This window comes from Glaciimonas soli (assembly GCF_009497155.1).
GTDB classification, from domain to species: Bacteria; Pseudomonadota; Gammaproteobacteria; order Burkholderiales; family Burkholderiaceae_D; genus Glaciimonas; species Glaciimonas soli.
Window position 1 is genome coordinate 230685 of the sequence record NZ_WINI01000003.1, and the last position, 115343, is coordinate 346027.

Consider the following 115343-nt stretch of genomic DNA (forward strand, 5'->3'; position numbering starts at 1 on the left):
ATTCATGCCTAAAGATCTTGCTGCTCGTTATGAGACTATCCAGTGGCTGATGTTCCAAATGGGCGGCATTGGGCCGATGTTCGGGCAGGTTGGTTTTTTTCACAAATTCGCTGGCAAGGACTACGAAGACAAGCGCCCGCGCGATCGTTACGTTGCCGAGGCTAAGCGTTTACTCGCCGTATTGAATCAACGACTTGCGAAACGCCAGTGGATTATGGGAGATGCGTATACCATCGCCGATATCGCCACTTTCCCTTGGGTGCGCAACCTGATCGGCTTCTATGAAGCTGGCGATCTGGTGGGTATTGCAGATTTCCCGCATGTCACGCGCGCGTTAGATGCATTTGTGGCGCGTCCGGCGGTCGTAAAAGGTCTGCAAATTCCCAAACGGGGTTGAGCTTCGCATAGTACGGCAGTAACTGTCCTATCACTTCAACAGCAAATTAGCGGTACAAAAATAAAAGCGGAGCCTATATGGACTCCGCTTTTATTTACGCGTTAAACAATGTCAGTACCGAACATGCAGTTAGCCGTCGATGCGGTCAAATGAATGTACTACAGCGGTTGCACCAGGCGCATATCGGGGCGCTCCACAAACGCAGCAAACGCATCGCGTAACTGCGTTCCTTGCCGGATTGCCACTTGCCATTGCTGCTGGCGCATCTCGTGTTCCAGACCGTAGTGCGAAAAATCTTTGCGGTCCGGCAGTTTTTTGCGCGGCAGGCTGCGCAGGAATGATGCTGACGGCGCCAACACAATCACGTTGTCCATCCAATCGCGATGACGGTCTTGTCCGGCGCGCCGCCACGGTAAAGCTTTGTCAAGCCAGCCCGGTACGATGTGCCGGCTAAAATGCGGATACAGCACCAAGTCGGCGTCCAGCCCTTGTTGCAGGCGTGTGTAGGGCAGCGCCAGATGATAGTCGATAATTCCGCCATCCCAGTAAGTGCCGCGTGGCGCATGCAAAATTTCGGAGACCGGTTCCATCACCAACGGCAGTGTGCCAGAAGCCAATAACACCGCCTCCAGATTGGCCGCGGACAGCGGTGCGAAATGGGTATTGAAAGCGTCAAACGAAGCACTTAGCCAGTGATTCGCTGCGCGTACATCACCGATTACGACTCGCTCCAGATGACGTGCCAAACCGGCCCGTGAAGTCAGATTGGCCAAGGTCGCTGCACCGAAGCCTGCTTTAATGGCCCAGTTATTGCGCGGCACATCAAGCAAACCGCGGCCGCGTGCGGTGATCAATTGCAAACGATGATAAGGATGGCTGGTGATATCCGCTGCATGGCCAGCGATGAAATCGTGCAACACATCTTGCACCACCGTACTGACTTGCAATGGCGACGGCTTTTTCGAATAACGCTGTGCGCAATAGACGTCCCCTAACCGTTGAAAAGCCGCTACGGGATCGCTGTCACAGGCCGCTGCCATACGCCAGGCACCGATCGAAGAACCAATCAACGTGCGCTCACGCGGGGCCGCCGGTAACCAATGACCGAACAGGAATTGATCAAGTGCTTGGAATATCAAACCCTTGGGACCACCGGCAGCAGCTGGAATTACGGCCACGTCCTGCGCTTGCAGACCATGACTTTTGAGCCGCGCCAACGCTCCCGGGCCGGCGTGAATTGTCAGAGGTGATGATGCATTCATTTGTTCGTTTTCATTTATATCGTTACCGGCTAAAAAAATCATTGCCTCAACAGCGGACGCAAAAAAACTTCCGGCACACATTGATGTGTGCCGGAAGTTCGATATGGTAACGCTATTAACCTACTTTGGTTTGACGCAACCACGCTGCTCAAAAGTGGCGCGATCCGTATAGGTGGATTGCGGGAAGTACTCACCTAATACTGCCGCTTCATCGCCCGGTTTTTTGGTAGCGAACAAGCTCTGTGGATAGAACTCACGTGATGGCATCATATGGCGATAAATCAGAATACCGCCAGCCGAATTGCCGATGCCGTCGCCAGCACTACCCCAGTCCAGCCACGCCACGCCACATTCGGCGCGAGCATTCGCTGGCCGCTGCGCCGCCGTCGAGACCACGATAGTATAGTCGCCGTGACTATCCAGCGGCACCTGCTCGTCGTACAGACAATCATCGACGGCAGTATCCGCCAGCGAGTGATTCTTACACACTGACCAGTAACGTAACTGCGCTGGCTTCATCACTTTCTCATTGCCGTAGGTATGCGGCGTGGTGGGTGCCTTGGCATGCATCACTAATATCGCCCCATAACGCTGATCGATGTAGGCCGACATGTAAGTATTATCCAGTGTGCCGTAAAAGCCGTTACGCCGTGTCGTATCCATTTTCGCGCGTAACGCTTCGTACGGCGTACCAATCAATACGTTGGTTACAGATAAAGCTGGATTGAAGAAAGCACTCCATAACGGTGGGTTTTGCGCCGGATGCAATGGAGCGCTCGGCCCGGTTAGTGCAAACATCTGATGCACCGTGTCGACTGGTAAATGCACATCGCGGATTTCCCCCTCTGGCACGATGATCTGTTTGCACAGTGTCGCACCGGTCACGGTCTGCCCGTCGGCCAGCATCATCACGGGTTCCGGCAGTGGCACGCCCCCCTTAATGTCCTGCCCGTGGTCTGGAACATAGACCCTGTACCAAAGCTGCTGCACGCCATTGCTGGCATTGGCAAAAAGGCGGTTGCCATGACTACGGCCATCAGCGACGTTGACTTGTCCCATACTGCCTTCGGCCAGGTCAATACGATAGGCACGCTGTTTGCCATCGCGCTGCGCACCCGGAAGAAACGGATTAACCGAGCCAGGTTCCGGCGCGATCATCAAGTCATTCAGACGGTCGACCGGCAAGCCCTCAGCGTTGTAAGTCGTGAAGGACATGTGGCGTCCATGCGTAAACTCTCCCTGCAGATAAAGCTTGGCGCCGGGCGGTAACTTGTACTGCGCTGCCCAATACGTCGCGCCGGTATCTGGAAACAGAATATTGAAGGAATTGGCACTGACGGTGCCGCCCCAAAAGCAATTGGTCGGTATTGATGATTGCGCCGACATATGGGCAATCTGCTCGGCCGACATTGGCGCTACTTGCGGACGCCAGGTGCTTAAATCAGGCGGTTGGGCGTTACTGGCGATACTGACCATGAGCGTGGCACCGATCGCCATTGCACCGAATATGTTACGTACTGTCATGCTGGTGTCTCCTCGTTCCTACGGAATCGTTGTTATGTACATGCACTGCGCCATAAAGAAGCGAACAGGCGAACATAACGATACTGGCAGAACGAGATACATAATTCAAATGCATATATTTGATATTTTCAATGCGAAAAACGCATATGTATTTATATCAAACTTGCTATAACTAAACGAGAGATCCGTCGTGCAAACTCCGATCACACTCGATGATCACCTCCATCGCCCGCTGCGCCGTGGGTGAAACACTGCGGTTGGCCAGATACACAATCACGAACTGCATGTCGAAGCCAGCGGAATCGATGAATTCGATACGCTGCAGACGACCGTCAGCCAGTTCGCTACGTACTGCCGACAACGGGGCATAGAATGCAATGTCAGACTGCTCGGCCAATAGCTTGAGCGAAAATACGCTATTACACTCAACCCGAAAATTAAGCATATCTCCCGATTTGAAGCGCAACGATTTGCGCATTTCCTCGCGCATATGTGGCGGCAACGGCACCGAAGCCAGATGCATCTGGCGCAACAGCGCATGGGACAGAGTGGCATTCTTGAATACCGGATGCCCGGCACGCACAAACCACCCGCAGTGATGGGGCGTCATCAGATGCGTTGCCAGTTCCGGCGCATGTATAATGCCGCGCCTATCCGTGACAAAGAAGTCAATGCTCTCCGCATGTAATTGCTCCAGCATTCCGATCCAGTTATTCACTTCCGCCCGCATCGATAGCCGAGGATAAGCCTTGGTCAGCATCGCCATCGTTTGCGACAACATGATCGCTGCCGGATATGGACCAAAACCAAAACTGACATCGCCCAAATCGTGATTCTTGAATAGAGAAACGTCACGCTCCAGCGCACGCGCTTCGAACAAGACCCGACGCGCGCGCTCCATCACCAGCTTGCCGGCTGGCGTCAATGTCACACCACGCGGATGGCGGTCGAATAACTGCAATTCCATATCCTGCTCCAGCGCCTGGATACTGCGCGTCAGCGCAGGTTGACTCAGATGCACTTCCTCAGCTGCCCGTGCGAACGATCCCTCTTTCGCCAGCGCCACCAGTTGTTCCAGTTGACGTAGATTCATTCAATGCGCTCCCCACATTAATATCATTCTATTCATGCGTTTTTATTATGTTTAATGCCCGCCTATATTGGACTACTTCGCCATAAAAGGCGAGCAACACGACATGCCCCTGGCTACTAGCGTAAGCCATCCGATACAAATCATGGCCAGCACCCCACTCATTTCGTTGACGAGATTCCAGTCATGCATTTATTGCATCAATATGATGCAATAAATGCATTTGAATTGGAAAATAATATATTGCATAGTGGAAATTACTTGCAATTTGGACTAATCTGTCTTTGCTTCACATTTGTAATATTAAGAAATTTTTGATGTAGATAATTTGTAGAAAAATTTAGGAAGGGAATTAAAGGATGCCTCACAAGTAATCGAATTTATGCATGTTGTGACTGGCCATCCTTCGTAATTATTTATCTTTATAAAATTCACAAAAAACGGAGAAAATATAATGGAACCATTGCTAGGCCAGCTACTGCAACCTAAGTATTCGTTTGTTCTGATTTTTCTGTCTTATATCATTTCTTTTTTTGGCTCCCTGCTTGCTTTACAGTGCACGAAATGGATGTTCCGCAAAGACGGCACTTTGGACCGGGAAGTAGCTATCTGCGCTGCAATCGCACTCGGCGGTATCGGAATATGGTCTATGCATTTCATCGGCATGCAGGCATATCGCTTACCGGTACCGATCACCTATGATCTGGTGCTGACGGTCATTTCGCTCATTGCCGCTATCGTCATCTCTGGCATTGCGTTGTACATGACCGGACGCGGTGGAAAATTCAAAGTGCGCGGCTGGCTTGCCGGCAGTTTGCTGGCGGGGCTGGGGGTCTGCGTAATGCACTATATGGGCATGTACGCAATGGACCTGAGTGCAGTCATGACCTTGAATCCTGTCACTGTCGGGCTTTCAGTAGTCATCGCCATCGTCGCAGCCGCCGCAGCACTGTGGCTAGCGTTCAATCTGACCAAGCTATCGCATCACATAATTGCCGCACTGGTCATGGGGCTTGCTGTGTGCAGCATGCATTATGTCGGCATGTCGGCAGCTAGCATGATATGTGTTGCCGAGAAGTCGTCGACTGCGTGGAAAATTTCTGGTGACGATCTTGGTCTCTGGGTTTTCGGTGTAGCTTCGATCGCACTGCTATATATTTTCTGGGTGGTAATGGGACGTAACATTGCCAATCCAGCATTGCAAAGCAGCGCGTGACACCTACTTTCACACTCGTACTTTGATGGGCTCTGCTGCATTATTTCAAGACCCTCGTGAAGAATTCGGAGGGCATCCAAAATGAAATTTGCATGGTCTCCGATAACCTGATTTTCTGAGAAGATTGACGCCCATTTAAAGAATTAAGCAAAGCCAAAACGGTGAAAACCTGTTTTGGCTTTTTTATTTCTGCTCGCCCTGACGTGTGGACATGTTCGCCTCCCTCTGTCAGCAACCGTGTTAACGCCACTTGCGACAACCTTCGGGGGAGCATCACTTTTTTGTATTCTCAGTACTAGTTCAGGAGAAATCTTACAGAGCACGCCCTGCCGTGATCGACATCGCAGTTGCGCTTGACGCAGACCGGCAAGCGTCAGTACGCGCATCGAGACGCTACGCCGCCACGCTCATGGCACCAGTCTGTAAGCACAAATGGCGTTAGAAGCGGAGATGATGGTCGAGTCGCTGGGTGACTACGAAACAACAGAAGGCATCAATGCTTTCTTGGCCAAGCGCTCACCGGATTTTGTCGCCATAAGTCGGATCTGACGAGGTCTTCACCATCACATGCCCCACAGGGCGATAACAAATTCGCACTGATGTGTATTTTTCCATGCAGCAATGCGTCATACGCATTGATTGCCTTCGAAAAACGCATTGGACTGCATGGCATCCAGCTCTTATTCTCAATAGATATACAAAATAAAAGACGAGACATGAACGGCCACATTTGCATTCGAAAATGTGACCGCCAACATGATCCACTAAAGCACCTTAAATTTTACGAATCCAAGATGAGACAAGCAATATGAAGAAACTTAATTACTCAATACTCGTTGCGATGTTGGCACTAGCGGCCGGTTGCAGCAAAAACGACGGCGTCGGTGGCACTGCCAGCGATGCCACTGCGGCCACACAGAAGGTCAACCAGCAGTTCGCACAAGAACTCAAACTCGACGATCAACAAGATTTTGAAGATGCAAAACGCGGCTTCATCGCCCGTCCTAGCGGACAGATTCGCGCCGCCGACGGTAGTGTGCTGATTGACTTCGACTCATTCAAATTCGTCGATGGCAAAGCTCCACCAACAGTCAACCCTAGTCTGTGGCGACATGCCATTCTTGATAATCAGATTGGCTTGTTCAAAGTAACCGACGGTATCTACCAATTACGTGGTTTCGATATCGCCAACATTACACTGATCGAAGGCAAAACCGGCTGGATCGTAGTTGACACCCTCACTTGCCGCGAAACCTCAGCAGCGGCAATGGCATTCGCTCGCAAATATCTGGGTGACAAGCCGGTCTCGGCCGTCATCTTTTCACACAGCCACGCCGATCACTTCGGTGGCGCACTCGGCATCATCTCGGCCAAGGAAGCGGCTGAACGCAAGGTACCTATCATCGCGCCGATTGGCTTCATGGAAGAAGCCACCAGCGAGAACGTGCTAGTCGGTCCGGCGATGGGTCGCCGCTCGACGTACCAGTTCGGCAAAGATCTGCCGCGCTCTGCTACAGGCATGGTCGATAATGGACTCGGCGAGGCCGTAGGCTATGGTACCTTCGGTATTCTGCAGCCGACGCAAATCATCAGTAAGCCGACCGAAGAAGTGATGGTCGATGGCGTGCGCATCATATTCCACAACGTCCCGGGCGCCGAAGCTCCGGCCGAAATGACCTTCTCGATTCCCGATAAAAAAGCCTACGGCGGCGCCGAAAATCTGGCGCAGACCATGCACAATCTGCTGCCGATACGCGGTGCCAAAGTGCGCGATGCGCAGCGTTGGGCCGAATACATGCAGCAAGCGTTGGATCAAACGGCCGATACGGAAGTCTATTTCGGCCAACACAACTGGCCAATCTGGGGTCATGCGCACATCGCCGAATTCATCACCAAGCACCGCGACGTCTACCAGTACACACACGACCAGACGGTGCGATTGATTAATGCTGGCTACACCCCGCGTGAAATCGCCGACACCGTGAAACTACCGGAATCGCTGTCCAATTATTTCGGCGCGCGCGGCTACTACGGCGATCTGCGTCACAACGTCAAAGCGGTTTATCAGTTCTACATGGGTGCCTACGACGGCAATCCGGTCAACCTGAATCCGTTGACGCCGCAGGATTCAGCCAAGCATTACGTCGAACTCGCAGGCGGTGCCGACAAAGCTGTTGCTGCTGCTCAGGTCGCGTTCGACAAAGGTGATTATCGCTGGGCGTCGCAATTGCTAAACGATGTCGTGTTCGCGCAACCCTATAACAAAGGCGCGAAAGAACTGCTGGCGCGTACTTACGATCAGATGGGCTACATGTCAGAGGCTGCGACCTGGCGCAACAGCTACCTTACTGCGGCCAACGAACTGCGCAACGGCCCGCCAACGAAAGGGATCAACCGCGCCAACATGTTGGAATTTCTGGCGCAAACCCCAACTGAAGAGTTCCTGATATCCATGGCCGCCAGTCTCAATGGTCCCGCTGCCGACGGCAAGAACCTGAAGATCAATCTCGAGTTATCTGACTCCAAAGAATCCTTCGTGCTGTGGATCGAAAATTCGGTACTGCATTACAAGAAGGCTGCACCCGATGCTGATGCCAACGCCACGTTGACGCTAACCAAAGACATCTTTATCAAAATGATGGCCGGTACAGCGGGTATCAAAGACACGTTGCTGAGCGACGACTTGAAGGTAGACGGCAGCAGGATTGACTTGCTGCGCTTCTTCACGCTCTTTGACAAAGCACCGGGCACGTTTGCGATCGTTACGAAATAGTTTCAAGGAAAAATTCTGAAGCGCGCGCTAAGAACGGCATGAGCAGTACACGCAACCCAGAACGCCTGCCTAACTTGCTCACACAATTTCGGAATACAAGTTGTGAGAGCAATTCCAAGGTTATTTTTTTGTAGGTGCAGGGACACGGCAGGAAGATTTTTTTGACGAAGAAGCACCCCGGCATGCAACGACTTGTCCGGCATATAAAAACTACCAGGAGATGAAATGAAGTTGAAACTGAAATTAACCAGCATCGCGACATTGCTCGTATGCGCCGGTGCAGCACAAGCGCAAACCTCAGTGACACTGTACGGCACGATCGATACCGGTCTTTTTTACCAGACCACATCAGCCTCGACGCTTAGTCCGGCAGCGAAGAATAACGGCAGCATATTTGCCATGAAGGACGCCGGTTATTACACCAGTTATTGGGGCATGAAGGGCAGCGAGGATCTGGGGAGCGGCTACAAGGCAAACTTTCAACTACAAGGGGCTTACAGCAGCACTACCGGAAAATTCGGCCTGAGCGATACCCTCGGCACCACGGCGATATTCAATCAGATTGCCGCTGTCGGGATGTCTGGTCCGTTCGGCACATTCAACGCGGGACGCCAAATTACGCCAATGATTTATGCCATGGCTGACACCGACGTTCGTGACGGTAAGTTTTTCGGTAGTATCTTGACCGCATGGGCAGCCATGAACACGGCTGCTGGTTGGGCTGGCGCCACCACCAACGCGCCGATCGGTTCGTTATATGACAGCAATGCAATCATCTACGAATCACCAAAATTCGGCGGCGCAACGCTGGGGTTGGAATATGCGCCTGGCGGTACCGCTGGCAGTACCAAGGCTGCGACGCGCGAATCGGCAGTACTGAGATATGTAAATGGTGGCTTGCACCTGTCCGCTGTTTATTACAACGGCTACGACAGTAATCCTCCGCTCGGCGTGGTGTCAACGCCGAACGGAACCAATAACAATCGCCTGAGCTATCTTGGCGCGCTCTACACTATTAATGATTTTTCTGTATCGACCTCGTTCACCAACGCCAAGAATCCGTCGCAAGCCAACAAGCTCGACATTGATTCCTACTCACTTGGATTGGGTTATCGCTTCTCACCAGTATTTCAGATTACGAGCGGCGTTTATTACCTGAAAGACAATAATTTTTCTGTCAATAAATCAACGATGGTCGCACTCGGCGCAGAATATCGCTTATCCAAAAGAACCTTGCTCTATCTTGAAGCAGGGCATGTCAACAACAAAGGCGACATGACTCAGATGATCGCTTACGGTCAGCCAGCAGCACCGGGTATGGCCACAACCGCCGTCATGGCCGGGGTTCGCCACTATTTTTGATCTTGGCAAGATTTGCAGATCAGCTAAACGTTACGCGTGATGCACTTTGCATCGCGCGTGGCTTGCACCGTTTAGCGGCTACAAGCAATCCGGCAATGGGCGTAACTTGGTCAGTACGGTTTGGAGGAATTTCTGGGATACAAGGCGATGCATTTACGCCTCAAGACAGAGCGGCGGTGATTTTTGTTCCGATAAAATTTTTCCCTCGTGCGCCCTGCATTGCGTGCTGAATCATCTCTTGCGCTTCCTGCGCTGAAACGCCGTAGTCGGAAAATTCGGTGCGAACTTCCAGTTGATGCAAAAAATCGCGCAAACGCTTTACTGCGGTTTTACGGTCGGAATTAAACGCCTTCTGTAAAGTCGCATCTCTGTCGGACCGTTCACCCCACGCCATATCTAGTACCAGCGGGAGCGTGAACGAACAAGCTATCCCATGCGGCAATCCATATCGCAAAGTCATTTCGTAAGAAATAGAGTGAGCCAGAGCAGTTTTGGTATTGGAGAATGCCAATCCCGCCTTCATCGCAGCGAGTGCCATAGATGATCGCAGTGTTTTGTTGCCGAGGTCTCTGGCAAGCAGCGGCAAACAAACAATGATTTCGTGAATCGCTTCAATGGCGAAAGTGTCAGAAATCGAATTCGCATTGACATTCCAAATAGCTTCCAGTGCATGCGATAACGCGTCCAGTCCCGTAGAAATGGTAACTGCCTTGGGGAGTGTCAGCATTAAGTCCGGATCAACAATGGCCGCTTTGGGCCAGGTACATTCCAGATGCAATGAGTATTTTTTTTGGTTTGCTGCATCCCAAATCGTTGCCCATGGCGTTACTTCACTGCCAGTGCCTGCGGTCGTCGGGATCGCGATCAGCGTCTTCGCCCTGCTTGGCGCGAAAGACTTGCCATCGGCAAGCAACGTCAATAGCTCATCGAAATTGCCACTTTCCGTTCCAACTATTAACGCCTTGGCGGTGTCGATAGCACTTCCACCTCCCAACGCCACAACGGTATCGCACGCGTTTTCCTCTTGCCAGAACCGGTTATACATTTCTGCCAATTGGGCAACGTCCGGATTGGGGAGAACATTTTCAATTACATAAACCAACTGCTCACCGAGCAAATCTTCCAGTTTCTTAACCAGGCCCAATGATCGCGCTTCGGGAAATGTCACCACGACAACCTTGGCTCCGTTGAGGATACGAGGCAATTCTTCCAGACTGCCAGGGCCGAAATGGGTTGCGACGGGATTAAAGTATCGTTGTGTCATTGGCATTTCCTGTTGGTTGGTAATTGAGTAACGCAAAACAATCGATTTAATACTTGTCACCGTCATCCTGGCGAACGCGAAAATCCGGATTACGAAAGGTGGATTCCTGCGGTCGCGGGAACAACGAGGTCACTTTTAAAATGATTATTTAGTATTACTTAGCTCTCAGCAGATAGATTGTCGATGCGCTGGAGCTTTAGAACAAATCGATTGTTCTATATCTTCTATCGTTCTGACCGATAATAGGAAATCGCCACTTATTGATTGCGTATTTATGTATCAGTACCATAAATGGATACGGTCGTTTCATGCTGTCGCCAAAACAGACAGCTTTACCGCTGCAGCAAGCTACCTGAAAATAGGCCAGCCAACGATCAGCGAGCAAGTCAAAGCATTGGAAGACAGATTTGCCGTAGAGCTGTTTTACCGCCGCGGTCGACATGTTGAATTAACGGACGCCGGGCGGCGTTTATATGAAATCACTGAAGGCATTTTCGGTCAGGAAGACGAAGCTATTCAACTGCTGCAAAGTCTGCATTCTCAAAAAACCGGATTGCTACGCATAGGTGCAGTTTCACCGCCCGTTGTGATGAATCTGACCTACGACTTAATGCGCAAGCATCCGGACATTGAATTCGCGATCTCGATCAACGCGGAACAAGAAACACTGGCCCGGCTCTATGACTTTACAATCGACATCGCCATTTTGGCCTTAACAGAAACGGATAAACGTCTGTATGCCGTTCCTTACCGCACCTACCCTATTGTTGCAGTCGTCAGAGACGATCATCCATGGGCGAACAAATCATCCATACCATTGACCAGCATCCGCAATGAAGCGGTCATCATGCGCGAACCTGGCTCCAAAACGCGGGAGTTGCTTGAGAACGCATGTAACAATCAGGGTATCCAGATAAATTGCGTGATGGAGCTCAATAGCCGCGAAGCCATCATGCATGCCATTGCCGAAGGTATCGGCATAGGTTTCGTTTCTGAGATCGAATACGTGCCGATACCGGGAACGAAGGCGATCAAGCTTAAAGGCACGCCGGTGACAATAGACTATTACATGTGCGCGCTTGCAGTGCGCAAAAACCGGCCACTGATTAGAAGTGTGCTTGAACCAGGAGCGTTATCGAAGGCAACTCGTAAAAAGTAGTTTCGATGGAATTCTCCTTAGTCATGACAAATAAAAATGACAACAATAAAAAACGGAGCCTGTATAAGGGCTCCGTTTTTTTATTTACACTTTATCGAACATATATTTTAGAACGGAATATCGTCATCCATATCAGAGAAGTTCGGTGCAGGACGCGATGGCGCAGACTGTGCTGGTCGCGACGGGGCGCTGTTGCCATATGAAGAGCCACCAGAAGATGCATTGCCCATATTTTGACGCGGTGCTGGTGCTGAAGCGGGTGCGCTGTCGTAACCGCCGTCGTCCATCTGTGCATTACCACCTGGACGGCCGCCTAGCATTTGCATGGTGTCGGAAATAATTTCTGTGGTGTAACGCTCAGCGCCTTCTTTGTCGGTCCATTTGCGCGTTTGCAAACGGCCTTCCAGATACACTTGCGAACCTTTTTTCAGATACTGACCGGCGATTTCAGCCAGTTTGCGGTAGAAAGTGACGCGATGCCATTCAGTCAATTCTTTCTTTTCACCGCTGTTTTTGTCTTTCCAGGTTTCGCTGGTTGCCACTGAGATATTGGTTACTGCTTCGCCATTCGGCATGTAGCGTGTTTCTGGATCGCGGCCCAGGGTGCCGACGATGATCACTTTATTGACTGATGCCATATTATTTCTCCTGAATCTAGATTAAATGTGTCACCACGCAGGCTGGCTGACCATACGCAGTACTGTGGTAACTCCGCTGTAATTTCGCTATACCGGACGAGATTATACAGAGGCCAGACCCGAATACGGTTACCAACGATGCAAAAGATTGACGCGTGTTAGCAGTCTGATACTGGGTGATCAATTAGATACCTGATCCATCATAGGTGCAGGCTGCACACGCATGGGTTCAAGTTTGAAACGCTGTTCTGCTTGCCACATATCATAGTCACTTTGCTCGGCAAGCCAAATTCTCGCATCACCGCCACGCTCTACTCCTAACCATGCCTGAATCCGTAAAGCCATTTCAGGCGAAATAGCCGCGCGACCATTTAGCACACGAGACAACGTCACGCGTCCAACGCCTAATTGTTTTGCTGCTTCAGTCACAGACAAACCTAAAGCGGGTAACACAGTATCACGCAAGGTTAATCCGGGATGCGGTGGATTAAACATATGTGCCATGATGAGTTTCCTTTTTTAGTGATAATCCTGATAGTCAACTAACACTGCATCCTCACCGTCAAAAGCAAATGTCATACGCCAGTTTCCATTTGCCCAGACGGAAAAATGTCCTTTTAATTCTTTTCCTTTTAGAGAATGAAATTTCCATCCTGGAAGGTTCATCCCTTGTGCATTTGTTACGCGATTCAGACGTCGTAACATCTCAGCTAATCGTGGAGCATGAGCAGCTTGGATGCCAACCACACTTCCTGTCTCAAAAAAGACTTTCAAGCCTTTGTGCTTAAATGTTTTAATCATTGTATCGCATAACACTACAAACAGAAATTAACACCGCCTCTACTCACGCCAAATTAGTCGATTCCATCGTTCGCATTTACAGCGTATTTCATTAACCTGTCCGCACAAGTACGAGCCACCAAACCCAAACATTCTGACCCTGATATAGTAGCAAGCTTACTTGCTCAACTATGATGCCTATCAAGCAATTTAAGTTTTTTGGCAGTAGAGCAAACCCGACACTATCCAGCAAAAAATTACACAAAGGCTGTTCATGGAAGAAATTCGTATCCGGGGTGCGCGTACGCATAACCTTAAAAACATCAATCTGGATTTACCTCGTAATAAACTGATCGTGATTACCGGTTTATCCGGCTCGGGTAAGTCATCGTTGGCGTTTGACACTTTGTATGCGGAAGGCCAGCGTCGCTATGTGGAATCGCTGTCTTCATATGCGCGGCAATTTTTGCAGTTGATGGAAAAGCCGGATGTAGATTTGATTGAAGGCTTGTCGCCGGCGATTTCGATTGAGCAAAAGGCCACTTCGCACAATCCGCGCTCTACCGTCGGCACGGTAACGGAAATCCACGACTATCTGCGTCTGTTATACGCGCGCGTCGGCACGCCTTATTGCCCGGATCATCCGGAAAATCCATTGGCGGCGCAGTCAGTATCGCAAATGGTCGATGCTGTACTAGCGATGCCGGAAGATACCAAGCTGATGATTTTGGCACCGGTAGTCGCCAATCGCAAAGGCGAGCACGTTGATTTGTTCGAGCAAATGCAGGCACAAGGTTTTGTGCGCTTTCGGATTCAAAGCGGCACGCATGCGGCGAAGATTTACGACGTCGATGATTTGCCGAAGTTGAAAAAAACGGAAAAACATACCATCGCCGTGGTGATCGACCGCGTCAAAGTCAAAGCCGATATCAAGCAGCGTTTGGCGGAAAGCTTTGAAACCGCATTGCGAATAGCCGATGGCCGGGCGATTGCGGAAGAAATGGATACGGGTGTCGAGCATTTATTTTCGAATAAATTCGCCTGTGCGATTTGCGGTTATTCATTGCAGGAATTGGAACCGCGCCTGTTCTCGTTCAACAATCCCATGGGTGCTTGTCCGGAATGTGATGGCTTGGGTCATATCGAATTTTTCGATCCCAAACGTATCGTTGCTTTTCCTAATTTATCGCTCGCCAGTGGCGCAGTAAAAGGCTGGGATAGACGTAATCAGTTTTACTTCCAGATGCTGACCAGCATCGCTGCGCATTATGATTTCGATCTTGATATCCCGTTTGAAAAATTGACGGAAGAAGCGCAACAAGCCGTGTTGTATGGCTCTGGCCGCGCCACCATTCCATTCACTTACATCAACGAACGCGGCAAAGCTGTCATCAAAGAACATACGTTTGAAGGTGTCGTCAATAATTTGCAACGACGTTATCGTGAAACCGATTCGATGGCGGTCAAAGAAGAGCTGGCTAAATTCATCAACGAAAAAGAATGTCCGTCGTGCCACGGTGCACGTTTGCGGATCGAAGCGCGTTTTGTCAAAGTCGGTAACGGCAAACAAGAACGTGCCATTTACGAAATCGCCGCAACGCCATTACGGGAAACTTTGCACTTCTTTGAAAAACTGAAACTGACTGGCGCGAAAAAAGAAATCGCTGATCGCATCATCAAAGAAATCATTTCGCGTTTGACCTTCCTCAACAACGTCGGCCTGGATTATTTGTCGCTGGAACGCAGTGCTGATACGCTATCGGGCGGTGAAGCCCAGCGCATCCGCCTGGCATCGCAAATCGGTTCTGGTTTGACTGGTGTGATGTATGTATTGGATGAACCATCGATCGGCTTGCATCAACGCGACAACGATAGATTAATTGACACTTTGCGTCATTTGCGCGATATCGGCAACAGCGTGCTGGTGGTCGAACATGACGAAGATGCGATTCGTACCGCCGATTATGTAGTCGACATGGGTTTGGGCGCAGGTGTGCATGGTGGAGAAGTGATCGCTGAAGGTACGCTGGAACAAATCCTGAAAAGCAAGAAATCGCTGACCGCAAAGTATTTAAACGGCACGTTGAAAATCGCCGTTCCGAAAAAACGTACGCCGTCCGATCCCGATCGCCAATTCATCATCGCGGGTGCCACAGGAAACAATCTGAAAAACGTGACGATGAAATTGCCAGTCGGCTTGATGACATGCGTGACCGGTGTTTCCGGATCGGGTAAATCAACGCTGGTCAACGACACTTTGTATCACGCTACCTCACGCCATTTGTACGGTTCACAAACCGAACCGGCAGCACATGAATCCATCAGTGGGTTAGAACATTTCGACAAAGTCATTTCAGTTGATCAGGCGCCGATTGGTCGTACTCCTCGCTCTAATCCGGCAACCTACACCGGCTTGTTTACGCCGATACGTGATTTGTTTGCTGGCGTTCCGACTGCCAAAGAACGTGGTTATAGCGCTGGACGTTTTTCGTTCAACGTCAAAGGTGGGCGCTGTGAAGCTTGCCAGGGTGATGGCGTAATCAAGGTTGAGATGCATTTCTTGCCCGACGTTTACGTGCCGTGTGATGTCTGCCACGGAAAACGTTATAACCGCGAAACGCTGGAAGTCCATTACAAAGGGAGAAATGTCACCGAAGTGCTCGCCATGACGGTGGAAGAAGCGCATGAATTTTTCAAGCCGGTACCGGTGATCGCACGTAAATTGCAAACCTTGCTGGATGTCGGATTGGGTTATATCCGCCTCGGTCAAAGCGCCACCACACTGTCCGGCGGTGAGGCGCAACGGGTTAAATTATCATTGGAATTATCGAAACGCGATACTGGTCGCACTTTGTATATTTTAGATGAGCCAACCACTGGTTTGCATTTCCACGATATCGATTTGCTGTTAAAAGTCATTCATCGTTTGCGCGATCAAGGCAACACCATGGTCATCATTGAACACAATCTGGACGTAATTAAAACAGCCGACTGGATAGTCGATTTAGGACCGGAAGGTGGCGCAGGCGGTGGCAAAATCATCGCTACCGGTACGCCGGAAGATGTCGCCAACAATCCTGCCAGCGTGACTGGAAAATATCTGGCACCATTGCTTGAGAAGAAATAAATATCCGGATTTTTTCTCACTGTCACAAATGACAGTGAGAAAAAATCGCGCTCCACACCCTACGATTTAGATAAATCGGAACATTGTTATGAATTTCAACGCGCTCACCGCCGAGCAAATATCGGCCTTCAAAAATGATGGCTATCTGATCCTGCCAAAAATGGTTCCCGCTGCACATTTCAAGCAGATGGTGACTATCACCAATGAACATTTATTCGATGCCGTTCCACCGTTGGAATATGAAACCGAGGTCGGTTATGCGGGTGCGCCATCGTCGTTTGAAAGCCTCGGCGGCCGTACTGCACGACGCTTGAAAGATGCCTATCATCGGCATGAGGTATTTAAAACATGGGCAACTGATCCGCACCTGGTGAAGATGTTAGGTCAACTTCTGGGCGAACAAGTTTGCCTGACGCTGGCGCATCACAATTGTGTGATGACTAAGCATCCCGACTTCGGCACTGCCACCGGCTGGCATCGTGATATTCGCTATTGGTCTTTCCCGCGTAACGAATTGATTTCAGTATGGCTGGCCCTTGACAACGAAGTTGAGAGCAACGGCGGTCTGCGCATCATCCCCGGCTCGCATCGCTGGCAGATCAAACCCGAACAGATGGACGATCTGGATTTTCTACGACCTGATGTCGCCGAAAATCAGGCCTTATTCGCGCAAGGAATTTCATTGCACTTAGAAAAAGGAGACGTCTTGTTCTTTCATAGTGGGTTGTTTCATGCTGCAGGAAGAAACAATAGTCGAATGATCAAAGAATCCGTGGTATTTGCTTACCACGGCATCAGCAATGCGCCGATTGTCGGTACCCGCTCTGCCTCGGCTGAGGATATTGCACTTCCTTAAATCAACGATTTAACTGGCCGGAAATGCGCTACGCATTTCTGACCTGCCTATCCTCTGGTATCCGCTTCCGGTTGCGGCGGTGGCATACCAGGTGGCGGTGGTACTGAAGGTTGCATAGTCATTGGCGCCGCAGGTGCATTATTGGATTTCTGCGGCAACACGACTCGTTGATTCACTCCACCGTTCGATAGCAAAATATAGTCAGGATGAACTTCACTAATTTGTACGCCAGGCTGAATATCGCTGCCAACGCGCAATGCTTGTGCAGGCTTGCCATCGACACTGACGATGGCGGCACTGCCTGTGCCATTTTTCGCGGCAACTACGCCCAGTAATTGGTAGTTGCTGGCAATCGCCACCGGTTGTAAATCGCCGCCAAACAGGTTCGCCGCCGCAGCTGGATCTATCGCCTGCTGCACCACCAATGGTGCAGCTACCGGCCGTTGTTTTGGCTTCATCCATTGCAATGTCCAATAGGTCAGTGATGCACACAACGCCATAAAGAGCAGCAAGCTGAGGATAGTGTTCGCTGGTTTAACTTTTATTTTTTTCATAGCTACTTTTCGATAGGAAAAGTGCAAACAAAACCCGTTTAGGCAGGCGTGCCGACGCAGACAGTACATTAGTACGGCAAGGTGGCACAACAACGCATAAACGGCTTTTTGTCTGCACTTACTTCACCAACTGATTAATTTCGATAATTGGCATCAACACCGCCAACACAATCAATAACACCACGACACCCATGGCTAAAATCAATGCAGGTTCCAACAAACCGGCAATGGTCATGGCACGACGTTCTAAATCTTGTTCCTGCGCGGCGGATGCGCGTTCCAACATCGCTGGCAATTCGCCCGTAATTTCGCCGGCACGTATCATGTGGATCAACATCGGTGGAAAATATTTGTGTGCGGACAAAGCGCGCGCCAGGCCCACACCTTCACGTACACTGGTAGTGGCATCGTCCACTTGCTTACGCATGGCGACATTGGAAAGCGTATCGCGACTGGTTTGCAATGCCTGCAAAATTGGCACACCTGAACCGGTGGTGATCGACAAGGTGCTGGCAAAGCGTGCCGTGTTCAAGCTGCGCTCAAACTTGCCGTACAAAGGTGCACGCAGCAACCAGCTATGCCAACGCATTTTGATGTCGGGATTTTTCAAGGCGCGAAGCCAGACAGTGCTGGCAACAATGGCGACGACTAAAACGATCCATCCGTAATGACGGACAAAATCCGATATCGCCAGCATCATCACCGTCAACAATGGCAGTTTCTGTTTAGTATTAGCAAATACAGAAACGATTTGCGGCACCACATACGTCAACAAAAATATCACGATAATAAATGCCACCACAGTCACAATCGCAGGGTAAGTAAACGCCAGTTTGACTTTGGATACCAATGCATTACGCCGTTCCAGATAATCAGCCAAGCGAGATAACACGCGCGACAATTGACCAATGTGTTCACCCGACGCCACCAGAGCACGATAGATGTCGGCAAACTCGCGTGGATGATTTGACAGCGCATCCGATAAGGCCACGCCTCCCATCACTTCAGAACGAATCGAAGCGATCAAATCCCGCAAATAAGGTCGTTCTGCCTGTTCCAGCAACGCAGTTAATGCTTGCTCCAGCGGCAAACTGGCCTCTAGCAAACTGGCAAGTTGACGCGTGAACAAGGTCAATTCCACCGTCGATAATTTTTCGCCGAAACGTCGATTTAAGCCCGTGCCTCCTGCAGCTGCCGCTTCCTTTTGACTGGTGATTTGTTCGACGCTAATAGGCACCAGTTCTTGCTCACGCAAATCCGCTCTGGCCGCCCGCGCATTATCAGCGTTGACGACACCCTTTTTGGTTTTGCCGAGACTATCAACGGCTTCATAACGAAATGCTGGCATGCGATTTTCCTTAACCCTTATTCCTTAGCCACTCGCAACAACTCCGCCATGGTGGTAGTGCCATCGGCCAGCCAACGCTCGCCATCCTGCCGCATCGTCCGCATCCCATCACGTTGCGCCATCGCAGCAATGTCCGCTTCAGAAGCGCGTTCGTGTATCAACGCATGAATTTCATTGGTCGATTGCAGTAATTCATAAATGCCGACACGACCGTGATAACCGGTATGCCCACAATGGTCGCAACCGACGGCTTGCCAGGTACCGTCATGATCTTGATGACGGCAATGAATACATAGCTTGCGCACCAGCCGTTGTGCCACTACACCAAGCAAGGAGGACGACAGCAGAAAAGGTTCTATCCCCATATCAAGCAAACGTGTGACGGCGGCCGCAGAATCATTGGTGTGCAAGGTAGCCAGCACTAAATGGCCGGTCAGTGAAGCTTGTACCGCAATTTGCGCCGTTTCCAGATCGCGAATTTCACCGATCATGATGACATCAGGATCTTGGCGCAAAATTGCCCGTAGCGCTTTGGCAAACGTCATATCGATCTTGGCATTGACTTGCGTCTGACCGACGCCCGCCAGTTCGTATTCGATCGGATCTTCCACCGTCAATACGTTGGTACTGGTGGTATTTAAACGTGATAGCGCAGCGTACAACGTAGTGGTTTTACCGGAGCCGGTCGGGCCTGTGACCAACACGATACCGTGCGGTTGCTTGATTAATTTATCGAATTGCGCCAGCACTGATGTACTCATACCAAGCTTGCCCAAGTCCATGCGGCCTGCGTCCTTATCCAGCAAACGCAATACCGCACGCTCGCCATGGCCGGTTGGCAAAGTCGATACCCGCACGTCAACCGCTTTACCAGCAACGCGCAGGGCGATGCGACCATCTTGCGGCAAACGCTTTTCTGCAATATCCAGCTGCGACATAATTTTGATACGCGAAATCAGCGACGCATGCACCGCTTTCTTTGGTCGAATCACATCGCGTAAGTTGCCATCCACGCGAAAACGCACCACCGAAATTTGCTCGAACGGTTCAATATGAATATCAGATGCACCATCGCGCAGCGCTTGCGTCAACAAGGCGTTGATCATCCGAATCACTGGTGCGTCATCGGCTGACTCCATCAAATCTTCTATGGTCGGCACGTCCTGCATCAATTTGCCGAGATCAAGATTGGATTCAAATTCATCCGCCACTTTGGCAGCATCACCGCCACCACTGGCGTAGGCACGTGCAATCGCCGCTTCCAGTTCGTCACTGGGGATAGAACGCAATTTTATTTTGCCAAAACGACGCGACACTTCTGCAATCGCATTCGGCTTGGTCGCATCGCACACCAACACTTCGAGCGTCAGATTAGCTTGGGGATCCGACGTATCCGTATCTTCCGGTTGTTGTGCCAGTATCAAAAAATTACGCGCGAATGCGTAAGGCAAGAAACGACTCATGGTGTGTTGTTGACCGGTTGTGATGGTGTTGGGGCAGTCGCCGGAGTTGTCACTGTTGCTGCAGTGTCGCTCGCTTTTTTCCTGTCTGGATTCAAATTCATCAACGTGCCATCAAATGCGCCATCGAGCACATGACGTACATCTTCATTACGCTGTAACGCAGGAAGCGATCCTGGGCTGGTATTGAGTAATAAGTTTGATTGCGGCGGCGCATTACGCGCTTGTGCTGCCTGAATATAATCGTAACGATCGGCTACGACATTGTCATTCGCTGCTGCATCACGAATGATGGTCGGGCGCAAAAAAATCAGTAGGTTATTTTTTGTCTTGGTGTTGTTCTTGGACTTAAACAGACCACCTATCCACGGAATACTGGATAAGCCAGGCACAGATTCCTGGTAATTGGTTGTCGTCTCTTGCATCAAGCCGCCCAGTACCAGGACTTCGCCATCACCCACGACCACATTGGTATCGACCAGACGTTTATTGATGTTAACCCCGGAAGTATTATTAATGGATGATGGGTCAACCGTGGAGACCTCTTGGGTAATACTCATCTTCACTGTTCCATCTTGAGAAATCTGCGGTTTCACTCGCAATGCGACACCGACATCTTGCCGTTCAACAGTTTGAAATGGATTACTGGTACTGCCACCAGTGGTACTAGGCAAATAGCTACCTGTGACAATCGGAATATTTTGACCGACGATCATTTTGGCTTCTTCATTATCCAAGGTGATCAAGTTCGGCACCGACAGCACGTTACCAACATTGTCGTTCTGAAAAGCCTGAGCCAATACACCCAAACCCAATTTACCAGCCAGTTGACGGAATATACCTACCGTTAAGCCATTACTCGGCTGTGTTACCACGCCAGTCCCTGTGCTTAGCCCAAGTGCCTGAGTGAAAATGTTATCGCCACTCGCCGGAGTCCCTGATGCGACGCCGCCACCGACACGATAACTGCTATTGCTATTACCGCTCAATCCCAGCCATTGCACCCCCATCCCTGCATTGGCGGTATCACTCACCTCAACGATCAAGGCTTCGATATATACCTGTTCGCGTCGCATATCGAGTTGATCAATCACCGTGCGCAAATCACGATATACGGGTTCGCTGGCAGTGATAATCAACGTGTTGGTGCTGGCATCTGCCTGGATAAAGCCGCCTTTACTGCCACCGCCGCTACTGCTGGCGCCGGTGTTGGTGATCGGTGATTTTGCCGCTGCTGTGCCTGTGCTGGTGCTACCAAAACTACTGCCACCACTGCTACCGGAACTACCGTTGCTGCTACCGCTACCTCCCAACATGCTGGTCGTTCCGCTATCACTTGTGGTGGTTGGCGCAGGGCTCGACGTATCGAATGACACCATAGATCGCAGCGTTTGTGCCAGTTTGGTTGCATCTGCATTTTTCAGATACACCACATGAACGTTACCGGCTTGTGCCGTTGGCTGATCCAGTTTCGCAATCAACGATTTCGCCAGATTGGCACGTGCCACGGTGGGTGCTCGCAGGATCACCGAGTTGGTACGAGGATCTGCCATGAGAGTGATGCGACTGCTATCACCGCCGGCAGCACCTGCTGCTTGCCCGGCTGTGCCATTGTCCAGCAATCTGGTCACCATCGTCGCCAAATCGCTGGCCACAGCGTAGCGCACCGGAATGACATCCAGGTCAGTGATATTGGGCGTATCCAGAGTCGCAATCATCTTGCTGATGCGATTCAGATTGTCTGCGTAATCGGTCACCACCAAGGTATTGTTACCAGGATTAGCGTTGATGGTGTTATTCGGCGAAATCAGTGGACGCAACACCGGCACCAGATTGGTTGCCGATTCATAATTCAACGTGAAAATGCGCGTCGCAATTTGATCGCCTTTGACGCTTCTCACCTGGGTCGGGCTGACCTGCAATTTGGCATCGGCTTCTGGTACGACTTTTACAAAACCATCACCCCGCACCAGCGAAAATCCTTGCAAACGCAAGGTCGCCGCCAACATGTCAAAGGCCTGGGCTTTTGTGAGCGCTTTCTCAGACACCAGACTGATCGTGCCTTTTACTCTGGGGTCGATAATGAAAGTGGTATTGGTGTATTGACCGACGGCTTTAATCACCGATTCAATATCAGCACCGACAAAATTCATGATGGCTTGGTTAGAATCCGGTGAACCCTGTGCTTGCGGCACGTTATTTGGTCCTTCAGCAAACGTCAGCATCGGGGTAGAAACGAAGGACAGCGCAATGGCGCTGACAAGTATATTTTTGGCGAATTTATTTTGCACGATGTTCACTATGAAAACTCAAGTCCGATAACTGTTTTACCGTTTTGTTGACGGCGTTGACCTAGCAAATTCAATAAATTTGCCAACTTTTCTTCTTGTCCGTCAGCAGCTTGCGCTGTCCCGGAAAACTGCAAACGACCATTTACTAACTTCCCATTTCCATCCAATAGCATTGCCCCGCTGATGGTTTTCAATACGATGCTGGCATGCTGTTCGTTTTGTGAGTCACTCAACGCCATCGTCATTTGATAACTACCTAGCGGTTTGACTGGCGATAAGCGCGACGACATGGCGACCAAATCCAACGTCATCAACCCAGCAACAGCTATCCTGCCTTTTTGCCTCTCCACCTGTAAATCGTTCCAACTCAACCGCATGTCGCCAGTCGGTTGCAATGTATTAAGCGGCGCTCCCAACGCCACCAAACGTTCTGCCGGCATGTTGATCGAAGTTGCTGCAACCTGCCATTGCGACCAATTGCCGGACACATGCACCGGCGCCGATAGTGCCGCAGGATTGTCCAACATTAGATCGACCTTACCGATCAGAACTAACGGCGACAGTTTCCACGTAAAACGTCCAGGCAGCAGCGGCGTGACGGCTTCGCTGCGACTGGCGGCGCCGCCAATAAAAGCCGAACCATGCCATAAGCTGCCTTGTGCATCGCCCAAGATAATGCGGCCCTGAGTTTGCGTCTCTACCACTTGTGCCAACCAACTTGCCGGAGAAAATAGCAATGCGGTCGATAGCACACTGAAACAACCCATGCAAACCCATAACAATTTACTCCGCATTCTTGTTGATACTTGGATCGGCTCTTTTCGTTCTTTTAATTCTTTTATTCCGTGCTTCACGTTACGTTTTCACTTTTATTTTTACGCATTATTTTTATTCGCTATTTTTCTGATTCAGTGTCACCGATGCATCGACTATCCCTGGCTTCGCGGGTTCAACCGCATTCACCTTGGCCTCAATGACTTGCCAATGCTCGGTTGCCTGAACTTGCTGCAAAAAATTGATCAAGCCAGAGAAGCTGATGGCCGTAAATTGCACTTTGGCGTTGTTGCCCGTCACGAGAATACTTTTGCTGCTCATGCCCAGTCTTTTCAACGCCGCTTCAACGCCACTTTGACTAATCGGCGTCGCCGCCTGATCACTGGCTTGATTGAGATTGCCGGTCTGGGCGATGATTTGCTGCAGTTCTGCGGCTTGTTGACGCAATCCTGGCAAGCTTTTTTGCAGACGTTGGCGACCTTCTATCGCTGGCGCCAGCAATATCAAATAAATCAGCGCTGCCAGCACTACAACGATCGCGACGCTGAGCATGTTTTGTTCTCGCTTATTGCGTTGCCCCCAGAATGTAGCGACCGTATTGCGGAGCTGCGAGACGACCTGAGTGACAGGTTTAAGAACCGGCTCAAGCAGTGATGAGGAAATCAGAGGTTTAGTTTGCTTGCTCATTTTCTTTGTAATGGACTCTGGCGCATTCATTTGTTTGCCCCGGCCGCTTTAATTTGCCAGACGCCGTCAGTTGGTGGCTGAGATAATAATAGCTGGTTGCCAGTCAATGCGATTTTTAATTTTTCAACCCCGCCCGCATCCAATCCTGCACTTTGCGCAGCATTGGAAAAACGAACAAATAAGCTTCGGTCACGATACTCCAGCGAACTCACCAAATTTCTTTGGGGATTCAATCCCGTGCTGTTCAACGCAGTGTTAAATTGCGCCGCCAATGCGATGAAATCATCCGGCATTGCAGCGCCGCTAGCTTGCTGCGACAAAGCGATTTTTTGATGTGCTTGGGCTATTGGATCAACGATGACAGTATCTTGCGGATAAGCCTTACGATAATCCTTCAACATACCGCTTTTCAATTGCGCCGCTTCACTGCGCATGCGCCACCAATCGCTATTTAATGCCACCACATTCACCAGTAAAACCAACGTCGCCAATGCCAACGACCAGCGCCACGGTCCCCAATTCATCGGCTGCTCGGATGCCGCTGCATTCATTCCTGTCATCAGGTTGACATCACAAGCTTGTGCGCCAACGATCCAATGAGACCAATCATCTGCGTGCAGACGAATATCAGCAACATCCTCCGCCGCAATAACATCCTGATAAGCAGCCAACTCTTCTGCCGCAACGTAAAGATTAATTGCCCCGCCCGGCACCAGAATACGCAACATCGTCAGCGCTTCTTTTTGCGGCTGATCATGCGAGGTCACCGATACGCCTATACCAACCTGCTTAGATAAACGCACGCTCACGTCTTGCTGTATTTCTTGCTGCCACCGGCGTTGCACAATAGCGGCTGTGGCAGCACCATCAAGTGAGCTTTCAAGTGGTAGACAAAGTTGCGACGGCAGCGCCTTGATATTTTTTGCACCCATCGCCAGCAAGCCATTGGTGATATGTTCCAGCCAGTCGCGCTGGACCACTGCAATCGCCCGCATACCATCAATCCGTGCGCCAGTCGCAATGACACAGCTAGCCGGATCGACGATCAATTGATCCTCAATCAAATTAGGCAACGCCGCCTTCAGTTTCGCCGCTGGCAACGGTGGCACAGCCATGTGTAAGGTAGTGACATCGCTGGCCGCCAAGAGCAGAACTACGCGCTGCGTTTGCGCCACCTGCGGTTTCAATTCGAGTAACGATTGATAACCTTCTTGCTCGATATGGCCTTTGTCAGAAACTACTGCAAATGCACATGCCGGAGCGGCACCATCGGCATCGCCTGCGTCGCTACTGAGCAAGGCTCTTGGCACTAAGCGTATAAATAATGTTGTCATATTTTTCTAATTTTCAAAACATACGCATGACGCGTCAAGCCGGTTTTCATAGTTCACGGCTCCAAATTACTTTGGTCGTCGTATTCACTCCCGCACGGTCGCGCTCTATCAATGACGCGGTATCCAAACCCGCACGCCCCATGCGTATCTTGCCGTTGACCAGGAAAAAGCTGCTGGCAGCAGAAAGTTCGGTGGTATCTATGGTCGCGCCTGGCGCGATCGTTGCGACTCTGGTGGCAATATCCGTCGAGTCGCGGAAATACACATTTTCACGGTTAGCGATCAGCGCTTTCACTTGCGATATCGGCATGCCATCTAAACGTGCGCTGAGAACTTCCGGTGATGCCGTATTAATGTTGACTGCCGTTGCTGCGGGCAGCACGATGATGTAGTCCTTCAATCTATTGACTATCGCGGGAGTAATACCGGGTATAGCCAGCAAATCCTCGATCCGCAATACCGGCATTTGTGTGAGCACTGCTGTTGGCGGAGGTGCCACCGGACTGCCTGGATCGATCACGCTTCCGGCTGCCAGCGCAGTAGGGATCATGGCTTGCGCAATCGCCGGCGCTAAACCAGCGCTCACATGCAAGATGCCGAGCAAACGTACAAACATCTTCATTTCGTTCGGATCAACCACGCCGCCTTTGACCAGATTGACGAGGTTGTAACGCGATTGTGCGTCCACGATAGTGCCGGACAAAACGGCATCGTCGCCCTCGGCTGTGCTATCGCCTGCGTATTGACTCAACCGGGTTGCTTCCAGCGGTGCGGCCCAAGGTTCCGATAAATAATCGGCCGTGGTGATTTTTCCGTCTTCACGCAAGATCAAACGCGCCCAATCCAAAGAGCCACGTAATATCCATTCTTTTTGCAATTGCAGGCGCTGATTTTCAATTGAGCGCACTTGCACTTGCTGTTGCCAAAACAAACTGGCGACAATGGTGATCGCCAGAGTCGTCAACAACAAGGCCGTGATAATTGCGACACCGCGTTGACGATGGTGGCTGCGGAATCTACATGTGCTGAGTGAGCGCAGTGATTGCTGTGTGTTCATCCGCCACCCAATAGGAAAGACTTGACCACACTGCTCGCTGCTTGCGACGGTGACTCTGGTTGCAACGACACTTCCAAGCCGACCCATGTTGCATTGTTAGCCAACTCTGGTGCGCTGCCATCATCCTTAACATTGCGCCAGCCAGCTTGATCACTGCCCCATAAGCGCATCTGCATATTACTCAGATGAGATTGCAAAACCACCGTTTGTGCGTCATTAGCGCCGCCGTCAGTTAAAGCTGCATTCCATAAACCATCAAACTCTTTTAAGTCGCGCGTTTGCGATGACTCTTTGCGTGTCAGCACGCCGTTCTGCAAGCGGTAGTCGACGATTGCCAGACGCGTTGGTTGATCGTCGGCGTACACTGCACGCGCAATGAGCAGACGATTATTCTGCAACGCGACATGCGGTCTGTGCCCAATCATGGCGATAGGTGCGGCTTGCAAACTATCGTTTTGTAGTTGTGCGAAAGTCAGTTGCATGCCACGTGTCTGATCCAATTCGCTATTCAAGGCCACGCGTGCACGGACAATCCCATCCAGTCCGCGCCAGCCGAGTACCGCAACCATGGCCAGAATGCTGATGGCAACCAGTAACTCGACCAAAGTAAAGCCGCGACGATGTCCGCGTGTTGCTTGCTTGCGTTTAATTCCCATGCGGCACCACCTGCGTCATCTTGACGATTTGCTGTTCTGGCGTGCGGCTGTCGATTACGCTGACCACAATGCGACGGAAATAAGGATTGGGCGTAGAAAAAACGTGTTCATTGCATTGCAATGGTAAATCGCCTTGCGGACAAGGAAAGCTGCGATCACCTAGCGCTGGCCATTCGGAGGCGAGACGAATTTGCGTCAGGCGGTTTTCTGCCGACCAGTTCGCCATCATGGCGCTGCGTAAGCCTTGGCTGTTTTGCGTCAAGCTCCCGACTGCACGTAAACTTGCGCCCAGCGCGGTGCCGACGATCACCAACGCAACCAGCACCTCTAGCAAAGTGAAACCTTGTTGTTGATGCTTTTGTGGAGTGAACGCTGACATAGTTATTCCACCGTGAAATGGCCTATGCCATCACCATGAATAACAGCACTGGTCGTGTCGTTATCGCCGATAGAAAGTGTCATCAGAAAAGGTTTGTCGACCGGTTCGCGGCCAAAGACAAAGCGCACTTGCCCGTTGTCAGCCGTGGTGACATTGTCTTGCGATGGCGTGATGGTCAGCAACATTGGCGTTTTTTTGAACGCACGCTCATGTAGCATTTCATCGTCGTTCAAATTATTCCAGCCGCTGCCATCCTCATTGCGAACCATAAACCAGTAATGCTCAGAGTCCGCTTCAAAGGCCACGGGGCGATTTCGCAAAATGGCCTCTTCTCGCCCCAATTGCAATAGCAGGGCAATCCGTTGCGCTTCTTGTTGCACCGCTTTGCCGTTATTTTGAAAAGCGGTAAATGACACCATGCCTAGTGTGATACCGGCGATGACGACCACCACCAACAGTTCGAGCAAAGTAAACCCGCGTGCAGATGCCGGCGCCTTTCTGGAACGCAGACACTTGGGCTTACCTTTATCCGATACTGCCACGACGATCACAATTGCCAGGAGCCGATATCAGCGTCATTACCTTCGCCACCGGGTTGGCCGTCTGCGCCATACGAGAACACATCAATCTCGCCATGAATACCCGGTGCCAGATATTGATATGGATTACCCCATGGATCTTTTGGCAACTTATCGATGTAGCCACCGGTTTTCCAACCGTCGGCGCCGCTGGCAGGCTTCACCACCAAGGCATTCAAACCCTGTTCGGTGGTGGGATAGCGCTGGTTGTCGAGTTTGTAGAGTTTCAGTGCAGACATTAGGGTAGAAATATCAGAACGCGCCGCCATTATTCGCGCATCGTCGGTACGTCCCATTAGTTTTGGCACCACCAGCGCCGCCAAAATACCCATGATGACCACCACGACCATGATTTCGATCAATGTAAAGCCACGTTGTTTTACTGCACGGAACTTGCGACCTGATTTATTCGCGAATGCCAAATTGCTACCTTGCTTCATCACGCTTTGCATACTTAATTTCCTCTTGCACCATAGCTTTCAAATACCTGTACCACAGCATCTGCTTCTATAAAATTGAACAAACGACGAAGTGCACTCAGCACTAGAGCGACAAGAAGACAATGTAGTCAAGGAATGCGTTTGATGCAATGCTTTTTATTGCTTATCGGCATCAAAATCGCTGTAGATTTGTATATTTTCCCGATGTAACATTTTACGATTTTTATGTGACGGTTTAATTACATGAAATCGCGTGTAATCAGGCAAAAGTCTTCGCATCTCTTTTGGATGTGACTTTCAAATATAACGTGCTGAATTAGCAATTATTTACATTCGGCAGCACTTCGGCAGAGTTAGGCAATTTTCGCTACACTGCTGCCTTATGCAGTCTTTTTCTTCCCCCGAAATCATCCAGCGCGGCATTGAACCCTATCAGGTCAGTTTCGACGCCATGCGTGCGTATACTGACAACCGCAGCGCAGACACGCCCGATCAATTATGGATAGTTGAGCACCCTCCCGTGTTTACCCTGGGATTGGGCGCTGACCTGAGCCATGTATTGGCGCCGCATGAAGTGGCTGTAGTGCAGACTGATCGCGGTGGTGAAGTGACTTATCACGGCCCCGGGCAAGTGGTCATTTATCTGCTTCTTGATCTACGTCGCAAACGCAGCGAAGGTCGATTTTTTGCCCGTGAATTGGTGCACAGCATAGAGCAGGCAGTGATCACTACGCTGGCAGCGTATAATCTCGCCAGTGAACGCAAGGCTGGCGCACCGGGCATTTACATTGCAGACGGAACGCACAAAGGTGCCAAGATCGCTGCGTTAGGTCTGAAAATCCGCGGCAATGGCTGCACTTATCATGGTGTATCGCTCAATGTCGGAATGGATTTAACACCTTTTTCGTGGATTAACCCGTGCGGTTATGCCGGTTTGGCAACAGTGGATATGAAAACGCTAGGCGTTGATACTACTTTACCTTCCGTACAGTTAGCACTCGCCAACAACCTGATTGCCTGTTTCAATAACGCTTGCGTTGGCGCACACAATGCTGCCATTGCTTAATTGATATTTGATATTTGATATTCATTGATTCTTTACACAAACTCGCTATGACTACTGACCACTCCTCTGCCAACAGCGTCGACACCGCCGCAACTTACAATCCGCTGGAAAAGCAAAAGGGTGCCAGCAAAACTGCGCGAATTCCAATCAAAATCATCCCGATAGAACGCCTGAAAAAGCCGGACTGGATCCGCGTCAAGGCAGGTTCCCCGTCAACGCGCTTCTACGAAATCAAAGACATCCTGCGCGCCAATAATCTGGTGACGGTTTGCGAAGAAGCCAGTTGCCCGAACATTGGCGAATGCTTCGGTAAAGGCACCGCAACCTTCATGATCATGGGCGACAAATGCACCCGTCGTTGCCCGTTCTGCGACGTCGGTCATGGCCGCCCTGATCCACTGGATGTGAACGAACCGGCCAATCTGGCCAAAACCATCGCCGAACTAAAGCTCAGCTACGTCGTCATCACCAGTGTTGACCGCGACGATTTGCGCGACGGTGGCGCAGGCCATTTCGCCGAATGTATTCGCCAGGTACGTGCTGCTTCACCAAAAACACGCATCGAAATTCTGGTTCCGGATTTCCGCGGCCGCATGGACAGAGCACTGGAAATTCTCAATGCTTCGCCACCTGATGTGATGAACCACAATCTGGAAACGGCACCGCGTTTGTACAAAGAAGCACGCCCAGGTTCAGATTATGAATACTCGTTGAATTTGCTCAAGCGCTTCAAAGCTTTACATCCGGACGTTCCAACCAAATCGGGCATCATGGTCGGTTTGGGCGAAACCGATGAAGAGGTTCTGCAAGTGATGCGCGATATGCGCAGCCATGATGTCGACATGCTGACCATCGGCCAATACCTGATGCCGAGTGGCGACCATTTGCCGGTACGTCGTTATGTGCACCCGGACACCTTCAAGATGTATGAAGAAGAGGCTTATAAAATGGGATTTGTGCATGCTGCGGTGGGCGCAATGGTACGCTCGTCATACCATGCGGATGAGCAAGCGCATGGCGTGGTGGCAGGTGCGAGCAGTCAATAACGACACGCATGATTATCGTTGCAGCCGAAGATCCTACATCCTCTGACGCATATATGCTGATGGCGGAATTGTCTGCAACGCTCGCCATGATCACTGGCGATAGCGGGAACTCCTCCTTCGATCCCAGTGATGTCCGTGTTCCAAATGCGCTTTTTGTTGTTGCACGAGACAGTCAAGGCCGGGCAATAGGCTGCGGCGCTTTTCGCCCTCTGACAGATGGCGTCGCAGAACTAAAACGTATGTATTCTCGACCAGGAAATCCTGGAACTGGTTCCGCATTGCTGGCATTTCTGGAAGCCGCTGCGAAAGCAATGCAATATCAGGCATTGTGGCTGGAAACACGGCTCATTAATAAACAAGCGGTTCGCTTTTACGAACAACGTGCTTATAAGATAATTCCGAATTTTGGCAAATATGCTGGTAATAACAATGCCGTTTGCTTTGAAAAACGATTAACTTAAAATATCCGACAACACGGCTGTTCGGCTGCGTTGTCGGGGTACTCCTCTTAGTATTCAATTACATCCGCAAAACCTTATCTCCAGAACCAAGGATTGTGGCTAATGTAAGCACTGACTTTGGCGACATTCAAACTACCGTAGCCAGTCGCAGCATCCCATCCTTTTTTAGCTTTAAATCCGAAATCAGTAGCGTCCGCTCCGGAATAACCAGTGGTGACGTCATTCACCAAGGCAGGATTCCAAGGGAAGTTAACGTAAAAGTACGGCGCCGGGAAACCCAAACGATTGCTGTGCACCGATTCAATGCGAGCCCAGAAGCCGACGAAAATTGGCGAAGCCAAACTAGTTCCGCCGACCACATATCGGGCACCGTCGTAATACACGATAGCGCCGCTGGCTGATGCCGCATCGAACGCAATATCCGGCAAGGCGCGTTTAGCGTTACCGTTCACCAGTCGCTGCCAGATTGGTGCTGCTTCAGATTTACTGTAACCGCCACCGGTGGCCCAGAGACGTAACGTCGGGTCAGAATCACCGTTGCCGTCGTAAACACCAATCGGGCTCAAGCCTTCATTCCATGCGGCTTCGCTGCCAAACGTTGTCTTCCCTGTGGTGTACAGCGTAGTTCCACCGACTGCCACGACGTAAGGTGAGCTTGCCGGTTCGCTGACATCATAATGCTTTCCGTCTGGCACGCCAGGTGTACCGGAAATTGTGCTGACGCTGCAATTGTATGGACCAGCATCACCAGTCGAAATCGAGAATGTCTGACCCTGTATCACCGCTTGTTTGAAGACTGCATCATCGGCTGCTTGCGTGCCGCTGCTGACAGTGTCGGCTTCGCAGCTACCCAGAGACACGTTAATCACCTTGGCGACATTGTCCGTCACAGCGCGGTTATAGGCGGTCGTGATGTCGGTATAGTCCAACGTTGGCGCAGCATAGAATCGCAATTCCTTGGTTCCGCCGGAAGCACCTGTAATAGTTTGGCTATCCAGATTCCATTCGACTTGACCAGAAGTATCGCTGTAATCGCTGCCGGCCGGGCCGGTTTGTACGACGGTGGTATTGACTGCCGGTAAACCAAGTCCAGTCGTGAATGCCGCCAGATCGGTGATGGTCGGTGCGAGATCGCCATTGGAAATAATAGCGACAGTAGTTGTCGATGCCGCTGGCATGCTCGCTGCGTTATAGATCAACGGGAAATCGGTGGTGTTGTGATAAACCGCAGTGCCGACGGGAGTACTAACCGAAGCGCTGGCTGTGGCTAACGTATTATTCAGCGCAACGCCGCCAACTTTGCCACCCAGCTTGCTGTGCGTATGGTTCAGCGCAACGTTTTGCAAACCTAAAACCGCATTAACGATTCCACCTAACGATGCTGGCACTTGCGCGGCAGCAGTATTTGCATACACTTTGCGACCTTGATAAGTGAAGTGCTTCAGAGACGTATTAAATGCTTGCTGTACCGTAGCGGCAGTGCCATTTGCCGAGATCAATAAGCGATTGGGCGTTACTTCGATCCCGGTAAATCCGGCTTGCTGCAGATGCGCAACGACCAGATTCACTTGCGCTTGCGTTGGTGCATATTGCGCAGCAAATTGTGCTGGCGTCAGAAATTGTCCAAACGATGGATTGCCGGGCGTTCTCACATCGATGATCGCTTGATCAAGCTGCGCTTCTTTGCGCAGATTCAAACTCAGTACCACGTGTACTTGCTCACCTTGCACCATTTCAGTGGCCAAGGTATCTGCAGTGACCACTGCACCTACGTTGTTTTTCACTTGCACCTGCGGCAAAAATGCCTGCGTCTTGGTCGACACCCACGTTGACGTATCTACTGCCGCTTGCGCTCCCATCGATGCGCAAGCCAATGCGAGCGCTAATGACAGTGCCGACGTGCGGGGAAGTGTAACGTCTCGTTTCTTTACTGCTGATGCTTTAAATTTCATCTTCTTTTTCCTTTTAAAGTAAACAATATGAAAACAACGTGCAACAAAATAATCGCAACGCATCGCAATACACAAATAGGCGTATCTGCTAATGCAAGGCAATCGAAAAAAGCATTCTTAAGTTAATTACTGAGCATTACGCCGGGCGCCAGATTTGCATGGCGACAGCAACGCAGCAATGGATGGCGAGTAACGCGCATTCGATAACAAGACTTAAGAGCCGTGTTAAGGAGAGGGACCGTACGCAAGGCGAGAAGATTGCGAAATAGGGAAGGATAAGAATGGGGATGCATGCAGATGAGATGCGAAAGACAACTGCAGAAAATGGTTCTGTACCGAAGGCTCAACACACGTCATCACTATTCCCTTTTAAGGATTAAGGATAGCCAAAGCAACAGTCTTACGTTTGTAAGTAAGCGTCGCCAAAATTATTTTGATTTTCAGGATACTTTCAGATGGCTACATGAAACACGATGCAGGCCCAGCATAGCTTTTTAATTTCTATGTGGCAATAATTATTTATGCATTTTCTTATGCTGAAATTTTCAAAAAAAAATGGAGCAAGGAATTATTTTTCTTCCTGTGTAATTACATCGCCTGAATGACCAGCGATATTTATGTTGAATGTAAATTCAAATAAATCACATTTCTTTGAGGGTGAGCTGCTCACCGGGTTATGGCACAACAAATTTAAATCATCCTTTTCCAAACGGATTGCGGTTCGCACTATTTGCGTTATCTGGTGCAGCCAGTCGCGCATTCATGCTCGTCGCGTGATCAACCAAACTCGGATCATTGGCAACGCTGATATTTTCCCGATCCGGGGAACCGTACATAACAAATGAAACTGCAGCGCTCCCGAGGATAATCGCAGCGATGATGATGGACTTGTTCACTTCGTTCTCTTTTTTAACGTTAACAACTATCGAAAAATCAGCTCAAAAAAAATACGGCTACGCATCAATTGCCTACGTAGCCGCGAGAGTTACAGCGGGCTTTCTTATTTCCTTATTACCTTAAAATTACTTAGCTGGGAACACAGTCGGGTTCGCTGTGATGTAAGCATTCAGAGGATCAATCAACACGCTTCCGAAGCCTGTTGCAGCGCTCCATGATCCTGTTGAATTGGCTGACATGCCTGGATAAGTAGTACTCCAACCGTTGTAATCAACTGCATCACCGTCGACCGATGCGCTACTGACTTTAGCCAACATGCTTGCATTAGCAGAATTGGAAAGCGTGCTGTACAAAGCTGATGCCGGGAAGCCTAAGTTGTTGCTGTGTGCCGATTCCATACGACCCCAGATACCAACGAACAATGGTGAAGCCATACTAGTACCGCCAACCGTGCCATATGCAACACCATTAGCTGCCTGGTTGATATAGATGTTGGTACCGCTTGCTGACGCTGCATCGTAGACGATATCAGGCAGACCGCGTGTGGTATGACCTGAACCGATGATAGCGGTAGTCTGCCAGCTCGGCGCTGTTTCATACTTACTGTAACCACCACCGGTAGCCCAGATACGCACGGCACTACCATCACCAGTTGATGCAGTACCTTCGTTCCATACTGCCTGACCGTTATATGCGCCAGCCGATGTGGTGAACAGAGCAGTGCCGCCGACTGTCAGAACATAAGGTGAGCTAGCTGGCTCACTGACGTCGTAGGTTTTTCTCTTTGTAGTGGTATTTGCTACGCCAGGGTTACCTTCGGAGTCAGTGTCGCAGTTGTAGGCACCGGCATCACCTGCTGCAACAGCGAATGTCATACCTTGCGCTACAGCTTGTTCAAACACTGCATCATCAGCTGCTTGTGAGCCTGATGAATGAGCAGAAGCCTCGCACTCGCCCAACGAGATGTCAACGACGCTGGCGACGTTAGCAGTTACAGCAGCGTTATAAGCAGCTGTCAGCGGTGCATCTTCCATCGAAGTCGCTACATAGAATATGTATTGTTTTGCACCACCAGCAGTACCGTAGGCAACTTGACTATCCAACGCCCACTCAACCTCACCGGACTCATCTGTTGTTGGAGTACCGGCGTTGACAACAGTAGGAACCAATGCTGGCAAGCTTGGGTTATTGGTGAGGAAAGTAGCAAAGTCTTGCAATGTGTAAGTCATGCTACCTTCAGCGATCGAACCGATAATTGCGTTCGATGCTGCCGGCGTAGTGCTACCACCATAAATCCCATAATACTGCGTTGGGGTATGTGCGACTTCTGTACCAGTGGTAGCGAGAGTCGTAGTTCTTGCAGGTTTGCTCATCACGCCACTATGCATAGTGTGATGGATTGCAGCATTTTGCAGACCTAGAACTGAACCAATGATATTCGACAATTCTGCTGGCACTTGTGCAGGCTTATCATTGGCGTAAACACTACGGCCATGATGTGTGAAGCGTTTCAATGAAGTATTAAACGCTTGCGTTACTGTAGCTGCGGTACCGTCGGCACTGATCAAAGTGTGGTTTGAGCTGACAGTAATATTTTTGAAACCTGATTTAGTCAAATGCTTAACAACAGCATCAACTTGCGCTTGAGTAGGTGCGTATTGCGCATTGAATTGTGCTGGTGTCAGAAACTTGTGAAACACGGCACTACCTGGAGTATTTACGTCAGCAACAAATTTGTCCAATTGTGCTTTGTTACGCAATTGCAGAGCAACGGTAACGCTTTTCAATTCACCTGGTGCCATATCTACGGCAATCTTATCCGCAGTAGTTTCAGCACCAGAACTATCGTGCGTTTGTACTTTAGATAAAAATGCGTCTGTTTTTGTCGATACCCACGACGAAGTATCAACGGCTGCTTGCGCGCCCATTGCTACACATGCCAGAGAGAGTGCTAATGCCAATGCAGAGATACGCGGGACTGCTAAATCTCCTGCCTTTGCTGCTGATGCTTTAGATTTCATTTTTTTTATTCCTCTAAAAGTAAACAACATGGATAACAGCTCACAACATAAAAACGCTTGAACATTTCCCTGCATACCATCCAAAATGGGATGTATGCCTGATGAAAGTCTCCCTGCAAAACTACAACCATGGAGTTTCCAAACACAACAGATGTGAAGATGCACACGGTTGCAGGAAGCAGCCTTACACGAGTACGCCAAGCGTCAGATTTGCATCGCAGATCGGCTGCGATACAGGGGGTAACGAACAGCTAGTTCGTTATTGGGACGGTCGTTGCGTGATCTCCGAGGATCGCGCAATCGGTACCGAAATACGGGGGGATTGGTGGGAAGAACACAAACTTTGTTCGTATTGCGACTGCAGAAAAACTGTCAGTTCTAAAGACTTAACGCACGTCATCACTATTCCCTTTTAAGGACTACGACACGACAGCATTACGCTTGTGAGGTAAGTGTCGCTACAAGTTATTTTCTAGCATCCCACAATTCATATAAATCATATTACGAGTCTAGAATAAAACTTAAATTTCCATATGGCAATAATTATTTATCCTTTTTTACAAAAAATATCCTGTAAATTCGCATTTTTTTCACAAAAAAATAAAAAATTCAGCGACCAAATCAGACACAAAAAGATACATACAATTCCCGTTGTTGTATGACACAAATTTGTCTCTGATTTACTCTTCACTATTTTAACGAGCGACAGGCTGACTGCGTTTGGCTTGTTCAAATACTGGCCCCCACAGTGGATGACCTTGCTCGCCGGGCGCCAGTGCAAAGGTCGGATCCAGTTTCAGCGCTTTTTGAAATTCCAGTTTGCACAGCTTCTTTCGTGACGTCACACAATAGCTAAACGCCATATATTTCAACGCCTCTGTTTGCGTGTTCTTATCTGCGGTCCAAATTTCTGGCGCACTACGCAAACGTTTAATGGCGGCGCTATAACTACCGCGATCATACAAATCAATACCGCTCTTTAACGCGTTAGACGCTGCGACTTCAGCCGCACTCGGCGTACTGATGGCGGGCGCCGCAACCGGCGCGCTAAGCGCAGGTTGCGGTGTCGTCAGATTAGCGCCGTCAGCTCCGTCGGTGCTTGCACAGCCAGCCAGTTGCAAGATGCATGCTGAGAAAAAAATGTGCGCGCATGCGTGCAAAGCAGTGCGTCGATATGAAGGTTTTGTCATTTTGAGATTGGTTATTAACTGTGAAAAAAAACGTTTAGATTCGGTGTATCGATGCAGATGGTAAGTAAGTCGCAAAAACTGATGCGAGATTTTAAACCATCTTCTTCAGCAACCAGACCTTGTCATCATCACGAACGCGGGGATCCAGGTTGTATAACATGGATCCCCGCGTTCGCGAAAATGACGAGGTCATTTTCAAATCGATTATTTAGTATTACTTACAACAATGTCTAAACGATTTTTTGGGCTCTATCTATTTCTATCTATTATTTAGTAGAAGAAAAATCTACATCAATATGCTGCATTTTTTTCTTGTCGCTAGTGATGTTGATGGTACGTGATGCGAACTGTGGGTTACTGATTTTTATCTGATGCTTCCCTTCCGACAAAACCAGCTTTTTCAAAGGAGGACTCACGCCGCGCATATTGCCATCGACTGTCACAGTTCCCCAAGGTTTAATAGAAAGAGTAATGATGTCGGTGGTATGCGGCGGCTCCTTAACGGCCGCTGGCGATACAGTTTCAGATTCCGGCAACGCCGCCAACACTTCCGTATCCTGATGCGATTTATCAGATAGGTCAGGTGATTTTTCGATGACTGCTTGCGCATTACTTGCTGTACCCAAATCAGGTGCACGCACTGTAGCTGTCGGTGCAGCTACAGGAGTGACGCTAGCTGGAGAGACAGCAGCAGCGGTTGCTTTAGTTGCTGCTTCAATTGTTGTCGGTATTGCAGTCGCTACCGTTGGTGCGGTTGCGGAGGAGTCAAACAAGAAGTAGCCGAACGTACAAATCACGCCTATCATTAACGCCACCAACAATGTCATGGCGTGTTTAAAACTGAGCGTTTGATCCAGTCGCGGCAGCACTGTATGCCACCATTTCTTTGTTTGCTTCCTGTGTTTCCTGGTGCCCGAATCTGCGCTGCCGGTGCTGCGCCGCGGCGTTGGTATTGCCACTAAAAGCTGCAGGCTTAACAGGCGTCGAAATTCCTCGATCGACTGCGGTCGATCTTCTGGATTGACAGATAAACCAAGATCAATCGCCGACAAAAATCCCATGCTAAAACCCCGCTCGCGAAATTCCGGCACCTGTGCCAAAGGAACGATCGGGTCTTTGATCATGCGCGCCACCGAAGTTGGCGGAGCCGTGTTGGTGATCGCAAAATAAACTACTGCACACAAAGAATAGATATCAGTCCATGGGCCTTGCTTCATGCTGACGTCATCGGCGTACTGCTCTATCGGTGCATAACCTGGCTTTAAAATCACGGTTAACGAGTGCGTCATGTCGCCAATAAGCTGTCGGGCTGCGCCAAAATCCAGTAGCACAGCCTCACCACTTTTTTGGATCATGATGTTGTCAGGCGAAATATCCCTATGCAAAATATTGACGCGATACATGGCATCTAACGCCTCCAGCATCGGCTTCAGCATATTTTTCAGCCATATTTCAGTAACCACTTCCGGCGTATTTTTGACGACGCTGCGTAGCGTACGTCCATCGTAATAACGCATCGCCATATAGCCGGTGTTGTTTTGCTCCCAGAAACGATAAACCTTGATCAACGCCGGATGATCGAACTGTGCCAACAAGCGCGCTTCATTAATGAAGCTTTTCAATCCCAGAGCAAACGTTTCCTGATGTCGCGAAGAGCGAACCGTCACTTTTTGGTTGACACCGCGCCCGGCAAATGCGCCCGGCATGTATTCTTTAATCGCCACCATACGACGCAACGATTTATCAAAAGCAAAATAGACAATCCCGAAACCACCCTCGCCTATCACGCCAAGGATCTTGAAATCAGCTAAACGCGTCCCTTTTTGCAAGCAATTTTCTTCGCTCAATTCGACCTCATCCGAAGTCACGAGAGATAGACCCGGCTTAATCGGCATGGCCGCTTTGGCATTGCGCACGTTTGCATTTAATTCAGTTGTCATAAATTTATACGATAAAAATAGTAAGTGCCGTACAGTTGTCGCGCGAGCGCGATGCAGTGGCTGCAGCATTTTTCTGTACGATCTGTGCCATCCGGTTTAACCATTCTGTGGCGTTATCGGTTGACGCGATTGCATCGACCATCTCATTTTCCGTGATCCATTCCCAAAAGCCATCTGTGCATAGCAGCAGAGCATCGCCGGCCTCGATATCCAGCGCGGGGGTTACTTCCACCCCAACATCCCCTTCTGCTCCGATCGCGGCAAACAAGATGCTGCGTCGTGGATGGTGACGTAATTGATCGACGCTGCAGTGTCCTGCCTCGACAAATTGTTGTACCAGGCTATGATCTTTTGTGACGCTAACCAGTTGCTTGTCGCGGAACACATAAATCCGCGTGTCTCCCATATGAGCGAATACCATGCAACGATTTTTTTGATCGATCAATACTGCGGCAATGGTCGCGCTCATCTCTTTCAGACCCGGCTCTGCGCGTTGGCGTTGTGCCAGATGCGTCTCTGCCGCGGCGATATACGATTGCAATGCGCGAGCGCCGAATGATTGCTCCTGGCGGAAACGGTTTATCACCGTTTCCACCACGATCCGCGCGGCCACTTCGCCGCCCAGTTTACTGCCGATGCCATCCGCAATCACCATACAAGCCAAATCATCCTGCAGCATACTGCCGAGCGCATCCTGATTCAGCCGGCGATCACCGACGTACGTAAGTTGCGCACCGTCCAGCCTTAATGGCTGTACGACTGGCAGCGGTGCCGTAGCACCGCTGCCATGCAGCGCGTCAACCATGGCGTTGTTCTTGCCCAGGCAGAAATTTATCTACCGCTTCCGGCTCTTTCGGTGCCTGTTGTTGCGCTGGTTGTGCTGGCTGCGCTTGCTGTTTTAGACGATCCACTTCCTGCTCATAGGTATGCAAGAATGCCTTACCAAACAACATTTGAAAATCATCTTGCGATTGCTGATGGATTTTTTGAAACAAAGTCGTATAAGCGTCCCACAATTTGGCTTTGCGATTGGCGGGGAAAATGCCATCTAACAGGCCAATTTTCGTTAAACCCTTTTGCATCAACTCTGGATTGAAGCGCTTGAGCAACTGATGCATAGATGCCCGCATACCAGCGACCACACCAATTTGATGGGCGCGCAAATCTTCATACGCATCGTGCATGGCTTCATTCGGCCCCATAAAACCAGGCATTTTTTTACGCAACATTTGCGTCAAGACGGTTTCCGCGTCAGAGAAAAATTTCAGCGGATTATTATTTCTTACCACTACTTGTGTCACATCGACATGCGCCTCGCGTCGCACCAACGTGCGCAAAGCATTGAGATCTATCGTTCCCTGTACCGCTGTCGCCAATAATTTTCCCAATGTTTCCATCAGCTCCGGCGTCAGTTTTGGTAACTGCGCTGAAGATGCTCCCGACGATAATGTGGCAACGGAAATTCCAGCACCATGAAAAAATGCCTGCATCAAGGCCTGGTGATCATCGCTGTGTTCAGATTCATTTTTATGGTCAGCTGTGCTGACCGGTGCTGTTAAATGCAATTCCGGATGCAATGCATCTGAAGCCGCCTGCTCAGTTGCCGACAACGAAATGCCATGATCAACGATAGAGAACGCTGCTTCCGCACGTAATTTATACAAACCGACCGTCATTTCATCGCCAATGTGTAGCGCGTAATCTCGATCCGGCGTCAGTTCCACGCCGTTCAGATGCATCGGACTGGCATAGCTAAGATTGATTACGCTGTGATTGATACCATCGCTTTTGAACAACGCCTGCGTTTGCGAAACGACATTTTTCGGATCGGCCAACACCAGACAATTATCAGTTCCACGTCCCATGGTTCTGCCGGCTTGATCAAAGACCGCAGACAACGAAATGGGCGGTGTAATTCCATTGTAAGAAATAACAGAAATTTTAATCATGAGATGAGCTAAGAATGAGACTATAAATCGAGGTAAGTAAGAGCCGACAACCGTTTTGAAAATGACCTGATCATTCCCGGAAACGCGGGTACCCATGTTACGCAACCTGGATTCCCGCATCCGCGAGGATGACGGAGGTATTTTTTAAATCGCCTATCTGCTTTTACTTACAAACGTATCCGATTACAGACAGCAATTCTTATGCCCAACTAGATGGCGTTTAAGCAGCCATTTCGACGGGGAAACAGCAGGATTTTGGGTTATGCAATCGGCAGCCTGCCCTAGGCTGTCACTGCAAGTGAAAAAAATTGTCAGCTTTTGTGACAACAAAACAAGAAATCAATAAAAAAGCCGCCTATGCAAACATAGACGGCTTTTTTTATTTTCGTGAAAATTTATGCAGTTTTGCGTTTTACCACTGGCTTTTTAACTGCTGCTTTTTTAGCTGGGGCTTTTTTGGCCGGCGCTTTTACGACTTTAGCAGTTGCCTCTGCCGGCGCTTCATCTTCTACTTCAGCCGCTTTTGTTTTACCTTTGGCTGGCGCTTTGGCTTTACGTTCTTCAAATTCAAAGCTGGTTTTACCATCTTTGCCTCTGACTAAAAATGCTTTGAACGGACGACGTGTGCGCTGTGAAATGAAACCCGGCAGCAAATCAGTTTTGCCATCATTGAGCAATTTAGCCATTTGCTCCGGCAAAATTTCTTGCTGCAAGATGATACGGCCGCTGCGGAAATCACAGGCTTTTGGTTTGGCGACCGTTTTTTCGCAAACGTAAGCCAAGCCCATTTCATACACACCACTACCGCATTTCGGACATGCGCCTAGCGGCGTCTGCCCGGTGAAATCAACACCCTCTCCATCTTCACCTTCGCCGTCATTTTGACCAAAATCGAATTCCAGCTTGAAGTTTTTGATTTCTTCGTCGCGACTGATTTTCAGGATGGCGGCAAACGGCCGTCCCATCTTAGAGCGGAAACCCTGCAACGGACCAATGGTCCGGTTAATCAGCAACTCTTCGACTTCGGCGATTTCAAATTGACGACTGCCTGGCGTTTTACTCATAGAGAATTCGCACTTGGTGCAAGCGAAACGGCGATAATTTTCTTTGACGACCGAGCCGCAATTCGGACACGGCGCATGCAAGGTAGCGTAATCACCGGGAATCGTGTCGTTGTCGTACTCTTTGGCGCGTTTGACGATGGTTTGGGTCATCTGGGCGATTTCGCGCATGAATTCTTCGCGCGTGATCTGGCCTTTTTCCATCAGCGACAATTTGTGTTCCCACTCACCGGTCAGTTCCGGCTCGGTCAATTCGTCAACACCCAAACCATGCAGCAAAGTCATTAACTGAAACGCTTTGGCGGTTGGCATCATTTCCCGACCTTCGCGGAAAATGTATTTTTCGAAGATCAAACCTTCAATCGTCGCCGCACGTGTAGCTGGTGTGCCAAGGCCTTTACCTGCCATCGCTTCGCGCAATTCCTCGTCATCCACTAACTTGCCCGCACCTTCCATCGCCGACAACAGGGTCGCTTCTGTGTAGCGTGCTGGTGGTTTGGTCACCAAACCGTGCGCTTCAACTTTTTCGGTTTTGACTTTCTCACCTTTGGCAACGGGAACTAACGTGCCGCTGTTTTCATCCTTGTCGCCGGCCACTTCTTTACCGTAAATCGCCAGCCAACCCGGATTGGTCATTACCTTGCCCTCAGTTTTGAACTGATGGCCGGACACTTCGGTGTAACGGGTAGTGACCTGGAATTCCGCCGCAGGGAAAAATACCGATAGGAAGCGACGTGTCACCAAGTCGTACAGTTTCTGTTCTGGCTCGGACAAATTTTTCGGTGCCTGCGTAGTCGGGATGATCGCAAAGTGATCACTGATTTTGGTATTGTCGAAAATCTTCTTATTCGGCTTGACCCAACCTTTGTTCAAAATCTGTGCGGAGAACTGCTGATAGTTATGGTTCTCCGAAATGGTTTCCAGAGTTTGTTTCACCGTGCTGATATAGTCTTCTGGCAAATGACGCGAATCGGTACGCGGATAGGTCAGGACTTTGTGCTTTTCGTACAGAGCCTGCGCCAGACCCAGCGTGTTCTTCGCCGAGAAACCGAAACGCGAATTGGCCTCACGTTGTAAGCTGGTCAAATCGAATAAGCCTGGTGCCATTTGTGTGGTTGGCTTCGATTCTTCGGTGACATTGCCAGGTTTGTTACGACAAGCGGCAACGATAGATTCTGCCGCTGCAAGACTCCACAAACGCTCGGCTCTTTTCTCCGGGTCGAATTCGTCTTTCTTGTGCGCAGTATCCAGCCAGCGGCCTTCATAGATACCGGCTGCGCAAATGAACTCTGCTCGCACTTCCCAAAAATCACGCGAGACAAATTTCTTAATTAATTCTTCGCGCTTCACCACAATCGACAAGGTCGGTGTTTGCACGCGACCTACGGTGGTTAAGTAGAATCCGCCTTCTTTAGAGTTGAAAGCAGTCATCGCACGCGTACCGTTGATGCCGATCAGCCAATCGGCTTCGCTGCGACAACGCGCAGCGTCAGCCAATGGCAGCATCTCTTCGTCAGAGCGTAAATGAGCAAAACCATCGCGTATCGCGCCTGGCGTCATCGACTGCAGCCATAAACGTTTGACCGATTGCTTGGCTTTCGCGTGTTGCGCGATCAAACGGAAAATCAGTTCGCCTTCCCGCCCGGCATCGCATGCGTTGATCAGCGCAGTAACATCTTTACGCTTGATGAGTTTATTGAGTACTTTCAAGCGCGATTCAGTTTTCGCGATCGGATTCAACGCAAAGTACGGCGGAATCATCGGCAGATGTGTAAACGTCCATTTGCCACGCTTGACATCAAACTCTTCTGGAACAGCAATTTCCAGCAGGTGACCGACAGCTGAAGACAGCACATATTCGTCGGACTCAAAGTACTCATCGTGCTTGGTGAAGCCGCCGAGTGTCTTCGCGATGTCATTCGCGACAGAAGGTTTTTCGGCGATGATGAGGGTCTTGCTCATAAATTAATCTCAAAAGAAAGGTAGTCTCGAAAGCGATGTGCTTCAAGTATGTCCAAAAAACTGTTTAGGCCAGACGTCCCGACGCAGGCAGTACAACTGTACAAGGAGGAACAACAACGTATAAATAATTTTTTGGCCATACTTATTTAATGTTTGCTAATTATCCGACGCATAAGCTTGCATGGATTGCTTAATAACAATTTCTCACACTTATTATGATTAACGCAAACACTTCCAGCAAAGCTTTCAAACGCTGACAGTGCAGTAACACGCCCGAGAAGGATAACGTCGCTGCTGCGATTTTGTGTACATCCTAACTATATAACAAGCAGCATCATATATAGATAGCGGATGATTTGCAGCGAATAATAAGCGCGTTATGAGAAAAACCGCAAGTGGCGGGGAAATATTAAGGTGACATTGCGTGTGGAGCGCGATCGTCCGGGCTTACGCAGATAGCAAGATACCGCAGGGATAACAGCGCTGGAACGGCTTTGTGTGAGCCTTTAGTGCAACATGCGGGATACTGGCTCTTCATCATCATCCAGAAACAGCTCGTCAAACATCAGACTTTCTGGCTCTTTGCCTTGGCTCCATAGCACCATCAACACGATAATTTTGAGTTTATCCAAGGGAATTGGTGTTTCATTGACAACCAATGCACGCTCAATGACGATTTCACGCTGTATCGGGTTGAGTAATTTGGCCGACTCTAGAAACTGAATGAAACCAATTGCCGCTGTGCCAAGAATATCAACTTCTTGAGGGGCATAAAAACGCATGCCGAACGAAAACGCCGTCTGTTGCGGGTAACGATCTGCAAACTCGTGATTGCTTGTCAGCAGTTCTTTTAACCAGCCCAGCGCGTTAGTGATCTCATCCTCTTCAAACCCAATGGCCGACAACTTCTTAACCAATGCTTCCGGTTCCGGACAAGCATCGGGTTGATAGTAGGTTTCGTATAAATAAACTAAGACTTCAAACATGGTTCTACTGTATCACTAAGATCGGACTAAAAAAGCTAGGGGCTGATGATAAGTATCGCAGGTATTTAAGGAAACTGTATACCAAGTTAGCCCAAACGCCGATAAATTCCACCGGGCAGCACTTCCACCAAGCCTTCCAACTCCAACGTCAATAACTGCGCGCTCAAGTTGGCTGCATCCATGCCACTACGCTGGGCTAGTAAATCAAGACTGACCGGATCAAAGCCAAGCGCTGCCAGTATACGACCTTGGTCAGTATCTTTGGCATGTTGTTCAGCTTCTGTTGACTCGGCGCTTTCTTCAACTATTCGCGCTGGCAACCTGGATAATTTCGTTGGCTTAGGCGAGCGGGCCGAAGCCATGCCAAGCGCCACATCGAGCTGATACTGTCCCAACTCTTCAAGGATATCCTGCGCGGATTCGACCAGCTTGGCACCTTGCTTGATCAATTGATGGCAGCCCTTTGACAATGGAGAATGAATCGATCCGGGAATTGCCAGCACATCACGACCTTGTTCGGCGGCCATACGCGCTGTAATCAACGATCCCGATTGTGCAGCCGCTTCCACTACCAAGACCGCGCGAGCCAAGCCAGAAATGATGCGATTACGACGCGGGAAATTGGCTGCGATCCCTGGCATGCCTAACGGGTATTCACTGACGATGCAGCCGTAGACGGCTATTTGATGCGCCAGATTGCGATTGCGCGCCGGATAAACGATATCAGCACCCGTGCCAATAACGGCAACGGTACTGCCTGCATCTGGATCATTGACCGCGCCACGCATGCTGCCGACATGGGCGGCGCTATCTATTCCCAACGCCATTCCGGAAATGATCGTTACCCCGCGTTGGCTAAGGGTGAAGGAAAATTGATCCGCATTGGCAATTCCTTGCACAGTCGCATTGCGGCTACCCACCACGGCCAGTGATGGTCGTGCCAGCAGTTCGATGCGACCTTTGACGTAGAGTATCAACGGCGGATCGGGGATATCTAATAAGGAGACTGGATAAGTGCTGTCAGCCAAGGTCAGCACACGATTGCCGGGTTGCTGCGCCCATTCCAGCGTGCGTTCTGTTAACGCCTGCAATGCATCAGATGGCGCAGCTAACAACGCATAAGCAATCTTTTCCGGCACCACTTTGTGTAATGCCGAAAAATTACTGCTGAAAATATTCTCGGGAAGACCGAAAGTTGCCAACAGCCGCCGCGCCGTTTCGGGGCCGACGCCAGCGGTCTGTTCAAGACGCAACCAGTCAGCCAGATCAGCGGTAGCTGAAGCTGACTGATCTGGGTGGTCGGTAGTATTGGAGGATGGTGTTGGTTCTGTCGGCACTAGCTTTGTTTATTCTGGTGATCTGGCGATATCGCCAACATCAACAGTATCACGCACTTCCATGATCAAACCATAGGAAATATGATTAAACACACGGAAAATAAACAAAGTTCCATATTGCTCATCTGGCAATTTTATGGTTTTTTTGCTGATAGGGTCAGCAATCAGTTCACCAGCGCGATATAACTGCAACACTGTACCGACATCAATATTGTCAGCGCTGCCTTGATTGATGGTAACGATCTGATTTTGTCCCGCGTTCTCAACACCACCATAAATCGAGGCAATACGCGCCTGCGTATCTGTTGCTGGCGGATGCGGTACGTAATTCAAAACCGGTGCCAATGGCGATGCAACTAACAAGTCGCCAATACCCATTTCTTCTTTAGCATCAACAACCGTAAAGGTGCTCGCCTCATCCGAGGTATGGCCTGGGCGTACCAGTTTCATGGTGCCTAAATACTTTGCCTCATGGGCGATCACCTTTTTCGTTACAGGATCATTGATTGCCTCACCCGGACGAAACACCTGGAACGACGTGCCATCGGCCAGGTCGCCTTGTACATAAGCCTTGTCACCGCGCCCCAGATTTACACGGCCTTCTGCAGCAGCCACGATGTGCGGCGCATTTGCCATTTGACCGTCTTCAATGATCAATGGCTGCGATAAGAATGGCGCAATCAAACCTGCTGGTATCGTCGAAATTGCATCGCTCCCCAAACCATTGGAGCGCACTTGCGGTGATAATTTTTCAGTACCGCCGTTACCATCCATGCCATCGCCTTTTGGCGAACCCAAGCGCAAACGTCCGGCAGCGCGATCGAAATACACAATCTGACCCGGATAAATCCAATGCGGATTATGAATTTGCTGGCGATTCATACCCCATACTTGCGGCCAGCACCACGGATTCTTTAAAAACTGTCCAGAAATTCCCCACAAGGTATCGCCACGTACCACCTTGTGTTGGTCTGGTGCGTTTGGTAAAAATCCACAGCTTGCTGATGAAGGCATTCTTGCAGCAGGTTCCGCAGAGGCCGTCTGCACCACTCCAATACTGCCAATACTGGCGGCGAGAGCAAGGAGAACGTGAAGAGCTGCAGCTGTGCTAAACTTTTTCATATTGTTTCCGATGAGTTTCTAAATAGGTTGCTAATAAGCCGTGGCGCTGGTTGTAGTGTGAATGGAGCAAAATAGATAGCAAAATTTGTGCCGAAGCTATTCCTGCAAGTTTTATCAACTATTTGTCAACTTCATTGACATATTGATTACAATACTTGCCGAAAAGAATCAAATTCTGCCCATAAACGTCACAACTAGCAAGACCTAAACAGACTAATTTCTATCCGAACCACTTAAATCGCGTTTAAACCTCACTGAGATGTCGTTAAGACATCATGCACTTAATTTATGGCCATACTGAATATCCTGCGTTACCCTGATCCGCGCTTGCACAAAGTTGCCAAGCCTGTCACCGCTTTTGATCAACGCCTCAAACAATTAATCGCCGATATGGCGCAGACCATGTACGACGCTCCCGGCGTTGGTCTGGCAGCATCGCAAGTCGATGTGCACGAACAATTGGTGGTCATCGACACCTCTGATACTGGCAACGACCTGCGCGTATTCATCAATCCTGAAATCCTCTGGGCTAGTGAAGAAAAGCAAATCTATGACGAAGGTTGCCTGTCGGTGCCCGGCATTTATGACGGTGTAGAGCGCCCGGCGAAAGTCAAGGTGCGTGCGCTTGACGCAGATGGCAAGCCGTTTGAAGTAGATGCAGATGGATTGCTGGCAGTGTGCATCCAGCATGAAATGGATCACTTGAAAGGCAAAGTGTTCGTCGAATACTTATCGCCGCTGAAACGCAATCGCATCAAAGCCAAGATGCAAAAAGAAGAACGCGAAATGAAGCGCGAAAAAGAAAAGGCCAAGCAGTACGGTTGATTTTTGTTAAAAAAATGGGGACATCGTATGGTGTTGTTTGATAAATATTTACACAAATACGATTTCTCCGAACGCCATCATCTGGAGATCAACGCGAGCAGTGATCAAATCATGCAGGCCGTAGCGGCTTACGATCCTAAAGATGATGCATTCTTCCGCAAGATGATTGCTTTGCGTGAACTCCCATTGCGTTTTGTTGGCTGGGTTACCCGCAAACAAGCATCACAGACACCCTTTGGGCTACATAATTTCCAGTTGCTGGAACGGACAACAAAAGAACGCGTCTATGGCCTGATCGGGCGATTCTGGCAGGCGGATTACGGATTAGTAACGATCGCCGACGGCGAAGCATTTCTGCGCTTCAACGAACCAGGAGTGGCGAAGCTGGCGCTCGGTTATATCGCCGTTGAAAGCATTAACGGCAAAACCGTGCTGACGACAGAAACCCGCGTTCACTGTCCTGATCGGGGTTCGTATCTGCGGTTTGCGCCCTATTGGTATGCAATTCGCCCCGTCAGTGGATGGATTCGCCGCCGGATGCTGCATTCGATCAAACGGCTTTCCGAAACAGTCGTGTAGGGCGAACGTAAAAGCACGTCCGCCCTATTTTTATTTTTTGCATCTTCGCGTAGTTAAGCCCGCTTTTTCAACGTCTCCGCCATCGCCTGCGCCACAGATTCAACATTCTGATTATTCAATCCGGGAATACATAAACGGCCAGAACGGATCAAATAAATCGCGCTATCTTCACGCAAGCTATCGACTTCAGCAGCAGTAAATCCAGTGTAGCTAAACATCCCGCGTTGATTCACCAAATAACTGCCGTCTACCGATGGTGCGTGAGCGGTTAAGCTATTACGCAATTTTTCGCGCATGGTTTTAATGCGATCACGCATCGCAGCCACTTCCCGATCCCATTGCTGACGTAAATCAGCGTCATGCAATACGGTGGCAACCAGCTTGCTGCCGAATAGTGGCGGACTTGAATAAATGCGGCGTACGCCGGCTTTCAGTTGCCCCAAGACTAAAGCAGCTTCTTTCGCCGACGGGCAAACAAAACTCAAACCGCCGCAACGCTCACCATACAACGAGAAATTTTTAGAGAAAGAATTGGTTACCACCATCGTCAAACCCGCATCGGCCATCGCACGCACCACCCATGCATCTTCTTCAATGCCATCGCCAAAACCTTGATACGCAATGTCCAAAAATGGAATCAAATTACGCTGCTGCAACACACCAATAACTTCCTTCCACTGCGCATGATTGAGGTCCAGCCCAGTCGGGTTGTGACAGCAAGGCTGCATCAACACAATACTTTTTGCGGGCAGTGTGTTGAGCGTTTCTAACATGCCGCCAAAATTAATATTGTTAGTCACCGCATCGTAATATGGATAGGTGTGAACCTGAATACGCGCCGCAGTGAACAAGGCATGGTGATTATCCCAGGACGGATCGCTGATCCAGACTGCGCTGTCAGGCAAATAGGTTTTGATGAAATCGGCAGCAACCCGCAACGCGCCAGAACCACCCACACTTTGAATGGTTGCCACGCGGTTATCGCGCAGCGCAGCGGAATCGCGTCCAAACAGCAAATGCTGTACTGCTTCGCGATAAGCGGCTAAACCTTCCATCGGTAAATAGGTATGCGGCTCGGCTTTTTCTTGCACAATCTTTGCTGCTGCCTGCACACTCTTCAGCACCGGGATTTTGCCGTTTTCATCGTAGTACAGGCCGATACTCAAATTGACTTTATTCGGTCGCGTGTCGTGGCCGAATTTTTCCAACAGTGACAAGATAGGATCGCCGGGGTAATGATCTACGTGTTCGAACATGGTGCTTCCTTTTGATAATCAGTTGTTACGTTCTTCTCCATTCTTTCATTTATGAAAGAGCAGAGCTGCTTTTAAAAACTAAAACATGGTTCAAAATTTGAATCAAAATTTGGTACGCAAACTCCACAACTCTGGAAATAAAATCACATCCAGCATTTTACGCAAATAATGGACGCCCTCAGTGCCACCGGTACCTTGTTTGAAACCGATAATACGCTCCACTGTTGTGACGTGGCGGAATCGCCAAAGTCGGAATGCGTCTTCGATATCCACCAGCTTTTCCGCCAACGCATAGAGATCCCAATGATGTTGCGGATCATGATAAATCTCCAGCCAGGCTGTCTCAACCGAATGATCGTGCGTTGTCGGCAATGTCACATCATGCTGCAAACGCTCTGCGCTAATCGCACAACCGCGTCTGGCTAACAGCGCAATCACGTCATCATAAATAGAAGGGCGCAGTAGCGCAGCTTGCACCATCATATGGCGTTCCGCGCGATGCGCATGCGGCTGCAATAATGCCGCATTCTTGTTCCCGAACGCGAATTCAATTTGCCGGTATTGATACGATTGAAAGCCGGATGATTGCGCCAGATAAGGTCGGAAAGTAGCGTATTCTGCTGGCGTCAGCGTGCCCAAAACAGTCCATGCCGCGACCAGTTGCTCCATGATGCGCGTCACACGAGTCAACATTTTAAGCGCCGACGACAAATCATCCTGTTGTATCTTGACCTGCGCGGCAAACAGTTCGTGTAACAGCAACTTCATCCATAATTCACTGGTCTGATGCTGCACGATGAATAGCATTTCATCATGCTCGGATGAGCGCGGATGCTGTGCTTCCAGAATGCTATCCAAACCCAGATAATCGCCATAATCCATCGCATCAGAAAAATCCATTTTGGCATCGTGATGCATGGGGCAACCGCTGCTTTTTTCTGAGTCAATCACTGTTGGTCTCCGTTTTTTATAATTATTTGAATTACTTGTTAAGCAAAGGCCGCAACGCAGCCCGAATAGTCTGTACTGATTTGCCAGATTAGAGCAGTAGGGGAAATCGTAGCGCCGATGCCCCAAATCGTTGGTATTTTTTGTCTCCGGCTTATTACTTATTTTTGTATTTTTTGGCAAAGCCAGTCTATGCCAGATGCAATAGCTTTTTATGGCAAATTTAGTGCGTAAAATTAGCCGATTTTGAAAAAATGAGGAGTTTTTTGGCAAAAAATGCGCAAATCCAGTAATTTCGCATAACGCTTTAAACTTGGCACCCCGATGCATCAGTACGATAGTACGGCAAGGCAGAGGCAACGATGTATAAACACTTATGCGAAGTTACTTAAGTTAATGCTCCCACCACCGCCGTTAACATGCTGATCGTTCCACCTTCAATCCCATCTACCGCAATGGAAATTTTTTCATCGTCATGTTGACAACCGATTACGTATAACAAAGGAAGAAAATGCTCAGCCGTCGGCACGGAAAGTGCGGCATCCTGTCCTAAATCTTCGTACGACACCACCTGTTGCACATCATTGTTGAGCAAACTGGCGCGTATCGTGTCATTGAAGCGCACTGCCCAATCCGGTGCTGGCGCATTTTTATCCCACGACATCATGCGCAAGTTATGCACCACATCGCCGCTACCGATAATCAAGACACCTTGCTCACGTAACACAGCCAGTTTTTGACCGAGTTCAAAATGAAATTGGGCGGGTTTGGTGCCATCAATACTCAATTGGATCACGGGCACGTCTGCGTGCGGAAATGCCTTGATCAGCACTGACCATGTTCCATGATCTAAACCCCATGCGTGATCCAGATGCACTGGCACCGGCGCTAACAATTCCGCTATCTGCACAGCCAGTTCAGGATCGCCTTTCGCCGGATATTGCACATCAAATAAAGCCTGCGGAAAGCCGCCAAAATCATGGATGGTTTTTGGCATGGCCATCGCTGTTACCGCTGTGCCGCGCGTATACCAATGTGCCGAAATGGCTAAAATCGCTTTCGGTTTTCTCGCCGCAAGGCTACGCCCCAGTTGTTCCCACGCGGCGGTATATTGATTGTCTTCCAGCGCATTCATCGGGCTGCCGTGACCGAAGAAAACAGCTGGCATACGAGAGGAAGTATCTTGGCTCATGTAGCTCTCACTTAGCAATTGGGTAGATATATATTCTTATTCGCCGTTGTCTGCATTTTTCAACGCTAATGCCCGCTCATACAGGGCATTTTTCTTTTGTCCGGTAATCTGCGCTGCCAATGCAGCCGCCTGTTTGACGGAGAGTTCGGCCAATAGTATCTGCAACACGCGATCGCTTTCTGCGGCATCATCTTCTTGCGCTGGTGCGGCTTCGATCAGGATCACGAATTCGCCCTTTTGCCGCATCGGGTCTTGCGCCAGCCAAGCGGATGCTTCTGACAATGGACAGCGGTGGATAGTCTCGAATAGTTTGGTCAATTCGCGCGCCAGCACGATTTGTCTGGTCGGGCCAAATGCCTGATGCAAAGCGTCCACGGTTTCGATAATCCGGTGCGGCGCTTCGTACAATACCAAGGTCGCAGCAAGATTAACTAAACCAGTCAACACCGTTTCACGTTGCCTTGCTTTGCTCGGTAAAAAACCGACGAAGTGGAATTGGTCATGCAATAGACCGCTCACGGATAATGCGGTAATCGCTGCCGATGCTCCCGGCAGCGGAATTGCGCGACATCCGGCCTTCAATACTGCATCGACTATTCGCGCACCGGGATCGGATACCGCAGGTGTGCCAGCATCGGAGACCAAAGCAATCCGTTCACCGGCCTGCAAACGCGCCACGATTTTTGCGGCGACTTCGTTTTCGTTGTGCTGATGTGCGGCCAATAAAGGTTTGGACAAACCATAGCGATTGAGCAAATGCGCGGTGTTGCGCGTGTCTTCGCAAGCGACCGCGTCGACCAGAGACAATACATGCAGCGCGCGCAAGCTGATATCACAGACATTCCCGATTGGTGTGGCTAGCACATATAATGTTGATGCCGGATACGCTTGCTGCGCAGTCTGCGCAATCAGTTCTGGCAACATCGGTAGGGTTGTAGGAGAAAAACTTGCGGATGAGTTTACGGGTGAGTCATGCATGAAAATTATCACTTCTTGGATGGGGAGCTAAATATGTTACGTAAGTTGCGGCTGTCACTGTTCCTGTCGTTCCTAAGTGTTTTATATGGATTGTGCCTGCCTGCGATGGCAAACACAACCAAGACTGAAGCAAAAGCCGAACTTGAGCCAATTGCCAATCAACTCCCCAATGGCGCCATTCCTTTGGCAAGCATTGCTTTATTGCTACCAGCACGCAGCAGTTCGTTAGGCCGCGCCGCCGATGCGTTACGCGCCGGCTTTTTAGCCGCGTACGAACGAGATCATAGCGGATTGGCCATTACCGTCATTGAAGCCGCCGATACAGCCCAAGATATGTTGAGTGCGTATCATACTGCCAGTCAGAAATTCGATATTCTGGTCGGCCCTTTATCACGTACCGGTATCACGGCTATCGCACAAAGTGGCAACATCTATAAACCAACAATTGCCTTGACCCTGCCTGAGTTACCGGCAGATAAAAATGCCACACTCTCACGTCAATTGTTACCGATTGGATTATCAATTGAGACCGAAGCGCGCCAGGTAGCCAGATGGATCGCAGATCAGCGAGGACAGGGCAAAGTGCTGGTGGTTGCCGCTGGCGCCAGCTGGCAGCATCGTATTGCCGGAGCCTTTATGCAAGAGGCCGCCAATGCTGGTCTGGATACAGAGTTGGTCGCCAGCGACCTGAAGAGCGATACCTTGGACAAGCTCAAACAAAGGGTTGAGACTGAAAAGCCGCGCGCGCTATTTTTGGCGCTTGATGCTGACCAGGCCACACAAGTGCGCAGCGCACTTGGCTTGTTTAGTGATGCAACGCCTACGTACGGTATTTCGCAATTGAATCCAATCGCCCGCACGGACAATCAAGCCATTCCCGACGAGGATAGAAAAACAGAACTGAATGGCATTCAATTGGTGGACATTCCCTGGCTGTTACAACCCAATCTTCCTGCGGTGATGGCGTATCCTCACCAGGTTGCAGACGCTGGACACCAACGCAATGCCGATCTGGAGCGCTTGTATGCATTAGGTATAGACGCATTTAACGTCGCGCGTGAAGTCGCCCTGCAGCATACGGCGTTTCAAATTAATGGTGTCACTGGTAAATTAAGGATAGATTTCGGGCCAAACCGCTCTACCTTTGAAAGAATTGAGCCGACCGCCATTTACCGTGATGGCGTCGTGGTACCGCTGGAGGCTCGTTGATACTAAAGAAATTATTTAGCCCGCGTCAAATCAGTGGCAACCTCGCCGAAGATCAGGCACTGATTCACCTTCAGCAAAAAGGATTGCAGCTGGTCACACGCAATTTCCGCTGTAAAGGAGGTGAAATTGATTTGATCATGTCTGAACCTCACAAAGCTGCGAATCTGGTTTTTGTCGAAGTCCGGCAACGCGCTGATCAGCGACATGGTGGCGCGGCCGCCAGTGTCACAACCACGAAACAACGCCGGTTGATAATTGCTGCGCAGTTTTTTTTGCAACGTTACCGGGAGCCTCCGGCTTGCCGGTTTGATGTGATTGCTATCGAAAGTGAGCAGATCAACTGGATTAAAAATGCATTTGACGCATATTAGTTCGACTTAAATAGAGCATCTGCACAATTCAATCTGTTACTCTACACACCTATTTTCATCTCCAACTATTTGTTCTCACACCATGATTAATCAACGCATACTGGCGCATTTCCAAGAAAGCGCAGAGCTTAAAATGGCTGCGGCCTCTGTCTTGGCACAACCAATTGCTGCGGCAGTGGAACTTATGTTCTCTGCGCTGTCCAATGGCAACAAGATTCTGTGCTGCGGCAACGGTGGTTCGGCTGCTGACAGCCAGCATTTTGCCGCTGAGCTGGTGGGACGCTTTGAACGTGAACGCTTGCCTTTACCGGCGATGGCGCTCACGACTGATACCTCCATCATCACGGCAATCGGTAACGATTACAGCTACAACGAGATTTTTTCCAAACAGGTGCAAGCGTTTGGACAAGCTGGGGATGTGTTGCTGGCGTTTAGCACTTCTGGTAATTCTGCCAACGTATTGGCAGCGATTGATGCGGCACTGGATCGTGAAATGCGTGTAGTCGCCATGACGGGCAAGGGTGGTGGCGCGATAGGGAAAAAATTAACTGAAGCAGATGTGCATATCTGTGTTCCGCATGACAGAACGGCACGGATACAAGAAGTCCATCTGCTAACAATACATTGTATCTGCGACGGTATTGATGTCGCTTTATTTGGAGGTGATGTGCATGACTAAGAAGTTGATGACAAGACTAACTGATTTACGCCGCCCATTGGCAACCGCTGCGTTATGTGGCGCCATGGCGATGAGCTTGCAAGGTTGCGTAGGATTGTTGTTTGGCGGCGCGGTTGTCAGCGGCTTTGCGATTACAGATCGCCGCACGCTGGGCGCACAAACCGATGACAAAACCATTGCGGTGAAAGCCGAAGCGCAAATTCCTGGCGTGATCGGCGACAACGGCCACGTCAATATCACCAGCTATAACCGTCATGTATTACTGACCGGCGAAGTCCGCGATGAAGCTGCAAAAGCCGCTGCAGAACGCGCAGCCAGTGCGATCGACGGCGTCAAAGTGGTGATCAATGAATTGCAAGTCGGACCACCATCGACTTTCTCTTCACGCTCTAACGACACTTATATCACCAGCAAAGTGAAAGCCTCACTGCTGGATGCCAAAGACGTTTCAGGCAATGCCGTCAAAGTCATCACAGAACGCGGTAATGTTTATCTGATGGGTCTGGTCACCGAACGCGAAGGTAACCGCGCCGCCGAAATCGCTGCAGGTGTCAGTGGTGTACAAAAAGTCGTGAAGGTATTTCAATACCTGACTGAAGATGAACTAACGAGGTTGTCATCGGCACCGCATGAGCAAACCACCTCGCCGTCGCAACAGCCGGAACAGTAAGCTACCTCCCTCTCTTGCTTGCGGGAGAGGGAATATTCAGCGGTCAGCGCATCTTGCTACGGATCGCTATAATGGTCTTTTGTACTCCCTGCACTGGTTATCACTATGTCATCCCATACTACATCAGCAACATCGCACAAGCCGCTTTGGGTCAAACTCATCGCTGCAGTTGTCGTCATTGCGATTGCCTTGTTCGTGACAATGTCGCTGTCCAAAACCAATCCGGCTCCGGATGTCACTTTCACCAATTTAAAGGGTGAACAAATCTCGCTGAAAAGCTTGCGCGGCAAAGTGGTGATGGTCAATTTCTGGGCAACCAGCTGCACTACCTGCATCGGCGAAATGCCGCAGATGGTAGACACTTACAATAAATACAAAGGCCAGGGTTTGGATTTCGTCGCCGTCGCGATGAATTACGATCCGCCAAATTACGTGCTCAACTATGCTGATACGCGTAAATTGCCATTTCAGGTCGCACTCGACACCAACGACAAATTGGCACAATCTTTCGGCGATGTTAAATTGACACCAACCACTTTCGTGATCGACAAACAAGGCAACATCATCAAACGTTATGTTGGCGCGCCAGAATTTGCCGAGCTGCATAAGTTATTGGATAAGGCATTGGCGGCGTAATACGCAATTCAAACAAGTCGCGCCAATTTCAACAAAAAAGCGTAGCGTGTGAACGAATTCACACGCTACGCTTTTTTTGTTGGGGGCTAAGCGAGACCAAATAATCATCTTGAATATAACTGCGTCATTCCCGCGGACGCGGGTATCCATGTTGCGCAACTTTATCCAACCTGGATACCCGCGTGCGCGAAGATGACAGCGATATTTTTCAAATCGATTATTTGGTATTACTTAATTCTGACTATCGCGAAGTCGCCGCGCGTGAAGCGGTATCGTATAAGCCCGATGCAGTACGCAACAATTTCGCGGTTTCACCTAAAGTCTGATTGGATAATCCGGTGTCAGCCAATAATGTAATCAAACATTCCTCTCGCACTTCACGGTATTTCTGACACAACGCAACACCACTTTCGGTCGCAGAAAAAAAAGCTTCTTTACCGACTTTTTCGCTTTTGACATAGCCGGTTTTAACCAGTTTCTTCAGGGCGTAACTGGCAACATGTGTATCTTCAATATTGAGCACGAAGCAAATATCGGCCAGTTTTTTCTTCCGTTCGCGATGACAAACGTGATGCAACAACGACACTTCTACCGGTGTCATATCTTTCACGCCAGCTGCCGACATGCAACGTGCCATCCAGCGATTGAAAGCGTTTCCTGCGATGATGAGAGCGTATTCCAGTTCGGATAATTCCGCGCTGCTTTCAGACGCCAAATGCGATGAAGAGACAATTTTCGAAGTATTCATTCTGAATTTTTGGCCTTATAACTATTACCTAAGTGCAAGCCTGAAGTATAACGCCCTTAAAGACACTAAATGCTCATGTTTTTTTAACAAAGCAGGCGTAATAATATCCAAATAAAAAACTATTTACATATAAATTATTGATAATTTATCTTTGATGAGTATTATGGCAAGATGCTTCACTTAATTAGGACTTGCGCAAAATTGCTCCAGCAACGTATTTGCAAACCCTGCCCGCGGACAGTACTGTTCTGTACAACGCAGGCACAACGCTGCTGGGGCGGTTTTGCGTAACGCCTAAATGACACATCACTCTTTGCGCAGAAAGAAGTCTCATGACGCCACATTCGCCCGCTGAACGCCATAAGCCACAGATAGATGCCCTCGGCGAAGGTGCGTTGTTATTTAACGCAGGTGCGCACGCCACTATGGCATGTCAACAACGTCTATGGGCCATCGCGGCACAAGCAGCATCCTGGCCGTACGTGCGGGATGTCGTGCCGGGCATGAATAATTTGACGATTTTGTTTGATCCGCTGGCAGCCGATGCCGATGATTTGACGGGCAAATTGATCCGCGCCTGGGATGCTGCGACCGTTAAAACGAAAGCCGGGCGTCTGATCGATATTCCGGTGATCTATGGCGGCGCACATGGGCCTGATTTGGCGGCGGTTGCAGCGCACACTGGCCTTGCGGCCAGCGAAGTAGTCAAGCGTCATACCGCGGCGGAATATATTGTGTATTTTCTGGGTTTTCAACCCGGCTTTGCTTATTTAGGTGGACTTGATCCCACGCTGGCAACACCACGCCACAGTGAGCCGCGCTTAATGGTGCCAGCAGGTTCGGTCGGAATCGGCGGTAGTCAGACCGCGATTTATCCTGCGGCATCACCGGGTGGCTGGCAGTTGATAGGACATACTGATTTGCGCTTATTCGATCCCACCAGTAACCCGCCAACATTGCTGCAACCCGGTGATCGGGTGCGGTTTGTAGCGGCGGAGATATTGTGATGAGCACTGACGATAACACTCAAGCCGCAGTTCCAGTCGCCATTCAGATCATTCGGGCTGGCAAGTTGAATTCGGTCCAAGATGCCGGACGCAGCGGTTTCCGCCATTTAGGAATTTGCCAGGCCGGCGCGTTGGATAACGTCGCTCTGTCGATTGCCAATCGTCTGGTTGGTAACGTCATTGATACTGCAGCATTGGAAATTACAATGGGGCCTTGCGTTTTGCGCTTCGCCACCGATACACGGATTGCCTTAGGTGGCGCAGACTTCGCAGCCACATTGGATGACAAACCATTAGCGCCCTGGTGGAGCGTGCAAGTGCGCGCAGGACAAACCTTGACACTCAATGCCGCCCGCCATGGCATGCGTGCCTATGTTGCCATCGCTGGTGGTATCAATGTACCAAAGCAACTCGGTTCCTGCTCAACCGATATCCAGGCCGGATTTGGCGGTCATCAAGGACGTCCATTGCAAAATGACGACCAACTTGTAACTGGCGCGGCAATTGATGCGATAGGCCAGGAAACACAGCGCTTGCATGCGGTACCCAATTTTGGCGTGCGCCCGCCAGGCTGGTATCAAAACAGCGATGACGATGTCGTGCAAATTCGTGTGATTCCTGGGCCGGAATACGCGCTGTTCACCGCCGCCGCGCAAAAAGCTTTCTGGAGTAGTCAGTGGACACTGACATCACAAAGCAATCGCATGGGATTTCGCTTATCCGGCCCGGAATTAAAGACTAAAAAAGCCGTCGATTTACTTTCGCACGGTGTGCTACCGGGCGTGATACAAGTTCCCCCATCAGGGCAGCCAATTGTGCTCATGGCCGATGCGCAAACCACTGGCGGCTATCCAAAAATCGGCGTCGTGATTCAGGCCGACCTGGCACGGCTGGCACAATGTCGTTTTAATCGAACGCTGCAGTTTGTCACGTGTAGTATTGAGCAGGCGCGTCAGGAATTAAATAATGACACCTTGTTTTTAGAGCAAATCGCGCAGGCCATGACATGGCTGCGCCCAACAAACAAGTAGTAGAATCATTGGAGTCAACACATGGCTAAAGCAAAAGATATTGCGGCTAATTTAGCAAAGCTTGAAGACACCAGGCAAAGTAGCAACTACGCGCACCTCAGTGTTGACTTAAACGCTGATCTCGGCGAAGACTGCGGTGCGAATGACGAAGCATTGCTAGCCTTGGTCAGTTCCGCCAATATTGCTTGCGGCTGGCACGCTGGCAATGCCATGCTGATGCAGCAGTGTGTCAGTTGGGCGATACAACATGGTGTTGCTATCGGTGCGCACCCAAGCTTCCCCGATCGTGACAATTTTGGTCGCACCGAAATGCAATTGCCGCCGCAAGAAATCTACAGCGGCATGCTGTATCAAATCGGCGCATTGTCCGCGATTGCGACTGCACAAGGTGCCCGCCTGGCGCACGTCAAACCGCATGGAGCACTGTATAACCAAGCGGCACGCGACCCGGTTTTGGCCGATGTGATTGTGGCAGCAGTACGCGATTTTGATCCTACACTAGCGTTGTTCGGTCTCGCCAACAGTGAATTAATTCACGCTGCCCAACGTGCTGGCTTAAGCGCCGTTGAGGAGGTTTTTGCCGATCGTGGCTACAACCCGGATGGCAGCCTGGTTAAACGCGGCACGCCGGGCGCATTGATCGAGGATGAAGAGCTGGCCCTGGCACAAACCATGAGTATGGTGCGCGATAGTAAAGTGCAAGCCGTCGACGGCAGCTTTATTCCATTGACGGCGCACACCGTGTGTTTGCATGGCGATGGTGCTCATGCGCTGGCGTTTGCCAAACGGATACGCTCCCATTTACAAAAAGAAGGCATCATTATCAGCGCGATGCACGAATCACAGAATATCGCTTCCAGCGTCGATCATTTCTCGCTGTTCCCATTACTGACATAATCTAATTAGAAATCAATCTAAATCACCGTAGCATCTCATGCTATTGTTATCAATCACTCAACAGCTTCATAGAACATCATGTGTCAGTTATTAGGAATGAACTGCAACGTCCCCACTGACATTGTGTTCAGCTTTACCGGGTTCGCCATGCGTGGCGGACAAACCGATCATCACAGCGATGGTTGGGGTATTGCATTCTTTGAAGGCGCCGGTGTGCGTCATTTCGTCGATCACCAAGCGGCCATCTCATCGCCGGTGGCGGAATTGATACGCAAATTTCCGATCAAATCCAAAAATGTGATTGCTCATATCCGCAAAGCCACACAAGGTCAGGTTGCGCTGGAAAACTGCCATCCGTTCGTACGCGAATTATGGGGACATTATTGGGTGTTTTCGCACAATGGCGATTTGAAAGAATTTGCGCCGCGCCTGAATGGGCCTTATCGTCCGGTCGGCAATACCGACAGTGAATTGGCATTCTGCTACATCATGCAGGAGCTGCGCAATCGCTTCGGCGATACCTTACCGAGCATCACCGCACTGACGGCAGCGTTGCGTGAATTAACCAGTGAGATCGCACAACACGGCACTTTCAACATGATGCTGTCAGATGGCTCTGCACTGTTTGTCCATTGCTCAACCAATTTGTATTATCTGGTGCGCCAGTTTCCATTTGCCGAAGCAAAGTTATCGGATGAAGACGTCACGGTCGATTTTTCTCAAGTCACTACACCTAAAGATAAAGTCGCCGTCATTGTCACTGAACCGCTCACCACCAACGAAACCTGGCATAAATTCGGTGAGGGTGAATTGAAGGTGTTTGTTGATGGTGATGTTTTATAGCTAGAATTTAATAACTAATGTGATGCACACACCGCCGTCATTCCCACAAACGCGGGAATGACGGCAATCTGTTTTCGAAAATAGTGGCGATTTAATTAAGCAGTGAACAGCTCTGCGTGAGAAGGCGCTACGCTTTTCCGACCGACAAAAACGCGATGACTTAATCCACCTTGAGCGTACCGCGAATAATGGCATTTTTCGCTACGCGCAGTTTCTCAATAGCAGGTCGCTGGCGCAAAATATCACATTCTGAATACGCCGCATCCAAACCTAAACCCGTCAATGAAACCGCGCCTTCTTTCATCCCAAAATCCATATGAGTCGCGGTTGATCCACCCATAAGCAAGCCCACAGCCACGCTGATGGCTGTGTCCGCATGGGTTTGTACATTGTCTAAAATTCGTCCCGGCGCCAGCGAACATTGATTGATGTCGCTGCCAATGGCCTTGGCTTTGGGCTGCGTGGACAATGCTTTAAAGATGCCACGATTGCTGCCGGAAGCGGCTGCAAAAATTACATCGACACCGTCACCTAACATTGTTTTTGCTTGCGCTTCCGCACGACTTGGATCATCGAATGGCTGCGTTCCACCTACCCACAAAGGTGCGTGAACCGTAATCGCCGAATTGACCGCCTTTGCGCCCGCAGCAAACGCCTCGCCGTTCTTGCGTTTTAACGGACTGTCGATGGGGCCGATCATGCCAACTTTGTTGCTACTGGTCGTCAATGCCGCTTCCATCCCGGCAAGGTAGCTCGGCTCACTTTCGCGGAAGGTGACACAGGTTAAATTTGGCGGAGAATTGTCGACGCAATGCTGCATGATCACAAAACGTGTTTGTGGCGCTGCGCGTGCAGCACTTGCTGCCAGTTCTTTAAATTCGTACCCGATCATGACGACAATCTTGGCGCCTTGTTTGACAGCATTGTCTAGTTGCTGCTGACGGCTTGCCTGGTTAGGCTGGCTTTCAAGTGTGCTTGCTTGCAACTGATACATGGTCGCAGCTTGTTCAACGCCCTTAGTTCCCTGCTGCAAAAATGCGTCATCATTTTGTGGCACCGGTCGCACGTAAACGATTTTTGCAGGTACGACAGCCTGTGCCGCCGTCATTCCAAATAATACCGACAACAACAAACTGGATAAACAGCGTAAGCGCGCAATACTAGACATCATTTCTCCCCGTATATGTTTTTTTATTCGTCGCCTGCATCTTGCAGGCACGCGATTGCACATACTGGGGGAAAGCAATGAAATGAGGAGTAGGTGATAACAATACGAGATATAACTTATTGCAGATAAGCAATCAAAAGCGCATAAACCAACACTAAAAAATCTGACTTATGCGCCCGATTCAGGATGTCGTCGAAAATGCCGCGTCGTAACTTACCTCGCCGATCGGTAGTATCGCACCAAACCCTAAGCACAAAAAATACTCAGGCGGCACATCCGCCAAGGTAAGTCCTGGTTCAGCTTTAAAACCAAATTGCCGATAAAACGCAGGGTCGCCTAGCAACACAATGCCCGCCGCGCCTTGCTCCCGCATACGCGCAATGCCTTGGTTGATCAGTAATCGACCTATGCCTTGCTTTTGATATTCGGGTAGTACCGCTACCGGACCTAACCCAACCCATCCGCACGACTGCTGATTGATCAGCACCGGTGAAAAGGCGATATGTCCAACAATGATTTGTCGCTGCTCTGCCACCAGCGACAAAATCAACGTGCCTTGATCACGTAATGCATCAACAATCTTGTGCTCCGTCGGCAAACTACCTGCGGCATGGTGCGGGTGATGTAAAAACGCTTCGTAATTCAAAGCACGGATCGCGTCACAATCACGCTTTTCTTCAGCGCGTATGCATGTTTCAGCTGGCATAGTCTATCGTCAACGGCGCATGATCAGAAAAGCGCTCCGCTTTATAAATCTCCACGGTATGCGCTTTGCCCGCAATACCTGGTGTAGCAACATGGTAATCAATGCGCCATCCGACATTGTTGGCCCAGGCTTGGCCGCGATTGCTCCACCATGTATAGGCCTCGTCGGTTGTCGTTGGATGAATACCGCGATACACATCAACCCATTGCACTTCATCGAAAAGCTGCGTCATCCAGGCACGCTCTTCAGGCAAAAAGCCTGAATTCTTTTTATTGCCTTTGAAGTTTTTCAAATCGATTTCCTGATGCGCGATATTCCAATCGCCGCAGACGACAATCTCACGGCCACTGGCTTTGAGTTCTTGCAGATGCGGCATGAAGGCATCCATAAAACGAAACTTCGCAGTCTGCCTTTCTTCACCGGATGAGCCGGACGGGCAGTACAGCGAGATTACCGTCAAGTCGCCGAAATCACATTCGACGTAACGTCCTTCGGCATCAAACTCGGCATTGCCAAAACCAATTCGGACCGCATCAGGTGTGCGCTTGCTGTATACCCCGACACCGGAATAGCCCTTTTTTTCAGCGTACTGAAAATGGCCGACGTAACCTGCTGGCGCCAACATTTCTGGCGACATATCCTCGGCTTGCGCCTTGAGTTCCTGAACGCAAACAAAATCGGCATCTTGTTTAGCCATCCATTCAAAAAAACCTTTTTTAGCGGCCGAACGTATGCCATTGAGATTGGCGGAGATGATTTTTGGCATGGTGAGCAATGTAAAAAGTTATGCAGCGCATTAGGATAACCGATCTCGCAAGACTCGCATAAGTAAGTCCAAAATCCATGGCATGCAGTTTGCAATTATAGAAGCCCGACATGAATAACATTTAAAATGACGGTTTTGCGTCGTTTTATAGACTGCATTTGCGCAAAGAAGCGACAAATTTTGTCACCTTGTTGTCACTTTTTGCTCTCTTAGTCCACATTTTCATTGTCAGGAAAACTATTTTGAATAATTTACGCCAACAATTTATTGAGTTCTCGGTCGCTGCCGGAGTATTGAAATTTGGTGAATTTGTCACCAAGGCTGGCCGTACTTCGCCGTATTTTTTTAATGCAGGCTTGTTTAATGAAGGCGCGACACTGGCAAAAGTGACGCAGTTTTATGCCCGTACGCTGTTAGATTCCGGCGTTGAGTTCGACATGCTGTTTGGTCCGGCTTACAAAGGTATTGTATTAGCTGCCGGCACTGCGATGGCGATGTCTGCAGAAGGCCGTAACGTACCGTTTGCCTATAACCGTAAAGAAGCCAAAGATCACGGCGAAGGTGGCACCATTGTCGGCGCCAAGCTGCAAGGCAAGGTCGTGATTATTGATGATGTGATTTCCGCTGGCACGTCTGTGCGCGAATCGGTCACCATGATACGCGCTGCCGGCGCTACTCCTTGTGCCGTTTTGATCGCACTCGATCGGATGGAGCGCTCAGGCAAGGATGATGCACTGTCAGCGAATTCGGCAGTACAAGAAGTGGCACGCGAATTTGGTATTCCGGTGATTTCCATTGGTAATCTGGATGACTTGTTGCAGTTTATTACAGCTGATAAATCCAACCCTGAACTGGCACAATACAAAGATGCAGTGACGGCATATAGAACGCGCTACGGCGTAATGTAATATTTATAAAGAGAGGGATAGAAGGGATGAGGTTAGCCAACAGATCAGCTAAGCGCATAAATTTCAAGCTTACTTGCTTAGTGTTTATGCTGCCGCTCACTCTCTTAACCGCCCCTTTATCCCAGGCGCAAATTTACTCATGCAAAGATGCCGGCGGACGCACTATCAGCTCGGACCGGCCGATGCCCGAATGTGACCACAGCGATGTGCAATTGCTAAGCAAGAGCGGCATCGTTAAAGGCGACATTCCCGCCCCGCTCAATGCCGAGCAAAAACGCCAAAAGCAAATACAAGATGCAAAGCGCCAGGCCGCAGCCGACGCAATAGAGCAGCAACGTCAACAAGATAGGGCACTGTTAGCGCGCTATCACAACGAAGACGATATCGCTATATCTCGTCGTTATTACCTCGCTTTATCGCAGGACTACATTACTCGCGACAAAGGATTGATTGAAGATGCGAAAAAACAGCTAGAGTCTGATCGTCTTGAATCGGAGTTTTATAAGAAGAAAAAAGTATTGCCGGCGGCATTACGCAACAGCATTGACGAGGCCAATCGCGCCATCGCCAATGCTAAAAGCAGCATTGCCGACCATCAGGCTGACGCGGTTAAGATCAATCTGAAATTTGACGATATGTTGAAGCGTTATCGTGAATTGACGCAAGGGCAGGGTGGAATGGAGACTGTTGCTGCCAGTCGTTGAGTCCTCAGCAGGGCGCTCAACTGAAGGTCAGCTGAGCACCAGAACGCATCTAAACACCATCCTTCTCAACCGCCTTTGCATTAGCAATCAAAAACCCCATCATGATGATATCCATCGGTGTGGTAGTCACTTTGTGGCCAGGATGATTATCCGTGTTGATGTTATCGCTTTTGATAACGGTTGCCATATTTTTGGCGTAGATCTTCGCAACTTGCAGTAGCTGCTCTTGCATCATTCCTGTTCCTTGCGGTTTGCCAACAGGCATACCAATGCAAAGCTATATTTCACAGCAATAGATTTGCTACTTTTCTTAAGAAGATTTTTGCAAAATTATTTAATTGCCTACAAAACACTAGCAAACTCAGACTTTCTTCCCGCTCCACACCCAAACGATGCGCCCTAATATCTCGAGCTGTTCATGATCATTGCTATCGACCACGTCATCTGGCCCGAATAAGGGGTTGTCCGATTTCACCACCAACGCGCCATCCTGCAAGCGCCGGTGTACGCGCTTAATAAACGTCGTGTTATTGCGGGAGATGACATACACCGCATCGTGCGCGATTTCGCGGATGCCGCGATCTATCATTAAGACATCGCCGTCATGCCATGTTGGCGACATGGCGTTACCGCTGGCCGGCAACAAAGCCAGGTTATCGATATCGGTGATCGTCGGCAGATGTGCCCTTAGCCACGAACGGCTGAGGCGTACCGCATGCATGTTTTGATGGTGCTCCGATTCTGGCCGCGTTGTACCGCCAGCGATCAAGCCAGCGGCGCTACGGATCAGCACACTGGCTTCGTCAAATTCGCTAATGTCGTTATATTCCGCCACTTTCTGCAACAGCCGATTCGGCAATTGCGCGATATGTGCCGCGGCACCCCTTGTCTCCAATGCAAGACGTGGACTGATATCTTCCAGATTGCAGGAAAATCCTCGCGCATAAATCAATGCCGCTTCCAAACTGATGGGACGCAAGGCGTTGATATGCTGATAAATAATGGATTGACCGCCTTTGAGGCTGTAGTTGCGGGCAAATGCTGCGCGATTGATTCCTGCGAATCGATCCTTTAGCTTTGCGGCTTCTTCTTCTGTTGTCCAAATCTTCATATAGCGATGCTATTAAAGTTTAAGGATAGCTTGGCTTGCTTCATGGCTACATATTAGCTATGTATTTGCCATTGATTTGCTGTATTTCAACAAGAATAAGAAATGTGATCACAAAAAAAATGCTTCAACCAACCGGTTGAAGCATTTTTTGCGCAATAAGGTTTGGTAATAGGCGGGGTTTTAAGCCGTCAATTTCTGCTTCAATAATGCCGTCAGTTGCGCCGGATTCGCTTTACCTTTCGATGCTTTCATCGCTTGACCGATCAAGGCATTGATCGCCGCTTCTTTGCCAGCACGGAATTCTTCCACCGATTTGGCGTTGGCTGCCATCACGTCATCGACGATTTTTTCCAATGCACCGCTGTCCGAAATCTGACGCAAGCCTTTGCTGTCGATGATCTCGTCGGCCAAGGTATCTTGCGACGCCTTAGCTTCCCACATCGCTGCAAAGACTTCCTTGGCGATCTTGTTGGAAATCGTACCATCGGTAATCCGCTGCAACAGCAAGGCGAACTGCGTTGCGCTCACAGGCGATGCGCTGATATCGACGCTTTCGCGGTTAAGCGTAGATGAGATATCGCCCATCAACCAGTTTGCAGCCGGTTTGGCTTGCTCTTTACCGGCCTTGCTCACAATCGCTTCAAAATATGCCGCCATCGCCTTCGATTGCGTCAACACTGCGGCGTCGTATTCAGACAAAGCATACTCACGAACAAAGCGTTCGCGCATCGCGGCTGGCAATTCTGGCATGGTTGCACGGACGCGCTCAACCCACTCCCGGGAAATCGCCAAAGGTGGTAAATCCGGATCCGGGAAGTAACGATAGTCCTGCGAATCTTCCTTACTACGCATGGAACGCGTTTCTTTTTTATCGGGATCGTACAAACGTGTTTCCTGACGCACCACGCCACCATCTTCTATGGTTTCGATTTGGTTCTGCACTTCGTAATTAATCGCGTCTTCCAGGAAGCGGAACGAGTTCAGATTTTTAATTTCGCGGCGTGTGCCATATTCTTTTTGACCGACCGGGCGCACCGATACGTTGGCATCGCAGCGGAAAGAACCTTCCTGCATATTGCCGTCAGAAATACCCAACCACATCACCAGCGAATGCAAAGCTTTGGCATAAGCTACCGCTTCAACAGCACTGCGCATATCCGGCTCAGTAACGATTTCCAACAATGGCGTGCCAGCGCGGTTGAGATCAATGCCGGTCATACCCTGATAATCTTCATGCAGTGACTTACCGGCATCTTCTTCCAGATGAGCGCGCGTTAATTGCACCGACCGCACTTCGCTCTTGCCGTCTTTTTCCATCACGAACGACACTTTGCCCCCTTGTACCACCGGAATTTCAAACTGGCTGATTTGATAGCCTTTCGGCAGATCCGGATAGAAATAATTTTTACGCGCAAACACCGATAGCGGCGCAATCACCGCATCCACGGCAAGGCCAAATTGAATTGCCTTTTCCACTGCACCACGGTTCAACACCGGCAACACGCCGGGTAATGCCAGATCTACCGGACTAGCTTGTGTGTTGGGCTCGGCACCAAATTGCGTGGACGAGCCGCTGAAAATTTTTGAAACGGTCGAAAGCTGTGTATGCGTTTCCAGACCAATGACGACTTCCCATTGCATGATTTTTTTCCTTTGATTACTGAAGCAATTTATTGCGGCGCATTCTCTGGTGACTGCAAATGCCAATCCGTCACTTGCTGATACTGATGCGCGACGTTGAGCAATTTTGCTTCATCAAAATAACTGCCGATAATTTGCAATCCAACCGGACGTTTTGCGTTCTTTTCACCCTGACCGAAACCGCATGGTATCGACATGCCCGGCAATCCAGCCAGACTGCTCGACAAGGTGTAGATATCAGCCAGATAGTTCGCCACCGGATCATTCGCTTTCGCGCCCAAATCCCAGGCCACTGTCGGTGCAACCGGACCCATGATGACGTCGCAAATACGATCCGGCCCAGTCAACGCCCGTTGAAAATCTTCGGCAATCAGACGACGAATTTTTTGTGCCTGTAAATAGTAAGCGTCGTAATAACCGTGCGACAACACATAAGCACCGACCAGGATACGGCGCTTAACTTCTTCGCCAAAACCTTCCGCGCGCGACTTTTGATACATGTCTGCGAGGTCTTTGTAATTGGCAGCGCGATGACCATAACGCACGCCATCGAAACGGCTCAAATTGGATGATGCTTCGGCTGGCGCAATCACGTAATACACCGGAATCGACAGCTCAGTTTTTGGCAATGAAATATCGACCAAGGTCGCGCCCAGCTTTTCATATTCAGCCAATGCTGCGCGAATCGCCTGTTCTACATCTGATGCCAATCCCACGCCAAAATATTCCTTAGGAATACCGATGCGCAAACCCTTCAAATCTTTATTCAGATCACGCGCGAAATCTTCTTTTGGACACTCCAGACTCGTTGAGTCGCGCGGATCAAAACCGGTCATCGCATTGAGCAATAACGCACAATCTTCTGCCGTTTGCGCGATCGGGCCAGCTTGGTCCAACGATGAGGCAAAAGCGATCATGCCGAAACGCGATGCACTACCATACGTTGGTTTGATGCCGGTCACACCGCAAAACGATGCTGGCTGACGAATCGAACCGCCAGTATCGGTGGCTGTCGCAGCCGGTGTCAACCGTGCCGCAATTGCTGCGGCAGAACCACCGGAAGAGCCACCAGGAATCGCGGTTTTATCCCAAGGATTTTTGACGGCGCCAAACGCTGAATTTTCGTTAGAGGAACCCATTGCAAATTCGTCGCAATTGAGTTTTCCCAAAGTCACCATGCCAGCGTTGTTGAAGTGATCCACCACGGTCGCATCAAACGGGCTGACATAGTTAGCCAACATTTTAGAACCTGCTGTTGAACGCCATCCGCGTGTGACAAAAATGTCTTTATGCGCAATCGGAATGCCGGTCAATACAGTCGTGTTGTTTTGCGCCAGCCGTTGATCGGCAGCGCGCGCTTGTTGCAGTGTCAAATCCTGATCGACATGCAAAAACGCGTTCAGATCACTTTGCGCAATCCGTGCCAAATACAGCGTTGCCAATTCTGTCGCCGAAATTTTCTTTTCGTGCAACAGCGTCGATAATTGTTTAAGAGTTTTGGTATGCATAAGGGTGCAATCTACTGAAATTATTTTTCAAAATATTACGCGGCTTTCCTCTCGCTCACGTTTGCAGGAAAGTGGCCGGAAGAAGGAAGCGAATCAGTTATTCAATCACTTTAGGGACCAAATACAACCCATCCTCTGTCGCCGGTGCAACTTTTTGATATTCATCACGATGATTGGTTTCGGTCACCACATCGTCGCGCAAACGCAGCGACAATTCAGTTTGCAGGGCGGCAATCGGGTGGCTCAAAGGCTCCACGCCAGTCGTATCAACGGCGCGCATCTGTTCCACCAAGGAAAAAATACCGTTGAGTTTGTCTAAAGTCGATGCCGCCTGATCTTCAGTGAGTTCCAGGCGCGCCAGATTGGCAATGCGTTTAACGTCGGAAAGAGCTAATGACATGATTTTTTTAATAACGTATCGAGCACGCTACAGAAATGTTAATAAAATGACCTCGTGACGGCTTTGTGTTGCTAAAGTCGGCAGAAATCTATTGAAAAAGCAAGCAATTTTGACCTTTTAACAGTCAATTCGATGCAAATTATAAGGTAGAATGTCGCGTTCATGCCGCATTGAGCAGAAGTTACTTGCCGTTGCCTGCAAGTTGCTAATTTGTATGCAGGGCATGAAGATGCGCTTTAGTGCATCTACGACAAGATTCCCCCTATTTATAATTTACGCGCACCATTGTTGCGCATCAGGACAATTCATGTTTGGTTTTTTACGTAGCTATTTTTCGAATGATTTAGCGATTGATCTGGGTACCGCGAATACGCTGATTTATGTACGTGATAAAGGTATCGTTTTGGACGAACCGTCAGTCGTTGCCATCCGCCAGCAAGGCGGCCCGAACGGGAAGAAAACGATACAAGCGGTCGGTAAAGAAGCAAAGCAGATGTTAGGTAAAGTGCCTGGCAATATCGAAGCTATTCGTCCGATGAAAGATGGCGTGATCGCTGACTTTACCGTCACCGAGCAAATGCTTAAGCAGTTCATCCGTATGGTGCACGACACCAAAATGTTCAAACCGTCACCGCGCATCATCATTTGCGTTCCATGCGGCTCTACTCAGGTTGAACGTCGTGCAATTCGTGAGTCGGCGTTGGGCGCTGGCGCATCCCAAGTATTTTTGATCGAAGAGCCAATGGCTGCGGCGATTGGTGCTGGCTTGCCGGTATCTGAAGCGACCGGTTCGATGGTGGTTGATATCGGTGGTGGTACTACTGAAGTCGGTATCATTTCCCTGGGCGGCATGGTCTATAAAGGTTCTGTCCGCGTTGGCGGTGACAAATTCGATGAAGCCATCGTTAATTACATTCGCCGCAACTACGGCATGTTGATCGGCGAGCAAACTGCTGAAGCGATCAAAAAAGAAATCGGTTCGGCTTTCCCAGGTTCTGAAGTCAAGGAAATGGAAGTTAAAGGCCGCAATCTGTCCGAAGGTATCCCACGTTCATTCACGATCTCAAGCAATGAAATCCTGGAAGCGTTGACCGATCCGCTCAACAACATCGTTTCTGCAGTCAAAAATGCGTTGGAACAAACGCCACCGGAACTCGGTGCCGACATCGCTGAAAAAGGCATGATGTTGACCGGTGGCGGCGCATTGTTGCGTGACTTGGACCGATTATTGATGGAAGAAACTGGCTTGCCAGTGATCGTTGCCGAAGATCCACTGACCTGCGTAGTACGCGGCTCCGGTATGGCTTTGGAACGGATGGACAAACTAGGTTCGATTTTCTCTTACGAGTAATCGGATAAGCCGGAATAAATTCACTATTTATGATGTATGCCACTTACTGCGGAACATCTGAAGTGAGTGGTTGTCTGAATGGCTGAGATACAGAAGATGTCGGGTTTTTTCTGTTCTCAGCCATTAGCTCATATATAAGTAAGTGAATGATATTCGTAAGCCATCATTTTTATAACGCGCATTTCCCAAAATTTAGTTCCCCTTCGCTAGTCACTGCAAAAGCCGTTCGCCACCGATGGAATACAGCCCGCCGCCACTTTTTAAACAAGGCACTCCAGCCCGAGTGAAGGCCGTTTTTTGCGCTCTGCTGGCAATTGCTTTACTGATTGTAGATTCACGGATGCACTCGCTGACGTTCTTGCGTCAGACAGTCGCCACAGCGCTTTATCCCGCGCAAAAAATAGCCTTGATGCCACGCGACACTTTCGACAATGTCTCGACCTACTTTTCGCGCCTGTCTGCAATAGAAAAAGAAAATAAAACCTTAGAGTCGCAACAGGCTGCGCGCGCGCAACAGCTGCAACAAGCACAATTGCTCATCACTGAAAATGCGCAGTTGCGTAAACTGCTAGGCGCACAGCAACAGCAACCGGTGAAATCAGTGATGGCCGAAATTCTCTACGATGCCCGCGATCCATTCACACGCAAAGTGATCATGGATAAAGGGTCACAACACGGCATCGCTGCTGGACAACCGGTGATTGATGATGTCGGCATCGTTGGACAGGTAACACGGGTGTTTCCATTTTCGTCCGAAGTGACTTTACTGACCGACAAAGATCAAGCGATTCCGGTGCAGGTGGCACGCAATGGCTTGCGCAGCGTAGCGTATGGCAGCGGCGAATCTGGCTATCTCGATTTGCGCTTTATGAGCGCCAATGCCGATATCAAAAAAGATGATGTGCTAGTCACATCCGGCATTGACGGCGTGTATCCGGCCGGCCTGGCAGTTGCCAAAGTAATATCCGTCGAAACCAAATCTGCAGATGCCTTCGCCCATATCGTGTGTGAGCCGATTGCCGGTATTGAAAAACATAAACAACTGCTGATCTTATTAGTCAATCCTAATCCAGAACCGCGACCAGATGATGTCGCGCCGCAGGCCACCAACAAAGACGAAGCGCTCAGCAAGCGTCGTACAACCAATAACGCCGACGGCAACAAGGATGCGGTAGATGTAGTAAAGCTGGCGCAACAAAAAGCCGCTAAAGAAGGCGCGAAAAATAGTAGCAAAAACGATGCGGCTAAAACCAGTGCCGCAAAAGCTGATGCTTCAAAAGATCCCGCTGATCGCAAAAACCCTAAGGAGCGTAGCAAATGAGACGCCCGCATTACATCCTCTTGCCGGCCAATAGCGCTTTCATCGCTCTGACATTATTGCTGGCCTTTTTTCTGAATTTATTACCGTGGGGTCTATCGCCGATTGCTCCCGATTTTGTCGCTTTGGTATTAGTGTTTTGGTGCATCTATCAGCCACGCAAAGTCGGCATCACGATCGCGTTCTGTCTGGGTTTGTTGATGGACGTGCATGATTCCACGCTACTCGGCCAGCATGCTTTGGCCTACACATTTCTAGCCTACACCGCGATCATGATTCACCGTCGCGTGTTATGGTTTTCGCCGCTGACACAAGCGCTACACGTCTTGCCATTGCTGCTGCTGACGCAGCTGCTGCAACTGGTAGTGCAAATGATTATTCACGGCAAATTCCCGGGTTGGGAGTTTTTTTACTCCAGCATGGTGAGTACGCTCTTATGGCCGCTGTTATGTTGGTTATTATTAGCGCCACAACGCCGTGCTGTGAATCGTGATGAAAATCGCCCGATCTAGAGAGCGACATGGGCGCCCAAAAACTTCATGACTGAATTTAAAAATACCGAAAGCGAACTCCATAAATTCCGCATGCGGATCACCGCTGCAGTGTTGTTTGTGGTGTTGTGTTTTTCGCTGCTGGTCGCGCGCTTTGTCTGGCTGCAAGTGGTACGGCATGATGCCTACGCCGCACAAGCCGAAGAAAATCGGATTTCGCTGGTGCCTATCGTTCCTAATCGCGGTTTGATTATGGATAGACATGGTGTCGTGTTGGCACGTAATTATTCTGCTTACACGCTGGAGATCACGCGCTCCAAACTGAACGGCAAGCTGGAAGATGTGATTGATGATTTATCGCACATCGTCAATATTGATGCCAAAGATAGACGTCGTTTCAAAAAGCTGATGGATGACTCCAAAAGTTTTGCCAGCTTACCGATCCGCACTCGCCTGACTGACGAAGAAGTTGCACGTTTCACCGCGCAACGTTATCGCTTTCCTGGCGTTGACGTGCAAGCACGCTTGTTCCGCGAATATCCGTTGGGCGACGTTGCCGCGCATGTGATCGGCTATATCGGCCGGATCAGTCAAAAAGATGCCGCCGCCATCGAAGACAGTGATGATGCCGCCAATTACAAAGGCACGGATTACATCGGCAAAGAAGGCCTTGAAAAAAGCTACGAACACTATCTGCATGGCACCACGGGTTACGAAGAAGTTGAAATCTCCGCCAGTGGCCGGGCTGTTCGCACCTTATCACGCACCTCGGCGATACCTGGCGACAATCTGATTTTGTCGATTGACATCGGACTGCAAAAAGTCGTGCAAGAAGCCTTTGGTAAAAATCGGGGCGCATTGGTGGCGATTGATCCCGCTACTGGCGATATATTGGCTTACGTTTCCCAGCCGACTTACGACTTGAATATGTTTGTCGATGGCATTGATCAGCAAAGCTGGGATGAGTTACTCAATTCACCCGACCATCCTTTGATCAATCGACCGATGAACGGCACCTATCCGCCAGGCTCCACCTACAAACCTTTCATGGCACTGGCGGCGCTCGAACTGGGTTTGCGTAAGCCGCAAGATGCCATCAGAGACCAGGGTTTCTTTATGCTGGGCGGACATAAATTCCGTGACGATGTCCCCGGTGGCCATGGCATTGTGAATATGTCCAAAGCGATTATCGAGTCCTGCGATACCTATTTCTACATGTTGGCCAATGATATGGGTGTCAATGCGATTTATGACTTCATGAAGCCATTCGGTTTTGGACAACTGACCGGCATTGATCTGGAACATGAACGCACCGGCTTGCTGCCTTCTCCAGCGTGGAAAAAGCGCACATTCAAAACCGCATTACGACAAAAATGGCTGGGTGGCGACACTATTTCACTTGGTATCGGCCAAGGGCTAAATGCATTTACACCATTGCAAATGGCGCACGCTCTGGCAACGTTAGTGAATAACGGTATTGTCATGAAGCCGCATCTGGTCAAAACGATAGAAGATGGTGTTAGCCACAAGCTGACCGAAACCGTACCGAAAGAAAGTTATCGGATTCCGCTGAAACAGGAAAATATCGACTTCATCAAAAACGCCATGGTAGCTGTGACCCATAGTGGTACTGCGGCCAGAGTGTTCGCGGGTGCCGGCTATGAATCGGGCGGAAAAACCGGGACGGCGCAGGTATTTACGGTCAAACAAGATGAGAAATACAATCGACATACGGTCAGTGAGCGTATGCGCGATCATGCGTTATATACGGCTTTTGCGCCCGCTGATCATCCTCGCATTGCGATTGCCGTGATTGTTGAGAATGGTGGCTTCGGTGCTACGGCGGCGGCGCCGATTGTACGTAAAGCACTGGATTATTATCTTCTCGGCAAATTGCCCGCAGATAGCGCGCTGAATGCCAGTGCGCCGGACGATGCCAAAAAAGACAGCAAATCAGAAGCTACAGCAACGGCGGTCGAACAACCCGCACCAGATCAACCAAGCGACAATCCGGATGCAACGACAGATGCCACTTATAAAACCGGTGCTGAAACTGCTGGAAATAAAGAATAATCATGGATTTTACCGATAAACAATCCTGGTGGCGTCTGATCAAATCACAAGTAGTGAAATTTGATGCGGCATTGACCTTGATCATATTTCTGATCCTGTGCGTGGGATTGGTGACCTTATATTCTGCTGGTATCGACTTCCCTGGACGCGTAGAAGACCAGGTGCGCAATATTCTGGTGGCGTTCGTCATGATGTGGATCGCTGCCAGCATTCCGCCGCAAACGTTGATGCGCTTTGCCGTTCCCATTTATACAGTGGGTGTAGCGCTGCTGATTGCTGTAGCGCTCTTTGGTATCGTCAAAAAGGGGTCGCGCCGCTGGATCAATTTCGGCATTGTGATCCAACCGTCAGAGATTATGAAAATCGCCATGCCATTAATGCTGGCATGGTATTTCCAGCGTCGCGAAGGCATGATTACCTGGCGCGATTATCTGGTCGCCGCAGCATTACTGGCGATACCGGTTGGCTTGATCATCCGACAACCCGATTTGGGCACCGGAACACTGGTGTTGGCGGCCGGATTTTATGTGATTTTTTTCGCCGGTTTGTCTTGGCGCATATTGATTGGCCTGGCAGTGGCGGTTGGCGCCAGTTTGCCGGTGTTGTGGTCGGTGCTGCACGACTATCAGCGACAACGCGTGATGATGTTGATTGACCCGACCTCCGATCCGCTCGGCAAAGGTTTCCATATTATTCAATCCACCATCGCAGTCGGCTCTGGCGGTATCTTTGGCAAAGGCTGGCTGAAGGGTACGCAATCACATCTGGAGTTCATCCCGGAACGCACTACCGATTTCATCTTCGCAGTCTTCTCAGAAGAATTCGGCATGATAGGCAATTGCGTTCTGCTGTTCTTATATTCGCTGTTGATCGCACGCGGCATGATGATTGCACTCAATGCACCAACCATGTTCTCGCGTTTGTTGGCTGGCGCTATCACGTTGATTTTCTTTACCTACGCGTTCGTCAACATGGGCATGGTCAGCGGCATCTTGCCGGTAGTCGGCGTGCCATTGCCATTTATGAGTTACGGCGGTACAGCGTTGCTTACACTGGGTTTAGGTTCGGGTATTTTGATGAGCATACAGCGCCATCGTAAATTGATTCAGACTTGATTGAGCAAAAGCAAGAAAGCGTAATCAGTTTAATAAATATCACATCAATCCAATCTGCGTCGTCCCCGCGAACGCGGGGATCCATCTTACGTTTAACATGGATTCCCGCGTTCGCGGGAACGACGGATTTTTAAAATTGATTACGCTGGATCAGTTACAAATCTATTTCGTTTAGCTCTGAAATCTTAGGAAAGCATCATGCGTTCTTCTTATCTTTCCCGTTACGCTGCCTGGGTCACGTTGACATCTGTGCTGATACTGGCCGGTTGTAGTACTACGCCGCCATCTACAGCACCGGCAACCAAGCCCGCATCGTCATCCTCATCAGGCAAACTGGTTTTACCTCCGGCCGGCTCGGGACGCGGTGGCTACTATAAGGACGATGGTCCTGGCGATGACATTCCGGCTGGCCTGGAAAATACACCCGATGCAACCCCAGACATCGAGCCGTACGCTAAAACTGGCAATAAACCATACGTAGTATTTGGCAAAACCTATACGCCGCTGGTGGACAACAAGCCGTTTAAGCAACGCGGCACCGGCAGTTGGTATGGCAAGAAATTTCACAATAAGCGCACTTCATCGGGTGAACTATATGACATGTACAAAATGTCAGCGGCGCATCCGACGTTGCCGATCCCATCTTATGCACGGGTTACCAATTTAAGTAACGGCAAGAGTGTTATCGTTCGCATCAATGACAGGGGTCCGTTTCACTCCAGCCGCATCATTGACCTATCCTATACCGCAGCACTCAAATTAGGTTATATCGGCCACGGCAGCACTGAACTGGAAGTTGAACGCCTGCTTCCCGCGGATATTATCGCTATCAATAAAAACGGGCCTACTGCCAATTCGAAGGCGATAATGGCAACCGTAGCGAATACAGCACCGTCGGATAGCGGCGTTGCTACCTCGGTAGCTACACTGCCAACTCCGCCATCACAGCCAGCAGAACTTGCCAGCGGATTTTATTTGCAACTTGGTGCATATGCACAGCAAGCCAATGCCGATGCCGCGCAACAGCGTTTGCAGCAACAACTTCCCGATCTTTCCGCCCCGTTAAATATCTCTCCCAATAACGGCGTATATCGTTTGTATGTCGGGCCGTTTTCTAGCCGGTCCGAGGCCGAAAATACAGGACTACAAATACGACAACGAACCGATGTCGCTGCGATTGTTGTACAAAAGTTATAGCATTTCCAATTTCACCACCTTGACATTGTAATTATTACAATGTCACTCAGCGCCCCAAAACTCTGGCGCTTGTACGATCATATCGACCGCCTTCTCCTCAGAACCACCTGAGTTCAGAGCATCTTTAACAAGCCCAAACCAGTAATTAATCCATATTGTCGACAAAACACAATCTGCAATGTCATCAAATGGTCATGAAAACTTCATACGCACGACATATTTGGTAGTGATACTGCGACCATTCTTTGCAACACGCTGTCAGTGAAGGTCATGCCTTTGCTACCTCGACAGCAACAAAAATGGTGAGACTATGGTTGAAGTAAAAGGTTTGTCGAAGACATTTCGCGGCACAGGTGCGGCGGGTAACACGGGCAGCTTTCAGGCGCTCAATAATGTCACCCTGTCTTTCGCTCCGGGCGAAATGGTCGCGTTGATTGGTGCTTCCGGTTCCGGTAAATCCACGCTGTTACGTCACATGTCCGGCTTGATGGCCGGCGATCGTGATGCTGAAGGCAGCGGCGGCGAAATCATCATTAACGGTCAAATCGTGCAGAAGAACGGTGTGATTGCGCGTCATATCCGTGCAGTACGTGCCAATGTCGGTTTCGTTTTTCAGCAATTCAATCTGGTAGGTCGTTTGCCGGTATTAACGAACGTGTTGACCGGTGGCTTGTCGCGCATTCCACTGTGGCGCAGTTGCTTCAAACTGTTTACGCCAGAAGAAAAAGCCCTCGGCATGGAAGCGTTAGCGCGGGTTGGCATCGTTGATCACGCCTATAAACGTGCCGCACTGCTATCCGGTGGCCAGCAACAACGCGCCGCGATTGCTCGCACCATCGTCCAAAAAGCCAGCATCGTATTGGCCGATGAACCGATCGCTTCGCTCGATCCAGAATCCGCCCGCAAGGTCATGCAAACGCTGGCCGATGTCAATCGCATCGACGGCACCACGGTGATCGTATCTTTGCATCAGGTCGATGTTGCCATCCGCTTTTGCCCTCGCACTGTCGCGCTAAATAAAGGTCGAGTAGTGTATGACGGCCCTTCCAGCGCTCTGACCGAAACAATGTTACGCGAATTATATGGCACCGAAGCAGCCGATATTATCGGCGGCTCCAACAGCCTGACGCGCCCTGCAGTTGACGTCGCTACGCCATTTGATCGACCTGCAGTCAAACCTGCTCTGGCGATTGTCGCATAACGTATTTGAGTAAATTTTTCACCTGCTTTCCCTGTTGTCTCCACGTCGTTTTTGTCTAATTTCTTATCTATATTCCTATTAGGAGTTTCGTTCATGTTTAAAAAGTTAATCTCCACCGCTGCCATGAGCTTGGCTGTGTTGGCAAGCAGCTCTGCAGTCGTGCATGCGCAAGAAGCGGGCAAAGAAATCAATTTCGGTATCATCTCGACTGAGTCATCACAGAATTTGAAACAAGACTGGCAACCAGTGCTCGACGCTATGAGCAAAAAACTGGGCGTTAAAGTAAATGGCTTTTTCGCTTCTGACTACGCTGGCATCATCGAAGGTATGCGTTTCGGCAAAGTACAAGTAGCCTGGTTTGGCAATAAATCAGCAATGGAAGCGGTAGATCGCGCCGGCGGCGAAGTGTTTGCGCACGTCATGAATACTGACGGCACAGAAGGCTATTACAGTTTGGTCGGCGTTCCAGCGGACAGCCCACTGAAAAGCGTTGACGATATTTTGAAAAATTCAAAAACACTGAATTTTGGTATTGGCGATCCTAACTCGACATCCGGTTTCCTGGTACCGAGCTACTACATCTTCGGTCAAAATAAAGTCGATCCAAAAACAGCATTCAAAACTATCCGTAGCGCTGAACACTCAGCCAATATTCTTTCAGTCGTCAACAAACAAGTTGATGCTGCCGTGTTTGCATCAGACACACTGGCGCTGATCGAAGCACGTCAACCGGACGTCGCCAACAAACTGCGCATCGTTTGGAAATCACCATTGATCGCTGCTGATCCGCTGGTATGGAAAAAAGATTTGCCGGCCGCTACTAAAGAAAAAATCAAAGACTTCTTCGTCAACTATGGCAAAACCGGCCCTAACGCAGCGCAAGAAAAAGTGGCGCTTGAAAAGTTGAAATACAGCGGCTTCAAAGAGTCCAGCGATGCCCAGTTGATCCCGGTTCGCCAATTGGAATTGTTTAAAGAAAAAACAAAAATCGAAGCTGATAACAACCTGAGCGTTGAAGATAAGAAATCCAAACTTGACGCAATCAATGGCAAGTTGGCTGCATTGGCAAAAGCCTAAAGTAAAGTGAAATGACCACCCTTCTCCCCGCACGCGGGAGAAGGTTAGGGTGAGGGCAGTTGCAAGTCGTCGCTGAGGGCTGAACAACTACCCTGACCTTAACCTGAATTTCTTACCTTCACCTGCGGGAGAAGGACTTAAAGTCTCTTTGTTTCAACACGTACACCAAATGACAACTTCTGCAAAAATGCATACAGCTCCGGTACTCCCAACATTCCCAACTCCGCCCAAACAACCAATAACCCGCACGCTGTTTTGGGGCGTATTGCTAGCCGTTCTGATCGGGACCTGGAAAGGTGCGGACATGCGCCCGCTGGAGTTGTTCCGCGACAGTGGCAATATGGTCACGTATGCAGCCAGCTTTTTCCCGCCAGACTTCCATGAATGGCGCACCTATTTGCAAGAGTTGCTGGTGACCATACAAATCGCCATATGGGGCACTGTGTTGGCGGTCGTCGTTTCCGTCCCGCTGGGATTGCTGGCATCAGAAAATATCACGCCAGCATGGATCAACCAACCGGTGCGACGCTTCATGGATGCAGCGCGGGCAATTAATGAAATGGTGTTTGCGATGTTGTTCGTCGTCGCCGTCGGCCTTGGGCCTTTTGCCGGTGTTCTTGCATTATTTGTCTCCACTACCGGCACTCTGTCGAAATTATTTTCGGAAGCTGTTGAAGCGATTGATCCGCAGCCCGTTGAAGGTATCCGCGCTACTGGCGCACATGCGTTAGAAGAAGTGGTGTTCGGTGTTCTGCCACAAGTTCTGCCGTTGTGGATTTCCTATACCTTGTATCGCTTCGAGGCCAACGTCCGTTCTGCCACCGTAGTCGGTATGGTTGGCGCTGGCGGTATCGGTGTAATTTTGTGGGAAGTAATCCGCAGTTTTGAATACGCTGAAACGTGTGCCGTATTGATCATGATTGTAGTCACGGTAACTCTCATCGATATGATGTCGTCACGTATGCGCAAGCTGTTCATATAATGCATGTTGTCGGCTTGATGGATCAGTGTATTTTTGTCGCTGTTCCAGCTGGCGTTTAATAGAAACACGCACCTTTGCAACCCGATTCATTGACACTGATTACGATCTACCATTAAGCGTTTGTATGCCTGATCCAGCTATCGAAATCAAACCGGCTACAGCGGATGATGCGCACACCATTATCCGGCTCCTGGCTGAAATGGATGACACCCCGACACGCCCGAATTTGGGCGTTGACAGGGCGCGTACGATCATGGAACAAATGGCGGCATATCCCTATTTCCGTGCTTATCTGGTGCTGGCTGATGGTGTCGCTGTTGGCACTTTTAGCTTATTAGTTTTTGGCAGCCTCACGCACGAGGGTGCGCAACAGGCGGTACTTGATGCCGTAGTCATCAGCCGCACCTGTCGCAATCGGGGTATCGGCAGCGTGATGCTGGAGCAAGCTTGCCACATCGCCGCTGAAGCGGGTTGCTATAAAATTTCCTTGTCTTCAAATTTGAAGCGAGAAGATGCGCATCGCTTTTACGAAACATACGGCTTTAAACAACATGGTGTCAGTTTTAGTTTGCCGTTGATCTAATCTGCTTTGTAATTGGTTTAACTCCCGCTTAAATGGCACAATAGCCGTTCTGAATGCGAGATAACGCCAACATGACAACATCCACTTCACAAAAAACCATTGGACTTATCGGCGGTATGAGCTGGGAATCTTCAGCTGAATATTACCGCCTGATCAATACCGGTATAAAAGCGCGTTTAGGCGGGCACAACAACGCCAAAAGTTTGATGGTCACGGTCAATTTCGAACATATCAAAACCTTGCAGCATGCAGAGCAATGGGATCAACTCGCGTGCGAAATGGCGGAAGCCGCGCGTAGTTTGCAAGCCGGTGGGGCAGATTTCATCGTGTTATGTACCAATACCATGCATAAAGTATGGACAGCAATAGAAGATGCGGTGGAAATCCCCGCATTGCATATTGCCGATCCAACGGCAGCGGCAATCAAACATAGTGGTTATAGCAAAGTAGGTTTATTAGGTACACGCTTTACGATGGAACAGGATTTTTATCGCGGCCGACTTGAAAAACTGCATGATCTGGAGGTGATCGTTCCCTCCGATACAGACCGCGATTTGGTGCATAGCGTTATTTACGATGAGCTTTGCCACGGCAACATTAATGCATCATCGCGCCAGCAATTTCAGCGCGTGATACAAGATTTGAAAGCACAAGGTGCACAATGCGTGATTTTGGGATGTACCGAAATCATGCTGCTGATAGCACAAAATGATTCGGCGCTACCGGTCTTTGATACAACGGCTTTGCATGTTGCTGCAGCCATAGACGCGGCGCTCGATGCGTCTCCTAATTCCAAGTAAAATTAATTCAATGTCAAACAATCTCATCAATGCCTCATCACAAGATGGCGCGCATATTTCAGTTTCACTCGATGGTGGTCATCTTTGTTCATGGCGTACGGCAGATGGCGTCGAGCATTTATATTTAAGTCCACTGACGAAAATGGGTGCCGGCGCGGCAATCCGTGGCGGCATTCCAATCATCTTCCCGCAATTCGCTAGCAAAGGCGATTTACCTAAGCATGGCTTTGCGCGTAACTCGCTTTGGCGTTTATGCGCATCGGGTGATGGCTTTATGCAATTGACGTTGTCAGATAGTGTCGAAACCAGAGCGTTGTTTCCGCATGCGTTTACGCTGACATTGAACATCACTTTTTCCGCACGGACGCTCAATGCAGAATTGGCAGTGACAAACACTGGCACAGATGCGTTCACGTTCACCAGTGCATTGCATACTTATCTGGCGACACCGATTGCTGACACCGCGCTTCGTGGTTTGCAAGGTTGTCGTTATATTGATACGACGGATAAAACCTGCGAGCGCAACGGTATATTCGAAGACACGTTATTGCAAGTGAATAACGAAGTGGATAGTGTGTTTTTGCAAGCGGATAAAGCGGTCGAATTACTGTCACCGCAGAAAAACATCGCTATCAGCAAAACCGGATTTCCTGATTTGGTAGTCTGGAATCCGTGGCAAACGCTATGTGCTCAAATTGCTGATTTACCGGACGACGCCTATCAGCAGTTTATTTGCGTGGAGGCGGCGTTGGTGGCGGTGCCGATGACATTGCTTGCTGGGGAGAGTTGGGTTGGAAGTCAGCGATTAGAAATGTAAAACCCAGCTCCGTCATTCCCGCGAAGACGGGAATCCATTTTACGTAACTTGGCTCCCCGCGTTCGCGAGGATGACGGATATTTTTTAAAATTGATTACGCCGATTTAATTACCGCTTTATTCAATCAAACTTCCCACCCTGCATAGGAAACGCCCGCAAGAAATCCGCAGCAGGCAAGCGCTTGCCACCTGGTTTTTGTAATTCCGTCAAACGTAAAGCACCTTCACCGCAAGCGACAATGACGTCATGGTGTGGATCAGCGCTGATGATGGTTCCGGCTGGATGTGCGCCATCGTTCGCCACAACTTGTGCTGACCAGATTTTCAAGGTCACACCACCAAACGGCGCAAACGCTGCGGGAAAAGGGTTGAAGGCGCGGATTTTGCGCGCTAACACTTCGGCCGGTAAAGTGAAGTCTAGTGCGGCTTCTTCTTTGCTAATCTTGGCGGCGTAAGTGACTCCGTCGTCTGGTTGCGGTGTTGCTGGCAATGCGTCTGCTTCTAATTTCTGCAAGGCCTCAACTATCATGGTTCCACCAAGTGTCGCCAATTTATCATGCAGGCTGGCGGTGGTATCTGTCTCTGCAATCGGACATTTTTCGATCAGCAGCATCGCGCCGGTATCCAGCCCCTGATCCATTTGCATGATGGTTATACCAGTCTCAAGATCGCCAGCTTCTATCGCCCGATGAATCGGTGCCGCACCGCGCCAGCGGGGCAATAGCGAACCGTGAATATTCAAACAGCCACGTGGCGGGATAGTGAGTACTGACAATGGCAAGATCAGTCCGTAGGCAGCAACCACCATCACGTCATGCGGCGTGGCATGCAATAGTGCGTGTGCGTCCTGAGCGATCTCGGGATACTTCCCATCCAAGCGCAACGATATCGGTTGTGCAACTGGCATGTTATGCGCCAGCGCAAACTGTTTGACGGCGGAGGCTTGCAGTTGCATGCCGCGTCCAGCGGGGCGATCTGGTTGCGTTAGCACCAGGACAATTTCATGGCCAGCATCATGCAGCGACTTAAGCGCTACAGCGGCGAATTCGGGAGTTCCGGCAAAGATAATTTTCATGGCGGGATTTTAGCTTATTCAAGCAATTTTTTTCTTAATCGCCGCCATGCCACCACAATCCCGGTGGCACTCAACAAAAAACCACCGGCGCTAAGTAGGATCAACGCCATATCCCACAGTGGCCGACTTGCCAACATGATCGGTAAATCCCAGCTATGTAACAACCCAAACAACCAGCGATACACGCGTTTGGTGCGGGTTAGTGTGCCCTCTACCGTTCCCGTATAGGGATCGAGATGCAACCAGGTCTGCTGCGGATCGTCAAATTTGACTCTTACTATTGGTAGGCGCTTTTCACTGTTTCCCATCATCGTATGCGCATCACGTGCGTAATAGTAAGCGTCGTAGTGATTTACCACTTCAATCGCTGCGTGTGCATTTGGGATTAATTTTTTGGCCGCTTCTACCAGTTGCGACGTGGGGAATTCTTCTCGCAAAGAAAACGTATCCCCATCGACCTGAACGATACGCGTGCGACCTGCGCCGTTAACCCCAACCAGATATGGTTTTCCGTTCAACATATGCCAGCTAATTTCTCGCGGCCGTAGTATGTTTTGTAAAGCGTCGATTGCTTGTGATGCACTTATCTGGAATTTCGCTGGCGATAAATTTCCATCGCTCTCATCGCCATTCACGTAAACTGCTTTGTTGAGTGGCGATGAATGTGAATCAAAAATTCTCCAGGGATTCATCGACATCAAACCGCTAAAAATCCAGGTAATGGTGATACCTGCGAAAGCCAGGCCAATCACATGATGCCAACGCATGAAAAATTCACGATAAGGTGTTTTGGCACCCGAACGATAGCTGCCACGGAAGCGCCAGCGCATCAGGCCAACCACCGTGCCGACAAATGACAACAATACGCCAGCCAGCGATAAATACAGCACGACGTTGCTCCATGCCGCATCCAATACGCCGCCGCGAAACGCATATAACCAGTGCAACCAGGCGCCGACGTAATTCCAGATACGCTCAGTGTGCGTCGCTTTACGCACCACGTCGCCGGTCATCGAAGAAATATAAAGCAAAGTGCTGTCGGCATCGTTCATCTGCACCCGATGCAACGGTCGATGCTGATCTAAGCCTCGAGAATGAGTCCAGGTATCTTCATTGACCGCATCCAGATACTGCATCCCGGCGCGCGGCATAAATGCATGCGCTGCTCGCAGTGCATCAGCCTCTGAAATGGCAGTTACCAATGCACCGGTGCGCGCATCCACACTGAAGACGCGCTTTCCTATTCCTGTAAATTGATAGCGCGGTTCACCGGCAACGCTAGTCAGAGTGATAGCGGTTAACGACGATTGCAGCATCGTTGGCAGCACGTTGACTGCATTTTCCAACGAAATGCACGATGTTGCGCACGCCAATTCTGGCAGTTTTGCCAGGCGCTCACTGTCGGTCAGTTTTGGATAACCGACATACATCATCACCACACCGCTGAAAAACCACATCGCCATGAATAAACACAGGATGATGCCAAGCCAGCGATGAGCGAGAAATAGCCAGCGCTTCATTAGAAATTGGCGGCTAATGAAACTTCAAATGTTCTTGGCGCACCCAGATACACCATTGGTGTGCCGGTGATGTAGGCAGCGTAGATTTTATCGGTCAGATTTTTTATACGTGCCGTAATGGTAGTGTTTTGTTGCAGGCGATAACTGAGATTTACGCCAAAAATCGTGTAGGCAGAAGCGCGCACGGTGTTGGCATTATTCGCAAATACTGAAGATACGTAACGGGCGTCAGCACCAGCACTCCAGTTCGGCATAAAACTGTAATCCAGCCACAGATTGGCGACGCTGGTCGGCGTATTGGTCGGACGCTTTCCCGCGCGGGAAACTGCAATGCCATTCACGTTTTCCATGAAATCATCATATTGCGCGCTGACCAATGCCAGATTACCTTGCACTTTGAGTGCCTGACTGGCACGCACACCGAATGCCAGTTCTATCCCTTTTGATGATTGCCGTCCCACTGGGAGCGTCATGCCTGGATTGTTGACATCGGCAATCGCCAGATTTTTACGGGTGATGGTATAGGCTGCAATGGTCGCATTACCTCTGCCATTCCAGAAATCGATTTTGCTGCCAACCTCAAACTGGCGGCCGGTAGTTAAACCAAAATCCTGCACCTGTGCCAAGTTTGCCGTACTCAAAACACCAGAGGGCGGGTCGGCTGCGGTACTGTATTGCACATACACGTTCGCGTGCGGTGTGATGTCATAGACTAGCCCGAGACGGCCAGTGGTGGGCTGATAGCTGCGCTTGAAAAATGCCGGATTGGTCGGCGTTACTTCTCGTTTGTTCGTCACAGTCAGATCAATTTGATCATGCCGTAAGGCGCTGACCAACGCCAACTGGGAAAGCAGCTGTGTGCGATTTTCCAGAAACACTGCCAGCGTTGTGGTGCGATTGGTTTTATCGGGGCCATTCCCTAACGTCATGCCGGGAATATCAAAAAACTCGCCGGGGTTGAAATCGTAGGGCGACACTGTATCAATCACCCCGGGATAGGAACGCGGGAAACGCGTTACGCGGTTGACGCTGTAATCAGCGCCCGCAGCCCAGTCAGATGCCAAGCCGGCCAGCGTAGCCTTATGCAGCACCTCGAAACGATTGCCGGTCATATCCTGCTCATGCCGCTGCAGTAGTCCGCCTGATCTTTGTATCATGCTGTTATCAGGCGTATAACGATAAGTTTCGATATTGCGGTAATTACGCAACGCCTGGTAATGATAAAGCGTGTTTTTAAACGACGTGGCATCAGATAATCGATAGTCAATCATAGAACGCAGCCACTGCACCGACTGATCATAACGGCCATCTTCTGCGTTGTAATTTTTGAAGCGCAGATTGGAATCAATGACAGCAGTACCAGCTATAGGATTTAGCACCGGCGTGCCCCAATACGGACGCTTGACGATTTCGTTTTGATATTCATATGCGAGCGTGTGCGACAACTGCGGTGTGATATCGCTCAATAGCGATACCGCTACCGTGCTGGCGCGACGACGCTCACCTTCGATGGAGTAATCGCCATCGCCGTCATTGGCCGAACGGCTCACGTCAATACGCAGATAATTGGCGGTGTTGTTATCGGAGGTTTCGGCATTGTCACCGCTAATTTGACGATTAAAACCCGCTGCCAACACGGCGGAATTATTGGTGCCAGCGCTGGAAAATACGTCGGTCGCGTTGCCATCGCGATTGGCGAGTTTGGTGATGTAATTGATCGAACCGCCGACCGCACCGGAACCATATAAAAAGCTGGAAGCGCCACCGACAGTCTCAACTCGATCGATTATCCAACTGTCAATCGGTCGCGCAGCAATGGCATCGTATTGCACCGTGATGCCGTTAAATAATTGCGTTATTTGCGAGCCAGAAAACCCTCGGTAGGAAACAAACCCTGCACTACCCGGTGGCGATGCGGCCGTAATGCCAGGCACACCATTCAAGATTTGCTGCGTATCGCTGGCACCACGCGCTTCAATAGTAGAGCGGTCAACAATACTGATGCTGGCGGGCGTTTCGCGCACGCTCATGTCTAGCCTGCTGCCGCTGCTGACACGATCCAACAGCAGCTTCTCATTGGCGACTCGGCGTGGAGCATTGATCTCCACCGTGCTGATCTCATCGCTCATATCCGTGTCGTCTGCATACGCAGCATTACAGGCCGCAGCAATCGACAAGACTAATAATTGCTGTAGTTGCTGAGATATGCGAGACTTACCATGAGACTGAAATGCACGCATCACCAATATCCTTAAAAAGCGTAGGATTGTATGGTGGGAATTGCATGATGGGGATGCGACAGATTGTCGCAGTGTGGGCCGGGCAGTTGCCATCGTTCATAACGACCGCAACACGATTATTCACATACGAAAAGAAAAAATATATGAAATATTTTCTACTTTGCTCTGCATTAATTCTCTCTGGCTGTTCTGCAATTCAGGCGACTACTCCAGATCAGTCTCCAAAGATCATTCAAAGCAGCTGCCCGCAGCCTGTATACCCCAGCCTATCCCTGGCTGCCAGAGAAGCCGGAACCGTGATTTTGAATGTCCACCTTTCCAAAGAAGGAGATCCTATCGGGACATCTATCTTCGTGTCTAGCGGTCATCCATTATTAGATAATGCCGCAGCCGATATATTCAGCAAGTGTAAATTCAGCCCATCAATACAAAACGGCAAACCTACTGATACGTGGATTAAACAGGAATTTGTTTGGAAACTTCAATGACCATCACTGCGCAACTGGCCTCTTAGCCAATTTCCGTTGCAACGTACGTCTATGCATATTTAAAGCCCGGGCGGTTGATGAGATATTGCCTTGGTGCTCGGCCAGCACGCGCTGAATGTGCTCCCACTCCAGACGTTCCACGGATAACGGCGTCGCTGCGACAGGCGACAGCGTATTTTCGGCGTTGGCAGCGTCGTGCTGCAATGCCGATAAAATGGAATCCACATTCGCCGGTTTCGCCAGATAATTATCAGCACCGGCTTTGATCGCCTGCACAGTGGTAGCGATGCTGGCGTAGCCGGTCAAAACTAACAGACGTGCTTGCGGCAGCTGTTGTCTTAGCGGCGCGATCCATTGCAAGGCCGAATCTTCGGCCAATTGCAAATCGATGGTAACGAAGGTGAATGCTGTTAACTCGGCCGCTGTCAGTGCTTGTTGTCCGGTATCGACCATCGTCGTCGCAAAACCACGTCGGTTTAAAGCGCGTGCCAGGGTTGTAGCGAAAACTTCGTTGTCGTCGAGGATCAGGAAGCTGGGCTGAGTGGCGGAATTGGCGGAATTATTCATGCTGTCAATCGCAATTTCGCCACCGTACCAACGCCAACGGTGGATGATAAAGTCAGCGTGGCATGCATTTGTCGCGCGTTGGCGAACGCGAGCATTAAACCTATACCTTTACCGCCAGAACCGCTCTCCACCGGTTCGTAACCACACTTTTTCAGCTTATCGGCGGCAATGCCGGGGCCGTTGTCACTCACGTGAATGACAGCGATATCGGGTGATGTTGCCGGTTCTCGGCTCAGATGGATTTCAGCGGATGCTTGATTTGCCAGCGCCTGGGCGGCGTTGTCGAGCAAAGTCGATAAAATTTGTGCTATCGCACGCGCATGTCGTGTTTGTACATCATCATCGGGAGCGGAAACCTGGAATTTAATCGCTGGATGACGCAAGCGCCATTGATCAGAAAAGGTACGTAGCCATGCTGATAAATTCACGGGTAATGCTTCCTGTGATGTGTCGACTCTATTGCTGCCACCCATATGATCGAGCGCCGTTTTACACGCTGCGATTTGCATTTCTATCGTCGCCAGATCATCGCTGTACGGCGCCAGCGCTAGATTTCGTTCTGCCTCCAAACGCAACTCTCCTGCGATCACTGCCACGGTCGCCAGTGGCGTGCCCATTTCATGTGCCACAGTGGCCGCTTGTGCACCCAAACCAACGATGCGCTCATTTTGCAAGTGCTGCTCTCGCGCCAACGCCAGTTGTGCGTCACGCTCACGCAGGGTCGCTGACATACGCGTGACAAACCATGTAATCAATAAAGATGACACTGCAAAATTAACCCACATGCCCGCCAGGTGATATCCCATCGCCTTGTCGTGATCGTGTATGTGCAAAGGCAAATACACATAAGTGAGCAGGGAGTAGCCGGCAAACGCATACAGCGTCAAAACAAATGCCAGACGCCATGGAAATATCGTGGCCGCCACTGCCAGTGCCGGCAAGTAAAAAGAAACGAAAGGGTTGGTCGCACCGCCCGACAAATACAACAACGCGGATAGGGCGGTGATATCAATGAACAATTGAAAAAACAATTCAGCCTCGCCCGCCGGACTGGCATGGCGCATGCGCCATCGTGTGAGAATATTAAAGATGGCAAGCGCGGCTATCACTGCCAGCAGGGGCAACAACGGTAATGGAATATCAATCCAGAAATAAGCGGCCATCACGACCAACACTTGTCCAATCACCGCGATAGTGCGCATCCAGACTATTCTGGCAAGGATTTGATGTTGCGGTAATTGCGCGGCGAGGGTAGTCTTCATCGGTAAATTATAACTTGCGGAAATCTGAGAGTATCTGTTGCTATATATGATGCAAGATCGATGATGCAAGATCGCTATCTATTTTGCTGTTTAAGTAACCGGTTCGCAAATAACCTCGTCATTCCCGCGAACGCGGGAATCCATGTTACGCAACTTGGATCCCCGCGTTCGCGGGGACGACGATAATTTTCAAATCAATTATTTTAAAATATTTACTTCAATATCATCAGTCAAAAAATGGAAAAACCATGCTGAAAGTCATCGATACAGGATTGCCACAACTACCCCAACCATTCTCTTGGGCGGTACACGCCAACGGCTTGATTTTCACCGCGCAAGGACCGGTCGATAGCGGTGCCAAGATCGCTGGAGAGACGATCAGCGAGCAAGCTCAGCTTACTTTTCGTAATCTTGAGAAAACGGTAAAAGCCGCAGGTGCGCAACTGACTGACGTCGCACAAGTGTTGATTTATATGCGCTCTGCAAGCGACATGGCGGCAATCGATGAGGTATATAAAACGTTTTTCCAGGCACCCTATCCGAATCGCTCCAGCGTCGTAGTGGTTGGCTTTGTGCATCCGGACATGTTGATTGAGATTGTCGCTTACGTGGCGGTGCCGGGGCAATGAAATTACAGTGGAGTGCGGTATGGCGCACCCATACTGCCTCGTCATTCAACACTGCAAATCAAGGAATCCGTCATCCTCGCGAACGCGGGGATCCAAATTACGATCTCAACGTGGATTCCCGCGTTCGCGGGAACGACGAATTGAATTTAATTAGAACATTGAACAGCGCTGTCACCACCCCACTTTGCGTAGAAAAATACTTGATGGATAAAAGTTCTTAAATCTCGATACTCCAGCCCGCATAGGCGTCACGCTTGTCATCCTCGTGCTGCCATTTGGTACCACAATCCTCACAAACATAGTGAGTCATGATCACCGCCGGTTGCCCCATATTGCGGACCTTTACTGGCTCACCGATTGGCGTCAGTTTTGCATGGCCCTGACCTTTGCGGTTTCTTTGTTGAATCCCATTACATGCATCACACGACATAGTATTTCCCATTATTTTTCGACGTCTTAACTGGCCGTAGAGTCGATATCGGCCAGACTTTCGCGACCGCGTGGAGTGACATCAAAACCACCTTCCGCGCGTACTTCGATGTGCCCTTTTCTGCCGAGGAATGTTGCAACATCACCAGCCAGCGGTGCCAACGGATCATTCGACACCGCACGCAGTCCTTCAATGCAGTTTTTCAGGAAGAGTGTTTCCTTACCTTTATCCGTTAATACCAGTTGGCCATTTCTTTTAAATTCTACATATTTAAGACCTGAAAGGCGCTTGGCATTCCGTGCTACGCAGACAGTTTCAGTACCGCGCGCAGGACCTTTTGCGATCAGTCTAAGCGCGTCATATTCATCTTTGGTTAAACCCGTGGTATTACTCATTTTGATTTCCTGTTCGTTATTATTTTTTAGTGATACTTAAGGCAACCGCTTCCGCCACCCGAATGCCATCAATCGCCGCCGACATAATTCCACCGGCATAACCAGCGCCTTCACCGGCCGGGAATAAACCTACGGTGTTTAAACTTTGCAAAGTATCGTCGTGTCGTTTGATGCGGATTGGGGATGATGTGCGCGTTTCTACACCGGTTAAGACCGCATCGTTCATGGCGAAGCCGCGAATTTGTTTGTCGAAAACCGGCAGGGCTTCGCGCATGGCGGCGATAGCATAATCGGGCAAGGCTGTGCTGAGATCGCCAAGATGTACACCCGGTTTGTAAGATGGTATGACACTGCCGAGTTCGGTAGAGGCACGCCCGGCCAGAAAATCACCTACCAGTTGTCCTGGCGCGTCGTAATTGCTGCCGCCAAGTTCATACGCACGCGATTCCCAGTGCTGCTGAAAGGCGATCCCTGCCAGCGGATGACCAGGATAATCAGCCGGTGTAATCCCGACCACGATGCCGCTATTAGCGTTGCGTTCGTTGCGTGAATATTGGCTCATACCATTGGTAACTACGCGCCCCGGTTCTGAAGTTGCAGCCACCACCGTACCGCCAGGGCACATGCAGAAGCTATATACGGCACGCCCATTTTCGCAGTGATGCACTAATTTGTAATCTGCCGCACCCAAAATCGGATTACCCGCACTGGGACCGAAGCGACATTTGTCGATCAGCGATTGCGGATGTTCAATCCGGAAGCCAAGCGAAAACGGTTTTGCCTCGACATATACACCACGGTCATACAACATCTGGAACGTATCGCGGGCGCTATGCCCAATCGCTAACACTACGTGATCAGTCACGATGACTTCACCACTGTCCAGTTTTACCGCACGCATTTGTCCATTGTCGATTTCCAGATCAACGACTTTTTGCTGAAAGCGAAATTCACCGCCCAATTCTTCAATCGAGGCGCGCATTTGCTCCACCATCTTCACCAGACGGAAAGTCCCGATATGTGGCTTGCTGACATACATGATTTCGTCAGGCGCATCGGCTTTGACGAATTCTGCCAGCACTTTACGACCATAATGTTTGGGGTCTTTAATCTGCGTCCAGAGTTTGCCGTCTGAGAAAGTACCGGCACCACCTTCGCCAAATTGCACGTTAGATTCTGGCTGCAATTCACGCTTGCGCCACAAACCCCAGGTATCTTTAGTCCGTTCACGCACGGCTTTGCCGCGTTCCAGAATGATGGGCTTGAAGCCCATTTGCGCCAGTATCAATCCGGCAAACAAACCACACGGTCCGGTGCCAATCACCACAGGACGCGATTTTTGAGCACCGTTGGCTTGTGCTACAAATTGATATTCCATGTCCGGCGTCGGAAACACCGTTTTATTGGCTTTCAGACGCAGCAGCGTCGCCGCCTCGTCCCTGACTTCCACGTCCACGGTATACGTCAGTATCACTGCAGATTTTTTCCGTGCATCATAGCTGCGTCGAAAAATTGTAAAATTCAGCAGCGCTTCGGCCTGGATGCCCAAGCGCTCCAGAATCGCGCTATGCAGTGCATCGTCTGCGTGATTGAGAGGAAGGTGTATTTCGTTTAATCGCAACATGAGTATTTTGCTAACTTCGGTAAGTTCTAAATTGGACGCCATTTTACCCTAGGCTATTTGAACCAAAATTCAGATGCAGATGTATTAAGCGTATGTATTGTTTTGTTCTAAGTATTGCAGACTGTATCAAAAATCCGAGAAAAGCCATTTTTGGTAGTAACTCGTAGCAATTGGTATTAAATTAGAAACACAAAATTACAACTATTTTTGATGTTCTCATTTACATTGGGTACCAACACTTGATTAATCACAGGAGAGCTTTATGAAAATCAAATCAATGCTATGTATTAGTCTGCTGGCTGCCAGCGCTGGCATGATGTTGCCAATGACGCAGGCACAAGCTCAGGCAGTTGTCGGTATCCGAATCGCCCCTCCGGCACCTCGCATGGAACGTATTCCCCCACAAGCCAGAGGCTATGCCTGGTCACCAGGCTATTGGAATTATTCAGGCCACAGATACGTTTGGGTTCCAGGTCGATCGATTCGTGTCAAACACGGCTACCGCAACTATGCCGCTCCAGTCTGGAGACAGGATCGACACGGTAACTGGGTACGCCAGGAAGGCGGCTGGAGACGCTAATTTAAAATTTAGCTGACGAGTAAAAAAGCGCACTCATGAGTGCGCTTTTTTATGTTGACGCAAAACTTTCAGTTGAAAGCGCGCCGGATCTAATGCTGCCGCCAACTCTGAGGCAATCGGCAAAGCTTCATCATTCAAAGTTGCGGCCAGCAATTCTGCCGCCAACGGTGCCCAGATTAAACCGCGTGATGCATATCCCAGCAATCCATATAGCCCCGGCAAACGCGGCATATCCTTCAATTGCGGCTCTCCATGCATCGTTGCTCTATCGGGCTGTTTCATCACATCCGGTAAAGCTCCCACTAGCGGCAGGCGATCCGTTGCGACACAACGAAAACCAACACGCCCGGCTAATGGAACCGACGCCGGATCGACTTGCCAGTCCGGCAGCAACAGCTTCAAGCGCATCAGGTTTTCATGCTGACTATCTGACCGTAATTGCGCATCATCAAAAGCGTCATAGCTAGCACCGACGCTACAAAAACCTTGCGTCGCTGGCGTCAGATAACCATCACCACACAACACTATCTTGCTGGGCGGCGCTAGCTGCTCGGCTAGCAAAGTGACCTGGCCGCGATGCGCTGTCAGTGGCAAACCTGCTGCTTGCGAAAAAGTGAGTGCGCTCATTCCATTCGCAAAAATTACCACCGGCGCACTGGCAATCACCGCGCCAAGCTGATCACACACTTGCCAATTGCCGTCGGCTTGAGTCAACGTTGAAACGGCATGCCCAAAACGTGTTTCCAGACGATCACCGCAAGCCTTCAGCAAAGCCTGACATAAGCTGTACGGATGCACCCAACCGCCTTGCGGGAACCACCAGCCGCCGCTGTTGACAGTAACACCCGCTTTTTCACTCGCGGCAGCTTGATCTAACCATTGTGCATAGTCAGCAGGGAAATTGGCTTGCCGTGCAAATTTCTGCTGGAGTGCTACCCGCTGTGCATCGCGTGGTACTTGTAATACGCCACAGGCCGCACCAGAAAATGCAGTGCCGATCCCGCCTAACTGCTCCCAGCATTGCAAAGCAAACCGATAGGCGCTACGCGCCAGTTGTGAGGTGCGATTATCATCGCGCGATAACACTGGCATATAGATGCCGGCAGCATTGCCCGATGCTTCTTGCGCAATATCGTGATGACGTTCGATCAAGGTTACATGCCATCCGCGCAAGGTCAGGCGATGGCAGGCGGCACTACCTGCCAGCCCTGCGCCTATGACAATGGCGTGGCGCGTATTTTGTACTTCATTGGCGTTCACTTAATAGACTCTCTGCACCGTATAGCCGCGTTGCTGCAACAACATCTGCACGCTGTTGGCGCCGACCAGATGCAATGTACCAATCCCTGCAAAAGAAGTGACATTTGCCGCCAGCATTTTCTCAATGCCGTCAGCCAGGACAGGATTACGTCCGTCTAACAACGCCTTCTGCACAAAAGCGCCACTGAACGTGCCGTCATTGGTCATCTCTTGCAATAGTTTTTGCAAACCATCCAAATCGCCTTGCCGCCACAACGTAGTCAATTCCAGTGACATATTGGCGCGACTCGTATCTTGCAAAATATCGACACTGTCTTGCAAAAATTTAACCTGATCCGGGATGCTCATGTCGCCTAACAAAGAGAGCTGATCAACAATGCGCTCAAGGCTAACGATAGGTTTATGCTGTGCCTTGGCAAAAGCGATCAAGTAATTGTCGACGCCATCTTCCTCCGTAAAACCATTGGTTTGATAGTCGTACAAACCCAACTGCGTCGCCAATAACCACGGTTTCATGCGCCATATCGGAGCGGCAGCATCAAACGGTACGTGATATTTTTCCAGCAGCGTTGTAATGTTGCGATACAGACTGGGAGAGATATCGTCGGTGAGCGCTTGCGATGAAGGATACAACGCATATTTCTGCACCAAATCCATCATCCGGGCATCGGTAGGATCGATTTCTACCGCCACCTTGGACGACTCCGATAAGGCTTGCATCACCTCTGGCGCCAAAGGGAAAAAATCTGCTTTGCCAACGTGTATCGTGCCGAATAGATAGGTAACATGCGCGCTGCTGCCCTCACCACGAGAGATTTTGAATAGTGCGCCACCTTGCTTTTCCGGCGCTGTGGCAGTGGCCGATGGCTGATCCACATTTTCTTGCGCGCGGATTGCCAGCGGCATCATCGCCAACAGCGCCGCGCACAATGACGGTAGCCAAAGTCGCTTAAGCAAATGAAACGAATTGCTCAAACTGACTATAATCTGGCTCAGCATAAGCTTTCCTTTAAATTTAAGTAATCCCGCATATTTGTTTAGACCAGGCGCCTCGTCGCAGACAGCACTTTAGTAGTACAAGACGAAGGTAGCAACGTAAGTAATTCCGCATAAGTATGTAGACTAGACGCCCCAGCCGCAGGCAGTACTTTAGTACGACAAGGCAGGGTAACAACGTATAAATGCTTATGCGGGATTACTTATAAACAATTATGCGGAATTACTGACATAGCTGGTACATCATTTTGGCAAATACTACACCGCTCTGGTTGTTTGATCTGGACAACACACTGCATAACGCTTCCTATGCGATTTTTCCAGCGATTCATGAAAACATGAATCGCTATCTTGCTCGCGTATTGGGTGTCGATGGCGTCGATGCCGATGCTGCCACCGTGGATGCAACGCGCACCAAATATTGGCAACTTTATGGGGCGACTCTGTTGGGCATGATAAAACACCATCAAGTGCGCCCGGAAGATTTTTTGCGCGAAGCGCATCGCTTCGACGACTTGCACGGCATGATACGGGGAGAACGCGGCCTGATCAATCTCCTGAAGCGCTTGCCGGGTCGTAAAATTTTACTGACTAACGCGCCGCTGGACTATTCTCAACAAATCATGCGGCATTTTGGTTTGCAACGCCATGTGGCAAAACATATTTCGATTGAATCGATGTTCGTCCATGGTCAATTACGACCAAAACCTTCACCGCAGTTATTACGCAAAATATGCAGTCGCGAACGCATTTCGCCGCAGCATTGCATTTTGGTGGAAGATACGCTGGCCAATTTGAAGAGTGCAAAAAAAGTCGGCATGCGTACCGTATGGGTCACGGGTTATTTGCCAAAGGCGAAGCAATCCTCTGCACTGATCCGTGAAAAAGGACGTCCAATTATGAGCAGACGCGTTGGTGGGGTTGATGTACAGGTAAAATCTGTCCGGCGCCTGGTAAATCATGTACATAGACTGCGTTAATTATGTAAAAAAGACCTAAGCCACCGTTATAGTCATTATTAACCAATACAACCAGGACTTACGCAAAATTGTCCCGGCGAGGCGTACCGAACGCAGGCAGTACACTGGTACGGCAAGCAGGTACAACACCGCTGGGGCATTTTTGCGTAAGTCCTAACAACAATAAAATACATCATGGCCACCAGCAAACCCGGGGAACGGAAATTACAAATACTACAAACTTTAGCGTCCATGCTAGAGCAGCCAAAAGGGGAAAAAATCACTACGGCAGCTCTTGCTGCCAAGGTAGAAGTATCAGAAGCGGCACTGTATCGCCACTTCGCCAGCAAAGCACAAATGTTTGAAGGTTTGATTGAGTTCATCGAATCGACAGTGTTCGGTTTAATCAATCAAATCACTCAAGAACAAGAAAAGGGGCTGCTGCAAGCCCAGGCGATCACATTAATGCTACTCAATTTCGCCGAACGCAATCGCGGCATGACACGCGTCATGATCGGTGATGCGTTGGTCAATGAAGATGAACGCCTACAACTGCGCATGAATCAGTTTGTCGATCGCATCGAGATGGCCTTAAAGCAATCGTTACGCGTTGCCGCTAGCCAGAACGAAGGCCATGAACCAGAAGCCGCCATTCGCGCCAATATTCTGACCAGCTTTGTATTAGGACGCTGGCAGCGGTTTGCCAAAACCCGGTTTTTATTGAAACCAACCGATGACGCGGCGCAGCAGATTGCGTTAATTCTTGTATAAAACACCTCAGTAATAATGGAGATATTGAATGAAGAAAGTTTTTTTGAAGACCGCTTTTTCCAGCGCAATCACATGCTTATTGCTAGTCGGGGCTAACAACGCACTCGCGCAAATCAAAGTCGGCGTCACCGTTTCCGCCACTGGCCCAGCGGCTTCCATAGGTATCCCCGGCAAGAACACCATTGCGTTGTTACCAAAAGAAATCGCCGGTCAGAAAGTCGAATACATCGTCCTCGACGATGGCACCGATACCACCAATGCCGTAAAAAATGCTCGTAAGCTGATCAGCGAAAATAATGTAGATCTGTTGATGGGTTCGACCACCGTCCCTAATTCGCTGGCCATGATCGATGTCGCTGCAGAATCTGGTACGCCGATGATTACCTTGGCGGCTGGTTCTGTTTTAATTGAACCTATGGATGCCAAACGCCATTGGGTTTTCAAGACCCCGCAAAACGATTCAGAGATGGCCAGTGCCATTGTCGGCCACATGAATCAAACCGGCGTGAAGACGGTTGCCTTTATCGGCTTCTCTGATGCATACGGTGAAGGCTGGTATCGTGAATTTTCAAAATTGGCGGCACAGCACAACATCAAAATCGTCGCCAACGAGCGCTTTGCCCGTAGCGACACGGCCGTCACTGGTCAAACTCTTAAAATCATCAGCGCCAACCCAGATGCCGTATTGATCGCTGGCGCCGGCACACCGGCAGCTTTGCCAGAAAAAACTTTAAAAGAGCGCGGATATAAAGGCAAGCTGTACCAAACCCACGGCGTCGCCAATAATGATTTCTTGCGCGTCTGCGGCAAAGATTGTGAAGGTACTTTCCTGCCCACCGGCCCTCTGGTGGTCGCTGAACAACTTCCCGATAGCAACCCCGTCAAAAAAGCAGCCATGGCCTATCGTGCCGCTTATGAAAAAGCCTACGGCGTCGGCAGTGTTTCCTCGTTTGGCGGTCATGCCTGGGACGCAGGTTTAATACTCGCGGCGGCAACACCTTCCGCACTTAAAAAAGGTAAACCCGGCACCAAAGAATTCCGCGCCGCTTTACGCGACAGTATCGAAGCCATCAAAAACCTGCCGGTTTCGCATGGCATCATCAACATGACGCCAACCGATCACTCGGGTTTCGACCAACGTTCACGCGTGATGGTGGAAATAGTGAATGGAAAGTGGAAATTGCTTGATGCGGGAAAATAATTAAATAACTGACATTTCGTACATACCCGCTGTCATTCCCGCGAACGCGGGAATCCATGTTACTTAGCCTGCGCGTGAATCGCCTCAATGTTGATACAAGCATCGCGTATTATTCGACATGATGTAAACGTAGTGTCTCGTTTCGCAAAATGGATTCCCGCGTTCGCGGGAATGACGGCTATGTGTGTAATATCGGCAAATAAGAAAAATGACATTGCACTTTTCCAGTCTCAACAAAAAATCCTTTTAGGCTTGATATGGACCTCTCCATCGCCGCCATCCTCGCGCAAGATGGTATTACTAATGGCGCGATCTATGCGTTGCTGGCACTGGCTTTAGTGTTGGTATTTTCTGTCACTCGGGTGATCTTTATTTCGCAGGGCGAGTTCGTCGCCTTTGGCGCATTAACTTTGGCGGCGATACAAGCTGATCAATTTCCGTTATCGGCGACGCTATTAGTCGTACTGGGAGTACTGTGTTTTGTTCAGGAGATTTGGTCGCTGTTCCGCACCGCCAGCATACAGCAAGCGCTCACCCGCCAAATCGGATTGTCCTTGCTCAAATTCGTCGCCTTTCCTATCGCGGTATTTTGCATCGCCAAGCTGTACGGCCATGCCAATTTGAACATGCTCTTGCAGATATCGCTGACCTTGCTGATTGTGATCCCGATGGGGCCTATGGTTTATCGCCTGGCGTTTCAACCGCTGGAACAAGCTAGCAATCTGGTGTTGCTGATTGCCGCAGTCGCAGTGCATTACGCGTTGTTGGGCATAGGCCTGCTGATGTTTGGTGCGGAGGGTTCACGCACTTTACCGTTTTCGGATGCCCGATTAGATATCGGTGGCTTGTCGATTACCGGCCAAAGCATGGTGATCGTTAGTGTTGCGGTGGTACTGATTGTTGCCTTGTATTTTTACTTTGAAGGTACGTTATCCGGCAAAGCATTGCGCGCCACAGCGGTTAATCGCCTGGGTGCGCGGCTGGTGGGCATCGGTACCACGCAAGCCGGGCGTTTGGCATTTACCCTGGCGGCAGCGATCGGCGCGTTGTGTGGCATCTTAATTGGACCGCTAACCACGATCTACTACGACAGCGGATTCTTGATTAGCCTGAAGGGTTTTGTCGGTGCAATTATTGGTGGTCTTGGCAGTTATCCGATTGCCGCTGGCGGTGCTGTATTGGTCGGCTTGCTGGAATCCTATTCCTCTTTTTGGGCCAGTGCATTCAAAGAAGTGATCGTGTTTTCCCTGATTATTCCGGTGTTGTTGTGGCGCTCATTGACGAGCAAGACAGTCGATGAGGGAGATCAATAATGCTTCGTAAAATATCTCTTCCCGTTTTATTGTTTTTAACGGTTGTCATTTTACTACCGCTATTTCCCACGCCGGAATATTGGATCACGCTGGCGAACTACATCGGGCTGTATTCCATCGTCGCGTTGGGCTTGGTGCTGTTGACAGGCATCGGTGGTTTGACCTCATTTGGTCAGGCGGCTTTCGTTGGTTTAGGCGCTTACACCACGGCGTATTTGAGTACGCAATACGGCATATCGCCTTGGCTGGGTTTGCTGTTCGGTTTGCTCATCACCATGGGAGCGGCTTTCGGTATCGGAGCCATTACGATGCGGCTATCCGGCCATTATCTGCCGCTCGGAACGATTGCGTGGGCGTTATCGCTGTTTTATTTATTCGGCAACCTGGATTTTCTGGGTAAGTACGATGGCTTGAACGGCATACCCGCAATCTCGCTTTTCGGATTCACGCTTGATACCGGACGCAAGATGTATTTCTTGATTTGGATAATGTTGCTGGTGGCGTTATTGGGTGTACAGAACTTATTAAATTCGCGCATAGGCCGTGCGATACGCGCATTGAACGGTGCTGGCGTGATGGCGGAATCCATGGGCGTCAACACGGCTTGGATCAAGATGGTGATTTTTGTCTTGGCGGCATTGTTGGCCAGTGTATCCGGCTGGTTATATGCGCATCTGCAGGGCGCGGTGAATCCGACACCGTTCGGCCTGAATCCCGGCATTGAATATTTGTTTATGGCGGTAATAGGCGGCGCCGGGCATATCTGGGGCGCGATACTTGGCGCAACAGTGTTGACGTTGCTGAAGGATCAGTTGCAATCCATATTGCCGAAATTATTGGGAGCCAATGGCAATTTTGAGATCATTGTATTTGGGATCTTGATGGTGCTGCTTTTACAAAAAGCGCGTGATGGTTTGTGGCCTTACATCTTGGTTTTTGCGGAAAAATTCTTCCCAAAAAAACATCAAGCTATTGCTCCCGCCAGTGCCACAACATTAGCGATGCGCAGCAAGCCGCCACCTGGCGAAATTGTGCTGACAATTGAAAAAGCACGTAAAGAATTCGGTGGTCTGGTCGCTGTCAACGATATGCAATTCAGCGTCGCTGCAGCAGAAATCGTCGGTCTGATTGGCCCCAATGGGGCCGGCAAATCGACCATGTTCAATCTTGTGACTGGTGTACTGCCGTTGACTTCTGGCGTGATTCAATTCAGATCGCACGACACCTTGGAAACCATATCCGGTTTGCCATCCCGGCAAATAGCACGCCGCGGCATCGCCCGTACCTTCCAGCATGTGCGTATGTTGCCGAACATGAGCGTACTGGAAAACGTCGCCATTGGTGCACATTTACGTGGTCACTCCGGCGATGTACTTGGTGTCGCGACAAGTACATTGCGGCTGAATAAAATCGAAGAAGATGCCTTGCTATTTGAAGCAAAAAAACAATTGGAGCGAGTAGGCTTAGGTGAGTTGTTATATGCCGAAGCGGGCAGTCTGGCACTTGGCCAACAACGTATTTTAGAAATTGCTCGCGCCCTCTGTTGCGATCCTGGCTTGCTGTTATTGGATGAGCCAGCCGCCGGTTTGCGACTTCAGGAAAAACAAGCATTGGCAACACTGTTAAAGCGCTTGCAAGCAGAAGGCATGAGCATTTTGCTGGTTGAGCATGATATGGATTTTGTGATGACTCTGGCAGATCGTTTAGTGGTGATGGAATTTGGCAGCAAAATTGCGGAAGGCTTGCCCGCCGCGATACAGCAAGACCCGGCGGTACTGGAGGCGTATTTGGGGGGCGTCGATGAATAAAGATTTCAGCGATCAACCTGTTTTAGAAATCAACGATCTGCACGTCGCTTACGGCAAAATCGAAGCATTACATGGTGCCAATCTGCGGGTTGAAGCGGGGCAAATCGCCACTGTCATCGGCCCTAACGGAGCCGGAAAATCCACCATGCTCAATGCGATTGCCGGTGCGTTGCCGCACACTGGAACGGCGCGTGGCAATGTCCGTTTGCTAGGATCGGATATTGCTGGCATGGCGATAGAAAAACGGGTTGAACTAGGCATGTGCTTAGTGCCGGAAACGCGTGAATTATTTGCCACCATGAACGTCGAAGACAATCTGCTGCTAGGCAGCTATCGCCGATATCAGGCACGCGATGCCAACTATGCAGACCAAATGCCAGTAGTCTACGATTTGTTCCCACGTTTGCGCGAACGGCGCAAACAGCAAGCTGGCACGCTATCGGGCGGAGAGCGGCAAATGCTGGCATTGGGCCGTGCATTGATGGCGAAACCGTCGTTGTTGATGCTGGATGAACCTAGCCTCGGTCTGGCGCCGTTAATCGTCAAAGAAATCTTTCACATCATCGTGCGCTTGAAACAAACTGGCGTAGCGATTTTGCTGGTTGAGCAAAATGCACGAGCCGCGCTGCAAGTCGCGGATCATGGCTATGTGCTGGAGAACGGCGAGATGACGATGCAAGGTTCGGCTACGGAATTGGCCGCGGATCCGCGCGTAGCGGCGGCCTATTTGGGATTCGTGAAGCAGATCGGATAATCCGCTTATTTGTTTGATTCCTTCAGTAACGAAATACTGCGCTCCCGGGAACGGCACCTCGTTACTACGCCAGCAGCGCTCGTATCAGCGGAATCAAGCGTTCGCCTGCCAACATGCCGAATAAACCAACCAGCGCAATAGTCGGCGGTGCAGGGGATTTCACATTGAGTACACTATAAATCAAACCGACAAGCAGACCTACCGCCAAAGACACCAAATATGCTTTCATGAAAAATCCTTTCTATAATCGATAATTCCTCGCCGGATTGGCGAGGAAACTTTTCACATATTAATGACGACGCGCCCGCGACTCCCGCCAGCAACCGTAAGATAAGCGTCACGCGCTTGCTCAAGGGTAAAGCGATGTGCAATTACCGGTGATTCGTATTGCGTAGACTCGAAGCCCTGCACCAATGCAGCCATGAAGGGAGCGGATTCGGCAACGCCGAGTTTGGCGCTGTCGACACCGAGCAACTGCGTTTCATTGTGGTAGAAGTCAATCACATCAAATTCGACGCGGCGCTTTCCGGTAGCACTGATTTCGAGGACCCGACCACGCCGTTTGGCCAGAGATAATGCAGTCTCGAATGCCACGCCACCGACCGCGTCGTAGACCACCTCAGCAATGCTGCTAACCTTGCGGGCTTCCTCCAAAGATATGTACTCATCAATCAACCTGCCGGCAGGTGATTCCGGTAACGGCAGGCTACGGTCGACGGCAATCACACGGCAACCAATGGCTTTGGCAATTTGTGTCACCGCACCGCCAACGCCGCCGCTGGCGCCAATAACCGCGATGGTTTCGCCCTTGCGGAGTTTCGCGTATTCAACCGTACCCAGCCAGGCGACCACGAAATTCACGCCTATCGCCGATGCCTGTTCGTGACTAAGCGTGGTGGGCTTGCGCACCAATGCAGACGATGGAATTTTGATGAATTCAGCATGCGTGCCGTCGCGGGTAAAACCAATGTCGCCGCCGGTGCCCCATACTTCTGCGCCCAGCCACTCTGCAGGACCTTCCACCACGACGCCACTGAAATCTCGCCCTGGAACACGCGGTGGCACCGTGTGATCGAAATGTCCGGATACGTTTTTGACATCGCTAGGATTAACCGATGCGCTCTTAACTTGGATAATTGCCGAATCAGCATCGCATACCGGCATCTGCAGTTCCACATACTCCAGTACGTCTGGACTACCGAAGGATTTAAATTGAATTGCTTTCATGATGTTTCCTCAGTCGATTAGTGATAAACCGCTGTGTACCCGCGATGAAGCAAGTGTAATGTGCTAAAAAACAGGATTGGACAAAAACTTTCGAATTTCGGACAAGTTATCGCCGACGATGGCGACGACTATCCATATCTTCTTACTGCGACGCCGCAGCGAGCAATTCTTTATCTGGGTCGCTCAGTGTTTTCGCCGCTTGAAACTTGGTCGGTGAGGTCCCTAATTCGCGCCGGAACATGTCGCTGAAACTGCTAGTCAAGTAGCCGAATTCACGCGCGATGTTACTCACAGAGACGCCTTCCGCTAACTTCGATACGGCGACAGCAAGTTGCACCTGGCGTCGCCATTCTGCAAAACCAACTCCTAGTTCGCGAATAAACAATCTGGATAACGTGCGTACGCTGGCGCCAGCAGAAGCAGCATGCTGTTCAAAGCTGATTGCAATGGATGGATTGGCAATCACTGCACGGCAGAGCATTTCCAGACGGCGATCGGATTCAGATGCAGCGGGAAGTGGAATTCGGAAAGATGACCGCGGTGCCCGCTCCAATTCCAGAACCACCAGACCAAAAGCCGCCTGTACGTATTCTTCATCAATATCACCTTTGGCATCGATGTCGGTGATCGTCGAAATCAACTCTCTGAGCAATTTACTGACTTCAAACACATCGCTTTGCTTACTCAAGTGTGTGATTTTACATTCGTGCAGATAGAGATTCCGCATATCGACGGCGCTCAGCATCTGGATGGAGTGCACTGTGCCTGCTGGCAGCCAGACAGCTCTTTGCGGCGGGACGATCAACGCCTCCCGTTCGGCCTCGACCCACATGACGCCTTCCACCGCATACAGCACCTGCGCCCATTCGTGCGCATGCGGATCGATATGCATTCCACGTGGGTACTGCCGGGCAATCGACTTACCTTCGGTGATGTTGTCGTGAAAACTTGGCGGAGTGGCTTTGGGCATAAAGACGCTAGTGAGATGGAATTTCCAACAAGACAAATTACTGTTGCCTGGCACCGCAATGCAATAAATATGATAAATTCCTGATGCGCGTATTTTTATCCATTTTACAAAAATATGTGCAACGTTCTCAGGGCGGGGCGCAATTCCCCACCGGCGGTAATGATATTTATATATTTAGCCCGCGAGCGCTTGTGCTTTTTTAGCACGAGGTCAGCAGATTTGGTGTGATTCCAAAGCCGACGGTATAGTCCGGATAAAGAGAGAACGGGATGAGAACCTGCACAGCACTGTGCAGGTTTTTGACGTTGCTATTTTCACGCTAAGTCTTGCTTATCCCCTTCAATCGTATAGCCCTGTTTTTTATCAGTTTAATAGGGCTTACTCAAAACTGTCCCGGCAAGGCGTACCGTACGCAGGCAGTACGTTAGTACGACAAGTAGGTACAACGCCGCTGGGGCAGTTTTGAGTAAGCCCTATTTAAAAACAGGAGTAGTCTCATGCAATCTGCAAAAACACATCACGCAGGTCAACGCATTGCCTTCATCCAGGCGGGCTGGCATCACGATATTGTTGATCAATGTCGTTTAGCTTTTATCGCCGAAATGACGAAGCTAAGTTTCGCTGAAGCCGACATCGATTTCTTTCAAGTCGCCGGCGCTTTTGAAATCCCTCTACACGCGAAATTATTGGCTAACAGTGGGAAATATGCCGCGATTGTCGGTACTGGTTTGGTAGTCGATGGCGGCATTTATCGCCATGAGTTTGTCGCGCAAGCGGTGATTTCCGGCTTGATGCAAGTGCAGCTGGAAACTGGTGTGCCGGTGTTATCGGCTGTGTTGACGCCGCATCACTTCCACGATGGAAAAGAGCATCAACAATTCTTCTTTGACCATTTTCTGGTCAAGGGCGCAGAGGTTGCACGCGCATGTGTATCGACGATACGTGCAGTAGAAGCGTTGAACAATGTAAAGACTAATGTCGGATCACAGACCTTGCATGTAGCTTAATTTTTTGCAAAAAAAACAGGCCAGAAAAGCGTAATGCCTTCTGGCCTGTTTTCTTTATACATCCATCAATCGCACGGTTCCGGAAACACGAATTGTGCTGCCGATTGCAGCGGGAATATCCGCATGCAAGCGCGAGCCGTGCCCCATATCTTCGCCCTGAATAATATCGATTGCACCGCCGTGTGGCCAGGCAATGTCGCGCAAATATCCAGCGAGCGCAGCGGCTGCCGCACCTGTTGCAGGGTCTTCGTATACGCCACCGGATGCAAATGGGTTTCGCGCGTGAAATAACTGCGGTGTTTCAGCGAACGCTAAAACAATAGTCGCCAATCCAGCCTGATGCATCAAGCTTCGTCCATCAGCCAAGTTGTAGCGCATGGCACTTAATTTTTCTCGGCTGTTCAATGCGATGACCAGATGATTGGCACCAGCGTGTGCGATAGCGGGCGGAATGCGGTCGTCTATATCATTTTCGGCATATCCAAAAAGCGCCAATGCATCTGCCAGCAGTGTTGTACTAACGGCTGCACTGTGGGTCGCTGGCGATTGCAAAGCTGCGGCGATTAAGCTGCCTTGACGTTGCCCTTCAACGGTAATTTTTGCGTTGTTTAAGGTGAGATGAAACAGTCCATCGCCATGCGCCTGTGACAGAGCTGCGCCTAATGCGATAGTGGCGTGTCCACAAAATGGCACTTCCGATTCTGGCGAAAAATAATGTACGCGCCAGCCATCTTCAGTTGGTGTTGCAAATACAGTTTCTGAAAATCCCACTTCAGCGGCAATCCGCTGCATTGCCACAGTATCTGGTAACGCATCGCCAATCCAGACACCAGCAGGATTTCCACCATGATCACCATCTGAGAAAGCAGCGAACTTCTGAATGTCTTTTGTCATCTTTGGGGTATCTTAAAATGAATGTTCAATCTGGCTTACGCATTAATGTATATGGTGCTTGCCAGCCCGGCAAGCGGCTAATGCGTTGTAACCATGCTTCAACATTTTTTGGCACTGTCACTTGCGCTTCGTCAGCCCAGAATAAATAGCCGCACAACGAGAAATCGGCGATGCTGGGATTGTCATCGAGGATGAACCCGCGTCCATCAGCGAGTTCTTTATCCAACCGTGCGATATCTAAATCAAAACGATTTTGCAGCCAGTCGATGGCGCCGGGCGGACATTCATCGGGTGCAAAACGACGTGCATAACGCAAATTGGGTAAGCACATGCCGAGACGATTGGCTTCCCAGAATAACCACTCGCGTACACGCGCCATCCGGCTGGCGGATTCTGCACCGAACTTGCCGGTATGCTCGGCCAGATGTATCAATATCGCATCGGACTGCACATAAGGCTGTTCGTTATGAACCAACAACGGCACTTCACCAAATTTCGCCAGATGTCGAAATGGCTCCGGTCGCTCGTTCCGTGGCTGATCAAGATCAACAGCTTGATAAACATGCTGGACTCCACTAACCGCCAGCATCAGTTTTACCTTATAGGCATGACCCGAATTGTGGTTACCGTAAAGCGTAAAGTCATCGGACGCATTTGGCATAAGGTACTTTCAAAGAACTATCGGCACTGTAGTTTACCTGGCATTACCGCTTGCAGGCGATGCCCCGCACGTGCGCTGGTTTGTGCCGCTGATGATTGTTTGCGCATTTCAAATACGCCACCAGACTGATCGCCTTCAACCACCAGACGACTGCCGGCAGGGACGTTCAGATATTGTCCGGCTCCCAGCCAATAGTCATCTTTTTGCCCAGAAATAGTAAGCCAGACACGACCACTGAGAACTTGCACGGACTCTGCAGTTGCGATCTCCATGGAGATGACTTTGCCGGCCGCAACGACTATCGCTGAATTGGCTGGTGGTGCTATATTAGTGAATAATTTTCTCATGATGCTCTCCGTGCGCGATTGTTATATTGCTCAGAAAATTGCTATCAGCTCCAACGTATTAAGCTAAATCTCCTGCTACGTGTGTAGTTTAGGTTGAACTCAGAAAGATGCAAAACGAGTAATTTTCTTCCTTCTTGCTAATTTTATTCACATAAAAAACTTGAGCCATGGCCGATCTACGCAAACTTCCCAATCTTTCAGCATTACGCGCTTTCGAGGCGGCAGCGCGTCATGACAGTTTTTCGCGAGCGGCAGAAGAAGTTCATTTGACGCCGGGAGCAATTAGTCATCAGGTACGCGCGTTGGAAGAAGAGCTGGGCGTGAGTTTGTTCGCGCGACATGGCAAACGCATTACGATTACAGAGCAAGGCCAGCGTTTTGCCACGGCGTTGCGTAAAGCGCTGACCGAAATTGCAACGACAGTGGAAGATTTGAAAGCCAGCGCGCAACACAAGCGACTGACCATTACGTCGTTGCCGTCATTTGCCTCACGTTGGCTGGCGCCGCGCTTGTGGAAATTTATGGATTTGTATCCGGACACTGAAGTGGTGCTGCAAACTGGTCAGCACTTAAACGATTTACGCCATGAAGGGATTGATGTCGGCTTGCGTTTTGGCAAAGGTCATTACCCGGGCTTGTTTAGCGAAAAATTGATGGATGACTATTACTATCCAGTCACTAGCCCACGCTATCGCGATGGCAATTTGCCGCAATCACCACAAGCGTTGGCGCAATGTACGCTGCTGCGCCTGGATGTCAATGAATCGTGGCAGCCGTGGTTTGATGCGGCAGGCGTCACCTTGACTGAACCTAGCGGCGGCTTGCAAATTGAAGATGCTTCCATGCTGTTGCGCGGCGCGTCAGATGGCATCGGCATCGCATTGACACGACATGCGATCGCTTTACAAGAAATTGCAGCGGGGGATTTAGTGCGCTTGTTTGATGTGGTCGTAAAAGCACCGAATGCGTATTACTTTGCCTGCTTGCCGGAGGCGATGCATAAGCCGCAAGTAAAGGCATTTTATGATTGGGTGCGGGAAGAGATTGCGCAGTTTAAAGCGCAGAGCAATTGGCCGGGTGAGCCAACAGAGTAATGCGGGTCGGAAAACGTCGCGCCATCCGACCCAAATTTTTACAACACAAACTTGACCATAGGATGCGAAGACAAAGCGCGATATAAATTATCCAGCTGTTCACGACTGGTGGCACGCACAGTGGCGGTCAATCCTGTGTAATTACCTTTACCAGATGGACGTATTTCGAACTTGTCGATATGGAAAGTCGGGTCATGTTGAATCACCACACCAGCGATGGTTTCAGCAAAAGCATCGTGCGTCGGACCCATGATCTTGATGGGGAAATCGCTGGGATATTCAATGAAACTTTGATCGTGCGGGATGATGTGTTCAGTCATGATATTCACTCTACAGTAATAGTGACTTATGCTGATTCTGCATAAGTCACAGGGAAGAGATTATCAAGAAGCCGCTTTAGCGCCTTGATAAGCCTCATATAACTGCTTGTAAATGGGGCCAGGTTGGCCGTTTCCAATTGTTTTTTCGTCTATTTTTGTCACTGGCAGTATTTCTTTAGTGGCCGAAGATAGCAATACTTCATCAGCATCAAACACTTCTGCACGAGTTATTTTACGCGCTTCAAATTTGATGCCACCAGCTTTGCACAATTCTTCCAGCAAACCGTAGCGTATACCTTCCAGTATCAGGTTGTCTTTAGGCGGCGCCATCAAAGTGCCGTTCTTGACGATCCAGACATTCGATGCCGATGCTTCAGTCAGGTAGCCATCGCGGAACTGCACCACTTCCAATACGCCATTTTCAGCTGCATTTTGCGCAGCCAGTACGTTGCCCAATAGAGAAATCGATTTGATTTCACAATGCAACCAACGCAAATCTTCCATCGAAACACACGACACCCCCGTTGCGCGCACTGCGTCAGTGGGTAATACCAACGGATTGGTCATGATGAAGACAGTGGGCGCGACCGGGTCTTTCGGGAATGCATGCGCACGTTTGGCAACACCGCGTGTGACGTGCATGTAGACCATTTGATCATCGACGGGAAACTGATCAACTATCTTCGCGATCAACGCCATCCACTCTTCTTTGGTATGCGGATTATGGATACCGATCGCCTTCAGGCTGCGAAACAGACGCGCCATGTGGTGCTCTGCACGGAACGGCTTACGGTTATAAATGGGGATCACTTCATACACGCCATCACCAAAAATAAAGCCACGATCCAGCACTGGAATACGCGCTTCTGATAGCGGTGTCATTTCACCATTGAGATAGACGATGGGATCTTGTAGAAGATCTTGTGGGGATGTTTGCATGATGGCTTCCTGTGATGATTGAAATAACAACAGGCTATTTTGTCACAATCAATATTTGCCGTGTATGCAAATAAGGCATGCGGAAATTCAGGCGGGGGACTCGTAGGATGGGTGCTGTATGCAATACCCATCCTACTTTATTACTTCACTAATTGATGTTTTAGCTCTTCTTGAAGAACAAGCGTATCGAATCCCAGATACGCCCAAAGATACTGGCTTGATTTACCGGCTCCAAGGCAATCACTGGCAATTCTGAAATGGTCTTGCCATCTACATTGATTTTCAACGTACCAACTTTGTCGTTCTGGTTGATCGGTGCCATCAATGGATCAGTGCGGTCTAGTACAGGTTTCAGCTTATCAGCCAGGCCTTTTTGTACGGTGATGAAAACATCATGGTTGAAGCCGACTTTAACTTCGCTCTTCGATCCTTTCCATACTGGCGGTGTAGCAATTGCCTGGCCTTTGCTGTACAGCTTGACCGTGTCGAAATTCTGGAAACCCCAATTAAGTAATTTTTGACCTTCTTGCGTGCGGCTTTGATCCGAATTAGTACCGATCACAACAGCCAACAAGCGGCGATCACCAGTTCCGTTCGGACGCTTGGCTGATGCAATGATGGAATAACCAGCACTGTTGGTATGACCTGTTTTCATGCCATCAACAGATGGGTCCAGCCACAACAAACGATTGCGGTTCGGTTGTGTAATTTTGTTGTAGGTGAAACTTTTGGTCGAATCAATTTTGTAATATTGCGGGTAATCGATCATCACGTGCGATGCCAGAGTCGCCAGATCACGTGCGGTCGAATAGGTGCCCGGGCTTGGCAAACCATGCGGGTTGTCGAAGTGGGTATTCTTCATGCCCATGCGTTGCGCTTCGTGATTCATCAGCGCAGCGAAAGATTCCTGCGTACCCGCGACTGCTTCAGCCAAGGCCACTGCTGCATCATTGCCAGAAACCACCATCAAGCCGTTCAGCAGATCGTTGACGGAAACCGGTTTGTTAGGCTCAATAAACATTTTCGAGCTGGCAGGATCAACCTTCCACGCAGCAACCGACACATTGACCATTTGGTCCATAGTGATGCGCTTGTCTCTTAACGCATTGAACACAACGTAAGCTGTCATGATTTTTGCCAGCGATGCAGGCTCTATGCGCTGATCCGGGTCTTGTGCAGCGATCACTTGATCACTGGTGGTATCAAGCAATATCCAACTTTTGGCGGCGACCGTTGGTGCTGGCAACGTTTGCGCGAATGCGGCAGTGCTAATAGTCAGGGAAAGTAAGGTTGCAGCGAATGCTGCGAATATTTTTTTCATGGATTTTTCGTATCTGAGTGAACAACATGTGTTGTTCGGATGAATAGCACAGGAATAAGATGAAAAACAAACTAATGGGGATTATAACGTCCCCATTAGCACAATAAAACCTTAACAACAGATTAAGGTCGCCACATTTCGACCATCAAGTTCTTAATATGTTGCAGTCGGCGATGAAAAAAATGATCGGCGCCAGGAATCACGATGACCGGAATATCTTGCGGCCGCGCCCAATCGAAAACAGCAGTCAGCGGAATGGTATCGTCCAGTTCACCATGAATCAGAATAGTATTGGCAGGTACGGTTGGCATCGGCCATTTACCGGCGGCAGTACCTACCAGGACTAAACGCTCGGCGGCTGTGCCAGGGTTAGCGGCGATCAAGCGTTGTTGCAATTGCGATTGCACAAACGTACCGAATGAAAAGCCGCCAAGTGCCAGCGGCAATCCCGGATAAAGATCGCGCATATGCTGTAGCAGTAAAGCCATGTCATCGGTCTCACCACGGCCTTCGTCATGCGTTCCGGCCGATCCGCCGACACCGCGAAAATTCATGCGCGCAGTGACGTAGCCTAAAGCCAGAAAACCACGTGCCAGCGTTTGCGCAACTTTGTTGTCCATCGTGCCGCCATACAGCGGATGCGGATGGGCTACTAACGCCAGGCCTCGCGGTGTAGGAAATTGGGTTGAGTCGGGTAAATCGAGCGCGCATTCAAGCTGTCCTGCAGCACCGGGAATGAAAAAAATCTGAGTTTGGGCGTTCATGGGGATATGTAAATGATTCTATCAATACGTGGGTGGCGTGCCGTTGCGCATTTCATATAGCAATATCCGTCAATACTCATCGTTGACCATTGATAGGAATTGCAATGCTCCACCCATCCTGCTTGGTGTAAATTTTGTTAGATTTTCAAGCGTTCAACTATTTTTCCACCGACGATATGGACATCGATGATTTCATCAATATCTTCATTGTCGACATAGGTGTACCAAACGCCTTCGGGATAAATCACCAGTGCAGGGCCTTGTTCGCAACGTTCCAGACAGCCCGCTTTGTTGATACGGACTTTGCCTTCACCCGCCAGGCCTAACGTTTTGATGCGGCGTTTGGCGTGCTCCTGCGCAGCTTGCGCACCACTGTCGGCACAGCAAACGCGGTCACCGGGAGGGCGTTGATTAAGACAAAAAAAGACGTGGTGTTGGTAAAACGGTACTGGTTTAGCGTCATCACTCATGTTGAAAGCCTGGGAAAGAAGTAAGCGCCATCATACATCGACATCGCTATTGTTTCAGAGACGGTTTCAGATTTGACTTCATGCTTTGCATGGGCTGCAACAAAAACCACAAGGCAAAAAATGGCCATAACAAAGCCAAAAATTGTGAAACGCCATAGAAATTCAAAAATTTCCCCAAATTCCAGGTTTGCAAGGTGGCCATGTAATAGGGATTATCCGGTATCACATTGACGACGATTAAACTGATCATTAACGCCAATACTGCCAGCCAGCGCTGTACCTGATGCGGGGAAAATGACAGTGCAGCCAACAGCAAGATGCCTATCAATAATCCAGTCAATGCGCCCGGCGTAAGCCAGACCAGGGCGTTTTCAGGTGTGAACAATAAAGCTGAGGCCATCGTTTTTATCAGTAAAGTCGCGGCCAGTAAAAGCGATACCAGAATAAATTTCGGCGCTTGTTTGCGCAGTACGATCAGCAACATCAAACCGGCCCCGATCAGGCCGCAAGCAGTGATGATGGTTTCAACCAGCCAGTATTGGGCGACGCTTAATTGCGCTTCGTTGGTAATCCAGCCGGAGATGCTAATCGGCTGTTCAAACCACTTGGATAACCAGGTTGACGTCATAGTGGAAAGTTGGCCAAAGCCAAACAGATGACTTAACGGCGTCAATTGCGCACACGGCCACAAAGCCACTATCACCATGCCACGGCTGGCATCACGATTAAACCAATATTCACGCAAGCGAAGAATTTTGCTATCGGCATCAAGCCATGATCGCAACTGTACGCCAATCACCGCACCGATCAAGGTACCAGCGCTGTTGGTAAGGAAATCAAGCTTGTCTGAAACCCGCGTCGGCAAATAGGTTTGCACCGCTTCCATCACACCAGAGTTAAGCATCCCGAACAAGGTTGCCAGCACTATCGCAATGACAAAATGCAAGCGGCGCGGCAACACCAGCACCGCCAGCAAACCCAAAGGCAAATAGCCTGCGACGTTAACCCAGACATCAAACACCGTCCAATAGTACGGTAGCCGGGCACTAAGAAAAGCAAAAGGGGAGATACCAAGATCACGCCAACCGATAAACGGATACCAGCTGGCGTAAATAATCAGCAGCCAATAAATCAAAAAGCTGATACGAACAAATGATGAAGAACGGTGCCGCGTGGGCAGTTTCGGGACTATCATTTTGGTCTAGCTAACTGCCAGGGTACTCAATAAAATTTATATTTACAGGACTTATGAAAATTGTCCTGGCAACTAATTTGCAAAAACCTGTCGCCGCAGACAGTACGAATGTACAACAAGTAGACACAACGCCGCCAGGGCGGCATTGCTTAAAACCCTATTTAGCCTTACTAACAGGCAAACTCGATAACCAGTCCAACACATCCGTAATCACCGCATCGTTAGCGATTGCAAATGCACGCGCGCCACCTTCGGCATCCGCTGTTGGTGTCGGCTCCTGACGACTAAAGGTTTTTTGCGCCACTAAATTGCGGCCATTAAACAGCGAAGCGCGCAGCGATACTTGCGCCACACTATGTGATGCTGAATCAAAGCTTTGACTGAAATCATCCATATCGATACGCAACAATGGAATATTTAATGCGCCATCCGACAACGCCACCACTGCACCACCAGCCTGGCCGATACGTGCTTTTAAACG

112 protein-coding genes and 1 riboswitch (2 of these 113 cut by a window edge) are annotated in these 115343 nt (G+C 49.9%); of the genes, 46 read left to right on the forward strand and 66 right to left on the reverse strand.

All coding sequences use genetic code 11. From position 1 onward, the window contains the following. Positions 1–397: the 3' portion of a glutathione S-transferase C-terminal domain-containing protein gene (locus tag GEV47_RS07230; RefSeq protein ID WP_153234062.1), read on the forward strand. The gene continues 308 nt to the left of window position 1, outside the view; only the last 397 of its 705 coding nucleotides appear in the window; its start codon lies beyond the left edge, outside the window; it ends in the stop codon at positions 395–397. A gap of 158 nt (positions 398–555) precedes the next feature. Here the strand turns inward: GEV47_RS07230 and GEV47_RS07235 are convergent, their stop codons facing one another. From GEV47_RS07235 to GEV47_RS07245, 3 genes are all read right to left on the reverse strand, one after another. Beyond that, positions 556–1659, reverse strand: coding sequence for a patatin-like phospholipase family protein (locus tag GEV47_RS07235; protein ID WP_153234063.1), 1104 nt, complete (start codon positions 1657–1659; stop codon positions 556–558). 120 nt (positions 1660–1779) lie between these two features. Next, positions 1780–3183 (reverse strand): hypothetical protein, encoded by a 1404-nt coding sequence (locus GEV47_RS07240; protein WP_153234064.1) that lies wholly within the window; start codon positions 3181–3183, stop codon positions 1780–1782. Between the two features lie 172 nt (positions 3184–3355). Further along, the gene (locus tag GEV47_RS07245) at positions 3356–4276 is read right to left on the reverse strand and encodes a LysR family transcriptional regulator (RefSeq protein WP_153234065.1); all 921 of its coding nucleotides are present in this window, start codon (positions 4274–4276) and stop codon (positions 3356–3358) included. A 451-nt stretch (positions 4277–4727) separates the two neighbouring features. Between GEV47_RS07245 and GEV47_RS07250 the strand changes: the two genes are divergently transcribed. The 3 genes from GEV47_RS07250 (at position 4728) to GEV47_RS07260 (ending at position 9624) form a co-directional block, all read left to right on the forward strand. Then, positions 4728–5489, forward strand: coding sequence for an MHYT domain-containing protein (locus GEV47_RS07250; RefSeq protein WP_153234066.1), 762 nt, complete (start codon positions 4728–4730; stop codon positions 5487–5489). 808 nt (positions 5490–6297) lie between these two features. After that, positions 6298–8262, forward strand: a complete 1965-nt coding sequence (locus GEV47_RS07255; RefSeq protein ID WP_153234067.1) for an alkyl/aryl-sulfatase — start codon at positions 6298–6300, stop codon at positions 8260–8262. Between the two features lie 231 nt (positions 8263–8493). Then, positions 8494–9624 (forward strand): porin, encoded by a 1131-nt coding sequence (locus GEV47_RS07260; RefSeq protein ID WP_153234276.1) that lies wholly within the window; start codon positions 8494–8496, stop codon positions 9622–9624. Between the two features lie 160 nt (positions 9625–9784). On the opposite strand, the gene psrA is transcribed toward GEV47_RS07260, so the two are convergent. Beyond that, positions 9785–10888, reverse strand: a complete 1104-nt coding sequence (gene psrA / locus GEV47_RS07265) for an iron-containing alcohol dehydrogenase PsrA (RefSeq protein ID WP_153234068.1) — start codon at positions 10886–10888, stop codon at positions 9785–9787. A 274-nt stretch (positions 10889–11162) separates the two neighbouring features. Here psrA and GEV47_RS07270 point away from each other — a divergent pair, with 274 nt between their 5' ends. Beyond that, a complete protein-coding gene (locus GEV47_RS07270) occupies positions 11163–12047 on the forward strand; it encodes a LysR substrate-binding domain-containing protein (protein WP_153234069.1) in 885 nt (294 codons plus the stop codon). A 107-nt stretch (positions 12048–12154) separates the two neighbouring features. Here GEV47_RS07270 and ssb read toward each other — a convergent pair whose 3' ends face one another. From ssb to GEV47_RS07285, 3 genes are all read right to left on the reverse strand, one after another. After that, entirely contained in the window at positions 12155–12685 is a 531-nt protein-coding gene (gene ssb, locus GEV47_RS07275) for a single-stranded DNA-binding protein (protein WP_153234070.1), read from the reverse strand. A 180-nt stretch (positions 12686–12865) separates the two neighbouring features. Then, entirely contained in the window at positions 12866–13189 is a 324-nt protein-coding gene (locus tag GEV47_RS07280; RefSeq protein WP_153234071.1) for a HigA family addiction module antitoxin, read from the reverse strand. A 15-nt stretch (positions 13190–13204) separates the two neighbouring features. After that, complete coding sequence (locus GEV47_RS07285) at positions 13205–13486, reverse strand: type II toxin-antitoxin system RelE/ParE family toxin (protein WP_153234072.1); 282 nt, start codon at positions 13484–13486, stop codon at positions 13205–13207. 253 nt (positions 13487–13739) lie between these two features. On the opposite strand from GEV47_RS07285, the gene uvrA reads away from it, so the two are divergent. After that, positions 13740–16592, forward strand: coding sequence for an excinuclease ABC subunit UvrA (gene uvrA, locus GEV47_RS07290; RefSeq protein WP_153234073.1), 2853 nt, complete (start codon positions 13740–13742; stop codon positions 16590–16592). 88 nt (positions 16593–16680) lie between these two features. Further along, positions 16681–17448: a phytanoyl-CoA dioxygenase family protein gene (locus GEV47_RS07295; RefSeq protein ID WP_153234074.1), complete on the forward strand. Its 768-nt coding sequence runs from the start codon at positions 16681–16683 to the stop codon at positions 17446–17448. A gap of 47 nt (positions 17449–17495) precedes the next feature. Here the strand turns inward: GEV47_RS07295 and GEV47_RS07300 are convergent, their stop codons facing one another. The 12 genes from GEV47_RS07300 to gspG all read right to left on the reverse strand — a co-directional run bounded on the left by GEV47_RS07300 (position 17496) and on the right by gspG (position 29006). Beyond that, positions 17496–18002, reverse strand: coding sequence for a type II secretion system protein N (locus GEV47_RS07300; protein ID WP_194270604.1), 507 nt, complete (start codon positions 18000–18002; stop codon positions 17496–17498). A gap of 118 nt (positions 18003–18120) precedes the next feature. After that, positions 18121–19350 carry a type II secretion system inner membrane protein GspF gene (gene gspF, locus GEV47_RS07305; RefSeq protein WP_153234076.1) on the reverse strand — a complete coding sequence of 410 codons (1230 nt, stop codon included), beginning with the start codon at positions 19348–19350 and terminating at the stop codon, positions 18121–18123. 17 nt (positions 19351–19367) lie between these two features. Beyond that, entirely contained in the window at positions 19368–20813 is a 1446-nt protein-coding gene (gspE, locus tag GEV47_RS07310) for a type II secretion system ATPase GspE (protein ID WP_153234077.1), read from the reverse strand. After that, complete coding sequence (gene gspD, locus GEV47_RS07315; RefSeq protein WP_322741582.1) at positions 20810–23101, reverse strand: type II secretion system secretin GspD; 2292 nt, start codon at positions 23099–23101, stop codon at positions 20810–20812. Before gspD ends, gspE begins: the two co-directional genes overlap by 4 nt. Before the next feature lie 8 nt (positions 23102–23109). After that, positions 23110–23868 carry a type II secretion system protein N gene (locus GEV47_RS07320; RefSeq protein WP_228124609.1) on the reverse strand — a complete coding sequence of 253 codons (759 nt, stop codon included), beginning with the start codon at positions 23866–23868 and terminating at the stop codon, positions 23110–23112. Positions 23869–23989: 121 nt separating this feature from the next. Then, positions 23990–24562 (reverse strand): type II secretion system protein GspM, encoded by a 573-nt coding sequence (gspM, locus tag GEV47_RS07325; RefSeq protein WP_194270605.1) that lies wholly within the window; start codon positions 24560–24562, stop codon positions 23990–23992. 26 nt (positions 24563–24588) lie between these two features. After that, positions 24589–25896 carry a type II secretion system protein GspL gene (gene gspL, locus GEV47_RS07330; RefSeq protein ID WP_153234080.1) on the reverse strand — a complete coding sequence of 436 codons (1308 nt, stop codon included), beginning with the start codon at positions 25894–25896 and terminating at the stop codon, positions 24589–24591. A 46-nt stretch (positions 25897–25942) separates the two neighbouring features. Then, positions 25943–26953, reverse strand: coding sequence for a type II secretion system minor pseudopilin GspK (gene gspK, locus GEV47_RS07335; protein ID WP_153234081.1), 1011 nt, complete (start codon positions 26951–26953; stop codon positions 25943–25945). Continuing rightward, entirely contained in the window at positions 26950–27609 is a 660-nt protein-coding gene (locus GEV47_RS07340; RefSeq protein WP_153234082.1) for a PulJ/GspJ family protein, read from the reverse strand. The genes gspK and GEV47_RS07340 overlap by 4 nt, the downstream gene beginning before the upstream one ends. Beyond that, the gene (gene gspI / locus GEV47_RS07345) at positions 27599–27988 is read right to left on the reverse strand and encodes a type II secretion system minor pseudopilin GspI (protein WP_153234083.1); all 390 of its coding nucleotides are present in this window, start codon (positions 27986–27988) and stop codon (positions 27599–27601) included. Before gspI ends, GEV47_RS07340 begins: the two co-directional genes overlap by 11 nt. Positions 27989–27990: 2 nt before the next feature. Then, a complete protein-coding gene (locus GEV47_RS07350; protein ID WP_322741583.1) occupies positions 27991–28530 on the reverse strand; it encodes a GspH/FimT family pseudopilin in 540 nt (179 codons plus the stop codon). Positions 28531–28535: 5 nt separating this feature from the next. Further along, positions 28536–29006, reverse strand: a complete 471-nt coding sequence (gene gspG, locus GEV47_RS07355) for a type II secretion system major pseudopilin GspG (RefSeq protein WP_153234280.1) — start codon at positions 29004–29006, stop codon at positions 28536–28538. Positions 29007–29388: 382 nt separating this feature from the next. Between gspG and lipB the strand changes: the two genes are divergently transcribed. From lipB to GEV47_RS07370, 3 genes are read left to right on the forward strand one after another with little or no spacing between them, the layout of a single operon-like run. Then, positions 29389–30072: a lipoyl(octanoyl) transferase LipB gene (gene lipB / locus GEV47_RS07360; RefSeq protein WP_153234084.1), complete on the forward strand. Its 684-nt coding sequence runs from the start codon at positions 29389–29391 to the stop codon at positions 30070–30072. Between the two features lie 47 nt (positions 30073–30119). Further along, positions 30120–31118: a lipoyl synthase gene (lipA, locus tag GEV47_RS07365; RefSeq protein WP_153234085.1), complete on the forward strand. Its 999-nt coding sequence runs from the start codon at positions 30120–30122 to the stop codon at positions 31116–31118. Positions 31119–31126: 8 nt separating this feature from the next. Beyond that, positions 31127–31579, forward strand: coding sequence for a GNAT family N-acetyltransferase (locus tag GEV47_RS07370; RefSeq protein ID WP_153234086.1), 453 nt, complete (start codon positions 31127–31129; stop codon positions 31577–31579). A gap of 74 nt (positions 31580–31653) precedes the next feature. Here the strand turns inward: GEV47_RS07370 and GEV47_RS07375 are convergent, their stop codons facing one another. From GEV47_RS07375 to GEV47_RS07425, 11 genes are all read right to left on the reverse strand, one after another. After that, the gene (locus GEV47_RS07375) at positions 31654–33531 is read right to left on the reverse strand and encodes a S53 family peptidase (protein WP_228124610.1); all 1878 of its coding nucleotides are present in this window, start codon (positions 33529–33531) and stop codon (positions 31654–31656) included. 695 nt (positions 33532–34226) lie between these two features. Beyond that, positions 34227–34427 carry a hypothetical protein gene (locus GEV47_RS07380; protein ID WP_153234088.1) on the reverse strand — a complete coding sequence of 67 codons (201 nt, stop codon included), beginning with the start codon at positions 34425–34427 and terminating at the stop codon, positions 34227–34229. A 126-nt stretch (positions 34428–34553) separates the two neighbouring features. Continuing rightward, positions 34554–36449: a S53 family peptidase gene (locus tag GEV47_RS07385; RefSeq protein WP_194270606.1), complete on the reverse strand. Its 1896-nt coding sequence runs from the start codon at positions 36447–36449 to the stop codon at positions 34554–34556. A gap of 695 nt (positions 36450–37144) precedes the next feature. Beyond that, positions 37145–37639, reverse strand: coding sequence for a TssQ family T6SS-associated lipoprotein (locus tag GEV47_RS07390; protein ID WP_153234090.1), 495 nt, complete (start codon positions 37637–37639; stop codon positions 37145–37147). 266 nt (positions 37640–37905) lie between these two features. Continuing rightward, positions 37906–39579, reverse strand: coding sequence for a serine/threonine protein kinase (locus GEV47_RS07395; protein ID WP_228124611.1), 1674 nt, complete (start codon positions 39577–39579; stop codon positions 37906–37908). A gap of 4 nt (positions 39580–39583) precedes the next feature. Further along, on the reverse strand, positions 39584–40384 hold the full coding sequence (locus GEV47_RS07400; RefSeq protein WP_153234091.1) for a PP2C family protein-serine/threonine phosphatase: 801 nt from the start codon (positions 40382–40384) through the stop codon (positions 39584–39586). Then, the gene (gene tagH / locus GEV47_RS07405; RefSeq protein WP_228124612.1) at positions 40377–41528 is read right to left on the reverse strand and encodes a type VI secretion system-associated FHA domain protein TagH; all 1152 of its coding nucleotides are present in this window, start codon (positions 41526–41528) and stop codon (positions 40377–40379) included. Before tagH ends, GEV47_RS07400 begins: the two co-directional genes overlap by 8 nt. A gap of 395 nt (positions 41529–41923) precedes the next feature. Then, positions 41924–44551 (reverse strand): DNA topoisomerase III, encoded by a 2628-nt coding sequence (locus GEV47_RS07410; RefSeq protein ID WP_153234092.1) that lies wholly within the window; start codon positions 44549–44551, stop codon positions 41924–41926. Positions 44552–45057: 506 nt separating this feature from the next. Continuing rightward, a complete protein-coding gene (locus GEV47_RS07415; RefSeq protein ID WP_153234093.1) occupies positions 45058–45537 on the reverse strand; it encodes a DUF494 family protein in 480 nt (159 codons plus the stop codon). 86 nt (positions 45538–45623) lie between these two features. Next, on the reverse strand, positions 45624–46874 hold the full coding sequence (gene dprA / locus GEV47_RS07420; protein WP_407646209.1) for a DNA-processing protein DprA: 1251 nt from the start codon (positions 46872–46874) through the stop codon (positions 45624–45626). A gap of 9 nt (positions 46875–46883) precedes the next feature. Then, positions 46884–47996, reverse strand: coding sequence for a LysM peptidoglycan-binding domain-containing protein (locus GEV47_RS07425; RefSeq protein WP_153234094.1), 1113 nt, complete (start codon positions 47994–47996; stop codon positions 46884–46886). A gap of 288 nt (positions 47997–48284) precedes the next feature. Between GEV47_RS07425 and def the strand changes: the two genes are divergently transcribed. Continuing rightward, positions 48285–48821, forward strand: coding sequence for a peptide deformylase (gene def, locus GEV47_RS07430; RefSeq protein WP_153234095.1), 537 nt, complete (start codon positions 48285–48287; stop codon positions 48819–48821). Between the two features lie 27 nt (positions 48822–48848). Continuing rightward, entirely contained in the window at positions 48849–49400 is a 552-nt protein-coding gene (locus GEV47_RS07435) for a hypothetical protein (protein WP_153234096.1), read from the forward strand. 53 nt (positions 49401–49453) lie between these two features. Here the strand turns inward: GEV47_RS07435 and GEV47_RS07440 are convergent, their stop codons facing one another. The 4 genes from GEV47_RS07440 to rsmI all read right to left on the reverse strand — a co-directional run bounded on the left by GEV47_RS07440 (position 49454) and on the right by rsmI (position 53720). Beyond that, positions 49454–50656, reverse strand: coding sequence for an amino acid aminotransferase (locus GEV47_RS07440; protein WP_153234097.1), 1203 nt, complete (start codon positions 50654–50656; stop codon positions 49454–49456). Between the two features lie 102 nt (positions 50657–50758). Beyond that, the gene (kynA, locus tag GEV47_RS07445) at positions 50759–51574 is read right to left on the reverse strand and encodes a tryptophan 2,3-dioxygenase (RefSeq protein WP_153234285.1); all 816 of its coding nucleotides are present in this window, start codon (positions 51572–51574) and stop codon (positions 50759–50761) included. Positions 51575–51992: 418 nt separating this feature from the next. Further along, positions 51993–52796: a 4,5-DOPA-extradiol-dioxygenase gene (gene ygiD, locus GEV47_RS07450; RefSeq protein ID WP_153234098.1), complete on the reverse strand. Its 804-nt coding sequence runs from the start codon at positions 52794–52796 to the stop codon at positions 51993–51995. 36 nt (positions 52797–52832) lie between these two features. Next, positions 52833–53720: a 16S rRNA (cytidine(1402)-2'-O)-methyltransferase gene (rsmI, locus tag GEV47_RS07455; protein WP_153234287.1), complete on the reverse strand. Its 888-nt coding sequence runs from the start codon at positions 53718–53720 to the stop codon at positions 52833–52835. Positions 53721–53807: 87 nt separating this feature from the next. Between rsmI and GEV47_RS07460 the strand changes: the two genes are divergently transcribed. From GEV47_RS07460 to GEV47_RS07480, 5 genes are all read left to right on the forward strand, one after another. Beyond that, positions 53808–54983: a penicillin-binding protein activator gene (locus GEV47_RS07460; RefSeq protein WP_153234099.1), complete on the forward strand. Its 1176-nt coding sequence runs from the start codon at positions 53808–53810 to the stop codon at positions 54981–54983. Further along, positions 54980–55354 (forward strand): YraN family protein, encoded by a 375-nt coding sequence (locus tag GEV47_RS07465; protein WP_153234100.1) that lies wholly within the window; start codon positions 54980–54982, stop codon positions 55352–55354. The genes GEV47_RS07460 and GEV47_RS07465 overlap by 4 nt, the downstream gene beginning before the upstream one ends. An 82-nt stretch (positions 55355–55436) precedes the next feature. Next, positions 55437–56033: a phosphoheptose isomerase gene (locus GEV47_RS07470; protein WP_153234101.1), complete on the forward strand. Its 597-nt coding sequence runs from the start codon at positions 55437–55439 to the stop codon at positions 56031–56033. Further along, positions 56026–56703, forward strand: coding sequence for a BON domain-containing protein (locus GEV47_RS07475; RefSeq protein ID WP_407646210.1), 678 nt, complete (start codon positions 56026–56028; stop codon positions 56701–56703). Before GEV47_RS07470 ends, GEV47_RS07475 begins: the two co-directional genes overlap by 8 nt. A gap of 105 nt (positions 56704–56808) precedes the next feature. Further along, positions 56809–57339, forward strand: coding sequence for a TlpA family protein disulfide reductase (locus tag GEV47_RS07480; protein WP_153234103.1), 531 nt, complete (start codon positions 56809–56811; stop codon positions 57337–57339). 241 nt (positions 57340–57580) lie between these two features. Here GEV47_RS07480 and GEV47_RS07485 read toward each other — a convergent pair whose 3' ends face one another. Then, a complete protein-coding gene (locus GEV47_RS07485) occupies positions 57581–58087 on the reverse strand; it encodes a winged helix DNA-binding protein (RefSeq protein ID WP_153234104.1) in 507 nt (168 codons plus the stop codon). A gap of 332 nt (positions 58088–58419) precedes the next feature. Here GEV47_RS07485 and pxpB point away from each other — a divergent pair, with 332 nt between their 5' ends. From pxpB to GEV47_RS07505, 4 genes are all read left to right on the forward strand, one after another. Next, positions 58420–59094, forward strand: a complete 675-nt coding sequence (gene pxpB, locus GEV47_RS07490; RefSeq protein WP_153234105.1) for a 5-oxoprolinase subunit PxpB — start codon at positions 58420–58422, stop codon at positions 59092–59094. Next, positions 59094–60125 carry a 5-oxoprolinase subunit C family protein gene (locus GEV47_RS07495; RefSeq protein ID WP_153234106.1) on the forward strand — a complete coding sequence of 344 codons (1032 nt, stop codon included), beginning with the start codon at positions 59094–59096 and terminating at the stop codon, positions 60123–60125. The genes pxpB and GEV47_RS07495 overlap by 1 nt, the downstream gene beginning before the upstream one ends. Positions 60126–60146: 21 nt before the next feature. Beyond that, positions 60147–61022 carry a 5-oxoprolinase subunit PxpA gene (gene pxpA / locus GEV47_RS07500; protein ID WP_153234107.1) on the forward strand — a complete coding sequence of 292 codons (876 nt, stop codon included), beginning with the start codon at positions 60147–60149 and terminating at the stop codon, positions 61020–61022. Positions 61023–61100: 78 nt separating this feature from the next. Continuing rightward, positions 61101–61865 carry a class II glutamine amidotransferase gene (locus tag GEV47_RS07505; protein ID WP_153234108.1) on the forward strand — a complete coding sequence of 255 codons (765 nt, stop codon included), beginning with the start codon at positions 61101–61103 and terminating at the stop codon, positions 61863–61865. Between the two features lie 160 nt (positions 61866–62025). On the opposite strand, the gene GEV47_RS07510 is transcribed toward GEV47_RS07505, so the two are convergent. The 3 genes from GEV47_RS07510 to GEV47_RS07520 form a co-directional block, all read right to left on the reverse strand. Beyond that, positions 62026–63036 (reverse strand): BMP family ABC transporter substrate-binding protein, encoded by a 1011-nt coding sequence (locus GEV47_RS07510; protein WP_194270607.1) that lies wholly within the window; start codon positions 63034–63036, stop codon positions 62026–62028. Positions 63037–63214: 178 nt separating this feature from the next. Continuing rightward, the gene (locus tag GEV47_RS07515; protein ID WP_153234110.1) at positions 63215–63739 is read right to left on the reverse strand and encodes a GNAT family N-acetyltransferase; all 525 of its coding nucleotides are present in this window, start codon (positions 63737–63739) and stop codon (positions 63215–63217) included. After that, positions 63729–64505 (reverse strand): exodeoxyribonuclease III, encoded by a 777-nt coding sequence (locus GEV47_RS07520; RefSeq protein WP_153234111.1) that lies wholly within the window; start codon positions 64503–64505, stop codon positions 63729–63731. The genes GEV47_RS07515 and GEV47_RS07520 overlap by 11 nt, the downstream gene beginning before the upstream one ends. 242 nt (positions 64506–64747) lie before the next feature. Between GEV47_RS07520 and pyrE the strand changes: the two genes are divergently transcribed. Both pyrE and GEV47_RS07530 read left to right on the forward strand, forming a co-directional pair. Beyond that, positions 64748–65413 (forward strand): orotate phosphoribosyltransferase, encoded by a 666-nt coding sequence (gene pyrE, locus GEV47_RS07525; RefSeq protein ID WP_153234112.1) that lies wholly within the window; start codon positions 64748–64750, stop codon positions 65411–65413. An 86-nt stretch (positions 65414–65499) separates the two neighbouring features. Further along, positions 65500–66117, forward strand: a complete 618-nt coding sequence (locus GEV47_RS07530; protein ID WP_194270608.1) for a DUF4124 domain-containing protein — start codon at positions 65500–65502, stop codon at positions 66115–66117. A gap of 49 nt (positions 66118–66166) precedes the next feature. Here GEV47_RS07530 and GEV47_RS07535 read toward each other — a convergent pair whose 3' ends face one another. The 5 genes from GEV47_RS07535 to gatC form a co-directional block, all read right to left on the reverse strand. Continuing rightward, positions 66167–66352 (reverse strand): hypothetical protein, encoded by a 186-nt coding sequence (locus GEV47_RS07535; RefSeq protein ID WP_153234114.1) that lies wholly within the window; start codon positions 66350–66352, stop codon positions 66167–66169. A gap of 126 nt (positions 66353–66478) precedes the next feature. After that, the gene (locus GEV47_RS07540) at positions 66479–67228 is read right to left on the reverse strand and encodes a S24 family peptidase (protein WP_153234115.1); all 750 of its coding nucleotides are present in this window, start codon (positions 67226–67228) and stop codon (positions 66479–66481) included. Positions 67229–67408: 180 nt separating this feature from the next. Beyond that, positions 67409–68869, reverse strand: a complete 1461-nt coding sequence (gene gatB, locus GEV47_RS07545) for an Asp-tRNA(Asn)/Glu-tRNA(Gln) amidotransferase subunit GatB (RefSeq protein ID WP_153234116.1) — start codon at positions 68867–68869, stop codon at positions 67409–67411. A gap of 29 nt (positions 68870–68898) precedes the next feature. After that, positions 68899–70377, reverse strand: a complete 1479-nt coding sequence (gene gatA, locus GEV47_RS07550; RefSeq protein WP_153234117.1) for an Asp-tRNA(Asn)/Glu-tRNA(Gln) amidotransferase subunit GatA — start codon at positions 70375–70377, stop codon at positions 68899–68901. Between the two features lie 97 nt (positions 70378–70474). Next, positions 70475–70777 (reverse strand): Asp-tRNA(Asn)/Glu-tRNA(Gln) amidotransferase subunit GatC, encoded by a 303-nt coding sequence (gene gatC / locus GEV47_RS07555; RefSeq protein WP_153234118.1) that lies wholly within the window; start codon positions 70775–70777, stop codon positions 70475–70477. A 307-nt stretch (positions 70778–71084) separates the two neighbouring features. On the opposite strand from gatC, the gene GEV47_RS07560 reads away from it, so the two are divergent. The 12 genes from GEV47_RS07560 to GEV47_RS07615 all read left to right on the forward strand — a co-directional run bounded on the left by GEV47_RS07560 (position 71085) and on the right by GEV47_RS07615 (position 83782). Further along, on the forward strand, positions 71085–72128 hold the full coding sequence (locus GEV47_RS07560; RefSeq protein ID WP_153234119.1) for a rod shape-determining protein: 1044 nt from the start codon (positions 71085–71087) through the stop codon (positions 72126–72128). A gap of 235 nt (positions 72129–72363) precedes the next feature. Next, on the forward strand, positions 72364–73449 hold the full coding sequence (mreC, locus tag GEV47_RS07565) for a rod shape-determining protein MreC (protein WP_153234120.1): 1086 nt from the start codon (positions 72364–72366) through the stop codon (positions 73447–73449). Next, positions 73446–73958, forward strand: a complete 513-nt coding sequence (gene mreD / locus GEV47_RS07570) for a rod shape-determining protein MreD (RefSeq protein WP_153234121.1) — start codon at positions 73446–73448, stop codon at positions 73956–73958. The genes mreC and mreD overlap by 4 nt, the downstream gene beginning before the upstream one ends. Positions 73959–73985: 27 nt before the next feature. After that, positions 73986–76010, forward strand: a complete 2025-nt coding sequence (mrdA, locus tag GEV47_RS07575) for a penicillin-binding protein 2 (RefSeq protein WP_153234122.1) — start codon at positions 73986–73988, stop codon at positions 76008–76010. 2 nt (positions 76011–76012) lie between these two features. After that, entirely contained in the window at positions 76013–77125 is a 1113-nt protein-coding gene (gene rodA, locus GEV47_RS07580) for a rod shape-determining protein RodA (RefSeq protein ID WP_153234123.1), read from the forward strand. Positions 77126–77323: 198 nt separating this feature from the next. Continuing rightward, on the forward strand, positions 77324–78322 hold the full coding sequence (locus GEV47_RS07585; protein WP_153234124.1) for a septal ring lytic transglycosylase RlpA family protein: 999 nt from the start codon (positions 77324–77326) through the stop codon (positions 78320–78322). A 310-nt stretch (positions 78323–78632) separates the two neighbouring features. Then, the gene (gene phnC, locus GEV47_RS07590) at positions 78633–79523 is read left to right on the forward strand and encodes a phosphonate ABC transporter ATP-binding protein (protein WP_153234125.1); all 891 of its coding nucleotides are present in this window, start codon (positions 78633–78635) and stop codon (positions 79521–79523) included. 93 nt (positions 79524–79616) lie between these two features. After that, positions 79617–80600 (forward strand): phosphonate ABC transporter substrate-binding protein, encoded by a 984-nt coding sequence (phnD, locus tag GEV47_RS07595; protein ID WP_153234126.1) that lies wholly within the window; start codon positions 79617–79619, stop codon positions 80598–80600. 169 nt (positions 80601–80769) lie between these two features. Beyond that, a complete protein-coding gene (gene phnE / locus GEV47_RS07600; RefSeq protein WP_153234127.1) occupies positions 80770–81582 on the forward strand; it encodes a phosphonate ABC transporter, permease protein PhnE in 813 nt (270 codons plus the stop codon). Positions 81583–81706: 124 nt separating this feature from the next. Further along, a complete protein-coding gene (locus tag GEV47_RS07605) occupies positions 81707–82165 on the forward strand; it encodes a GNAT family N-acetyltransferase (protein ID WP_153234128.1) in 459 nt (152 codons plus the stop codon). 71 nt (positions 82166–82236) lie between these two features. Continuing rightward, positions 82237–82965, forward strand: coding sequence for an aspartate/glutamate racemase family protein (locus GEV47_RS07610; protein ID WP_153234129.1), 729 nt, complete (start codon positions 82237–82239; stop codon positions 82963–82965). A gap of 10 nt (positions 82966–82975) precedes the next feature. Further along, the gene (locus GEV47_RS07615; RefSeq protein ID WP_194270609.1) at positions 82976–83782 is read left to right on the forward strand and encodes a D-hexose-6-phosphate mutarotase; all 807 of its coding nucleotides are present in this window, start codon (positions 82976–82978) and stop codon (positions 83780–83782) included. A 120-nt stretch (positions 83783–83902) separates the two neighbouring features. Here the strand turns inward: GEV47_RS07615 and fmt are convergent, their stop codons facing one another. From fmt to GEV47_RS07630, 3 genes are read right to left on the reverse strand one after another with little or no spacing between them, the layout of a single operon-like run. Beyond that, positions 83903–84856, reverse strand: a complete 954-nt coding sequence (fmt, locus tag GEV47_RS07620) for a methionyl-tRNA formyltransferase (RefSeq protein WP_153234131.1) — start codon at positions 84854–84856, stop codon at positions 83903–83905. Between the two features lie 14 nt (positions 84857–84870). Beyond that, positions 84871–86376, reverse strand: coding sequence for a PepSY domain-containing protein (locus GEV47_RS07625; protein ID WP_153234132.1), 1506 nt, complete (start codon positions 86374–86376; stop codon positions 84871–84873). Continuing rightward, a complete protein-coding gene (locus GEV47_RS07630; protein ID WP_153234133.1) occupies positions 86376–88616 on the reverse strand; it encodes a TonB-dependent receptor in 2241 nt (746 codons plus the stop codon). The genes GEV47_RS07625 and GEV47_RS07630 overlap by 1 nt, the downstream gene beginning before the upstream one ends. Between GEV47_RS07630 and GEV47_RS07635 the strand changes: the two genes are divergently transcribed. Next, positions 88607–89104, forward strand: a complete 498-nt coding sequence (locus GEV47_RS07635) for an energy transducer TonB (RefSeq protein WP_153234134.1) — start codon at positions 88607–88609, stop codon at positions 89102–89104. The genes GEV47_RS07630 and GEV47_RS07635 overlap by 10 nt on opposite strands. 3 nt (positions 89105–89107) lie before the next feature. On the opposite strand, the gene GEV47_RS07640 is transcribed toward GEV47_RS07635, so the two are convergent. Both GEV47_RS07640 and GEV47_RS07645 read right to left on the reverse strand, forming a co-directional pair. Then, positions 89108–89671, reverse strand: coding sequence for a response regulator transcription factor (locus tag GEV47_RS07640; RefSeq protein WP_153234135.1), 564 nt, complete (start codon positions 89669–89671; stop codon positions 89108–89110). Further along, positions 89668–90933: an ATP-binding protein gene (locus tag GEV47_RS07645; protein ID WP_153234136.1), complete on the reverse strand. Its 1266-nt coding sequence runs from the start codon at positions 90931–90933 to the stop codon at positions 89668–89670. The genes GEV47_RS07640 and GEV47_RS07645 overlap by 4 nt, the downstream gene beginning before the upstream one ends. A gap of 248 nt (positions 90934–91181) precedes the next feature. Between GEV47_RS07645 and GEV47_RS07650 the strand changes: the two genes are divergently transcribed. Continuing rightward, positions 91182–91562 (forward strand): RidA family protein, encoded by a 381-nt coding sequence (locus GEV47_RS07650; RefSeq protein WP_153234137.1) that lies wholly within the window; start codon positions 91182–91184, stop codon positions 91560–91562. Positions 91563–91779: 217 nt separating this feature from the next. Here GEV47_RS07650 and GEV47_RS07655 read toward each other — a convergent pair whose 3' ends face one another. Genes GEV47_RS07655 through GEV47_RS07665 form a run of 3 tightly spaced genes read right to left on the reverse strand, consistent with a single transcriptional unit; the run spans position 91780 to position 94011 of the window. Next, entirely contained in the window at positions 91780–91992 is a 213-nt protein-coding gene (locus GEV47_RS07655; RefSeq protein ID WP_153234138.1) for a hypothetical protein, read from the reverse strand. A gap of 26 nt (positions 91993–92018) precedes the next feature. After that, positions 92019–92387: a hypothetical protein gene (locus GEV47_RS07660; protein WP_153234139.1), complete on the reverse strand. Its 369-nt coding sequence runs from the start codon at positions 92385–92387 to the stop codon at positions 92019–92021. Positions 92388–92406: 19 nt separating this feature from the next. Beyond that, on the reverse strand, positions 92407–94011 hold the full coding sequence (locus GEV47_RS07665; protein WP_153234140.1) for an NAD(P)/FAD-dependent oxidoreductase: 1605 nt from the start codon (positions 94009–94011) through the stop codon (positions 92407–92409). A 262-nt stretch (positions 94012–94273) separates the two neighbouring features. On the opposite strand from GEV47_RS07665, the gene GEV47_RS07670 reads away from it, so the two are divergent. Then, positions 94274–94591 (forward strand): YXWGXW repeat-containing protein, encoded by a 318-nt coding sequence (locus GEV47_RS07670; RefSeq protein ID WP_153234141.1) that lies wholly within the window; start codon positions 94274–94276, stop codon positions 94589–94591. A gap of 33 nt (positions 94592–94624) precedes the next feature. Here the strand turns inward: GEV47_RS07670 and mnmC are convergent, their stop codons facing one another. Both mnmC and GEV47_RS07680 read right to left on the reverse strand, forming a co-directional pair. Then, positions 94625–95851, reverse strand: coding sequence for an FAD-dependent 5-carboxymethylaminomethyl-2-thiouridine(34) oxidoreductase MnmC (gene mnmC / locus GEV47_RS07675; RefSeq protein WP_322741584.1), 1227 nt, complete (start codon positions 95849–95851; stop codon positions 94625–94627). After that, positions 95852–96850, reverse strand: a complete 999-nt coding sequence (locus GEV47_RS07680) for a TraB/GumN family protein (protein ID WP_153234142.1) — start codon at positions 96848–96850, stop codon at positions 95852–95854. 242 nt (positions 96851–97092) lie between these two features. Between GEV47_RS07680 and GEV47_RS07685 the strand changes: the two genes are divergently transcribed. The 6 genes from GEV47_RS07685 (at position 97093) to GEV47_RS07710 (ending at position 103653) form a co-directional block, all read left to right on the forward strand. Continuing rightward, positions 97093–97827, forward strand: coding sequence for a pyrimidine 5'-nucleotidase (locus tag GEV47_RS07685; RefSeq protein WP_322741596.1), 735 nt, complete (start codon positions 97093–97095; stop codon positions 97825–97827). A gap of 174 nt (positions 97828–98001) precedes the next feature. Next, positions 98002–98577, forward strand: a complete 576-nt coding sequence (slmA, locus tag GEV47_RS07690) for a nucleoid occlusion factor SlmA (RefSeq protein WP_153234144.1) — start codon at positions 98002–98004, stop codon at positions 98575–98577. Positions 98578–98605: 28 nt separating this feature from the next. Then, a complete protein-coding gene (locus GEV47_RS07695; protein ID WP_153234145.1) occupies positions 98606–99778 on the forward strand; it encodes an ABC transporter substrate-binding protein in 1173 nt (390 codons plus the stop codon). Positions 99779–100035: 257 nt separating this feature from the next. Next, a complete protein-coding gene (locus GEV47_RS07700) occupies positions 100036–101091 on the forward strand; it encodes a branched-chain amino acid ABC transporter permease (protein WP_153234146.1) in 1056 nt (351 codons plus the stop codon). Further along, the gene (locus GEV47_RS07705; protein WP_153234147.1) at positions 101091–102899 is read left to right on the forward strand and encodes a branched-chain amino acid ABC transporter ATP-binding protein/permease; all 1809 of its coding nucleotides are present in this window, start codon (positions 101091–101093) and stop codon (positions 102897–102899) included. The genes GEV47_RS07700 and GEV47_RS07705 overlap by 1 nt, the downstream gene beginning before the upstream one ends. Continuing rightward, the gene (locus tag GEV47_RS07710) at positions 102892–103653 is read left to right on the forward strand and encodes an ABC transporter ATP-binding protein (protein ID WP_153234148.1); all 762 of its coding nucleotides are present in this window, start codon (positions 102892–102894) and stop codon (positions 103651–103653) included. The genes GEV47_RS07705 and GEV47_RS07710 overlap by 8 nt, the downstream gene beginning before the upstream one ends. Before the next feature lie 64 nt (positions 103654–103717). Here GEV47_RS07710 and GEV47_RS07715 read toward each other — a convergent pair whose 3' ends face one another. The 3 genes from GEV47_RS07715 to GEV47_RS07725 form a co-directional block, all read right to left on the reverse strand. Further along, positions 103718–103882 (reverse strand): DUF1427 family protein, encoded by a 165-nt coding sequence (locus GEV47_RS07715; protein WP_153234149.1) that lies wholly within the window; start codon positions 103880–103882, stop codon positions 103718–103720. Between the two features lie 53 nt (positions 103883–103935). After that, on the reverse strand, positions 103936–104880 hold the full coding sequence (locus GEV47_RS07720; protein WP_153234150.1) for a quinone oxidoreductase family protein: 945 nt from the start codon (positions 104878–104880) through the stop codon (positions 103936–103938). 142 nt (positions 104881–105022) lie between these two features. Further along, complete coding sequence (locus tag GEV47_RS07725; RefSeq protein WP_153234151.1) at positions 105023–105850, reverse strand: AraC family transcriptional regulator; 828 nt, start codon at positions 105848–105850, stop codon at positions 105023–105025. Between the two features lie 119 nt (positions 105851–105969). Beyond that, a riboswitch (FMN riboswitch) is annotated at positions 105970–106120 on the forward strand. Between the two features lie 227 nt (positions 106121–106347). Between GEV47_RS07725 and GEV47_RS07730 the strand changes: the two genes are divergently transcribed. Beyond that, on the forward strand, positions 106348–106857 hold the full coding sequence (locus tag GEV47_RS07730; protein ID WP_153234152.1) for a 6,7-dimethyl-8-ribityllumazine synthase: 510 nt from the start codon (positions 106348–106350) through the stop codon (positions 106855–106857). Positions 106858–106911: 54 nt separating this feature from the next. On the opposite strand, the gene GEV47_RS07735 is transcribed toward GEV47_RS07730, so the two are convergent. Genes GEV47_RS07735 through GEV47_RS07745 form a run of 3 tightly spaced genes read right to left on the reverse strand, consistent with a single transcriptional unit; the run spans position 106912 to position 108759 of the window. After that, complete coding sequence (locus GEV47_RS07735; protein WP_153234153.1) at positions 106912–107751, reverse strand: PhzF family phenazine biosynthesis protein; 840 nt, start codon at positions 107749–107751, stop codon at positions 106912–106914. Positions 107752–107776: 25 nt separating this feature from the next. Further along, complete coding sequence (locus tag GEV47_RS07740; protein WP_153234154.1) at positions 107777–108412, reverse strand: glutathione S-transferase family protein; 636 nt, start codon at positions 108410–108412, stop codon at positions 107777–107779. A 17-nt stretch (positions 108413–108429) separates the two neighbouring features. Then, entirely contained in the window at positions 108430–108759 is a 330-nt protein-coding gene (locus tag GEV47_RS07745; protein WP_153234155.1) for a DUF2917 domain-containing protein, read from the reverse strand. Positions 108760–108926: 167 nt separating this feature from the next. Here GEV47_RS07745 and gcvA point away from each other — a divergent pair, with 167 nt between their 5' ends. Beyond that, on the forward strand, positions 108927–109853 hold the full coding sequence (gene gcvA / locus GEV47_RS07750; RefSeq protein ID WP_153234156.1) for a transcriptional regulator GcvA: 927 nt from the start codon (positions 108927–108929) through the stop codon (positions 109851–109853). Between the two features lie 38 nt (positions 109854–109891). Here gcvA and GEV47_RS07755 read toward each other — a convergent pair whose 3' ends face one another. The 7 genes from GEV47_RS07755 to GEV47_RS07785 all read right to left on the reverse strand — a co-directional run. Next, positions 109892–110173 carry a DUF493 family protein gene (locus tag GEV47_RS07755; protein WP_153234157.1) on the reverse strand — a complete coding sequence of 94 codons (282 nt, stop codon included), beginning with the start codon at positions 110171–110173 and terminating at the stop codon, positions 109892–109894. A 63-nt stretch (positions 110174–110236) separates the two neighbouring features. Beyond that, positions 110237–111112, reverse strand: coding sequence for a D-amino acid aminotransferase (locus GEV47_RS07760; RefSeq protein WP_153234158.1), 876 nt, complete (start codon positions 111110–111112; stop codon positions 110237–110239). A gap of 160 nt (positions 111113–111272) precedes the next feature. Further along, positions 111273–112433, reverse strand: a complete 1161-nt coding sequence (locus GEV47_RS07765) for a D-alanyl-D-alanine carboxypeptidase family protein (protein ID WP_153234159.1) — start codon at positions 112431–112433, stop codon at positions 111273–111275. 122 nt (positions 112434–112555) lie between these two features. Further along, complete coding sequence (locus GEV47_RS07770) at positions 112556–113197, reverse strand: alpha/beta hydrolase (RefSeq protein ID WP_153234160.1); 642 nt, start codon at positions 113195–113197, stop codon at positions 112556–112558. Between the two features lie 137 nt (positions 113198–113334). Then, complete coding sequence (locus GEV47_RS07775; protein ID WP_153234161.1) at positions 113335–113667, reverse strand: (2Fe-2S) ferredoxin domain-containing protein; 333 nt, start codon at positions 113665–113667, stop codon at positions 113335–113337. A gap of 46 nt (positions 113668–113713) precedes the next feature. Then, positions 113714–114862 (reverse strand): VanZ family protein, encoded by a 1149-nt coding sequence (locus tag GEV47_RS07780; RefSeq protein WP_153234162.1) that lies wholly within the window; start codon positions 114860–114862, stop codon positions 113714–113716. A 157-nt stretch (positions 114863–115019) separates the two neighbouring features. After that, positions 115020–115343 carry the 3' portion of an ABC-type transport auxiliary lipoprotein family protein gene (locus GEV47_RS07785; RefSeq protein WP_228124613.1) on the reverse strand. 267 nt of this gene lie beyond the right edge of the window, so 324 of the gene's 591 nt are visible here — the last part of the coding sequence; its start codon lies off the right edge, out of view; it ends in the stop codon at positions 115020–115022.

Excerpts from the sequence above, each read along its gene's own strand:
- GEV47_RS07235 (WP_153234063.1), bottom strand. The coding sequence starts at position 1,659 with ATGAATGCATCATCACCTCTGACAATTCACGCCGGCCCGGGAGCGTTG.
- GEV47_RS07240 (WP_153234064.1), bottom strand. The coding sequence starts at position 3,183 with ATGACAGTACGTAACATATTCGGTGCAATGGCGATCGGTGCCACGCTC.
- GEV47_RS07245 (WP_153234065.1), bottom strand. The coding sequence starts at position 4,276 with ATGAATCTACGTCAACTGGAACAACTGGTGGCGCTGGCGAAAGAGGGA.
- GEV47_RS07250 (WP_153234066.1), top strand. The coding sequence starts at position 4,728 with ATGGAACCATTGCTAGGCCAGCTACTGCAACCTAAGTATTCGTTTGTT.
- GEV47_RS07255 (WP_153234067.1), top strand. The coding sequence starts at position 6,298 with ATGAAGAAACTTAATTACTCAATACTCGTTGCGATGTTGGCACTAGCG.
- psrA (WP_153234068.1), bottom strand. The coding sequence starts at position 10,888 with ATGACACAACGATACTTTAATCCCGTCGCAACCCATTTCGGCCCTGGC.
- GEV47_RS07270 (WP_153234069.1), top strand. The coding sequence starts at position 11,163 with ATGTATCAGTACCATAAATGGATACGGTCGTTTCATGCTGTCGCCAAA.
- ssb (WP_153234070.1), bottom strand. The coding sequence starts at position 12,685 with ATGGCATCAGTCAATAAAGTGATCATCGTCGGCACCCTGGGCCGCGAT.
- GEV47_RS07280 (WP_153234071.1), bottom strand. The coding sequence starts at position 13,189 with ATGGCACATATGTTTAATCCACCGCATCCCGGATTAACCTTGCGTGAT.
- GEV47_RS07285 (WP_153234072.1), bottom strand. The coding sequence starts at position 13,486 with ATGATTAAAACATTTAAGCACAAAGGCTTGAAAGTCTTTTTTGAGACA.
- uvrA (WP_153234073.1), top strand. The coding sequence starts at position 13,740 with ATGGAAGAAATTCGTATCCGGGGTGCGCGTACGCATAACCTTAAAAAC.
- GEV47_RS07295 (WP_153234074.1), top strand. The coding sequence starts at position 16,681 with ATGAATTTCAACGCGCTCACCGCCGAGCAAATATCGGCCTTCAAAAAT.
- GEV47_RS07300 (WP_194270604.1), bottom strand. The coding sequence starts at position 18,002 with ATGAAAAAAATAAAAGTTAAACCAGCGAACACTATCCTCAGCTTGCTG.
- gspF (WP_153234076.1), bottom strand. The coding sequence starts at position 19,350 with ATGCCAGCATTTCGTTATGAAGCCGTTGATAGTCTCGGCAAAACCAAA.
- gspE (WP_153234077.1), bottom strand. The coding sequence starts at position 20,813 with ATGAGTCGTTTCTTGCCTTACGCATTCGCGCGTAATTTTTTGATACTG.
- GEV47_RS07320 (WP_228124609.1), bottom strand. The coding sequence starts at position 23,868 with ATGGGTTGTTTCAGTGTGCTATCGACCGCATTGCTATTTTCTCCGGCA.
- gspM (WP_194270605.1), bottom strand. The coding sequence starts at position 24,562 with ATGAGCAAGCAAACTAAACCTCTGATTTCCTCATCACTGCTTGAGCCG.
- gspL (WP_153234080.1), bottom strand. The coding sequence starts at position 25,896 with ATGACAACATTATTTATACGCTTAGTGCCAAGAGCCTTGCTCAGTAGC.
- gspK (WP_153234081.1), bottom strand. The coding sequence starts at position 26,953 with ATGAACACACAGCAATCACTGCGCTCACTCAGCACATGTAGATTCCGC.
- GEV47_RS07340 (WP_153234082.1), bottom strand. The coding sequence starts at position 27,609 with ATGGGAATTAAACGCAAGCAAGCAACACGCGGACATCGTCGCGGCTTT.
- gspI (WP_153234083.1), bottom strand. The coding sequence starts at position 27,988 with ATGTCAGCGTTCACTCCACAAAAGCATCAACAACAAGGTTTCACTTTG.
- gspG (WP_153234280.1), bottom strand. The coding sequence starts at position 29,006 with ATGAAGCAAGGTAGCAATTTGGCATTCGCGAATAAATCAGGTCGCAAG.
- lipB (WP_153234084.1), top strand. The coding sequence starts at position 29,389 with ATGCAGTCTTTTTCTTCCCCCGAAATCATCCAGCGCGGCATTGAACCC.
- lipA (WP_153234085.1), top strand. The coding sequence starts at position 30,120 with ATGACTACTGACCACTCCTCTGCCAACAGCGTCGACACCGCCGCAACT.
- GEV47_RS07370 (WP_153234086.1), top strand. The coding sequence starts at position 31,127 with ATGATTATCGTTGCAGCCGAAGATCCTACATCCTCTGACGCATATATG.
- GEV47_RS07375 (WP_228124610.1), bottom strand. The coding sequence starts at position 33,531 with ATGAAATTTAAAGCATCAGCAGTAAAGAAACGAGACGTTACACTTCCC.
- GEV47_RS07385 (WP_194270606.1), bottom strand. The coding sequence starts at position 36,449 with ATGAAATCTAAAGCATCAGCAGCAAAGGCAGGAGATTTAGCAGTCCCG.
- GEV47_RS07390 (WP_153234090.1), bottom strand. The coding sequence starts at position 37,639 with ATGACAAAACCTTCATATCGACGCACTGCTTTGCACGCATGCGCGCAC.
- GEV47_RS07395 (WP_228124611.1), bottom strand. The coding sequence starts at position 39,579 with ATGACAACTGAATTAAATGCAAACGTGCGCAATGCCAAAGCGGCCATG.
- GEV47_RS07400 (WP_153234091.1), bottom strand. The coding sequence starts at position 40,384 with ATGGTTGACGCGCTGCATGGCAGCGGTGCTACGGCACCGCTGCCAGTC.
- tagH (WP_228124612.1), bottom strand. The coding sequence starts at position 41,528 with ATGATTAAAATTTCTGTTATTTCTTACAATGGAATTACACCGCCCATT.
- GEV47_RS07410 (WP_153234092.1), bottom strand. The coding sequence starts at position 44,551 with ATGAGCAAGACCCTCATCATCGCCGAAAAACCTTCTGTCGCGAATGAC.
- GEV47_RS07415 (WP_153234093.1), bottom strand. The coding sequence starts at position 45,537 with ATGTTTGAAGTCTTAGTTTATTTATACGAAACCTACTATCAACCCGAT.
- GEV47_RS07425 (WP_153234094.1), bottom strand. The coding sequence starts at position 47,996 with ATGAAAAAGTTTAGCACAGCTGCAGCTCTTCACGTTCTCCTTGCTCTC.
- def (WP_153234095.1), top strand. The coding sequence starts at position 48,285 with ATGGCCATACTGAATATCCTGCGTTACCCTGATCCGCGCTTGCACAAA.
- GEV47_RS07435 (WP_153234096.1), top strand. The coding sequence starts at position 48,849 with ATGGTGTTGTTTGATAAATATTTACACAAATACGATTTCTCCGAACGC.
- GEV47_RS07440 (WP_153234097.1), bottom strand. The coding sequence starts at position 50,656 with ATGTTCGAACACGTAGATCATTACCCCGGCGATCCTATCTTGTCACTG.
- kynA (WP_153234285.1), bottom strand. The coding sequence starts at position 51,574 with ATGCATCACGATGCCAAAATGGATTTTTCTGATGCGATGGATTATGGC.
- ygiD (WP_153234098.1), bottom strand. The coding sequence starts at position 52,796 with ATGAGCCAAGATACTTCCTCTCGTATGCCAGCTGTTTTCTTCGGTCAC.
- rsmI (WP_153234287.1), bottom strand. The coding sequence starts at position 53,720 with ATGTTGCCAGAACTGATTGCGCAGACTGCGCAGCAAGCGTATCCGGCA.
- GEV47_RS07460 (WP_153234099.1), top strand. The coding sequence starts at position 53,808 with ATGTTACGTAAGTTGCGGCTGTCACTGTTCCTGTCGTTCCTAAGTGTT.
- GEV47_RS07470 (WP_153234101.1), top strand. The coding sequence starts at position 55,437 with ATGATTAATCAACGCATACTGGCGCATTTCCAAGAAAGCGCAGAGCTT.
- GEV47_RS07475 (WP_407646210.1), top strand. The coding sequence starts at position 56,026 with ATGACTAAGAAGTTGATGACAAGACTAACTGATTTACGCCGCCCATTG.
- GEV47_RS07480 (WP_153234103.1), top strand. The coding sequence starts at position 56,809 with ATGTCATCCCATACTACATCAGCAACATCGCACAAGCCGCTTTGGGTC.
- GEV47_RS07485 (WP_153234104.1), bottom strand. The coding sequence starts at position 58,087 with ATGAATACTTCGAAAATTGTCTCTTCATCGCATTTGGCGTCTGAAAGC.
- pxpB (WP_153234105.1), top strand. The coding sequence starts at position 58,420 with ATGACGCCACATTCGCCCGCTGAACGCCATAAGCCACAGATAGATGCC.
- GEV47_RS07495 (WP_153234106.1), top strand. The coding sequence starts at position 59,094 with ATGAGCACTGACGATAACACTCAAGCCGCAGTTCCAGTCGCCATTCAG.
- pxpA (WP_153234107.1), top strand. The coding sequence starts at position 60,147 with ATGGCTAAAGCAAAAGATATTGCGGCTAATTTAGCAAAGCTTGAAGAC.
- GEV47_RS07505 (WP_153234108.1), top strand. The coding sequence starts at position 61,101 with ATGTGTCAGTTATTAGGAATGAACTGCAACGTCCCCACTGACATTGTG.
- GEV47_RS07510 (WP_194270607.1), bottom strand. The coding sequence starts at position 63,036 with ATGATGTCTAGTATTGCGCGCTTACGCTGTTTATCCAGTTTGTTGTTG.
- GEV47_RS07515 (WP_153234110.1), bottom strand. The coding sequence starts at position 63,739 with ATGCCAGCTGAAACATGCATACGCGCTGAAGAAAAGCGTGATTGTGAC.
- GEV47_RS07520 (WP_153234111.1), bottom strand. The coding sequence starts at position 64,505 with ATGCCAAAAATCATCTCCGCCAATCTCAATGGCATACGTTCGGCCGCT.
- GEV47_RS07530 (WP_194270608.1), top strand. The coding sequence starts at position 65,500 with ATGCTGCCGCTCACTCTCTTAACCGCCCCTTTATCCCAGGCGCAAATT.
- GEV47_RS07535 (WP_153234114.1), bottom strand. The coding sequence starts at position 66,352 with ATGATGCAAGAGCAGCTACTGCAAGTTGCGAAGATCTACGCCAAAAAT.
- GEV47_RS07540 (WP_153234115.1), bottom strand. The coding sequence starts at position 67,228 with ATGAAGATTTGGACAACAGAAGAAGAAGCCGCAAAGCTAAAGGATCGA.
- gatB (WP_153234116.1), bottom strand. The coding sequence starts at position 68,869 with ATGCAATGGGAAGTCGTCATTGGTCTGGAAACGCATACACAGCTTTCG.
- gatA (WP_153234117.1), bottom strand. The coding sequence starts at position 70,377 with ATGCATACCAAAACTCTTAAACAATTATCGACGCTGTTGCACGAAAAG.
- gatC (WP_153234118.1), bottom strand. The coding sequence starts at position 70,777 with ATGTCATTAGCTCTTTCCGACGTTAAACGCATTGCCAATCTGGCGCGC.
- GEV47_RS07560 (WP_153234119.1), top strand. The coding sequence starts at position 71,085 with ATGTTTGGTTTTTTACGTAGCTATTTTTCGAATGATTTAGCGATTGAT.
- mreC (WP_153234120.1), top strand. The coding sequence starts at position 72,364 with ATGGAATACAGCCCGCCGCCACTTTTTAAACAAGGCACTCCAGCCCGA.
- mreD (WP_153234121.1), top strand. The coding sequence starts at position 73,446 with ATGAGACGCCCGCATTACATCCTCTTGCCGGCCAATAGCGCTTTCATC.
- mrdA (WP_153234122.1), top strand. The coding sequence starts at position 73,986 with ATGACTGAATTTAAAAATACCGAAAGCGAACTCCATAAATTCCGCATG.
- rodA (WP_153234123.1), top strand. The coding sequence starts at position 76,013 with ATGGATTTTACCGATAAACAATCCTGGTGGCGTCTGATCAAATCACAA.
- GEV47_RS07585 (WP_153234124.1), top strand. The coding sequence starts at position 77,324 with ATGCGTTCTTCTTATCTTTCCCGTTACGCTGCCTGGGTCACGTTGACA.
- phnC (WP_153234125.1), top strand. The coding sequence starts at position 78,633 with ATGGTTGAAGTAAAAGGTTTGTCGAAGACATTTCGCGGCACAGGTGCG.
- phnD (WP_153234126.1), top strand. The coding sequence starts at position 79,617 with ATGTTTAAAAAGTTAATCTCCACCGCTGCCATGAGCTTGGCTGTGTTG.
- phnE (WP_153234127.1), top strand. The coding sequence starts at position 80,770 with ATGACAACTTCTGCAAAAATGCATACAGCTCCGGTACTCCCAACATTC.
- GEV47_RS07605 (WP_153234128.1), top strand. The coding sequence starts at position 81,707 with ATGCCTGATCCAGCTATCGAAATCAAACCGGCTACAGCGGATGATGCG.
- GEV47_RS07610 (WP_153234129.1), top strand. The coding sequence starts at position 82,237 with ATGACAACATCCACTTCACAAAAAACCATTGGACTTATCGGCGGTATG.
- GEV47_RS07615 (WP_194270609.1), top strand. The coding sequence starts at position 82,976 with ATGTCAAACAATCTCATCAATGCCTCATCACAAGATGGCGCGCATATT.
- fmt (WP_153234131.1), bottom strand. The coding sequence starts at position 84,856 with ATGAAAATTATCTTTGCCGGAACTCCCGAATTCGCCGCTGTAGCGCTT.
- GEV47_RS07625 (WP_153234132.1), bottom strand. The coding sequence starts at position 86,376 with ATGAAGCGCTGGCTATTTCTCGCTCATCGCTGGCTTGGCATCATCCTG.
- GEV47_RS07635 (WP_153234134.1), top strand. The coding sequence starts at position 88,607 with ATGCACGCATCACCAATATCCTTAAAAAGCGTAGGATTGTATGGTGGG.
- GEV47_RS07630 (WP_153234133.1), bottom strand. The coding sequence starts at position 88,616 with ATGCGTGCATTTCAGTCTCATGGTAAGTCTCGCATATCTCAGCAACTA.
- GEV47_RS07640 (WP_153234135.1), bottom strand. The coding sequence starts at position 89,671 with ATGAATAATTCCGCCAATTCCGCCACTCAGCCCAGCTTCCTGATCCTC.
- GEV47_RS07645 (WP_153234136.1), bottom strand. The coding sequence starts at position 90,933 with ATGAAGACTACCCTCGCCGCGCAATTACCGCAACATCAAATCCTTGCC.
- GEV47_RS07650 (WP_153234137.1), top strand. The coding sequence starts at position 91,182 with ATGCTGAAAGTCATCGATACAGGATTGCCACAACTACCCCAACCATTC.
- GEV47_RS07655 (WP_153234138.1), bottom strand. The coding sequence starts at position 91,992 with ATGTCGTGTGATGCATGTAATGGGATTCAACAAAGAAACCGCAAAGGT.
- GEV47_RS07660 (WP_153234139.1), bottom strand. The coding sequence starts at position 92,387 with ATGAGTAATACCACGGGTTTAACCAAAGATGAATATGACGCGCTTAGA.
- GEV47_RS07665 (WP_153234140.1), bottom strand. The coding sequence starts at position 94,011 with ATGTTGCGATTAAACGAAATACACCTTCCTCTCAATCACGCAGACGAT.
- GEV47_RS07670 (WP_153234141.1), top strand. The coding sequence starts at position 94,274 with ATGAAAATCAAATCAATGCTATGTATTAGTCTGCTGGCTGCCAGCGCT.
- GEV47_RS07680 (WP_153234142.1), bottom strand. The coding sequence starts at position 96,850 with ATGCTGAGCCAGATTATAGTCAGTTTGAGCAATTCGTTTCATTTGCTT.
- slmA (WP_153234144.1), top strand. The coding sequence starts at position 98,002 with ATGGCCACCAGCAAACCCGGGGAACGGAAATTACAAATACTACAAACT.
- GEV47_RS07695 (WP_153234145.1), top strand. The coding sequence starts at position 98,606 with ATGAAGAAAGTTTTTTTGAAGACCGCTTTTTCCAGCGCAATCACATGC.
- GEV47_RS07700 (WP_153234146.1), top strand. The coding sequence starts at position 100,036 with ATGGACCTCTCCATCGCCGCCATCCTCGCGCAAGATGGTATTACTAAT.
- GEV47_RS07705 (WP_153234147.1), top strand. The coding sequence starts at position 101,091 with ATGCTTCGTAAAATATCTCTTCCCGTTTTATTGTTTTTAACGGTTGTC.
- GEV47_RS07710 (WP_153234148.1), top strand. The coding sequence starts at position 102,892 with ATGAATAAAGATTTCAGCGATCAACCTGTTTTAGAAATCAACGATCTG.
- GEV47_RS07715 (WP_153234149.1), bottom strand. The coding sequence starts at position 103,882 with ATGAAAGCATATTTGGTGTCTTTGGCGGTAGGTCTGCTTGTCGGTTTG.
- GEV47_RS07720 (WP_153234150.1), bottom strand. The coding sequence starts at position 104,880 with ATGAAAGCAATTCAATTTAAATCCTTCGGTAGTCCAGACGTACTGGAG.
- GEV47_RS07725 (WP_153234151.1), bottom strand. The coding sequence starts at position 105,850 with ATGCCCAAAGCCACTCCGCCAAGTTTTCACGACAACATCACCGAAGGT.
- GEV47_RS07730 (WP_153234152.1), top strand. The coding sequence starts at position 106,348 with ATGCAATCTGCAAAAACACATCACGCAGGTCAACGCATTGCCTTCATC.
- GEV47_RS07735 (WP_153234153.1), bottom strand. The coding sequence starts at position 107,751 with ATGACAAAAGACATTCAGAAGTTCGCTGCTTTCTCAGATGGTGATCAT.
- GEV47_RS07740 (WP_153234154.1), bottom strand. The coding sequence starts at position 108,412 with ATGCCAAATGCGTCCGATGACTTTACGCTTTACGGTAACCACAATTCG.
- GEV47_RS07745 (WP_153234155.1), bottom strand. The coding sequence starts at position 108,759 with ATGAGAAAATTATTCACTAATATAGCACCACCAGCCAATTCAGCGATA.
- gcvA (WP_153234156.1), top strand. The coding sequence starts at position 108,927 with ATGGCCGATCTACGCAAACTTCCCAATCTTTCAGCATTACGCGCTTTC.
- GEV47_RS07755 (WP_153234157.1), bottom strand. The coding sequence starts at position 110,173 with ATGACTGAACACATCATCCCGCACGATCAAAGTTTCATTGAATATCCC.
- GEV47_RS07760 (WP_153234158.1), bottom strand. The coding sequence starts at position 111,112 with ATGCAAACATCCCCACAAGATCTTCTACAAGATCCCATCGTCTATCTC.
- GEV47_RS07765 (WP_153234159.1), bottom strand. The coding sequence starts at position 112,433 with ATGAAAAAAATATTCGCAGCATTCGCTGCAACCTTACTTTCCCTGACT.
- GEV47_RS07770 (WP_153234160.1), bottom strand. The coding sequence starts at position 113,197 with ATGAACGCCCAAACTCAGATTTTTTTCATTCCCGGTGCTGCAGGACAG.
- GEV47_RS07775 (WP_153234161.1), bottom strand. The coding sequence starts at position 113,667 with ATGAGTGATGACGCTAAACCAGTACCGTTTTACCAACACCACGTCTTT.
- GEV47_RS07780 (WP_153234162.1), bottom strand. The coding sequence starts at position 114,862 with ATGATAGTCCCGAAACTGCCCACGCGGCACCGTTCTTCATCATTTGTT.